100 protein-coding genes, 12 pseudogenes and 1 riboswitch (2 of these 113 running past the window's edge) are annotated in these 115,343 nt (G+C 42.6%); of the genes and pseudogenes, 71 read left to right on the top strand and 41 right to left on the bottom strand.

What is annotated here, in order from left to right; genetic code table 11:
• The 4 genes from ACUYLD_RS10060 to ACUYLD_RS10045 form a co-directional block, all read left to right on the top strand.
• Window positions 1-299 carry the 3' portion of a MarR family winged helix-turn-helix transcriptional regulator gene (locus ACUYLD_RS10060; protein ID WP_061828430.1) on the top strand. 154 nt of this gene lie to the left of the window's left edge, so only the last 299 of its 453 coding nucleotides appear in the window; its start codon lies beyond the left edge, outside the window; it ends in the stop codon at window positions 297-299.
• A 25-nt stretch (window positions 300-324) separates the two neighbouring features.
• A complete protein-coding gene (locus ACUYLD_RS10055; protein ID WP_322163447.1) occupies window positions 325-849 on the top strand; it encodes a GNAT family N-acetyltransferase in 525 nt (174 codons plus the stop codon).
• 77 nt (window positions 850-926) lie between these two features.
• Window positions 927-1,025, top strand: a riboswitch (guanidine-I (ykkC/yxkD leader).
• Window positions 1,026-1,118: 93 nt separating this feature from the next.
• Entirely contained in the window at window positions 1,119-1,460 is a 342-nt protein-coding gene (locus ACUYLD_RS10050; RefSeq protein WP_250261350.1) for a DMT family transporter, read from the top strand.
• 3 nt (window positions 1,461-1,463) lie between these two features.
• Entirely contained in the window at window positions 1,464-1,778 is a 315-nt protein-coding gene (locus tag ACUYLD_RS10045) for a DMT family transporter (RefSeq protein ID WP_254351482.1), read from the top strand.
• 101 nt (window positions 1,779-1,879) lie between these two features.
• On the opposite strand, the gene ACUYLD_RS10040 is transcribed toward ACUYLD_RS10045, so the two are convergent.
• The 3 genes and pseudogenes from ACUYLD_RS10040 to ACUYLD_RS10030 all read right to left on the bottom strand — a co-directional run.
• Complete coding sequence (locus ACUYLD_RS10040; protein WP_446674914.1) at window positions 1,880-2,485, bottom strand: PucR family transcriptional regulator; 606 nt, start codon at window positions 2,483-2,485, stop codon at window positions 1,880-1,882.
• A 214-nt stretch (window positions 2,486-2,699) separates the two neighbouring features.
• Window positions 2,700-3,062 carry a hypothetical protein gene (locus ACUYLD_RS10035; protein WP_446674913.1) on the bottom strand — a complete coding sequence of 121 codons (363 nt, stop codon included), beginning with the start codon at window positions 3,060-3,062 and terminating at the stop codon, window positions 2,700-2,702.
• Window positions 3,063-3,240: 178 nt separating this feature from the next.
• A pseudogene (locus ACUYLD_RS10030) lies at window positions 3,241-4,017 on the bottom strand (IS110 family transposase); the annotation flags it as partial.
• 174 nt (window positions 4,018-4,191) lie between these two features.
• Here ACUYLD_RS10030 and ACUYLD_RS10025 point away from each other — a divergent pair.
• The 3 genes from ACUYLD_RS10025 (at window position 4,192) to ACUYLD_RS10015 (ending at window position 7,171) form a co-directional block, all read left to right on the top strand.
• Window positions 4,192-5,286 (top strand): L-dopachrome tautomerase-related protein, encoded by a 1,095-nt coding sequence (locus tag ACUYLD_RS10025; protein ID WP_322163453.1) that lies wholly within the window; start codon window positions 4,192-4,194, stop codon window positions 5,284-5,286.
• A gap of 576 nt (window positions 5,287-5,862) precedes the next feature.
• Window positions 5,863-6,702: an alpha/beta fold hydrolase gene (locus ACUYLD_RS10020; RefSeq protein ID WP_250268353.1), complete on the top strand. Its 840-nt coding sequence runs from the start codon at window positions 5,863-5,865 to the stop codon at window positions 6,700-6,702.
• A gap of 1 nt (window position 6,703) precedes the next feature.
• Entirely contained in the window at window positions 6,704-7,171 is a 468-nt protein-coding gene (locus ACUYLD_RS10015) for a PAS domain-containing protein (protein ID WP_250261347.1), read from the top strand.
• Between the two features lie 811 nt (window positions 7,172-7,982).
• Here the strand turns inward: ACUYLD_RS10015 and ACUYLD_RS10010 are convergent.
• A complete protein-coding gene (locus tag ACUYLD_RS10010) occupies window positions 7,983-8,117 on the bottom strand; it encodes a hypothetical protein (RefSeq protein ID WP_274597360.1) in 135 nt (44 codons plus the stop codon).
• Window positions 8,118-8,369: 252 nt separating this feature from the next.
• Here ACUYLD_RS10010 and ACUYLD_RS10005 point away from each other — a divergent pair, with 252 nt between their 5' ends.
• From ACUYLD_RS10005 to ACUYLD_RS09975, 7 genes and pseudogenes are all read left to right on the top strand, one after another.
• Entirely contained in the window at window positions 8,370-8,540 is a 171-nt protein-coding gene (locus tag ACUYLD_RS10005) for a hypothetical protein (protein WP_446674934.1), read from the top strand.
• Window positions 8,488-8,826 carry a MarR family winged helix-turn-helix transcriptional regulator gene (locus ACUYLD_RS10000; protein WP_446674912.1) on the top strand — a complete coding sequence of 113 codons (339 nt, stop codon included), beginning with the start codon at window positions 8,488-8,490 and terminating at the stop codon, window positions 8,824-8,826. Before ACUYLD_RS10005 ends, ACUYLD_RS10000 begins: the two co-directional genes overlap by 53 nt.
• Before the next feature lie 175 nt (window positions 8,827-9,001).
• Window positions 9,002-9,193 carry a hypothetical protein gene (locus tag ACUYLD_RS09995; RefSeq protein WP_446674911.1) on the top strand — a complete coding sequence of 64 codons (192 nt, stop codon included), beginning with the start codon at window positions 9,002-9,004 and terminating at the stop codon, window positions 9,191-9,193.
• Window positions 9,194-9,210: 17 nt separating this feature from the next.
• A complete protein-coding gene (locus ACUYLD_RS09990) occupies window positions 9,211-9,537 on the top strand; it encodes an alpha/beta hydrolase fold domain-containing protein (protein ID WP_446674910.1) in 327 nt (108 codons plus the stop codon).
• A 104-nt stretch (window positions 9,538-9,641) separates the two neighbouring features.
• On the top strand, window positions 9,642-9,833 hold the full coding sequence (locus ACUYLD_RS09985) for a hypothetical protein (protein ID WP_238808389.1): 192 nt from the start codon (window positions 9,642-9,644) through the stop codon (window positions 9,831-9,833).
• A 1,204-nt stretch (window positions 9,834-11,037) separates the two neighbouring features.
• A pseudogene (locus ACUYLD_RS09980) lies at window positions 11,038-12,072 on the top strand (glycosyl hydrolase); the annotation flags it as partial.
• A 390-nt stretch (window positions 12,073-12,462) separates the two neighbouring features.
• Window positions 12,463-12,615 carry an IS3 family transposase gene (locus ACUYLD_RS09975; RefSeq protein WP_446674909.1) on the top strand — a complete coding sequence of 51 codons (153 nt, stop codon included), beginning with the start codon at window positions 12,463-12,465 and terminating at the stop codon, window positions 12,613-12,615.
• A gap of 56 nt (window positions 12,616-12,671) precedes the next feature.
• On the opposite strand, the gene ACUYLD_RS09970 is transcribed toward ACUYLD_RS09975, so the two are convergent.
• The 4 genes and pseudogenes from ACUYLD_RS09970 to ACUYLD_RS09955 form a co-directional block, all read right to left on the bottom strand.
• Window positions 12,672-12,980, bottom strand: coding sequence for a hypothetical protein (locus ACUYLD_RS09970; protein ID WP_446674908.1), 309 nt, complete (start codon window positions 12,978-12,980; stop codon window positions 12,672-12,674).
• 453 nt (window positions 12,981-13,433) lie between these two features.
• A complete protein-coding gene (locus tag ACUYLD_RS09965; RefSeq protein ID WP_446674907.1) occupies window positions 13,434-14,000 on the bottom strand; it encodes an AAA family ATPase in 567 nt (188 codons plus the stop codon).
• Window positions 14,001-14,066: 66 nt separating this feature from the next.
• Window positions 14,067-14,458, bottom strand: a pseudogene (locus ACUYLD_RS09960) (IS1595 family transposase); the annotation flags it as partial.
• A 292-nt stretch (window positions 14,459-14,750) separates the two neighbouring features.
• Window positions 14,751-15,182: pseudogene (locus tag ACUYLD_RS09955) on the bottom strand (LysR substrate-binding domain-containing protein); the annotation flags it as partial.
• A 132-nt stretch (window positions 15,183-15,314) separates the two neighbouring features.
• Here ACUYLD_RS09955 and ACUYLD_RS09950 point away from each other — a divergent pair.
• On the top strand, window positions 15,315-15,776 hold the full coding sequence (locus tag ACUYLD_RS09950) for a hypothetical protein (protein ID WP_446674906.1): 462 nt from the start codon (window positions 15,315-15,317) through the stop codon (window positions 15,774-15,776).
• A gap of 306 nt (window positions 15,777-16,082) precedes the next feature.
• Here the strand turns inward: ACUYLD_RS09950 and ACUYLD_RS09945 are convergent, their stop codons facing one another.
• On the bottom strand, window positions 16,083-18,932 hold the full coding sequence (locus tag ACUYLD_RS09945) for an alpha-amylase family glycosyl hydrolase (RefSeq protein WP_446674905.1): 2,850 nt from the start codon (window positions 18,930-18,932) through the stop codon (window positions 16,083-16,085).
• A gap of 738 nt (window positions 18,933-19,670) precedes the next feature.
• Between ACUYLD_RS09945 and ACUYLD_RS09940 the strand changes: the two genes are divergently transcribed.
• The 9 genes and pseudogenes from ACUYLD_RS09940 to ACUYLD_RS09900 all read left to right on the top strand — a co-directional run.
• Window positions 19,671-19,862: a hypothetical protein gene (locus ACUYLD_RS09940; RefSeq protein WP_254351491.1), complete on the top strand. Its 192-nt coding sequence runs from the start codon at window positions 19,671-19,673 to the stop codon at window positions 19,860-19,862.
• Between the two features lie 695 nt (window positions 19,863-20,557).
• Entirely contained in the window at window positions 20,558-20,890 is a 333-nt protein-coding gene (locus ACUYLD_RS09935; RefSeq protein ID WP_446674904.1) for a hypothetical protein, read from the top strand.
• Between the two features lie 622 nt (window positions 20,891-21,512).
• Window positions 21,513-23,219 (top strand): histidine kinase, encoded by a 1,707-nt coding sequence (locus tag ACUYLD_RS09930; RefSeq protein ID WP_446674903.1) that lies wholly within the window; start codon window positions 21,513-21,515, stop codon window positions 23,217-23,219.
• A 2-nt stretch (window positions 23,220-23,221) separates the two neighbouring features.
• A complete protein-coding gene (locus tag ACUYLD_RS09925) occupies window positions 23,222-24,628 on the top strand; it encodes a response regulator transcription factor (protein ID WP_254330353.1) in 1,407 nt (468 codons plus the stop codon).
• 48 nt (window positions 24,629-24,676) lie between these two features.
• Window positions 24,677-26,332 (top strand): extracellular solute-binding protein, encoded by a 1,656-nt coding sequence (locus ACUYLD_RS09920; protein WP_446674902.1) that lies wholly within the window; start codon window positions 24,677-24,679, stop codon window positions 26,330-26,332.
• Window positions 26,333-26,656: 324 nt separating this feature from the next.
• The gene (locus ACUYLD_RS09915; protein WP_446674932.1) at window positions 26,657-28,393 is read left to right on the top strand and encodes a sugar ABC transporter substrate-binding protein; all 1,737 of its coding nucleotides are present in this window, start codon (window positions 26,657-26,659) and stop codon (window positions 28,391-28,393) included.
• Between the two features lie 62 nt (window positions 28,394-28,455).
• Window positions 28,456-29,370 (top strand): ABC transporter permease, encoded by a 915-nt coding sequence (locus ACUYLD_RS09910; RefSeq protein WP_446674901.1) that lies wholly within the window; start codon window positions 28,456-28,458, stop codon window positions 29,368-29,370.
• A 13-nt stretch (window positions 29,371-29,383) separates the two neighbouring features.
• Window positions 29,384-30,276: pseudogene (locus ACUYLD_RS09905) on the top strand (carbohydrate ABC transporter permease).
• Between the two features lie 65 nt (window positions 30,277-30,341).
• Window positions 30,342-31,096, top strand: a pseudogene (locus ACUYLD_RS09900) (alpha-amylase family glycosyl hydrolase); the annotation flags it as partial.
• Between the two features lie 183 nt (window positions 31,097-31,279).
• Here ACUYLD_RS09900 and ACUYLD_RS09895 read toward each other — a convergent pair.
• Window positions 31,280-31,825 (bottom strand): TetR/AcrR family transcriptional regulator, encoded by a 546-nt coding sequence (locus ACUYLD_RS09895; RefSeq protein WP_165179876.1) that lies wholly within the window; start codon window positions 31,823-31,825, stop codon window positions 31,280-31,282.
• 303 nt (window positions 31,826-32,128) lie between these two features.
• Here ACUYLD_RS09895 and ACUYLD_RS09890 point away from each other — a divergent pair, with 303 nt between their 5' ends.
• The 6 genes from ACUYLD_RS09890 to ACUYLD_RS09865 all read left to right on the top strand — a co-directional run bounded on the left by ACUYLD_RS09890 (window position 32,129) and on the right by ACUYLD_RS09865 (window position 37,232).
• Window positions 32,129-33,178: an NAD(P)-dependent alcohol dehydrogenase gene (locus ACUYLD_RS09890; RefSeq protein ID WP_446674900.1), complete on the top strand. Its 1,050-nt coding sequence runs from the start codon at window positions 32,129-32,131 to the stop codon at window positions 33,176-33,178.
• 206 nt (window positions 33,179-33,384) lie between these two features.
• Window positions 33,385-34,587, top strand: coding sequence for a multidrug effflux MFS transporter (locus ACUYLD_RS09885; RefSeq protein ID WP_446674899.1), 1,203 nt, complete (start codon window positions 33,385-33,387; stop codon window positions 34,585-34,587).
• Window positions 34,588-34,765: 178 nt separating this feature from the next.
• Complete coding sequence (locus tag ACUYLD_RS09880; protein WP_446674898.1) at window positions 34,766-35,554, top strand: carboxymuconolactone decarboxylase family protein; 789 nt, start codon at window positions 34,766-34,768, stop codon at window positions 35,552-35,554.
• Window positions 35,555-35,568: 14 nt separating this feature from the next.
• On the top strand, window positions 35,569-36,030 hold the full coding sequence (locus ACUYLD_RS09875) for a cyclophilin-like fold protein (protein WP_250261330.1): 462 nt from the start codon (window positions 35,569-35,571) through the stop codon (window positions 36,028-36,030).
• Between the two features lie 80 nt (window positions 36,031-36,110).
• On the top strand, window positions 36,111-36,506 hold the full coding sequence (locus ACUYLD_RS09870) for a cupin domain-containing protein (protein ID WP_250261329.1): 396 nt from the start codon (window positions 36,111-36,113) through the stop codon (window positions 36,504-36,506).
• Window positions 36,507-36,668: 162 nt separating this feature from the next.
• The gene (locus ACUYLD_RS09865; protein ID WP_446674897.1) at window positions 36,669-37,232 is read left to right on the top strand and encodes a DUF3737 family protein; all 564 of its coding nucleotides are present in this window, start codon (window positions 36,669-36,671) and stop codon (window positions 37,230-37,232) included.
• Between the two features lie 242 nt (window positions 37,233-37,474).
• Here the strand turns inward: ACUYLD_RS09865 and ACUYLD_RS09860 are convergent, their stop codons facing one another.
• Window positions 37,475-37,807: a hypothetical protein gene (locus ACUYLD_RS09860; protein WP_446674896.1), complete on the bottom strand. Its 333-nt coding sequence runs from the start codon at window positions 37,805-37,807 to the stop codon at window positions 37,475-37,477.
• A 21-nt stretch (window positions 37,808-37,828) separates the two neighbouring features.
• Here ACUYLD_RS09860 and ACUYLD_RS09855 point away from each other — a divergent pair, with 21 nt between their 5' ends.
• The 10 genes from ACUYLD_RS09855 to ACUYLD_RS09810 all read left to right on the top strand — a co-directional run bounded on the left by ACUYLD_RS09855 (window position 37,829) and on the right by ACUYLD_RS09810 (window position 48,393).
• Window positions 37,829-38,092, top strand: coding sequence for an SDR family oxidoreductase (locus ACUYLD_RS09855; RefSeq protein ID WP_446674895.1), 264 nt, complete (start codon window positions 37,829-37,831; stop codon window positions 38,090-38,092).
• 295 nt (window positions 38,093-38,387) lie between these two features.
• Complete coding sequence (locus tag ACUYLD_RS09850) at window positions 38,388-38,663, top strand: alpha-amylase family glycosyl hydrolase (protein WP_322161107.1); 276 nt, start codon at window positions 38,388-38,390, stop codon at window positions 38,661-38,663.
• 100 nt (window positions 38,664-38,763) lie between these two features.
• Window positions 38,764-39,747, top strand: coding sequence for a LacI family DNA-binding transcriptional regulator (locus ACUYLD_RS09845; protein WP_061828412.1), 984 nt, complete (start codon window positions 38,764-38,766; stop codon window positions 39,745-39,747).
• A 199-nt stretch (window positions 39,748-39,946) separates the two neighbouring features.
• Window positions 39,947-41,182 carry an oligosaccharide MFS transporter gene (locus ACUYLD_RS09840; protein ID WP_446674894.1) on the top strand — a complete coding sequence of 412 codons (1,236 nt, stop codon included), beginning with the start codon at window positions 39,947-39,949 and terminating at the stop codon, window positions 41,180-41,182.
• A gap of 11 nt (window positions 41,183-41,193) precedes the next feature.
• Window positions 41,194-42,675: a glycoside hydrolase family 32 protein gene (locus tag ACUYLD_RS09835; RefSeq protein ID WP_446674893.1), complete on the top strand. Its 1,482-nt coding sequence runs from the start codon at window positions 41,194-41,196 to the stop codon at window positions 42,673-42,675.
• A gap of 897 nt (window positions 42,676-43,572) precedes the next feature.
• Window positions 43,573-43,659, top strand: a complete 87-nt coding sequence (locus ACUYLD_RS09830) for a hypothetical protein (protein ID WP_322161105.1) — start codon at window positions 43,573-43,575, stop codon at window positions 43,657-43,659.
• Window positions 43,640-43,792: a hypothetical protein gene (locus tag ACUYLD_RS09825; RefSeq protein WP_322197584.1), complete on the top strand. Its 153-nt coding sequence runs from the start codon at window positions 43,640-43,642 to the stop codon at window positions 43,790-43,792. The genes ACUYLD_RS09830 and ACUYLD_RS09825 overlap by 20 nt, the downstream gene beginning before the upstream one ends.
• A gap of 10 nt (window positions 43,793-43,802) precedes the next feature.
• Entirely contained in the window at window positions 43,803-44,144 is a 342-nt protein-coding gene (locus ACUYLD_RS09820; protein WP_446674892.1) for a hypothetical protein, read from the top strand.
• 202 nt (window positions 44,145-44,346) lie between these two features.
• Entirely contained in the window at window positions 44,347-47,775 is a 3,429-nt protein-coding gene (locus ACUYLD_RS09815) for a GH32 C-terminal domain-containing protein (RefSeq protein ID WP_446674891.1), read from the top strand.
• Between the two features lie 201 nt (window positions 47,776-47,976).
• Window positions 47,977-48,393, top strand: a complete 417-nt coding sequence (locus ACUYLD_RS09810; RefSeq protein ID WP_322172194.1) for a hypothetical protein — start codon at window positions 47,977-47,979, stop codon at window positions 48,391-48,393.
• A gap of 201 nt (window positions 48,394-48,594) precedes the next feature.
• Here the strand turns inward: ACUYLD_RS09810 and ACUYLD_RS09805 are convergent.
• A pseudogene (locus ACUYLD_RS09805) lies at window positions 48,595-48,896 on the bottom strand (NAD(P)H-dependent oxidoreductase).
• A gap of 241 nt (window positions 48,897-49,137) precedes the next feature.
• Between ACUYLD_RS09805 and ACUYLD_RS09800 the strand changes: the two are divergent.
• The 4 genes and pseudogenes from ACUYLD_RS09800 to ACUYLD_RS09785 all read left to right on the top strand — a co-directional run bounded on the left by ACUYLD_RS09800 (window position 49,138) and on the right by ACUYLD_RS09785 (window position 52,715).
• Window positions 49,138-49,508: pseudogene (locus ACUYLD_RS09800) on the top strand (winged helix-turn-helix transcriptional regulator).
• A 121-nt stretch (window positions 49,509-49,629) separates the two neighbouring features.
• Window positions 49,630-50,451, top strand: a complete 822-nt coding sequence (locus ACUYLD_RS09795; RefSeq protein ID WP_235309809.1) for a DUF2785 domain-containing protein — start codon at window positions 49,630-49,632, stop codon at window positions 50,449-50,451.
• 555 nt (window positions 50,452-51,006) lie between these two features.
• Complete coding sequence (locus ACUYLD_RS09790) at window positions 51,007-51,924, top strand: hypothetical protein (protein ID WP_446674890.1); 918 nt, start codon at window positions 51,007-51,009, stop codon at window positions 51,922-51,924.
• Window positions 51,925-52,298: 374 nt separating this feature from the next.
• Complete coding sequence (locus ACUYLD_RS09785; protein WP_446674889.1) at window positions 52,299-52,715, top strand: hypothetical protein; 417 nt, start codon at window positions 52,299-52,301, stop codon at window positions 52,713-52,715.
• On the opposite strand, the gene ACUYLD_RS09780 is transcribed toward ACUYLD_RS09785, so the two are convergent.
• Window positions 52,651-53,004 carry a winged helix-turn-helix transcriptional regulator gene (locus ACUYLD_RS09780; RefSeq protein ID WP_061828404.1) on the bottom strand — a complete coding sequence of 118 codons (354 nt, stop codon included), beginning with the start codon at window positions 53,002-53,004 and terminating at the stop codon, window positions 52,651-52,653. The two genes, ACUYLD_RS09785 and ACUYLD_RS09780, sit on opposite strands and share 65 nt — an antisense overlap.
• Before the next feature lie 484 nt (window positions 53,005-53,488).
• Here ACUYLD_RS09780 and ACUYLD_RS09775 point away from each other — a divergent pair, with 484 nt between their 5' ends.
• The 5 genes and pseudogenes from ACUYLD_RS09775 (at window position 53,489) to ACUYLD_RS09755 (ending at window position 57,274) form a co-directional block, all read left to right on the top strand.
• Window positions 53,489-54,616 (top strand): NtaA/DmoA family FMN-dependent monooxygenase, encoded by a 1,128-nt coding sequence (locus ACUYLD_RS09775; protein ID WP_446674888.1) that lies wholly within the window; start codon window positions 53,489-53,491, stop codon window positions 54,614-54,616.
• Window positions 54,617-54,654: 38 nt separating this feature from the next.
• On the top strand, window positions 54,655-55,620 hold the full coding sequence (locus tag ACUYLD_RS09770; RefSeq protein WP_254325621.1) for an NAD(P)H-dependent flavin oxidoreductase: 966 nt from the start codon (window positions 54,655-54,657) through the stop codon (window positions 55,618-55,620).
• Window positions 55,617-55,874, top strand: coding sequence for an SDR family oxidoreductase (locus tag ACUYLD_RS09765; protein WP_348619731.1), 258 nt, complete (start codon window positions 55,617-55,619; stop codon window positions 55,872-55,874). Before ACUYLD_RS09770 ends, ACUYLD_RS09765 begins: the two co-directional genes overlap by 4 nt.
• Window positions 55,875-55,987: 113 nt before the next feature.
• A pseudogene (gene nfsA / locus ACUYLD_RS09760) lies at window positions 55,988-56,729 on the top strand (oxygen-insensitive NADPH nitroreductase).
• A 119-nt stretch (window positions 56,730-56,848) separates the two neighbouring features.
• Complete coding sequence (locus ACUYLD_RS09755; protein ID WP_160790819.1) at window positions 56,849-57,274, top strand: MarR family winged helix-turn-helix transcriptional regulator; 426 nt, start codon at window positions 56,849-56,851, stop codon at window positions 57,272-57,274.
• Window positions 57,275-57,623: 349 nt separating this feature from the next.
• Here the strand turns inward: ACUYLD_RS09755 and ACUYLD_RS09750 are convergent, their stop codons facing one another.
• Window positions 57,624-58,052, bottom strand: coding sequence for a MerR family transcriptional regulator (locus tag ACUYLD_RS09750; RefSeq protein ID WP_061828399.1), 429 nt, complete (start codon window positions 58,050-58,052; stop codon window positions 57,624-57,626).
• 169 nt (window positions 58,053-58,221) lie between these two features.
• Between ACUYLD_RS09750 and ACUYLD_RS09745 the strand changes: the two genes are divergently transcribed.
• Window positions 58,222-59,343, top strand: a complete 1,122-nt coding sequence (locus tag ACUYLD_RS09745; protein WP_446674887.1) for an NADH-dependent flavin oxidoreductase — start codon at window positions 58,222-58,224, stop codon at window positions 59,341-59,343.
• A 289-nt stretch (window positions 59,344-59,632) separates the two neighbouring features.
• On the opposite strand, the pseudogene ACUYLD_RS09740 reads toward ACUYLD_RS09745, so the two are convergent.
• Window positions 59,633-59,959 (bottom strand): annotated as a pseudogene (locus ACUYLD_RS09740) (Tn3 family transposase); the annotation flags it as partial.
• Between the two features lie 549 nt (window positions 59,960-60,508).
• Between ACUYLD_RS09740 and ACUYLD_RS09735 the strand changes: the two are divergent.
• The 9 genes from ACUYLD_RS09735 to ACUYLD_RS09695 all read left to right on the top strand — a co-directional run bounded on the left by ACUYLD_RS09735 (window position 60,509) and on the right by ACUYLD_RS09695 (window position 75,616).
• Window positions 60,509-61,477 (top strand): LacI family DNA-binding transcriptional regulator, encoded by a 969-nt coding sequence (locus tag ACUYLD_RS09735; protein WP_250268390.1) that lies wholly within the window; start codon window positions 60,509-60,511, stop codon window positions 61,475-61,477.
• A gap of 303 nt (window positions 61,478-61,780) precedes the next feature.
• A complete protein-coding gene (locus tag ACUYLD_RS09730) occupies window positions 61,781-62,734 on the top strand; it encodes an ABC transporter permease (protein WP_235309800.1) in 954 nt (317 codons plus the stop codon).
• A 13-nt stretch (window positions 62,735-62,747) separates the two neighbouring features.
• Window positions 62,748-63,644: a carbohydrate ABC transporter permease gene (locus tag ACUYLD_RS09725; RefSeq protein ID WP_061828394.1), complete on the top strand. Its 897-nt coding sequence runs from the start codon at window positions 62,748-62,750 to the stop codon at window positions 63,642-63,644.
• Window positions 63,645-63,769: 125 nt separating this feature from the next.
• Window positions 63,770-65,395 (top strand): ABC transporter substrate-binding protein, encoded by a 1,626-nt coding sequence (locus tag ACUYLD_RS09720; RefSeq protein WP_446674886.1) that lies wholly within the window; start codon window positions 63,770-63,772, stop codon window positions 65,393-65,395.
• A gap of 25 nt (window positions 65,396-65,420) precedes the next feature.
• Window positions 65,421-67,889, top strand: coding sequence for a PfkB family carbohydrate kinase (locus tag ACUYLD_RS09715; RefSeq protein ID WP_446674885.1), 2,469 nt, complete (start codon window positions 65,421-65,423; stop codon window positions 67,887-67,889).
• Entirely contained in the window at window positions 67,886-70,159 is a 2,274-nt protein-coding gene (locus tag ACUYLD_RS09710) for a GH32 C-terminal domain-containing protein (protein WP_446674884.1), read from the top strand. Before ACUYLD_RS09715 ends, ACUYLD_RS09710 begins: the two co-directional genes overlap by 4 nt.
• Before the next feature lie 190 nt (window positions 70,160-70,349).
• Window positions 70,350-74,351, top strand: coding sequence for a GH32 C-terminal domain-containing protein (locus ACUYLD_RS09705; RefSeq protein ID WP_446674883.1), 4,002 nt, complete (start codon window positions 70,350-70,352; stop codon window positions 74,349-74,351).
• 495 nt (window positions 74,352-74,846) lie between these two features.
• Entirely contained in the window at window positions 74,847-75,023 is a 177-nt protein-coding gene (locus tag ACUYLD_RS09700; protein ID WP_446674882.1) for an SDR family NAD(P)-dependent oxidoreductase, read from the top strand.
• A 446-nt stretch (window positions 75,024-75,469) separates the two neighbouring features.
• Complete coding sequence (locus ACUYLD_RS09695) at window positions 75,470-75,616, top strand: hypothetical protein (protein ID WP_231109365.1); 147 nt, start codon at window positions 75,470-75,472, stop codon at window positions 75,614-75,616.
• A gap of 636 nt (window positions 75,617-76,252) precedes the next feature.
• Here ACUYLD_RS09695 and ACUYLD_RS09690 read toward each other — a convergent pair.
• Window positions 76,253-76,621: pseudogene (locus ACUYLD_RS09690) on the bottom strand (winged helix-turn-helix transcriptional regulator).
• Window positions 76,622-76,839: 218 nt separating this feature from the next.
• On the opposite strand from ACUYLD_RS09690, the gene ACUYLD_RS09685 reads away from it, so the two are divergent.
• The 6 genes and pseudogenes from ACUYLD_RS09685 (at window position 76,840) to xerS (ending at window position 83,115) form a co-directional block, all read left to right on the top strand.
• Window positions 76,840-77,808 carry an NAD(P)H-dependent flavin oxidoreductase gene (locus ACUYLD_RS09685; RefSeq protein ID WP_061828389.1) on the top strand — a complete coding sequence of 323 codons (969 nt, stop codon included), beginning with the start codon at window positions 76,840-76,842 and terminating at the stop codon, window positions 77,806-77,808.
• 403 nt (window positions 77,809-78,211) lie between these two features.
• On the top strand, window positions 78,212-78,652 hold the full coding sequence (locus tag ACUYLD_RS09680) for a MarR family winged helix-turn-helix transcriptional regulator (protein WP_446674881.1): 441 nt from the start codon (window positions 78,212-78,214) through the stop codon (window positions 78,650-78,652).
• Entirely contained in the window at window positions 78,634-79,941 is a 1,308-nt protein-coding gene (locus ACUYLD_RS09675; protein WP_446674880.1) for an NtaA/DmoA family FMN-dependent monooxygenase, read from the top strand. Before ACUYLD_RS09680 ends, ACUYLD_RS09675 begins: the two co-directional genes overlap by 19 nt.
• The gene (locus tag ACUYLD_RS09670) at window positions 79,880-80,611 is read left to right on the top strand and encodes an NADPH-dependent F420 reductase (protein WP_069291974.1); all 732 of its coding nucleotides are present in this window, start codon (window positions 79,880-79,882) and stop codon (window positions 80,609-80,611) included. The genes ACUYLD_RS09675 and ACUYLD_RS09670 overlap by 62 nt, the downstream gene beginning before the upstream one ends.
• Before the next feature lie 860 nt (window positions 80,612-81,471).
• A pseudogene (locus tag ACUYLD_RS09665) lies at window positions 81,472-81,758 on the top strand (immunity 53 family protein).
• 286 nt (window positions 81,759-82,044) lie between these two features.
• Window positions 82,045-83,115 carry a tyrosine recombinase XerS gene (xerS, locus tag ACUYLD_RS09660; protein ID WP_069291975.1) on the top strand — a complete coding sequence of 357 codons (1,071 nt, stop codon included), beginning with the start codon at window positions 82,045-82,047 and terminating at the stop codon, window positions 83,113-83,115.
• An 825-nt stretch (window positions 83,116-83,940) separates the two neighbouring features.
• On the opposite strand, the gene ACUYLD_RS09655 is transcribed toward xerS, so the two are convergent.
• From ACUYLD_RS09655 to ACUYLD_RS09610, 10 genes are read right to left on the bottom strand one after another with little or no spacing between them, the layout of a single operon-like run.
• Window positions 83,941-84,558: a hypothetical protein gene (locus ACUYLD_RS09655; protein WP_235309790.1), complete on the bottom strand. Its 618-nt coding sequence runs from the start codon at window positions 84,556-84,558 to the stop codon at window positions 83,941-83,943.
• On the bottom strand, window positions 84,510-85,481 hold the full coding sequence (locus ACUYLD_RS09650; protein ID WP_250268401.1) for a 3-oxoacyl-[acyl-carrier-protein] synthase III C-terminal domain-containing protein: 972 nt from the start codon (window positions 85,479-85,481) through the stop codon (window positions 84,510-84,512). Before ACUYLD_RS09650 ends, ACUYLD_RS09655 begins: the two co-directional genes overlap by 49 nt.
• Entirely contained in the window at window positions 85,474-86,424 is a 951-nt protein-coding gene (locus ACUYLD_RS09645; protein WP_250261296.1) for a methyltransferase domain-containing protein, read from the bottom strand. Before ACUYLD_RS09645 ends, ACUYLD_RS09650 begins: the two co-directional genes overlap by 8 nt.
• A gap of 35 nt (window positions 86,425-86,459) precedes the next feature.
• Window positions 86,460-87,272 (bottom strand): ABC transporter permease, encoded by an 813-nt coding sequence (locus tag ACUYLD_RS09640; protein ID WP_231109362.1) that lies wholly within the window; start codon window positions 87,270-87,272, stop codon window positions 86,460-86,462.
• A gap of 3 nt (window positions 87,273-87,275) precedes the next feature.
• A complete protein-coding gene (locus ACUYLD_RS09635) occupies window positions 87,276-88,085 on the bottom strand; it encodes an ABC transporter permease (protein ID WP_446674879.1) in 810 nt (269 codons plus the stop codon).
• Window positions 88,082-89,071, bottom strand: a complete 990-nt coding sequence (locus ACUYLD_RS09630) for an ABC transporter ATP-binding protein (RefSeq protein ID WP_061828353.1) — start codon at window positions 89,069-89,071, stop codon at window positions 88,082-88,084. Before ACUYLD_RS09630 ends, ACUYLD_RS09635 begins: the two co-directional genes overlap by 4 nt.
• A gap of 50 nt (window positions 89,072-89,121) precedes the next feature.
• Entirely contained in the window at window positions 89,122-90,291 is a 1,170-nt protein-coding gene (locus ACUYLD_RS09625; protein WP_061828351.1) for a radical SAM protein, read from the bottom strand.
• Window positions 90,263-91,372, bottom strand: coding sequence for a hypothetical protein (locus ACUYLD_RS09620; protein WP_061828350.1), 1,110 nt, complete (start codon window positions 91,370-91,372; stop codon window positions 90,263-90,265). The genes ACUYLD_RS09625 and ACUYLD_RS09620 overlap by 29 nt, the downstream gene beginning before the upstream one ends.
• Window positions 91,365-92,681: a hypothetical protein gene (locus tag ACUYLD_RS09615; RefSeq protein WP_322161017.1), complete on the bottom strand. Its 1,317-nt coding sequence runs from the start codon at window positions 92,679-92,681 to the stop codon at window positions 91,365-91,367. Before ACUYLD_RS09615 ends, ACUYLD_RS09620 begins: the two co-directional genes overlap by 8 nt.
• Window position 92,682: 1 nt before the next feature.
• The gene (locus ACUYLD_RS09610) at window positions 92,683-92,931 is read right to left on the bottom strand and encodes an acyl carrier protein (protein WP_061828348.1); all 249 of its coding nucleotides are present in this window, start codon (window positions 92,929-92,931) and stop codon (window positions 92,683-92,685) included.
• A gap of 114 nt (window positions 92,932-93,045) precedes the next feature.
• Here ACUYLD_RS09610 and ACUYLD_RS09605 point away from each other — a divergent pair, with 114 nt between their 5' ends.
• Complete coding sequence (locus tag ACUYLD_RS09605) at window positions 93,046-93,891, top strand: PIG-L deacetylase family protein (RefSeq protein ID WP_061828347.1); 846 nt, start codon at window positions 93,046-93,048, stop codon at window positions 93,889-93,891.
• Here ACUYLD_RS09605 and ACUYLD_RS09600 read toward each other — a convergent pair.
• From ACUYLD_RS09600 to ACUYLD_RS09575, 6 genes are all read right to left on the bottom strand, one after another.
• Window positions 93,866-94,132: an acyl carrier protein gene (locus ACUYLD_RS09600; protein WP_446674878.1), complete on the bottom strand. Its 267-nt coding sequence runs from the start codon at window positions 94,130-94,132 to the stop codon at window positions 93,866-93,868. The two genes, ACUYLD_RS09605 and ACUYLD_RS09600, sit on opposite strands and share 26 nt — an antisense overlap.
• 2 nt (window positions 94,133-94,134) lie before the next feature.
• Complete coding sequence (locus ACUYLD_RS09595; protein ID WP_446674877.1) at window positions 94,135-95,157, bottom strand: hypothetical protein; 1,023 nt, start codon at window positions 95,155-95,157, stop codon at window positions 94,135-94,137.
• A gap of 243 nt (window positions 95,158-95,400) precedes the next feature.
• A complete protein-coding gene (locus ACUYLD_RS09590) occupies window positions 95,401-95,745 on the bottom strand; it encodes a GH32 C-terminal domain-containing protein (protein WP_336077163.1) in 345 nt (114 codons plus the stop codon).
• Between the two features lie 134 nt (window positions 95,746-95,879).
• A complete protein-coding gene (locus ACUYLD_RS09585; protein WP_235309778.1) occupies window positions 95,880-96,881 on the bottom strand; it encodes a glycoside hydrolase family 32 protein in 1,002 nt (333 codons plus the stop codon).
• A 553-nt stretch (window positions 96,882-97,434) separates the two neighbouring features.
• On the bottom strand, window positions 97,435-97,560 hold the full coding sequence (locus tag ACUYLD_RS09580) for a hypothetical protein (protein ID WP_446674876.1): 126 nt from the start codon (window positions 97,558-97,560) through the stop codon (window positions 97,435-97,437).
• On the bottom strand, window positions 97,538-97,900 hold the full coding sequence (locus ACUYLD_RS09575; RefSeq protein ID WP_254349568.1) for an IS110 family transposase: 363 nt from the start codon (window positions 97,898-97,900) through the stop codon (window positions 97,538-97,540). Before ACUYLD_RS09575 ends, ACUYLD_RS09580 begins: the two co-directional genes overlap by 23 nt.
• Window positions 97,901-98,389: 489 nt before the next feature.
• Between ACUYLD_RS09575 and ACUYLD_RS09570 the strand changes: the two genes are divergently transcribed.
• Together ACUYLD_RS09570 and ACUYLD_RS09565 are read left to right on the top strand one after the other, a co-directional pair.
• Window positions 98,390-98,527 carry a hypothetical protein gene (locus ACUYLD_RS09570; protein ID WP_250261288.1) on the top strand — a complete coding sequence of 46 codons (138 nt, stop codon included), beginning with the start codon at window positions 98,390-98,392 and terminating at the stop codon, window positions 98,525-98,527.
• 42 nt (window positions 98,528-98,569) lie between these two features.
• Entirely contained in the window at window positions 98,570-99,568 is a 999-nt protein-coding gene (locus ACUYLD_RS09565) for a methyltransferase domain-containing protein (protein ID WP_446674875.1), read from the top strand.
• Window positions 99,569-100,223: 655 nt separating this feature from the next.
• Here the strand turns inward: ACUYLD_RS09565 and ACUYLD_RS09560 are convergent.
• Window positions 100,224-100,400: a monooxygenase family protein gene (locus ACUYLD_RS09560; RefSeq protein WP_414126402.1), complete on the bottom strand. Its 177-nt coding sequence runs from the start codon at window positions 100,398-100,400 to the stop codon at window positions 100,224-100,226.
• 493 nt (window positions 100,401-100,893) lie between these two features.
• On the opposite strand from ACUYLD_RS09560, the gene ACUYLD_RS09555 reads away from it, so the two are divergent.
• Complete coding sequence (locus ACUYLD_RS09555; RefSeq protein ID WP_446674874.1) at window positions 100,894-103,059, top strand: amidase; 2,166 nt, start codon at window positions 100,894-100,896, stop codon at window positions 103,057-103,059.
• Window positions 103,060-103,323: 264 nt separating this feature from the next.
• Here the strand turns inward: ACUYLD_RS09555 and ppsA are convergent, their stop codons facing one another.
• From ppsA to ACUYLD_RS09540, 3 genes are all read right to left on the bottom strand, one after another.
• Complete coding sequence (ppsA, locus tag ACUYLD_RS09550; protein ID WP_322172246.1) at window positions 103,324-105,936, bottom strand: phosphoenolpyruvate synthase; 2,613 nt, start codon at window positions 105,934-105,936, stop codon at window positions 103,324-103,326.
• A 464-nt stretch (window positions 105,937-106,400) separates the two neighbouring features.
• Window positions 106,401-106,772, bottom strand: a complete 372-nt coding sequence (locus ACUYLD_RS09545; protein ID WP_165176824.1) for a hypothetical protein — start codon at window positions 106,770-106,772, stop codon at window positions 106,401-106,403.
• A 612-nt stretch (window positions 106,773-107,384) separates the two neighbouring features.
• On the bottom strand, window positions 107,385-108,038 hold the full coding sequence (locus ACUYLD_RS09540) for a GntR family transcriptional regulator (RefSeq protein ID WP_446674873.1): 654 nt from the start codon (window positions 108,036-108,038) through the stop codon (window positions 107,385-107,387).
• 162 nt (window positions 108,039-108,200) lie between these two features.
• Here ACUYLD_RS09540 and uxuA point away from each other — a divergent pair, with 162 nt between their 5' ends.
• Both uxuA and ACUYLD_RS09530 read left to right on the top strand, forming a co-directional pair.
• Window positions 108,201-109,277: a mannonate dehydratase gene (gene uxuA / locus ACUYLD_RS09535; RefSeq protein ID WP_061828338.1), complete on the top strand. Its 1,077-nt coding sequence runs from the start codon at window positions 108,201-108,203 to the stop codon at window positions 109,275-109,277.
• Complete coding sequence (locus tag ACUYLD_RS09530) at window positions 109,278-110,885, top strand: mannitol dehydrogenase family protein (RefSeq protein WP_250268426.1); 1,608 nt, start codon at window positions 109,278-109,280, stop codon at window positions 110,883-110,885. It begins immediately after the preceding gene.
• Window positions 110,886-111,078: 193 nt separating this feature from the next.
• On the opposite strand, the gene ACUYLD_RS09525 is transcribed toward ACUYLD_RS09530, so the two are convergent.
• The 5 genes from ACUYLD_RS09525 to ACUYLD_RS09505 form a co-directional block, all read right to left on the bottom strand.
• The gene (locus tag ACUYLD_RS09525; protein ID WP_446674872.1) at window positions 111,079-112,077 is read right to left on the bottom strand and encodes an NADP-dependent oxidoreductase; all 999 of its coding nucleotides are present in this window, start codon (window positions 112,075-112,077) and stop codon (window positions 111,079-111,081) included.
• A gap of 179 nt (window positions 112,078-112,256) precedes the next feature.
• Window positions 112,257-113,342, bottom strand: coding sequence for an alkene reductase (locus ACUYLD_RS09520; protein ID WP_446674871.1), 1,086 nt, complete (start codon window positions 113,340-113,342; stop codon window positions 112,257-112,259).
• A 47-nt stretch (window positions 113,343-113,389) separates the two neighbouring features.
• Window positions 113,390-114,142: an SDR family NAD(P)-dependent oxidoreductase gene (locus ACUYLD_RS09515; RefSeq protein ID WP_250261280.1), complete on the bottom strand. Its 753-nt coding sequence runs from the start codon at window positions 114,140-114,142 to the stop codon at window positions 113,390-113,392.
• A gap of 307 nt (window positions 114,143-114,449) precedes the next feature.
• Entirely contained in the window at window positions 114,450-115,022 is a 573-nt protein-coding gene (locus ACUYLD_RS09510) for a TetR/AcrR family transcriptional regulator (protein WP_061828333.1), read from the bottom strand.
• Window positions 115,023-115,122: 100 nt separating this feature from the next.
• On the bottom strand, window positions 115,123-115,343 hold the end of the coding sequence (locus tag ACUYLD_RS09505; protein WP_446674870.1) for an aldo/keto reductase. 817 nt of this gene lie beyond the right edge of the window; only the last 221 of its 1,038 coding nucleotides appear in the window; its start codon lies off the right edge, out of view; the stop codon is at window positions 115,123-115,125.

The raw sequence follows: 115,343 nt of genomic DNA, 5'->3' as shown, positions 1-115,343 counted from the left end.
AGATGATAAAAGTAGATCGAACAACTGCATCTCGTGCTATAAAAAAACTTGTAATTAATGGCTTTATTGAAAAGAAAGAAGATAACCATAACCAAAAAATTAAAAAACTCTTTCCAACAGATAAAGGGAACAATGTTTATCCTTTTATAAAAAGAGAAAATGATTATTCCAATAACGTTGCATTAGAGGGATTTTCGGAAAGAGAAGTAGAAACCATTTTCAATCTTCTTCAAAGAGTGAGAGAAAATATAGGGGAAGACTGGGAATTTGTAAAAAAGGGGAACAAAAGAAATTATTGATTTACATGAAGGAGCGATACATTAAGTGACTGTAAAAATAATAAAGTGCAGACGTGAAGATTTACAAATACTCCAAGAAATAAGTATTGAAACATTCAACGATACTTTTAAAGATCAGAATTCACCTGAAAATATGAAAGCCTATCTAGAAAGAGCATTTAATTTTCAACAGTTGGAGGATGAATTGTCCAACGTCTCTTCAGAAATCTTTTTCATCTATTTCAATGAAGAACTTGCTGGATATTTAAAGGTAAATATGAATGACGCCCAATCTGAAAAAATGGGTGATGAGTCGCTCGAAATTGAGAGGATTTATATAAAAAACAAATCTCAAAAACATGGGCTTGGTAAATATCTGCTAAATAAAGCTATGGAAATTGCGGTGGAGCATAATAAAAAGAAAATCTGGCTCGGCGTATGGGAAAAAAATGAAAACGCCATTGCTTTTTATAAGAAAATGGGATTTGTTCAAACTGGCGCACACTCTTTTTATATGGGTGATGAAGAACAAATTGATTTCATAATGACCAAAACAATGATATCAGTTTAGGATGATATAAGAATTCTTATTATTTTTATATTGTAATTTATTCACTAATATGTATAATATTAACTATAATTGAATTCATAAATGTTTTCTAGGGTTCCGCGATGTAATATCGGCTGGTCCGAGAGAAAACTCACAGTCGTCGTACTGTGCCACGGAGGGATAAAAGCCTGGGAGAAAAACTGCTATATGCAGTATTCTCTCAGGTTTTTTTATTGCTGCTATAAATCCATACTACATTTGCAGCATTATCAAAAAGGAGGAAGTACAAAATGAACAAGACATGGTTATCTGTTGTAGTTGCGGCATTATTCGAAGTTGGATGGGTCATCGGCCTGAAACATGCCAGCGGCTGGATAGAGTGGGGGGGCACTTTAGTTGCCATTTTAGTAAGTTTCATACTCATGATTATGGCTTCTCGTACGCTTCCGGTAGGTACGGTGTATGCAGTATTTGTCGGGTTGGGAACGGCCGGCACTGTATTAGCAGAAATTTTGTTGTTTGGTGCTGAGGTACAGGGATCTAAATTGTTGCTAATTGGGGTGCTTCTGCTCGGAGTTGTAGGGCTCAAAATACAGAGCAAAGAGAAGAAACAAGGAAAAGAGGTGGACTGACGTATGAACTGGGTATTTCTAATTTTGGCAGGCGTATTTGAGATGACGGGAGTTCTCATGATTAATAAGCTCCATAAAGATCGGAATTTCCTGTCTGCTTTTTACCTGCTTGCAGGCTTTGGATTGAGCTTCTTATTTCTATCCCTGGCCATGGAAACACTACCAATGGGAACGGCCTACGCTGTCTGGACCGGTATTGGAGCTTCTGGCGGAGCCATATTGGGCATGATCTTTTACAGTGAACCGCGTAATACCGCGAGAATTCTGTTCATCGCGATGGTACTCGGTTCAGCAGTTGGCCTAAAGCTGGTAAGCTGAATAATGATGGAATTGGAAAAATTAAAGAAAACAGATAGAAAAGACCAGCATGCAGACAAAGTAGCGATAAGAAATTTTGTCTGTATGTTTTTTGCATTTGCTTACCTTTCTATACTCTGATCTTTAGGATCGTCGCGTTGTGTTTTCAGTTTTAGAAAATGAAGAGTCAATTGAAGTTTCAGGCGAATATCACCATCGCTTAGATCAATCTCAAAAAGCTCATGTATCCTGTTGATTCGATAGAACAAAGTATTTCTATGAATAAAAAGTGTTTTAGCAGCAATATTTGGAGTGTCCACATATTGAAGATAGGCTTCAAGGGTAGGCAGCAAACTTGTTTTGTGGGCATTGTCATAAACAATTAACTTTTGGAAAAACGGATGGCAGAAGTCAGCGAGATCGTTCTGTTCCGATATGATCTTTCCAATGTGCTCGCAGAGATAGTCCTCATACATATACACTGGCTTGTTAGAATTAAGTTGGAAACCAATCTCAATGGCAGTTAGGCATTGCTTATAATATTTTCGCAAAAAAGTTACATGACTAAAGCAGTCACTTAGCGAAGCAGTTAGTCCGTTTACTTGGAGAAATTCCAGAATTCGTTTGTCTTCAGCAATGATTTTACAGGATGAATCAACAAGGGAAATGAGAAATACAATACGTCCCTGATATACGATCCAACGGCTATCCGGCAGTAATTGGATCATATGCTATGCAACCAGCTGAACTTTCCCGTCAAAAAACCGTTCTTCAAGTCTGTCAAGGTCATCACTCTCAGGTAAGGTGTAAGCGTCCATTCCAGATGAGTCAGTCGCATTGCGATAATATTAGCATCATTGAACTCGCCTGTAAGCAGTTCGGAAAGCAAAAAACTATGCATCATTCCTGGATTGCAATTATAAAAGTTGTTCTTTTGCAATTCTACCGAAACCAGCTCACAAAGAAATTGTACGAGTTCAAAATCAATATCTGTAAATTGCGATCCAGCTCCATAACACTGACCTGCGCGAATTCTATAACATGTACGTACACAAAAGCTGTTATCCAACAGTCGTTGGTCTCGGGATCACGTGAATAATAAGGAATAAGAGCCATACGGGTCAGTTCGTACAGATTGGATTTCTTCATGCTCTCAATATTACTGTCAAGAATATAGCCCAAATTTCGCTGCTGTTCGATATCAGGTCGGCTGGGGATAGGGGCTTGACACATAGCGAGTAACTTATAGCCTGCGTCGACAATGATTACCGGATTACCAAAGATGCGGGAGGCCTCGTTTGTCAAGTTCGTCCACCCTTATGGCTGCAGGAATGGTTCCTTGTATCGCTGCGCGTGAGGAGATGGTAAACAATAGTCATGATGGAGTGGGCGACGCCACGGCCGCTCGGTTTCTGCCTTTTCAGCCTCGGTACTGAACACCCGGGTAATTGTCGGATCTGCATACGGAATGGGCAACTTCAATGAGTGCCGAACAAAGGTATTTGTTGCCTTTGCGAGAGTCTTGGAGGATATTCGTTTACCACTTTCGTTCTGCCTTGGAACTAGACCTATCCACAAACAGAGATGAGTGTCGGAGGGGAAACGCGCACCAATGTCGGTCCCGACTTCGTGCAGAATTTGTTCCACGGTGCGTGTTGCGATCCCCGGGATCGTATCTAGCCTTCTTCAGCGTTCTTCGGGCGAATGCAGCCAGCTTTTCCGTATCTTCTTCACCCTCGATCAGGGAATTCATCATGTCGCTGCTGCTCCCCCCATGATGTCGGAGACAACGGCAGCTAGTTTAATGTTGGCTCCTTCCAGCACTTTTTGGCCCGGTTGTGTTCGCGGGACCGTCTCTGAATCAGGCTGCAACGGTAACGAACTAATTCGCGCAGTTCTCTTAGGTTCCGGTCTGGGATGTAACTGGGTTTCAGCAGACCGTGGCGGAGCAGATTACAAATCCATTCTGCATCTTTTACGTCCGTTTTCCTGCCGGGAACCCTTTGATGTGCTGGGCGTTAACGACGAGGAACTGAATTTCTTCAGCTTCAAGCAAATTCACGATCGGTTTCCGGAACACGCCAGTACTTTCCATGCTACATGAGTGCTCAATGTTGCTTGATCCAGTCGATCAAATCAAGCAGGAAAACCGTGTAGGTATGAAACGTCTTAATCGCTTTCCTTCGGGAGTTACGACACATGCGGTAATGGACTTCTTGTGAACATCCAAACCGCAAGCTCGCCCGATCAGGACATCCATAACATTCACCTGGCTACGGCAATTAAAGAACTGGCGCAACAACCAGCAAAGGGTTACTCTACCCAGCGTGCTTCTATGTTTCGGTTAGAAAAGAATCATTAAGAGGCAGGCATTAGAAAAAGTTTTTAAACATATTATAGGTAATATCCGTTCAAATATGTTGGGGAGGATATCATAAAACCTATGTTACCTATGGAAGAATATTTCGGTAAGTTAGAACTCGTTTATTCATTTTATGGGGCTATGCCTACAGGCGTTAGTGTATCAGAAACCGGGCGTATCTTCATTTGCTTTCCGAAATGGGGAGATGACGTTAGATTTACGGTAGCGGAAATTGTTGAGGGTCGGTTGCAGCCTTATCCTAATTTAGAAACGAATTTGGTAAATCCTTTGAATATCACTATGTCCTTCATCAGTGTCCAAAGTGTAATTGCTGATGGAAGGGGAACCCTGTGGGTACTGGATACAGCTGCACCAAATTTTTCTGAGCCTATTAAAGGAGGGGCAAAATTAGTCGCTGTAGATTTAAAAACAAATACAATAAGAAAAGTATACACGTTTGCAGAAGATGCAATCTTGCCGACAACGTATCTGAATGATGTCCGATTTGATTTTCGTGTTGGTAAATCAGGTTACGCATATATAACGGATTCTTCTTCCAAAGGTCCAGGCGCTATTATAGTCGTAGATTTAGAAAATGGAAATGCGTTTAGACGGTTAAATGGAGCAAATTCAACTTCACCCGATCCGTATTTTTTACCGAAAGTGGAAGGTAAAATTTTGATGAATCGAAACACAGATGGTTCGACATCTCCCTTTCGATTGGCCTCTGATGGTATAGCGATTTCCCCTGATGGAAAAATTATATTTTTTTGTCCATTAACCAGTCGTCATCTATACTCGATCTCAACAGAAGCCCTAAGAGACAGAACGATACCGGATTTCAACTTACGTTATCATGTGCAGTATTGGGGAGAAAAAGGTGCGTCTGATGGATTGATAACCGATGCAAAAGGAAACGTTTACGCTGGTGACTATGAAAACGATAGTATTCGAAAGATATTTCCGAATGGAATAATGGAAACCATCGCACATGATCCGAGAATTTTATGGCCGGATACTTTTTCTATTGGTCCAGATCAATACTTATATGTTATTGTGAACCAATTACATCGGCAGGCAAGATTTCATTATGGAAAAGACCTGCGACAAAAACCTTATAGTTTACTTCGTATAAAAATTGATGAATTACCTGCTCCCACCTTTTAATAAATATTCACTTTACAAAGTTGACTTTATTTGAATAGAAAATGCATTTCATAACCAATGCATGCTGCCACACAATTAGTAGCGGCATGTATTATTAATTTGAGCAATTCCAGGGAAGCTCTACATATTCTTATGTATACTTAAATTAGAACGTTTACGTTTTTTGAGAAATTGGAAATCAAATAGTTTTAATCGGTATGCTAGCTGCTGTTATTTTTGATCTTAAGCACTACACTACATTGTAGACTATCGGTACTCTGTTAAGAGCTAACAGGCAGTTTAGTCCAACGAGTAATCCTAATTCCGAAAAAAACATAATGGATAATGGAGCTGCAAACTGGCGACGGTAACTCAACTGGTGTTAGTCTCTTTAATCCAGCTTAGGTTCTTCGATTATATAAATCAAACCGGTGAATCGGTGGATAGCCTTTAAGCCAATGATATGCGTAGCTTCTTGTGGAACCGCAGATAAGAGTCAAGCAGATGATTAGGCACGTCAGGAAAAATTTAAAAATCTTGATATAGTGGTATAATGATTTATTGAACAGAATTTATCGTTACCAGGAGGAAAAGTCGATGGATAGCCAACAAATTCTCATCCGAAACAACGTCAAAGTAAGGGGCTTTGGTTCCAAGACTCTTATATTCGTCCATGGCTTTGGCTGTGACCAGAACATGTGGCGCTTTGTCGCACCAGCTTTCGAAGAGAAGTACAAGCTGGTATTGTTTGACTTTGTAGGTTCGGGAAAGTCCGATATGCAGGCCTATAATCCTTATATTTATCATGATCTGAACGGGTATGCCCAGGATATCTTAGACATTTGTTCAGCGCTCGAATTGAAGAATGCCATTCTAGTGGGTCATTCCGTCGGTGCTACTATCGGTATGCTGGCCTCTATTCAAAGATCGGAATACTTTGATCGGCTTGTACTGATTGGTCCTTCTGCACGATATTTGAACGATTTACCTGATTACATCGGCGGGTTTGAACGGGAAGATCTGATGGATTTATTGGACTTGATGGATCAAAACTTTCAAGGTTGGGCGAGCTATCTGGCTCCTGTCATTATGGGGAATACAGACCGACCGGAATTATCTCAAGATCTTGAGTTAAGTTTTTGCGCGACCGATCCTAAGGTAGCCCGTCGTTTTGCGGAAGCAACGTTTCTCTCTGATTACCGTAAGGAACTCGGCAAGGTAGTGGTGCCTTCGTTGATTTTGCAATGCTCCGATGATGTAATCGTTCCGATGGAAGCTGGAGCCTATATCCACCAGCAGATGAAGGAGAGCGAGTTCCGACTGATGGATGCAACCGGTCATTGTCCACACGTAAGCCATCCGGATGAAACCATTAGACTCATCAGCGAATATCTTGCCTCAATCGATTCAATACAGGAAAGCGAGTTGCACACATAATATGGACGAACGGTTGGATCATGCCCCCTGCGGTTATTTGTCGATGGATCAAAATCTGACAATACGCATCGTCAATGCAACGCTGTGCCGCTTGTTAGAATATGAAAAACAAGGGGTAAACGGTATCAGTTTTGAATCCCTGCTAAATCGGTCCAGCCAAATTTTCTTTCAGGTTTATTTTTTACCGTTGATTCGGCTTAATCATCACGTAGATGAGATATATTTAATGATGAAAACGGGTAGCGGCGGAACACTTCCCGTTCTTTTAAATGCTGTGATTCGAGAGCAGGGAGACGAATTGGTGTACGATTGTGTCTTAATTCCCATGCTGCGTAGGAAGGAATACGAGCAACAGATTGAAAAAGCTGAGAAAGCCTATCGGAAGGCGGAAGAGGAGCTACTAAAGATTGAGCAGGAGCTTGATAAAAAAAAGGAAGAACTTTCATCTTTACCTAATCCCAAGATATAGTTCAATGCTTCTTTGAGTAGTTATACTCTAAAAGCCCGAATCACCCCGGCTTTTTATTTTTGGCTCTGTTAAACTATAGTATTGATAATGTCTATTGGAACCTCCCAGCTATCAGACTTACCTTTATTGACTACCGATAGGCAATTAAAAGAACAGGGAATTTGAACGAGGACCTATACGAACTCGCAAGTGATTTTTTTCAAGCGAATGAACACCCCTTTCGGTAAACAGATGTTGTCGTTATTGATATCAACATTATTAGGTATTCGAAGATTTCCGAATCATTTTGGGAGAATCACTCGCTGCCAAAACTAAGGAAATTTCAAGTATTATTGATCACTTGAACGATGGTGTGTAAATGTTGACCTAGCTGCGGATCTTATGGTTGGTTTTAAACCACCAGCAAGTGATTTGGATGGCTCCATTAAGCAAGGAATTGAAATAGTTGTGAATGGTATGTGAAAACCTGAATAAGTCTTGTAGAAATTCTACAAGACTTATTTCATTGACATCTCCGATATGATACTGTCACCTCGCTCCAGTCTACGTGTGTCTCCCAATTCAGGACTGAATGAGATCGTTAATAATAAGCGGTCTGACCTTGTTACATAGTTTATATGATCTTCTTTTTTGACATGATCTCCACTTTGGGATAAAAAGATTTCACGTAAACAAGGTTTTGAATTTCAAGTTGTAAGTTACGTTCCCTTCTTCCTGATTTAGTTTCCAAGTTTAAGTTATAAGTGGGTGCCGTTTTTGAGAAAAGTTATAAGCGATGGCATACCCTTGTCACCTTTTTGACACAATTGCTTTACGTATTATATTTACGCACATTCATCTTTCGAAGATCGTTGAGAGAGTTGATGTCCTGCTTTCGATGATTGTATTTATTGGAATCGGAGTCAAAACGGCTGGCTTTATGTTTGGTGCCGTCATTGGGCTCCAAACGATAACCCCCTTTAGATATAAGCCTGCTTTACTGTTGCTAAGCATCATCATATACGCTCTTACGTTTCTCTCCTCTAGGTTAACCGAATTTTTGTGGTTCGGTCTTCATGTAGCTGCTGTAGTCACGAGCATACAGGTTGTAAAAGATAATGAATGCAAGCATTTAAAATGGATGTTGAAAATAGTACGACACCCGTACTGAAATTTTAGTACGATATCGTACTATTTTCGAGGAAAAGGGAGGTGCAAAATGGGAATTATAAAAGAAGGAAGAGCTGTTTTTTTATCAGCATCAATAGATGCATTGCTGGCTAGAATAGTTTCGAGAAAACACAGGGAATCTGAGGTTAATACTTTAACAGCAACACATGCAAGAATTTTGTTTTACCTTTTGGAGGAAAGACGAAGTACCTATACATGAAATCTCAAGGATTACCAATCTTCAGAAGTCAACTTTAACAAGTATATTAACTAAGTTAGAAAAAGCAGGACATATCAGTTTTATACCTTGCCCAACAGACAGACGGAAAACAATAATTAAAGTAGTGAATAGAAACGAAAATTTAGTGGAATTGAATAAAAAGATTATTGATGAAGTCGGAGATTTTTTCTACAAGGGATTTAATGAGGATGAAATAGCATTGTATCAAAGTTTCTTAATAAGAAGTTTAGATAACTTGATAGAATGCGAGAAAGCAAAAAAGTGAGAATCATTTGAAAGGCCTTAAGGCATAGCTTTGAACCAGATTCTCGCTAATTCAGATTAAATGTTTCCAACCGCCGTCGGGATTAGATTCAAATTCAAGCCGGAAGGTGTAACCGAAGCAACTCCTGTCTTGGTGTATGTTCATGGTGGAGGATGGAGTATAGGGGACTATCAGGGTGATGATGCTCCTAAAGATGCAAAAAAACAAAACTGCCGCACCACAAATGACGGATAGAGCTACAGATCAAGTGGCTAGAGATTCAGCATACCAAGTTTTCAAAAAAGTATTAGAGGGTAAAATAACCTTTGTTTCAATAGATGATTATCGAGTGGTGAAGCAATTTTTCCGGCTCCAATCTATGATGTAAAGGGCAGTATCAGATATTTGCGTGCGCATGCCAAGGAATACGGTATCGATCCAGAAAAAATTGCAATAGCAGGAAATTCTGCAGGTGGACATCTAGCTACCGAACTCGCTGTTACTAGTGATATAAAAGAGTTCGAAGGTGATGTTGGGGGCAATCTTCAGTATTCGAGCAAAGTAATGGCAGCAGTAGATTTTTACGGTCCAACAGATATGTTTACCATGGGACCTGAAATGGATTCAACCTTGCTATCTCCTGAGGAGGCAGCCGAGACACAAGACTCTTCACGAGCAGCTGAAGCCAAACTTCTTGGATTTGATAAGAAGGGCAAGGTGTGGCAGTCCTGAGAGATATTCGAGATAAAAAGCAAACAGATTCTCCTAATTGCGAAAAATTCAAGTTAGCAGAAATGGCTAGTCCTATAAATTAAGTATCTTCAGATGATCCACCAATGTTTATTGCACATGGAGGAAGTGACAGTTTAGTATCTATTCAACAAAGTTTGAGACTTAGAGACGCTCTTAACCATGCAAGGGTAGAAAATATTTTTATGTCTAACTCTAAAGCTCCCCATGGTGGTCAGGGTGAAGATGTTAATAATGCAGCTATAACTTGGGTAACAAAAAAACTGCTTAATAAATGAGCTATTCTGAATATTCATGTTAAAAAAGAGAACCCTCTTTATGAACTGACCCCTATCAAGTAAACAGTAATAAAAAAAGCAATATTTAAGCAACCTGAGTCCGATATTCATACGGTCTTAGGTTGTTTAATTTTATGCAGAGAATATTAGTTTTTTATGGATAGACGTTAATTAGATAACATGTTCCACTTTTTCACCTGTTCGAAAAGTGTAGCGTTTAAAACACTCTGATTTGAAAATGGCTAAAGAAATTTCAAGTCATTTCTACAGCTGATCTAATAGGCGATAATCTCGTTGTTATACAGGTCTTTGATGGCAGATAGGTTTTATGTCCATTAAATATTAAATAGCGTAATAAGGATTTTTCTTACGTATGACAGCTTAACTCCTCATCTCGTTCATCAAGCGTATTCTCGATCCATACTTTGACCCGTCGATAATCGTAGATTCCTTTTACCTCTTTACAGCATCCGCTATCTTCATTTTGATCTGTTCATCCTCGAGCTGCGTGGAAGAAGTAAATTGATTCGTTTTCACCACTTATGTGTGTGAGTATGAATCCTCTATATAGTACAAGAATAACAATAATTTAAATCAAAATTCATAAGGGTGAATTAAAGATTCATAAAAATGAAACGGCAATATTTTCTTTATCACACACTTAGTCTCTACCATTCTTTGCAGAAATTGATAGTTTGTTGTTATATGAAATAATTTTCACTCCAATAGAACTATTTCAATTTTTTTCCTTAATGTCGATATAATTGAGGATTCGCCAAAAAGCCTTTTCATATAGGAAGATGGGATCAACTCGCTAAACAAAAAAATAATGTACGTTGCGATTGATGGTATCAGTCAACCAGCCGATCCTTAGGGAAGGAGGTAGTGTACTAGAAAAATGGATTATGTTATGCACAAAAAAAGGGGGCTAAAACAGAGTATAAATACTTGAGATCGTGGGATTAGGTTCTTTGATAACTTCTTGTTTCCCACATAACAGACCTTATCTTGCGATAACAGACAGCAAGATATAAACATTAGGAGGATAACCAATATGAATTCATTTAAAAAAACGAAGAGCTTGATCAGCACTCTGACCGGGGCAGCGTTATTATTCTCGCTACCAATGACGGCAGGCGCAGAGAGCAGTATCAACTATTTTGCCCATGCATCCGAAGAACCGGTTACCGTGTCTGAAGCTGTGTATGAAGCAGGATCAGGCGTTCTGAACGGGGGGGTGGCCGAGTTTCAAAAATCGACGGTCACTGAGGAGCATCAGGTTAGGAAGACACTCGTTAATCCCAACGCCTCGCCTGAAGCCAAATCGTTGATGAGCTATCTGGTCGATCAATACGGCAAGAGTATACTATCCGGTCAGCAGAACAGTTCTAACATTAGCTGGATGCAGGACGCGATTGGTAAAAAGCCAGCCATTGTCGGATTCGACCTGATGGATTATTCACCGTCTCGAGTCGAGTACGGCGCTTCCTCCTCCGAGATCGAGAATGCGATCGATTGGCACAGCCAAGGCGGTATTGTCACCGTCGTATGGCATTGGAACGCGCCGAAGGGTTTAATTGACCAGCCCGGTAAAGAGTGGTACAAGGGATTCTTCGGGGATTCCACCACTTTCGACGTTGATTACGCGTTGGATCACCCGGAATCCGAGGATTATAAACTTATTTTGCGGGATATCGATGCCATTGCGGCACAGCTTCAAAAGTTAAAAGATGCGAAAATCCCCGTGCTCTTCCGGCCGTTGCATGAAGCGGAAGGAGGATGGTTCTGGTGGGGCGCGAAAGGTCCGGAGCCGTCAAAGAAACTTTACCACCTGGTGTATGACCGCTTAACGAACGTGCATGGTCTGAACAATTTGATTTGGGTCTGGAACTCTAGCGCACCGGAGTGGTACCCGGGACACGATGTTGTAGACATCGTGAGTACGGATCATTATCCGTCTGCGGGCGACTATAGTCCGGTCACTGACAAGTATGATGCACTCGTCTCGCTTGTGAACAACCAGAAGCTGGTCGCATTAACCGAGAACGGCGCGATCCCGGATCCGGATTTACTCTCCAGTGACGGAACGAACTGGAGCTGGTTCACTACCTGGACGGGAGAGTTCCTGACCGATGGCGTAAACAACAGCCGGGAGCATTTGAACAAAGTGTTTAACCATCCAAACGTGATCACGCTCGATGAGCTACCGGATGTAGATCATTACGGCCAAAACAATTAACGGTGTGTCGTAAGTGCACAATGAACAACCAAGGCCTCTTTTGCGGATACGGGTTACCTGATCTCCGACAAGATCATACCGACGCAGGGCAGTTTTACCTTGACGGTAATAAATAAGAGAAGTCTTTGTGAAAGATAAAGAGGGGAATTGGACAGAAGACTCCGTTAGGATTGAGGAGTACAAGTATTTAGACTCTATGCCAATGAACCTGCAAAGATTAAATGAAATTTAAAAAAACGCTTATGCTGAAGTGATGCACTGGTATTATCCCCTTTTAGTAGACAAGAGAAAAAAGACATCTGGTAAGATGGATTTAATCTTGTTGAACGGAGGGGATTTTTTCATGGCCAAAAAGGGACAACCCTTTCGGCAGTCTCCTTGGAGTTAAAGATGGAGGCAGAACAACAGGTACGCGAGTATATTTCATTTTATAACCAAAGTAGATTTCAGAAAAAATTAAACAACTGTTCCCCGGCTGAATACCGAGAAGCGGTTCCTGCTGAAACATATCTTTTTAGTCCTTTCTACTTGACAGTGGGATGACCAATTTTCAGGCTTTTATCATTACAATATCGAAGTACTTCTTTAACAGGTATTCTTTAACTGTCGGTCTCTGGTTGATTAGTGTTCTTCTTCAGCTTACCGAAACGAATCCGGTCCACCAGATAATATAAGACTGGAGTCACTCCTGTAAATATCTTTAGAAATATACTAAACAGCCAAAAGATAATCAGCAGCGGATCTCCAAATTTTCCAAGAAAACCCCCGCATGAATATAACGAATCAATTAATAATGTCGGATAGGTTAGATTTGCTGTTAGTTCTGAACTAAATAACAATAAGCACCCTAGCAGGACAGCAAGTATAACCACAACAGCTGTAGCCGTAGCCCCCATTAGGGATTTCATTAACTTATCAGTCCCTACAAAATACGGAAATAGGTACACGATAAAAGTCCATTTCGCTGAACAGGGCCACGACGATCATTGTACCATTCCATATTCCAGCTGTAACCAATGCAATGGCCATGTCTATATTCATCTCTTTCGAGGCGAATAGGGGGAATGCCAGAACTGAGATTTCATGAAGCACTGGCATAGACCGTTAACGTCAAAAGTTTTAATTGATAAAATTCTAACGAAAAGTGATTCCGTTTGTAGAACATTACTGTAAATAAGATGATTGTTGCACAATACCAAACGGGATAAAGATTAACTATTTCTTTTATAGAGAGGCCGATTTTACGAATACCTGTATATTTTTCTTTTTCTAAGGCTATGTTAAATTCTAATGTTGATTTTTGAATATAAGAAAACCGCCTTGATGAAAAGGCGGTTTATTGAGCTATCGTATCCGTTTGTTTAACTTTTGTATCGCATCAAATAGTGAGTAAAGAAGATTTTTTTTTCAATCACAGCTTTTATTGTTGAAACACTTTGTTCGATTGATTGATTTGTTGTGTCAATAATATTGGATTCATAGTGCTCCAAATTGTTAAATTGCTCCCACATTTTCTCTACCAACTCAATGTTGGCATCTTCGTCCAATTTGGAACGATTGATTGCTCGTTTCATTGTTACTTCTTTAGTCGCTCTTAAGATAATGTAATGTACTTCATAATTATCTTGTACGGCTTTTAACCACGGTTCTAAGAACCAAGGACCAACAATTCCATCTATAATCACATCGAACCCACCACGTGCAAAACGTTTTGCAGCTTCCAAGAAGGCTTCAATAACAATTAAGTTTTGTTCTTGTGATTCCGGTAAAAATGGAGGGATTGCCCCCTTATGAATGTAGTGATAGAAATCATCAGTGTGCATATGTACCGACTTTGATAAATTAGACTCTTTAGCAACAATTGATGCCGTTGTGCTTTTACCAGTTCCTGGTGAACCAGTAATTATAATAATTCTGCCTTGTTTCATAAATATTCTCCTTAATTAAATGTAGGCTTAAAACAACACCCTTCAATCAACTAACCTGCCACTTTTCTTCAAGCGGCTATGATAGCTGTTTACGTTTAGGATATGGTACACGCCTTTGACACGTTGTTTTCCTTCGGACTTGAATCGGTAATGAGCCAAGCCCTTTGGATTCGCATAGGAGCTGAATGCCTGCCAGGAATCCGTGCAAAGCACGTTTTGCTCCGATAGATGACCGCCAATCGCCTCATCTTATTTCGTTGTCCGAATGCGACCACGCCCAAGAACGCCAGAGTAAGTCATTTTCTGACGGGCACGGGCAACGAGGACACACACTTGGTCCTTGCTTATGCCACGATATTTAGCTTTTCCGCCTCGATACGTGGCTTGCGTTCGGTGATGTTCCTCTTGCCCTTTTCCGATTACAGAAAGTATGTCTCGTCCATTTCAACGATAGCTTCTGGCTTTAGAAGCGATTTGCTGATGTGCATCTTCCAAATCATAAAACCAGGAGAGATTTGTAAGGTCAATCATAACAAACGGAGTTTGGCGAAAAGGGATCAGCGATGTTAACGCGAATAAAACGGCCTCTTTTGAATGGTCCAGCATGAAGGTCGTCTTTTTCTTGTCCTCCGATACCATTACTCAGATGTCATTTCATTACCTGATAAGACATCTCATGCAGCTAGAGGCAAAAAGATTATTATGATTCGAGTAGATAATACGATCATACCAATTATCCAACAATGGTGCTCACCTTGATCTTTCGATCTCGTTATCCGTTTCACGTATCGACTTTATAACAAGTTCAGAGAAAGCTTTCACTGTTGGAGATAGCCACTTTTTCTTTTTAATCAGCATATGGGAGTATATCGGATCGAACTTTTCGGAATGACTTACAATTTTAAGTTTTCCACTATCCACGTCTTCTTTAACTGTAATATAAGGCAAAAAAGAAAATCCAAGCCCACTCATAACGGTTTGTTTAATCGCCTCTATACTCCATAACTCCATGGTTTGAAATGGATGAATATCATGCTTTACAAGATATCTTTCAAACATGGTCCGATAACTACAGCCTTCTTCATTCGTTATAAAAAAATGGTTGGTGTTCTCTCGCTTATATTCATCGAAATGGTCTGGGCCGTCATTGCTGCACACCAGGACAATGTTCTCCTGGGCCACATTCATGTACCCCGAACGGGTAAGGGGACTTCATCTCAATTATATTCCTAGAAGCTACAAGCCACCCCTCACTCCGAATACACCATCTGTTAGCGAAGAAGAGCAAGCTTACTTTGACATCGTAGCTAGTGGTTGGACCGAGAAGGTGCTTATAGCGCCCTTCATAGAACGAAGCCGGAAACACTGGCTTTTGCACTAAGTGATTCCCCAACCGGTCTTGCCAGCTGGATGGTAGAAAAATTTCAAGGTTGGAGTGACTGTGACGGAGATATGGAAAGGTCTTTTTCACTTGATCATATCCTCACCAACATATCGATTTACTGGTTTACCAATTCGATTGCTTCTTCCATACGAATATATACTGAAGGTACCCAAATGCCACTGCACTTCACCGAAGGCCAGCGTGTTACTGTTCCAACAGGGGTTACCTTATTTCCCAAGGAGCTACCCACGCCTCCTCGAAGCTGGGTAGAACGCGTCTATAATATTACGTACTGGGAGAAAGCGAATAAAGGCGGTCATTTCGCCGCTATGGAAAATCCTAAATTGTTTGCCGAACATCTAAATCATTTTTTTCATTCATTAAGCATCTGATAGTCTCTATCCTTGAGAGGGCTATGAACCACCAGTACAACTGGTTACCGTCTTCAGAATGCAACTCTTCAGGTGCTTCCAAAGAGCAGGTAGAAGCGATAACCCGTTAATACTTGATGGTTGTTGGTCATTAAATATACGGAGGAATGTACGCACATAGAAGCTATCATTGGTGCAACTTGTTGTTTAAAAATTTAGTCCAGAGCAATATCCGACTCTCTCTTGGATATACTTTTTAATGAAGCAACCTTAGCACGGTGCAATACCGAACTGAGGTTGCTTTAGTTAACTAAGACATACTGCCGTTTACTTCAGATAGGTTCCCGTTTCTCCAATTCCACCTCTGCCATTCAATACATATACCCTTGCATTTCCTTTGCCGGAGCATGTCAGGGTAATCTTGCCATCAGTAACGGTTTTGGAATCACCGGTCACCGCATCCACATAGGTTCCGTTCGGAATTCCGGTAAACGTGGCGTTTCCTGAAATCGTGACCAATGCAAAGCTGTCAATGCCTTTGGCACTGTCGGTATATCTTCTCTTAAACGCCAGATTGCCCGATACATTCTCTGTGGAATACTGGCCTTTTTGCAAGGCGGGTACAGCTCTTCTGATTAAATTAAGCTGTCTGATATGTTTCGCCAGAGGATGATTGAGCGATTCCGCAAGCGTGCCAGTAGCATTCGTGTATTTGCCGTAATCTTGTACCGTAACATTGCCTTCCATGTGATCGCCGAAATATGCCCGTCCTGTTTTGCTTAGCGGTGCGTTTGGACCTGTATCAATGGTTGCCCCTTTTTGAAACTCGATTTCGGAGCCATAGAAGATAGCGGGTATTCCGCGGAAGGTGAACATCAGATCGAGATTCTCGGCCCAAGTGTCCTGTGTGCCCGCAAATCTTTGATTTTCCGGAGCCTGGTCGGGCGCATAGTCATGCGAGTCGACATAGGTTACATTCCAGGTAGCATCATTATAGTATTGATCGCCACCTTTCATACTGAATGCTTCCTGTGCAGTCTTGAATGCCCAATGCATTGGAAAATCAATCACATCCATGCCCGATTTCATCGAATAGTCAGGCGTATGATAGGTATTTCCGTTTAAGAAAGCATTGTTCGAGGTTGGCTGTCCTGCTGTAGTAGAGTTGTCCGCCCACTCTTGTTCAACTGACGCTTTATTGGAGGCGTAGTCATTCTTTCCATCGCCCGGATACGATTTTGAGCTTTTCCAAGTATAGAATGGCGTCGAGATCGCTGGAATTCCACTATTCCAGACATCTCTGTAACGAGTGGCTACTTCTCCAAAAATATAGAAATCCGAACCGCCTCTTGTCTTCCAGGCAGGAATATAGTATTTATTGAAAATATACCGGCTCACATGCTTCACCGTATCGACACGGAAAGCGTCAACACCCATGTCTATATAGTGATTGTAGGTATCAATTAAATATTTGTTAACTGCAGGGTTTTCCGTGTTCAAATCCACGCAATCGCCCGCTATCTGACCGGTTTGAACAGTATAGGATTCCCAGGAGAGACTTTTCTCTGTATGGTAAATGTTATTGTTCGTCCCCTCTGACTTCATTAAGGCGAGCCTTGCCTGATACTGCTGATCGGGTGTCATGGAATCATAGTTTGGCGGCAACTTATCCGTAGTCTTCACCAAGTTGTTAGCGGTATCGGGATTAGCTGGATCTTTCTTGAACATGGGATACAGATTCTCTTCACCGAAATTACCCGTATGATTGACGACGATGTCCTGAATAACCTTCAGCCCTTTGGCATGGGCCGCATTAATCAAATCCTGGTAAGAAGCTCCCGCCGATTCATACCGTGGGTCTACTTTGGCAAAATTTAAAGCATGGTAACCATGGTAATCATAACCGCTGGCATTTTGCACAACAGGTGTAATCCAGATGGCGCTGAATCCGAGGGCTTTGATATAATCGAGCTTTTGAATCAACCCCTTAAAGTCCCCTCTCCAAGCCGGGTCCGAATCTGGATTGCGCGCCTTTCCATCATCCCATGCGTGCACGTTATTGCTCGAATCACCGTCATAGAACCGGGAAGTAATCACGAAGTAAATAGTATCTTCCCGAAAATCCCCCTTAGTTCCAATATTATAAACAAAGCTCTGTTTGGTTTGATTACCAGCACCGTCTATAACGAGAAATTTTAATGTCGTGGTCTTGGAGATAAGAATAGACGGTCCAGTCAATCCGGCCAGCGCGTTGCCGAGGATATAGACTTTTGAGCTTGTGGTTGGTTCTGTACCATCCTCCGTATAGTATGCCTTGGTCGTTGCCGCCTTGTTATCTTTCAGGTTAAAGGATACAGTCACTGAGGAATCGGAATGCCCTGCAGGCAAATTCGCTGTGATTGTCGGAGCTTGCAGATCTGCATTTAGGTCAATCACATAAGCGAAAGAGGATGCATTTCCAGTTTGACCGATTGAGTTGACACCGAAGGCCTTAATGGTCAAAGAGGAAGCAACTTGGATTGGAGAGGTATACAAGGTCGAGGATGTCGTAGGTGTCGAACCGTCTATCGTATAGTAAATCTTATCGTCACTGTTGGTGCTGGAAAGCGTCACCGTTTGGGACGAATCATAAGTTTTGGGTACAGGAGAGGCGGAAATCGCCGGAATTTTAGGCATTTCCGGGCTGGCATCATACCATGTGTTATCTGTGTAATACCAGCCCTCTTTCACACTGCGGGACAAGTCGGCCGTCTGTTTGCCGCTACTGTCATTGAAGATGAGACTTGAGCCTGTCGCCTCGGCAATGGTGTAGCTGTACCAGTCGTTTCCATCCGGCTTCATCAGGATTCCCGGCCACGCCCCGCTTATCGGAACGGTTGTCGGATTCAGATTCCAGTAATGGATTCGAATCGCTGAATTCCAGCTTGAAGGTTTCTTAAAGTGAACCGTTAACCCAGTTTGAGTTGATTTAGGTGTTGTGGTAGGTGCATACGTTGCGGTTACGGTAGACGTGATAGAAGCGGTTGTCGATGGAAAGGCAGTTGCTGTGGAATTCGTGTAGGTGGATGTATAATCGGTGTTACTGGCCGAAGCTACGCCGGGTAAACCGAAGAAGTTGAAGCAAAGTGATAAAATAATCAACCAAGAAATAAAACTCCTAGTTTTTTTCCTTAGCAAGTTAACAACCTCCTGATAATATTTAGTGGGGGAGATAATGCAATCGGTTGCATTAAAAGTAAAAAAAAAGAAAGACATTTATTTTGATAAAATGGATTCATTTATCGCCTCCTCCACGGTATATATGGAAAATAATCATTGTACGCGCTTACAAAATAAACTATGAGAAAAGCCCATTAACACAGGGCTCTATATCAATGATTTTTTCCTTTTATGATTATATCATCCATACTTTTACTGGTCAATGCATTGCTAGGGACATATTTTTAAGGTTTTAAGAGTTTATATTTTAGTACTGAAAAGGGAATGATTTTTTCAACGTAATACTTATGTCTGACTTTCTTTTGCTGGATTTACGTTTTTCTTTCATTTCTTCATGATATTGTTTCGGCTCACTTTTACTTCTGTTTTTAAGGTCTTTGATGGCTTTGGCTAAAAACAGTGAAAAGATGGATTTCAGAAAAAAGCATATGTTTAAACGAAGAAAGTGGAGTGAACGGATCAAGGAGCAGGTGGGGAAGCCGTTAGGAATTTATCTTTAATATAAGCATTGACAAATTTTTGAATAAGTGAAATCATGTCTCTAATTACAATTATGTGCAAACGATTGCCCCTTTAAAAGCTTATACATTTTGCTTTTTTAGCCTCTTTTATTTACTCCTAATCTCCCAAGAGAGGTTGGTCGTAAAATAAAATCAAAAAGGAGAGTTTAGTATGAGGAGGAGGGCAAGCCCCATCTTGAGACGAACCTGGAGTATCGTTCTCTTTGTCGCATTGTTGTTGCAAACGATTGGCTTTAATCCCGAAGCACAGGCGAATGCCAATGTTCGGCAGTTAGACGGTTCGGATGCGAAGCTATCGGCTGTCGCAAACTACGGACTCCCGGAAAGGACGAAGGATGGTATTATTTTTCATGAGTGGAACCTTTAATACGCTGTAGCTAGATTGCAGCAACGTGCAATCTTGATTTTTTTACAAACAGGAAAAATTGACTGTATTTTCAAAAAAAAACGAAAATCATTTGAAATTCGTACTTAACCAGCCTGAGAAAGTTTTTTATATTATTTTGTGCTGCTATCCTTCCACTGAGAAAGCTATGACAGAATCAGGATTTTGAGGCTTCTTTAAGGATGTTATTACATAAAAGCGGATCTTAATACAATCTTAATGCTGTAGGCAAATTCGTAATACGGTACTGATTTTGCTCATGATATACTAAGGATTGAGAGAGATATAATAGAGGGTGGGCACAGGATGGCATTATGGCAACGCTGAGATAAAAATAGAAAAAACATCATCTCAAACAAAGTTTATTCAAACACATATCGGAGTTGGTTACCGTTTGGCTTCAGGTTGGAGATGATGGCTAGGTAACAATACCATTATGTAATTAGAGATCATGCTCTTATGGAGCATGGTCTCTTTATTTTTCATCTGCCATCTATATCTTAAGATGATCTTTATACCTATATGAAAACCCTAATCCTAAACTAATGGTGAAAATGTTACGCTGAACTCAGAAGTAAGGAGGATAAGGAGGTTTAGCATGTGAGATGGGCACTACCTTGTTTGTCTGTTTCATCGGCTAAGCTGTCAACTGAGTGATAGGGAAAGAGGCATGGGGAATGAATGAAATTTTAACAATTGCGGGTCTGATCTCAATTGTGCTGCCGGTGCTGTATTCCGTAAAAAAAAAATATGATTTTATCGATTTGCAGAAGATGACACGGAAGGATATCTATGAGAATTATGATGTCTATAAAGCAGCTCAGAAGTTTGCTCTCGGTACACCCGTCGATGAGATCAGAGAAATCCTGACAAACAGCTATGAGTTAGACGAAAACCCGGTTAAAGGGACAATGCTTTTGGCACTTTCTCATCGGAACGATACCGATGGTGGATATCTTGCCTTTATCAAGGCTGTAAATCGGGTGCTGGGACAAGAGGTTTACAGCTAAACCTCAGAAAGAAGGAAAAATATGAATCGTCAGGCCGCGTTACTGGTATTTGCTCCAATCTGGCCGGAGAACACTTTTATTGAAATCGATATTAAGGAAAAACAATTGCCGCCAAAGGAATTCAGCAAGTATATATATTTGAAGAATAACGGAGGGAGCCTTTTTTGTATGCAGAAAATCTAAGTAGAATGACAGACACTGGCAAAACAAGAACAGGTAGAGCGGAAAACAGAAGAAAACACGTAAAGACAAGAAAAAAACCTTGGTTGGGATCTTGAACGATGTCGCTTCTTTTTTTGGTTCGTGATGAACGGAAGGACTACAATAAGCAATTAAACACGACAAATCGATGTCTGCAAAGAGGAAGAGAGAATAAGCTCTATGAATTCCATGAAAGCGTTTGACATATTTGAATATCAATCTATAATTATGAACAGAATTGGACCTCACAGAGATGGAAGTATCCTGATTTTTTCAATATGAAACGGATTGAGATGTCACCAATTTTCAAATAGGTCGCTGCCTATGAGGAACACGATAATTGATAGAGCTGTTGTTCATAAACAGCAAGCTCCATAACCAGGGGCTTGCTGTTTCATTTACCTAAGGAGAATGGGTCGGAATGACACTTAAAAAAAGAATCTTTCTATTGTTTTTTCTCAGCGCGTTTATCCCCTTTATTAGTATATTTGTAATTTCTTACTATACCATTGATTCCATTTTTGCGAATAAAATCAATGATGGAATTCGGAGCAATCTACAGCAGGTAACTTCATCACTGGAGAATTCAATTAACAACCTGAATCATGTCACTCAGCAATTGTCATATAGCGGTACATTAGGCAAGAAACTGGATGAAGTCTTGAAGCCTTCCTCCAATATATTTGAATTGATTGAGGCTAGAGATGAATTAAAGAATGAGTTAAATGTTGTAACGTTTACTAATCCGAATATAGGTCTGACCTTATACTATTTCCAGAAAGAAGGCACTACACAGTTCGCTAACTTTCCCATCAAAGATCGTTTTTCCCCCGAGTCTTTGCCTGTGCTATTCAAATCATATGGCATTGCGTACTATGGTCCCCATATCAGTATGAACCGATTTGATGATCTGCTCGTTTTATCTGCTATGCGAAAGGTACAACTGCCTCAAAGGGACGATGTATATATTTACGTCGAATCCGGCTTTCGTCTTACACAGGATATACTGAATTACAATCAATACAAAGGAGCTTTATCGCATTTGATCCTGAATGGTGAGGGCAACATTGTTTACAGTGAAATTCCAGAAACGATGAAGGTCGGGGAGAATTTCTCCAGCTTATCGAAAGGTACTGCAAAAGATGGAATATCCCTTGATTACCATTGGTTTAAGGAGGACTCCTCTCAGAATTGGAGCGTCATATCAGTAATTTCGCAGGCTAAGTATCAACAGGAGAAAAATCAGTGGTTGCTTCAAATATTACTAGTCGCTTTATTTTTTCTCGGCTTTACCGTATTTCTTGCTTGGCTTCTGTGGAAGATGGTCTACAAACCACTCGGTCTGTTTCATTCGGAAATTAACGGAATGTCTCAGAATCCACAAAAGGCAGGCAGCCAGACCCGCACTCAAATTCCCGAGTTCGATTTTCTGTTGGGGGAATTCTCAAATATGCAGCATCAAATCGGTGACCTGTTCAAGGAAGTGCAGCAGAAAGAGAAGATCCGTGCAGATTTGGAAGTGGAAAAATTGTTATATCAGATCAATCCTCACTTTTTGATGAATACGCTGGATACTGTGCACTGGCTGGCCGTTATGAACGGACAAGGGGAGATTGACAAGTTGGTGCAATCCTTGAACAAGCTGTTGTATTACAATTTGGGTAAATTAGGGCAAGTATCCACGATGGAAGAGGAAATTGATGCGCTAAGACAGTACCTAATCCTGCAACAAATTCGATATGACTTTGAATTTGACGTGCGTATTTCAGCGGATGATCAAGTGCTACAAATACCTGTGCCTCGTTTTATTCTGCAACCGTTGGTTGAAAATTCACTTTATCATGGACTGAGTGACGAAGGTTTTATTCAAATTGAAGTTACACTCGCCAAGACGCTGAATATTTTAATACAGGATAATGGAGCAGGTATGACTGAGGAAGCGATTCAAAGACTTCTGAACAATCGTATAGCTGAACATAAAAAAGTAGGGATGGGCATCGGACTCAATTATGTCCACCGCATGTTGAGGGCACAGTACGGAGATCAAGCACAACTGGTGATCGAAAGTGAATTGGGTACAGGGACAAGTATACTGCTCATACTTCCTATCAAAGGAGAAGATGTCTGAGGATGATTAAGGTGTTGATTGTGGATGACGATAAACTGGTACGAAAAGGAATAAGCTCCGCAATGCCGTGGAACGAGTTCAATATGGAGGTTGTAGGAGAAGCAAGTAACGGGTTGAAAGCACTGGATTTTCTGAAATCCCAACCGGTCGATCTGATGTTGACGGATCTCGCGATGCCGGTGATGTCAGGTATTGAACTGATGCGAGCTGCAAGACAGCTCTATCCAGAACTACATATTGTCGTATTAACACTGCATCAAGATTTCGATTATATCCAGGAAGCGCTCAGGCTGGGAGCCATCGATTATATAGCCAAAGTTCAGCTAGAGAAAGAGCAATTCGAACACGTGCTGCATCGAATACATACCCGGATTGACGAGCTGGCGAATACAAGACGAAAGCTGCCGCTGCTAAGTGAGACCAATGTCCTTTATCGCCATGTGTATGCACTTGTTTCACTGGATCGCAAGTCAGGACAGAACTGGCCGATTGAACTGACATCCAATGTAGATGAGATCCGTTGGGAGGTTGAACGGAACAGCTGGATGTGGACGGCACCCATGGACGTAGAGGATCAGCTGTTCCATAAACTGAAGGAATACCTGGATCAAGTTCCCCAAGGCGCCTTGCTGGTTCTGTCCGATGTACAAGAGCGAACATGGTCGCAAATCCAAAACTGGATTATGAACTATACAGAAACGTCCTTATTTTATGCATACAATCCTTGTGATCCTGTCATTTCCGTTTCGATGAATGTGGAGGACTCATTTCCAATAGAACCGCAGGATGAAGACATGGATCGTATTAAGCAAAGTTGGTTCCTATCACCATGGACCCACAACGACAGTTACTACAACCAACTGATTGAACAGTTCAAATCACTAAGACTGCATAAAGGCCAGCTGATGGGTTTGCTATACTCTATAGTTATGGAATGGAATCACCTTTTTGCTCAGACCACGCTGGGTAGAATCTCAATGATCCATTCTTTTCAATCCTGGTACGAGGTAGAAGATTGGATCAAGCAGACCTCTGTGGGCATTCGTAAGGCAGATGAACAGACTTCGTATTCACAAGAAATTGTAGACGCCGTGAAAAAAGCGATTATGATCATGCAAAATGATTTGGACCAAGCTTTTACAGCTTCAGGTCTGTCCCAACAACTGAACATCAGCCGAAGCTATTTCAGTCAATGCTTCAAGGATTTGATGGGGAAAACCTTTAATGAGTACTCCCGATTTATACGAATAGAGAAGTCTAAAGAGTATTTATTGAATACAACCAACACGATTTTCTGGATTGCGGAGCGAGTGGGTTATACGGATGAAAAATATTTCAGCCGAATTTTTCGCGAATTGACAGGTCTGCTGCCAAGCGAATATCGACAGCTCGGCAGAGGGGATAAATAGCGTATTCTCCCAGATGAGTCAATAATCCGGGCGAAAGAAGGGAAAGCGATGATTAAGAAGATGGCTGCATGTGTTCTTGTCGTCAGCTTAATTGCAGTGACAGTAAATTTCAGCAGCCCATACTTCCGGGAATCACCAATGGGACCAACGAAAACAATCTCGGACACTGTTGCCAATCCATTGGGGAAATATGAACATCCCGTTTCCATCCGGCTGGGATATGTGGTAGACCCAACAGGCGCGGATCTATCCAGAGGAGAAACACTTGAGAAGAATATGTGGAAAACGATGATTAAACAAAACCTTAACATTGATGTCCAGGTATTATGGCAGGTGTCGAAGGAAAATCTGGGTCAGAAAATCGATCTGGCTATCGCCAACAATGATCTGCCGGATGCCATGATTGTAAATCAGGTGCAGCTGAACGAGATGATCAAGGCTGGAGAAATTGAAGATCTAACCGAGGCATACAATAGCAGCGTATCACCGGAAATAAAAAAAATTATCGATAGCACAAACGGATTAGCTATGGAACAAGTGACCTTCGATGGCAAGATGATGGCTGTTCCTTCTGTGACAGCGGAAGACTTCAGCATGCTCTGGATTCGACAGGATTGGCTGGATCGTCTTGGACTGAAGCCGCCGAAAACGGTAGATGATCTGGAAGCTATCGCCAAGGCCTTTGTGGAGAATGACCCGGATGGAAACAGTAAGCGGGATACGATTGGCCTTGCTTCAAGCACTGGACTGTATAACGATTTCAACAACAGTGCTTTTGCTTTTGATCTAACGCCGATCTTCGCAGCATATGGATCTTTCCCGGGATATTGGCTGAGCAAAGATGGAAAACCTGTATACGGTTCGGTTCTACCGGAAACGAAGGACGCCTTGGTAAAGCTGCGTGAAATGTACGCCAAAGGCCTTCTCGATCCAGAAATGGGCATCCGCAAAGAAGCGGAGGAAACGGTCATTAACGGTCAGGCGGGGATGTTCTTTCAAGGTTTCTATGCTGGGTACTGGCCCCTTCCGAGCGCTTGGCAGAACGAGCCGAAGGCGAACTGGCAAGCATACGCACTCCCGCTGGATGCAAACGGAGCATACCCTGTGAAGGTGGATAATCCGTCAAGTTCATTCTTGGTGGTACGAAAAGGATATGCTCATCCCGAAGCGATCATTAAAATTAACAATCTGTACCTTCGTGATGAGTTCAAGTACGGTACGCGTTTTATGCTGAGCCGCAATTTCTTTGCTCCGGCAGATGAGGCACGATATGAATCGAAGGCCGCGCAGGATATTCTGATGGGAACCAAAACACCCGCCGATTTCAAGGGCAAGTCTGAATACAAATTACTGGAAAACTTGGTTTCGACGATAAAACAAACCAAATTGAAGCCTTATGATCAACATGGTATTTCCTATTGGAATAAACACAGCGACAGCTTTATGCGGAGTTATTCGCTTCTTGTAGGCGGAAGAAATTTCTTCGATCCAAACATCCATAAAGTTCGAAGCCGTACCTATATACGAACTCCAACGATGGAGAAGGCTTGGGGTGAACTATCGAAACTGGAACATGATACATTTTTGAAAATTATTTTAGGCGCTGAACCAATCGATTCATTTGATCAATTTGTCGAGGAATGGAAGGAACAAGGGGGCGATCAAGTGACTGTGGAGGTGACCGCAGCCCATAATCATCGCTGAAGACCATCATGAATGTGATACGATAAATTCTACACGACACTTTTATAAATCCATTAATCAAGCCGACAGATTCCTGTTTCAGGAGCTGCCGTTTTTTTTGTTCTTCACTTTGATTAGTAAGTAAGGATAGACAAATGTATGTCGGTAGGTAGGATAAATGCTTACAAGCCAACTATGGCTTCATGATCCAGAATGAAACCGTATACATTTCTCTATCCAAACAGACGTTCAATCCCTATCTCGATTTGTCTTCTCCGAGTCTTATAATGAAAGCGCAAACAAAAACGATAGAGAAATATTCAGAACGAAGGGGAATCGAATGTGATGAGAACTAAATGGTTCATAAAAAGAAACATGTTGACGAGACGTCTGGCCGTGCTGTCGATGTCTGCCCTGATGATTTCAACCCTTGCAGCCTGTGGGGGTTCCTCCAACCCTCCCACTGCGGAGGAAGCGGGCAAGTATGAGGCAACACCGGGAGACCCATTCAGTGCCTATAAAGACGAAATAACCGTAACGATGGGTCGTGTGACTACAGCCAACCCGAAACTGCCGGCTGGAGATACGTATGAGAACAACGCGTATACTCGGCTGGTCAAAGAAACGTTTAACGCTCAGATTAAAGACCAATTTGAAGCCAACGGAGAAGATTACAGCCGTCAGGTTTCTCTCGCCATCGCCTCTGGGGAACTGCCTGACATGATGCGTGTCGATTCCAAGGATGAACTCAAAGAACTGGTTGATAATGATCTGATTGAAGATATGACGGAAATTTACAAACAGTATGCCACAGATAACATCAAGAACATTTACGAATCTTATGAGGGCCGTGCATTAGATAATGCGACGATAGATGGACGTTTAATGGGACTTCCGGCTACTTCCCTAGATTCCGCGCCAACCATGGTCTGGGTTCGTCAGGATTGGCTGGATTTACTGGGTATCCAACTTGACGCAGACGGAGACGGGGCCATCAAGCTGGATGATGTGGAGAAAACGGCCGAGGAATTCCTGAAAAGAGATCCTGGCCAATCCGGGAAACCGGTAGGTATTCCCTTTGTGAACACCCTGAATACAAGTGACTATAATGGTTCCGCCTATACCATGCTGGGAGTTGCCTCCACCAAGGGTGCATTCCCTCAATACTGGATGAAGGGAAAGGATGGCAGCATTGTTTATGGCTCGACAACAAAGGAAACCAAGCAGATGTTAGGCGTCATGGCAGATTGGTTCAAGAGAGGCATCATCGACCCGCAATTTGGAACACGCACATTTGATGATATTACGGCACTGTACACCAACGGCCAAAGCGGTATTGCTTTTGGACCATGGCATATTCCCGACTGGGGTTTGAGCAGTGTGAAGCAGATGGATAAGAATGCGAAATTCACGGCTTACACTTTGGAGGATGCAGACGGAAAGGTACACGTGGCACACGCCAATCCAGCCAATCAGTTTATCGTTGTGAGAAAAGGATATGAACACCCGGAACTCGCCGTTAAAATAGTAAACCTTTTCTACGATAAACTGGCAAATGATAAAAATGTGGAAACATCTATGCCAGAAGCCGCCAAGTATCAAGAGAACGGCGTAGACGGTTCTACCAGACCTTTTAATATTGAAGTCAACTCGGCTACCTCGCTGCTGGATGATTACTCTGACGTTGTTCGCGGGATTAAAGGGGAGATTAGTCTGGATCAGGTCCGGACAACCGAATCAAAGAACAATATTGAAAGTATCCAAACCTACTTGAGCGATATGGATACGGATAACGTAACAGCCTGGTCGAAATATCACTCGCGTATCAACGGAGTGGGACTCATCGACAAACTGACACAGGAAAACAAATTCGTTTGGATGACACCCGCTTTCTCTGGAACTACACCAAGCATGAAACAGACATGGGCTAATCTGACCAAGATGGAGCAGGAATCTTTCATCAAAATCGTGACTGGTGCAGAATCTCTGGATTACTTCGATACTTTCGTTAGCAATTGGAAGAAACAAGGCGGTGACCAGGTAATTCAGGAAATTGAAGACGAGGCCGCATCCGATAAATAAATAATCATGAACTGCTAGAAGGGCTGCGATACGCAGCCTTTCTTTAGGAAAGGGGTCCATCCATGAAACAGGGAAATGATAAAGCAAAAGGTCGGTTGGGCACAGGTGCCATGTATCATCTGATGATGCTTCCGGGAATTTTATTTTTGCTGGTATTCAGCTATGTTCCGATGGTCGGTGTCATTACGGCGTTTCAGGATTATATACCAGCCAAGGGGATGTTTGGCTCCGAATTTGTAGGGCTGAAGCATTTTATTTATATGTTTAAGCTGCCGGACATCGCACAGGTTTTTAGTAATACGTTGGTGATTGCCATTGTCAAGATTCTATTGGGAACCATGATGGCTATCATTTTTTCCATTTTGTTAAATGAGATCCGCATCAAATTCGTTAAAAAATCTGTTCAGACAATTGTTTATCTGCCACACTTTCTATCCTGGGTAGTTCTAGCGTCCGTGGTTGTTAACATGTTCAGTTTGGATGGAATTGTGAATCAAATTTTGGCTTTCTTCGGTCTGGAGAATATTAATTTTCTCGGCAGCAACACCTGGTTCCAGCCGCTGATTATTGGGACAGACGTGTGGAAGGAGTTCGGTTACAGTTCCATCGTCTATTTGGCTGCAATTACTTCGATTGATCCGGGTCTGTACGAAGCGGCAGGAATGGATGGAGCCAGCTGGTGGAGAAAAGTATGGCATATTACGTTGCCAGGTATGCTGCCTATTATCCTGCTCATGGGAGTGATGAGTCTGACCAATATTTTGAGTGCCGGCTTCGATCAAATTTATAATCTGTATAATCCGGTTGTCTATGAGTCGGGAGATATTCTAGATACTTATGTATATCGGATTGGACTCGTTGGGCGACAGTATAGCTTCGGTACGGCTGTTGGCCTGTTCAAGTCAGTGATCGGTATTGTTTTGCTATTGTCCGCCAACCATTTGGCCAAAAAATACACCGACCGAAAAATATTCTAAGGAGGCACTGCCTATGTCATATTCTGTAAGTCTAAAAGATCGAATTAGCCGGTTTGTCATCAATGCCATCGTCATATTGCTGGCATTGATCTGCCTTCTTCCGTTATGGAATATCGTTGCGATTTCATTTAGCAGCAGCGAGGCCGTGTCAGCTAATGCTGTAGGTCTCGTACCGGTCAATTTTACAACAGCAGCGTATACGAAAATTATTGATGATGCTCAGTTCTGGCGTTCCTTTGGCATTTCTGTTCTACGTGTTGTGCTCACACTTCTTCTCAACATGATTCTTATTATTTTAATGGCATACCCGCTCTCAAGTCGAAAAGGGAATTTAGGGGCAGAAACGTTTATATGAATGTCATGATTTTTGCCATGCTGTTCAGCGGCGGGATGATCCCGAGTTATCTACTGATTAAAAACCTCGATATGCTTAATACAATTTGGTCGCTTGTTCTACCGGGAGCTGTCCCTATATTTAGTGTCATCCTTGTCATGAACTTCTTCTCTGCTGTACCTAAGGCGCTAGAAGAAGCAGCATTCATCGATGGGGCGAATCCGCTCCAGGTCCTGTTCAAAGTGTATGTTCCCGTGTCCATCCCTGCGCTGGCGACGGTAGCACTATTCAGTATCGTGGGAACGTGGAATGATTTCTTCAGCGGTTTGATCTATATGACCCAAGTCAGCAATTATCCGCTAATGACTTATATTCAGTCTCTTAACGTGGATATTGCGGAACTTCTTCAATCCGGCACCAACTCAGCACAACTCAGCAACCTGACTGAAATTTCAAACAAAAATCTAAATGCGGCCAAAATCGTAGTCGCTGTCATCCCGCTGCTGCTGATTTATCCGCTACTTCAAAAATATTTTGTGACTGGAATTGTTGTAGGATCGGTAAAAGAGTAATTGTATGCTGTGACTTGATTGAGATAAAAACACCTATTCGTGTATTGGAAGGGTTGTAATGAACAATGAAAAATAAAAATTGGTGGAAAGAAATCGTTGTATACCAGATATATCCACGTAGTTTTCAAGATATCGGCGATTTGAAAGGAATTGTTTCCCGTCTAGACTATTTGCAGCAACTCGATGTCGGAGCAATTTGGCTATCACCAGTTTGATGATTTTGGTTATGATATTTCGGACTATCGGGATATCGATTCGATGTTCGGGTCTTTGGATGATATGATGAGCATCCCTGGTTTCAAGAAGCAAAAAAAGTAAAGAAAATCCGTACCATGACTATTATGTCTGGAGAGATGGCATTGGAGAAATGCCACCAAACGACTTGGGTTCCATATTTGGTGGTTCAGCTTGGGAATGGGTACCCGAGATAGGACAATATTATTTACATCTTTTTTCTGTAAAACAGCCGGATCTCAACTGGGAAAACCTAAAAGTCCGACAAGAGATTTACGAAATGATCAATTGGTGGATAAGCAAGGGTGCAGGCGGTTTTCGGCTTGACGTAATAGACTTAATCGGAAAAGAACCAGATTTGAAAATTACCAGCAACGGGCCGAATCTGCATAAGTATATCAGGGAACTCAGCAAGGAGACGTTTCAAAAAGCTGGAGATCTGCTGACGGTTGGAGAAACATGGGGCGCTACGCCAGAGAGCGCCAAATTGTATTGCAACCCGGACGGCAGTGAGTTTTCAATGGTATTTCAATTTGAACATATTAGATTAACAAGGCTTGAGCTACGAAAATCTTGTTCATTATGGTATAAATGGATAATTTAAGGGAGTTGGCGAAGTGATTACTGATATATCATTGAGCAAACGAGAAACGTTAGTTGAAAATAGCATGGAGCAGTTTGCCGGTTGGTAGCTGCTCCATTTTTGATAAACTAACGGGCAGTTATCTTCAATCAGTATAGACTCTATTTAAACCTATTATTTAACCCTCTATAGACTTCTCTCCAATAAGGCTCCAACTTGTTCAGCCATGATTTGTGGCGGATACGGCATTTCATTTCTAATCCACCATTCTATTACCCCTACATAAGCGGTACCAGCATATTGCAACATAACGTCTTCATTTAAATCCACATTTCTTCCACTTTCTCTATCAATCTCACCTCTGAATCCTCCCATAACATAATCAAGAAGACGAGTTCTAAAAGAGGGGGCTCCTTTACTGGCTAACATAGTCGAAAAAAATAAATAATTTTTCTCAAAATACTCAAAAAAGGGTACAAGTCCATTGCTCCAATCCAGCTTACATGCCCATTCATCCATTTCGCCTAACTCATTCATGTGTGATTCGATCAGTTTATCCAACAAATCATATTTGTCCTGATAATGGAGATAAATCGTACCACGGTTTACGTTTGCCTGGTCTGCAATGTCTTGAATGGTAATGTCATCGAAGTTTTTTACAGCCATCAGTTCAATAACGGCTTTTTTCAAGGATTCTTGCGTTTTTAGAATTCTCCGATCCACTTTTATCATTTAGTCTTTTCCCCCTGACCAACTCAAAATAATGAACACTTTTCGTGATGTTGTTGTTATTTCAACAAATTGCGCTTTTTTAACCATTGAACTTAGGCTTCTTTTTTATAATAATAGACGTGAGTTGATAAAACAACAAGTTTTGTTTATCCGCTCTCTGTAGTTCACTAATATTACCTAAAAGGAGAACTTAAATTTAGAAAGGAGGGATGTTCACTTGGTAATTAATAAAAAATGTGAATAATCATTACTAATTTCTAAAAAAGGACTAACAGATAAAATTGTATTCACTGGAGGTTATATATGATTAATGCTAATGCACGTGCTGTGTTCGGTCCGGAAGGTCCGTTCATACTAACTACAATTGAGCGCAGAAATCTTAAGCCGCATGATGTTCTCATTGAGATCAAGTATGCGGGGATTTGCCACTCTGACATCCATACCGCCCGTGGGGATTGGGGGCCAGTCCAATACCCTATCGTTCCAGGACATGAGATCGCCGGTGTTGTCGCCCAGGTTGGCTCGGAAGTCACAAAGTATACTGTTGGTGACCGAGTAGGAGTTGGCTGCATGGTTGATTCCTGTCGAGAGTGCGAGAGTTGCCGTAGAGGAGAGGAGCAATATTGTCTTAATGGACATACGGGTACCTACGCAGCTATCGACAGATATGGACAATATACACAAGGGGGTTATTCCACACACATCGTCGTAACGGAAGATTTCGTGGTTCGAATTCCTGACGGCATTGATCTTGATGTCGCCGCTCCGCTTTTATGTGCTGGGATCACAACGTACTCTCCGCTGCGCCATTGGGGTGCTGCCTCCGGCAAGAAGGTAGCAGTTGTTGGACTTGGCGGACTCGGACACATGGCTGTGAAGCTCGCTCATGCTATGGAAGCAGAAGTAACGGTTTTATCTCAAACCTTGAAGAAAAAAGAAGATGGTTTGAAACTAGGAGCGGACCATTATTATGCCACCAGCGATGCGGAGACATTTAAGAAGCTGGCCGGCACGTTTGATCTCATCGTGAATACGGTGAGCGCGAAAATTGATTTGAATGCCTACCTATCACTGCTGGCAGTGGACGGTACCTTGGTTAATGTCGGTGCGCCGCCGGAGGCATTGCCTGTTCAAGTATTCTCTCTTATCCCGCATCGTCGGTCGTTTGCTGGATCGGCAATCGGCGGTATTCGGGAAACACAGGAAATGCTTGATTTCTGCGCTGAACACCACATTACGCCTGAGATCGAGGTTATCTCCGCTAATCAGATTGATGAGGCATGGGAACGCGTACTTGCTTCGGATATCCGGTATCGATTTGTCATCGACATCAGCACGATGGGGAACGAATAGGGATTCATTGCAGCAAAAAAATATCAAGGGCACGCCGGGTGGTGTGCCCTTGAGTTGGATAAGGAAAAGACAGATCTTCCGAAATTCATCTAAGACCCTTTGTATATCGGAGGGGTATACTGTCACAGGGTAATAAAACGACAAAACCTAAAGCAAATGCGTTGGCTTAAAGAATGTGCATTTAATCAATCATAGGAGTTAAAGGAATGAAATATAAGACCCAAAAAAATTCTCTCGGTTTTGCTCTAATATTGGCCACATTCTCGGCGCTGGGGCCGTTTACCGTCGATATGTATCTTGCATCACTTCCGCAAATCGCTGTTTTTTTTGGAACAAGTGCAACTGCCGTTCAAGCGAGTTTAACCACTAGCCTGTTAGGATTAGGGTTAGGGCAGTTGATAATGGGGCCTTTAAGCGACATTTATGGAAGACGCCGGCCTTTGTTGATTTCCATGATATTATTTATCCTTTCCTCGATTGGATGCGCTTTTGCACCAAGCATAGAATGGTTTATATTTTTAAGATTTATTCAAGGGGTTGCTGCGTCCGCCGGACTCGTTATTTCGCGCGCTATTGTTCGAGATCGGTTTAGTGGGATTGAAATGACTAAGTTTATATCGTTGCTAACGATGATAAGCAATGTCGCTCCGTTAATTTCCCCTACGGCCGGAAGTACGGTCATGTCATACAGCTCTTGGTTAGGTGTATTTATATTTTTAGGGGTGCTAGGTATAGGATTAACTGGGATAACCATATGGGGGTTAAAGGAAAGCTTACCAGTACAGCAACGTGCTCCAAGCAGTCTCCGTTCGTTGATGAAAAATTATAACATCTTGTTCCAAAAGAGGTCTTTTATGGGATATGCTCTAGTAAATGGCATATTGTTCGCAGGTGTTTTTGCCTATGTTGCAGGTACCCCATTTATTTATCAAAACATATACGGCGTGTCGCCGCAACTGTTTTCGATCCTGTTTGCGTTGAATGGCCTTGCTATTATCTTGGGATCTCAATTCGTCAAGCTGCTTGCAGGCCGGGTAACGGAAAGTCGACTATTTTTGATCGGATTAATACTGTCTTTTATATCTTCCGCTGCGGTCTTATTTATAGTACTAGTACATGGAGCATTATCAGCTATGTTTATTTCGATCTTCTTATTCGCCTTATCCATTGGGATCATTGGACCCATCTCTTTTACATTAGCAATGGAGTCGCAAGGGCATATTGCAGGGAGCGCTTCTGCCGTGCTCGGCACCTTACAATTCGCGTTAGGTGCCGTTACGTCTCCGCTTGTGGGAATTGCAGGCGAAAATTCCGCTATACCTTTTGGAATTATTATTTTTTCTACCAGTTTATTATCTATAATTACCTATATCATTCTGGTTAAAGGGATAAAAAAATTATCCGTTTGATGCACTCCATATCAAAGGAGTATTGGCGCTCACTCTATGTGTGCACCTACTAAGAGCATAACTCCCATTGGTACTAGGCGACAGTCAAGGATCCACCGCGTGAAACCAACACCTAATGTACATCAATAAAGGCGCTCATTGGACTATTTTTAAGGAAAAGAAAGGGAGGAAGCATGAAATGGATTATACGAAACTTGGAAATAGAGGGAAATGTACGAATCGAATTGAAAAGAATCAAGTGACGTATAAAAAGCTATTTGGCGATGGAGTGCCAGTGGCATACGCTACCGATCCTGATTTTCAGGACATCCTGAGCCGCTTCATTTTTGGGGAAGTTTTTTATCAAGGTGAATTGGACGATAAACAACGTGAGCTTATCACCCTGGTGGTGCTTGCAACGAACCAAACGTTGCCACAGCTCAAGGCCCATACTCAGGCTGCACTGAACGTTGGGCTGACACCGGTAGAAATCAAAGAGGCCATTTACCAATGTGCGCCTTATTTAGGATTCCCCAAAACGCTAAATGCCATCGCGGAGATTAATGAAGTTTTCAAGGCCCAAAATATAGTGTTACCTCTCGAAAGCCAAAAGCAGGTTGAAGAAGAGAATCGGTTAGATAAAGGGCTTGCAGTGCAGGTAGAGATTTTTGGCGATATCATTGAAAAAAATAGGGATAATGCTCCATCCAATCAAAAGCATATACAGGACTATCTTTCTGCCTTCTGTTTTGGCGACTTCTATACTCGTGGAGGTCTTGATCTGAAGACACGGGAGCTGCTGACCCTCTGTATCTTAAGCAGCCTGGGCGGTTGTGAAAGTCAAGTCAAGGCACATGTGTGGGGCAATCTGAATGTGGGCAATGACAAGGATATGATGATCACTGCCATCACTCACTGCCTTCCATATATGGGTTTTCCGAGAACATTAAACGCTTTAAGTTGCTTAAATGAAATCATTCCGGAATAGCTAGAGAGAATTTAGTGAAGAAACCGATTTCTCTACCCCTAGTTTTTTTGATGACCCTTACCCTCATGGCTTGTGGCGGTAATACCAATGGAGGAAAAACTGTGGCCAATCAAACAACTAATATAAAAATAAAATTGATATTTAACAACGAGGAAGTAATGGTAAGCATGTACGAAAATCCGACCAGCCAAGATTTTTTACAGCGACTTCCAATGACTATAACCTTCGAGGATTATGCTGGAACCGAAAAAATCAGCAGGCTAGAGAAAAGATTGTCCATTGAAGCTGCGCCGTCAGGCATCGATCCTTCCGTTGGAGATTTTACTTATTATTCTCCTTGGGGCAATTTGGCTATATTTTATCAAGACTTTGGTTATTCAAGTGGACTTGTAAAGCTAGGTCATATTGAGGTCGGAGTTGAAAAGCTTGTAAAAATGAACGGCAGTTTCACGATGACGATTGAGCAAGCCCAATAGCATTAATGATTCCTGAAAAGTAAGAAGTCGATAGCATCGCGTTGGATAATAATAAAAATATAAGAAAGTAGGGATAAAAAATGAAGAATGAGCACTTAAGCAATAGCACACTCTTCCCATTGGGTCAAAAAGTCGAAAAAAATTTTATCGGTGACGCATACTTACAAATGGTGTTTACCGATCCAGCACCACTCAATACAGCAATCGGGAATGTAACCTTTGCTCCCGGTGCCCGCAATAATTGGCACTCTCATCATGCTGGGCAAGTGTTGTTGGTTACTGGCGGTGAAGGGTGGTATCAAGAAGATGGAAAGCCAGCCCAATTACTCAAAACAGGCGATGTGGTAAACATTCCACCAAACGTAAAACATTGGCATGGTGCTACGAAGGACAGCTGGTTTGTTCACTTAGCTCTTACACCAGGACAAACAGATTGGTTAGAACCCGTAATGGATGAAGATTATACTAAACTATAATAAATGAATTAACACACAGACACGGCAGCCATCAATGCTGCCGTTTTTATTGAAGCTTCTCATAAACCTGAAACCCTCTGTTTCTAGTCTGCGGAGATTCATCAAACGAATATGAGGTCAGGGAATATTTGAAGCTAGTACTGAGCGATTGGAGACAGTATTATGCAAACGATCGATCAACAAATACTTACTGGAGAACGAGCACTTTTCAAATGGAAGTATCCCTTATGGTATTGCAATAATATTCGTATTAGTAGCAGCACTTTCCTTGAAATGGCCCGATCAGGAATATGGTATACACATCAAATTGCCATCAGTGACAGCGTAATAGAGGCACCAAAGGTATTTCGGCGTTCGAGCGGGATCCGACTGACAAATGTCGATCTATCCAACGCCCAAGAAACCTTATGGAATTGCGCAGATATTCACTTGAATCATATGACCGCAAAAGGCGATTATTTTGGAATGAATAGCGCAAATATCATCATCGACGATTTCACATTGGCAGGGAACTACGCATTCGACGGAGCAAAGAATATGGAGATTCGCAATGCAAAGCTTATTTCAAAGGACGCTTTCTGGAATTGTGAGAATATCACCGTTTATGATTCATTGATCATCGGAGAATATTTAGGCTGGAATTCGAAGAACATCACGTTTATCAACTGCACCATCGAAAGCAATCAGGGAATGTGCTACATGGACCGTCAAAGATTGGACGATTGATTCAATAACGGTTACCGGACACTCCTCCACGAAACGAATGGAAAATCTGCTTTAGAGATGCGTAAAAAATTCGTTTAGTTAGCGATCGAGAAGTTATATATGATGATCAAACTGAAATCGATTTGACCTCTTTGGCGGCCACAATGCGTTCATCGTTATTAAGCGTTTTGAGCCATAAGTGAAATATAAATGATTAAACCCCAGGGATCTTATCCATCTGGAAGATGCCCTGAGGTTTTTTGTTAATGAGCAGGTAGGCCTTGTCTGTAGTAATACGAAGCGGTCTCAAAATCTTTTTGGTGATAATAAGCTTCAGCTATAAGGATATACAATTCGTTTATTTTTTTGTGCGCTTGCTTTTGTTGATATATGGTGCGAGCTAAAAAGAAGTGATCCAGAGCTTGTGCTAGATTTCCATAGCGGGAGTTGATTTGTCCTATTAAAATATTGAGCTGGGCTTTTAAATCCAGATTCATATTTACATGCAAAAAATTATCACAGATCCTTTGTGAAGAAGGCAGAATTATTAATATTTCCTCTGTAGCGGCTTTACGAGAGGAAGCTTCGGCCCTCATTATGGTGCTTCCAAGGCCGGATTGATTGGATTAACCAAATCCTCAGCCCGTGAGCTGGTAAAATACAATATTAGTGTGAATGTGATCGCGCCGGGCCGGATCGCCTCGGAAATGACAGGTTCATTAAATGACGCTGTGATGGAAGGGATTATCGGGAATACGCCGCTGGGTCGCCTGGGTAAAAAATCCGAGGTTGGGGAGCTTGTGCCCCAACTTGCCAATCCGAAAATTGGTTATCTCACGGGACAAACCATTGTCATGGATGGAGGACGCTATATGCAATAATCATATTCGCTTTTTGTTGTATACTACCAGTTTCTACATGTAAAGCATGCCGCCCAAAAGCGGTAACACAGCCCCATCTTCTTCTACGAAATCACACATGAGATTCATTCCATTATGGTACGTTCATATATTAGTCCATATAAAATGGCAAAAATCTCGGGATGTAAACACTTAAATGGATACATTTATCCATACTCCACAAGATAATAATTCAACCAAGTATATTCACAAGACGGACACAGTGATTTGAAAGGAATTACACAAAAACTTGATTACTTAAACGAGGGCAAACCCCATTCGGGGTGGATTTGGAGGTCAACTGCCTCTGGCTTATGCCCCTAATCCGTCTCCAAGTTACCATAAATATGATGTAACTGATTACTATCAGGTATACCCGCTGTGTGGGAGTCTAAATGATTTTCGCACCTTGATGGAAGAAGCGGACCGAAAGGGAGTAAGATGTCATGGACCTTGTTATCAATCATTCAAGCCGCGAATATCCATGGTTCAAGGAGGCAGTAGCAACCTACAAAACAAATACCACTGTATATGGATGATATTACAGATTTGAATGAAAAGGGCTCGTAGGGTCAGATGTTTTTTCACGTTTAACCATGTTAAAATAATAGAATAATTGGAGATTTGGCATGAAGAGAAGGCAGGTTGAATCAATGAAACCAAAACTTAACGATGTTGCACAATTAGCTGGAGTTTCACCGACTACGGTTTCTCGCGTACTTAATAATCGTGGCTATATCAGTCAAGAAACGAAGGATCAAGTTCATAAAGCGATGCAGGAACTGAATTATTTACCAAATGATGTGGCTCGGTCATTATTTAGTAAACGAACAAATCTAATTGGATTAATCATTCCAACTACAAGCAACCCATTTTTCGGAGAGCTGACTTTTCATATAGAGAATATTTCTGCGTCATTAGGCTATAAGCTGTTGCTTTGTAACAGTTTGAATCAGCTGGATAAAGAAGAATCTTATGTGGATATGCTTATGCGAAATCAAGTTGACGGTATTATCGTTGGTACACACAACCGAGGTATCGTAAATTACGAACAGAAGAATATTGCCGTCATTGCGATCGATCACTTTCTATCCGATTCAATCCCAGTTGTAGGATCGGATAATTATTTGGGTGGAAAACTGGCGTCAGAACTGCTTATTGAAAAGGGGTGCAAGCATATCTTACACATCAATGGCCCTGTTGAATTGGAAACACCGGCAAGCTTGAGAAGAAAAGCATATGAAGATGTGATGGAGCAGTATGGTCGAAAGGCAATTACCTATGAAGTACATGATCCCTTCCACCAACAGAATCACGATGAACCGATTAAACGCTTGCTCGATGAACATCCTGAAGTAGATGGATTGTTTGCGAGTAATGACTTGGTGGCTGCGTCTTTTATTGCTAAAGCAAGAAGTAGAGGAAAACGTGTTCCTGAAGATATTCGCGTAATTGGATATGACGGAACAGAAACAACCCGCAATCTTCTCCCAGAATTAACGACAATTCAGCAACCAATACAGGAGATCGCGAGATCTTCCATAGAGTTACTTATTAAAGAAATTGAAGGTGGATTCAGTGATGTCCCGCGAGAAACCTATCTACCAGTGAAACTTATTGAAGCTAGTACAGCTTAATACAATTTCCATAGTTTCAGCATTGTGATATAAGGTGGAGCTATCCTTATTAGAGTAATTGAAATCAAAGAGGAGAGCTCTTTTCCTTTTAGAAATATGTCAAGCGGTTGACATATGAAAGCGGTTGACATATAATCGATCTGTAAATACGGAAGTGCTTTCATTTACATTAAATGTTTAACTTAGAGGAGCGTTCGATATGAGAAAGTCAAAGAGCTTGTACTGGAAACTAAGTGCCTATTTCTTCTTTTTCTTCTTTACTTGGTCAGCAAGTTACTCATTGTTCTCCATCTGGCTAGGGCAAGAAATCAGTCTGAATGGTGCTGAAACAGGTGTTATCTTTACTGTAAACGCTATCTTTGCGCTATGTATGCAACCGCTTTATGGCTATATATCAGATAAAATTGGATTGAAGAAGCATATTTTATTTCTAATCAGTTCTTTACTCTTATTTGTTGGTCCTTTCTATATCTATATCTATGGGCCGTTACTTCAATACAATGTATTTCTCGGCGCCATTGTAGGTGGATTATACTTGGGTATTTCTTTTTTGGCAGGAATCGGAGCCATCGAATCTTATGTCGAGAAAGTCAGCCGAAAATATGGCTTTGAATACGGAAAATCTCGTATGTGGGGCTCGCTAGGTTGGGCAGCAGCAACATTTTTCGCTGGTCAGCTCTTCAATATCAACCCTAACATTAACTTCTGGATTGCATCCGTATCTGCTGTCATTCTGTTTATCATTATGATGACAATTAAAGTTGAAATGACAGATTCCGAGATGGAGCGAGCAGAATCTGTTAACTTTAAGCAAATCGTCCATTTGTTTGCAAATAAGCATTTATGGTTCTTCATTTTATATGTTCTTGGTGTTACCTGTGTTTACAATGTGTATGACCAGCAGTTCCCGAATTACTTTTCATCGACGTTCTCAACGGTTGCTTTAGGCAATCAAGTTTACGGTTACTTAAATTCCCTACAAGTATTCTTGGAAGCAGGCATGATGTTCTTAGCGCCTTTCATTGTCAACAAAATTGGAGCAAAAAAAGGTCTGATATTGGCAGGGTTCTTGATGGCGTTCCGGATCATGGGTTCAGGCTTAGTTATTGGACCTTATGGTATCTCAGCTATGAAATTGATTCACGCATTGGAACTGCCAATCATGCTGATCTCCGTATTTAAGTACTTGGCTGCTAATTTCGATACGCGTCTGTCTTCGATCCTATATCTGGTGGGATACCAGTTTATGAGTCAGGTAGGAGCTTCGATCTTCTCGCCAATCGCGGGTATGTCTTATGACATTAGAGGCTTTGCAAATACGTACGTGATTATGGGTGTTTTCGTATTTGCCTTTACAACAATCTCAATCTTTACCTTAAAGAAAGAACCGAAAAAGCTGAATCCCAAGCCTAACAAGCTTTTTGAAACAGCATAGGAGGAAGACAGATGAACACATATAATAACAATACGAAGCAAGCTGAGGAAGCATTGAAACAGGCAGAAGCGAAAATGAACAAGCGGTACCGATTAGGTTATCATATTATGGCACCAGCAAACTGGATTAACGACCCAAATGGATTAATTCAATTTAAAGGTGAATATCACGCCTTCTATCAGCATCATCCTTATGATGAGAACTGGGGTCCAATGCATTGGGGTCACGTGAAGAGTAAAGACCTTGTACATTGGGAGCATTGTCCGATTGCATTAGTACCTGGAGATGCGTGTGATCTTGATGGCTGCTTCTCAGGAAGCGCAGTAGATAATAACGGCGAACTGACATTGATCTATACTGGCCATCACTATATTGATCAACCAAACAATATCTTTTTCCAAAATCAAAATGTGGCAGTAAGCACAGATGGTATTCATTTTACAAAACTAAGGCAGAATCCCGTAATCGCTGAACCTCCGATAGATAGCTCCCAGCATTTCCGTGATCCGAAGGTATGGAAGCATGAGGATACATGGTACATGATCCTAGGTAACAGCACGAAAGAAGATCTGCCGCGTGTTATTCTATATACATCTCCTGACCTTAGAACTTGGACCTATCATGGTGTGCTTCTGCAGGGAGATAAGAATATGGGCTTCATGTGGGAGTGCCCTGATTTCTTTGAACTGAACGGTAAGCATATATTTATGTTCTCCCCACAAGGTATTGATGCGCAGGGAGATAAGTACAATAACTTGTTCCAGACGGGATATTATGTTGGCGATTATAATTATGATAGTAATGAATATAAGCATGGAGAGTTCATCGAGTTGGATAATGGTCATGACTTCTATGCGGTTCAAACTTTTCTAGATGATCAAGGTCGCCGCATTGCGATTGGTTGGATGGATATGTGGGAATCGGATATGCCGACGAAAGCAGACGGCTGGTGTGGAGCAATGACGATCCCACGTTTAGTTACGTTGGGTGACAATAATAAAGTACTGATGAACCCAGTAGAAGAAATGAAGTTACTTCGTCAAAGTGAACATATTTTGTGTCAATATGGCGCCATTTCTGGAAGTTACTTTAAGGAAGTTGAAGCCGACCTGCTTGAACTTAAGGTATTGTTCGACCTCACGAAGTCAAGTGCAGACATGGTAGGCTTGAAGTTTCGTGGAACAGGTCTAGAAGAAGCGCTTATCACATATTCTATTCCGGAGCAGAAACTTATGCTTAATTGTTCTAAATCAGGTAAGAAGACAGATGGAGTACGTCAAACAGCCTTCAATGCTGGGGGGCAGCTGACATTGCATGTATATCTGGATCGCTCATCCATTGAAATGTTTGCGAATGAAGGACAAGCTACGATGACAAGTCGCATCTATCCGAGTGAGAAATTGCTAGGCATAGAAATCATAACGGAGGGTGGAGAGGCTCTAGTAAATGAATTGACCTATTGGAAATTGAAAGATATATGGCAAGCTGAATAACTCAATGAAAAGATTGCAGTTCATATTATGTAAAAGAAAAGTAAGATTTTATCTCGCTAAATTACTTAAGATAATCGGATTAAAGACGACACTGCAGAAAATATGTAGTGTCGTTTTTTTAAGGCGATAGAATTAATATTTTTTAAAGGCAAATGAGTGGATATTTAGTCTTGAATGAAGGAGCATAAAATTGTAAAAATCAGAGGTGAATAATAAAATAAACATGAGCATCTTAGTCACCCTTTATCAAAATAGGGTGACTAAGGTGTCAAATAAAGTTGTGAGTTCTGAAGCAAGGGCGTTCATGGATTAATGAGCGTCCTTTTTTCGTTTCTGGTTGCAACCTAGGCTTGGTTTAAGGGAGGGTTCCAGATAGGGAAGAAATCGGACCGTCTGCAGGAGGATCGGACGTGTTGCAGCTGCCGCGGCCAGACCAAGAGCTTGGTTCCTTTGCCGGAAAGAACAAGGACTTGTGAACAATTGTAGATACATTTAGTTTACAAAATAAAGAAGGACGATTAGATAAAATTAAATAAAAGTTGCCATTTTCGAGTGATTTAATATATTTTTGTGCAAATGTAAAATCAACAAGCTCATTCATCCAAAAATATTTGGAATGAAGTAAAAAAAAATTGACAAATGCACGCTATTGGATTATTTTGGTTCATAAGAGATGCATTTTTCAGGTACACTAAGCAGTTATTTGCACGCATTCCAATTTAGTTGCCAAGCTAGTTGAATCACTTCTATTAAGATCCTAAATAACCTAAAAGGAGGGTGAGTAACATTAAAGAAATACATTTATCTAGTGAGATGAGTAGCAGAAAAGGAACCAGTGAATATTTTTTATAAAAATAAATACAGTCCCAATTACACTATTAGCCGAAGGAAAATTAGATGAATGATCCCAACGGCATGGGTTACCATGAAGGAGAGTACCACCTGTTCTACCAACATACCCCTTATGATACACAGGCAAGGTAATCCTGTTTTGTTCCCAACGAAAATGCTAGACTTTCGTGATCCGAAGGTGTTTTGGTATGACGAATCGTCAATGTGGGTAATGGTTCTTGCCGTAAGAGACCATGTAAAATTTTTATACGTATTCCAATCTTAAGGCATGGTTTTTGCAAGCGATTTCAGCTCTGATATTCCGGGTATCCATCGAGGATATTTTTGAATGTTCTGAGGCATTTAAAATCCAAGTGGATGAAGATCCCAATATCACTAAGTGGATTCTTATGCTAAGTGTCGGGGATAGAAATGGTGTGAATCCAAACGATTCAGAACCAACGGCAGGCGGCCGTGACCTGGGATGGCATTCCGAACGAGGACGTACGAAAGATTTGGGTCGGCTGGATGAACAATTGGCGTTATGCTTCCACTCTTCCTTCAGAAGAATGGCGTGGTCACATGTCAATCCCCCGAGAGATACTAGCTTAGGACGTATTCGGAGGGAATTTGCTTAATCCAAACACCCATAAGTGAATTAAGTCAGCTAAGAGCTGTTCCCGTTGATTCGAAAGGCTGTGCTACATAACCTGAACGGCTATGTCAGCTCTAGTGTCATACTGGATCACATTGTTGATTATATTGTGCTGCCAGGACTCGTCCAGTTAAGCTCGAGTTGCTGACCGCTACTTTCAATTCCATTAGAAAAGAGGGTAAGGAATGAAAGATAAATCTAAATTCGCAATATGTCTTCTGATGGCAACGGGGTTAGCTCTGACTTCAATGGGCGTTTTTACATCTAATCCGGCTACGGGTTGGGCTGTGTTCGCTGATCAGGAAGCAAGTAAACAGGCAAAGGAGGAGCTTTCTATTTTTGAAAACGCTATCAAATCAAACACCAATTTGACAGGCTGGCAAGTGAAAGGGAAAGGGTTATTAGAGTATACTTCAGAAGGAATCTTGCTGACTTCGCAGCCTAAAGAAAATGTAACGGCCATCTCCGAGACGGTGTCCGATGATTTTATCTATGAAGCTGATGTCAAGATCAGGGATACGAAGGCAGTCTCAACGTTGTTGTTCCGTTCTAATGAGGATGGCTTTAGCTCGTACATGCTCCAAATCATTCCAGGTACAGGTCTGATTCGGTTAAGAGATGCAAGGAATGGAGATGGGAAATTAAAGGAGGAGCGTAAAGTTTCTGTTGAAGCGGGTCAGATCTATCATCTCAAAGTGAAGGCAGTGGGTTCCTCGCTAAAAGTATATTGGGGCAATCAATATAAACCTTTGATTGATGTTCAGGACATTACGTATCGAAGCGGAAAGCTAGGACTTCATGTATGGGATGGATCCGCCTTGTTTTCGAACATCGTGGTGAGCGATCTGAAGGGTAATTTGGGTACAGTGGTTGCAAGTAAGGGAAAATGGCAGCCTGATATCAGCGGCAAAAGAGGGACGATAGCACATGAGAGCAAGGCACAGCAAATCTATAACAAACAGGCGGCTGATATTGTGTATGAAGGGAATATTACCCTTCTTCCTGATTCTGTTGCGGCTCTCGCATTTCGTTCCTCCGCCGATGGAGCTGATGGATATGAAGCTACTCTTACGAAGGAAGGAGATCAGGTCCGTGTAAGTTTGACGAATACGAAAGGAACAGTAATTGCAAGTTCACTGCGTACTTATCCGAGTCAGATGGGAGCCAAACATCATGTGGAGATCAAGGCAAAGGGAAATCGAATTCAGGTCTTCCTGGACGGATACACTACGGCCGCGATTGACGTGAAAGATTCAACCTACACGAATGGAAATACCGGAATCGTCGTCAAACAGGGGACGGCTTACTTCCAGGATACTTATGTGACGGAATCGAGCCAATATTATAACGAAATATATCGTCCTCAGTATCACTACACGCCAATACGTGGTTCAGCAAGTGATCCGAATGGACTTGTCTACTTCGAAGGGGAATATCATCTCTTCCATCAGGATGGAGGCACATGGGCGCATGCTGTCAGTAAAGATTTGCTGAACTGGAAGCGGCTTCCGATTGCACTTCCGTGGAATGATCACGGACATGTCTGGTCTGGATCGGCTGTTGCGGATATGACGAATGCATCCGGTTTATTCGGGGATTCAGGAGGCAAGGGCCTTATTGCATATTATACTTCCTATAATCCGGATGGCCCGAATGGGAACCAGCGTATAGGTATGGCATACAGCAAGGACCAAGGTCGCACTTGGGAATATTCGAAGGACCGTCCGATCGTGATCGAGAACCCAGGTAAGAGCGGAGAAGACCCTGGGGGTTGGGATTTCCGCGATCCGAAAGTGATCTATGATGACGAGAATAACCGATGGGTTATGGTTGTGTCCGGAGGAGATCATATTCGTTTCTATACGTCAACGAATTTACTTGACTGGACATTGACAGATAATTGGGGATACGGGGATTACGTCCGCGGAGGTGTATGGGAATGCCCTGATTTGTTCCAGCTTCCGGTAGACGGAACGTCACAGAAGAAGTGGGTTATGATGATCAGTACGGGAGCGAATCCAAAAACAGGTGGATCAGATGCCGAGTATTTTATCGGTCATTTAACAGCCAATGGTAAATTCGTGAATGATAATCCGGCGGGTAAGGTGCTAAGAACAGATTTTGGTAAAGAATTTTACGCTTCGATGTCTTTTGCTAACATGCCTGATCATCGCAGAGTGATGATGGCGTGGATGACGAATTGGGACTATCCGTTCGCTTTCCCAACGACGAATTGGAAAGGTGAACTAACCATTCCGAGAGAAGTATCATTGGTAACGACCGAAGATGGAATTCGGATGGCACAAAGCCCAATTAAAGAATTGGAATCATTGCGTAAACCGTTGTACTTTGCTTCTAACAAAGGGGTGAGTCCTTCTTCCGGGAACCTGCTAAAAGGCATTATTTCAGGTGCTTACGAAATTGAAGCTGAAATTGAAATCCCTGAAGCCAGCACAGTGACCGAGTTCGGCTTTAACCTTCGTGAGGGTGCAAATCAGAAGACGGTTGTGGGTTATACCGCAAGCGAGAGTAAAATGTTTGTGGACCGAACTGCATCTGGAGTAACGGACTTTTCCAGCCTTTTCAATAAAAAACATGAAGCGCCGATGCAAATGGAGAATAATCGGGTCAAGATGCGTATTCTTGTGGATGAGTCTTCCGTTGAAGCCTTTGGTAACGGCGGCAAAGTCGTCTTTTCAGATGTTATATTTCCGAATCCAGCCAGTAGAGCGATGAGTTTTTACGTGAAAGGCGGGAATGTGAACGTTGTTTCCTTGAAAGTGCATCAACTTCAATCCGTCTGGAATGAGGACATTAATTCAAAAGCTCAGATAAAGATGGATACGAGGGTTCGGGAACTGGGTATAGGGGGGTCGGGCACACTGCAGGCAATGGTCGAGTACAGACCAGGTTTTGGCGTTCAACCGCTTAAGTGGGAGTCCAGCAATAAAGAAGTAATAGCCATAGACGTGGTAGACAATTCACAGGCGGTTATTGAGGCGAAAAAAGAAGGGGAGTCCACGATCACCGTATCTACTCCGAATGGTAAAGCATCCGCTAGTGTGCTCGTTAAAGTCACAGGTGGTGAGTTCCGGACAAACCTGAGTGGATGGACCAAAGATCTGTCTGCTGCTTCATGGTTAGTTAGCGAGAATGGGATTCGTGGTAATTATTTCAGCGATGCGAATTATATCGCTAAAGAGAAGGCTGGGAATTTTACGTATGAAGCAGACATGATGCTTGGTGAAACAGGAGGAGCAGGTTCTATTTTGTTCAGGGCTAGCGAGGATGGGCGCAGTGGTTACTATCTGAATCTAGACCCTAACATGAAGGCGATCCGTCTGTTCTATAAAATTAATGGAGGATTTGAAGAACGGCAGGTTCTTGCGAAAGTACCGACTTTCATTCAGCCATGTCAAACTTATAAGGTGAAAATAGAAGCGAATGGACCGCATATTGTAGTTTATGTGGATAGACAAAAAGTCATAGATGTAATGGATGGTACTTTTGCAGAAGGCCACTTTGGACTTCATGTATTTGGCGGCTACGCATCTTATCAAAACGTCAATGTGAGCAACGATGAACCTGCAAACATCATCATGTCAGCCTTGTAAATGCCGCAGCACAGAAATCGATTTATACAGTAAACCTTGTCAATGGGGAGCCCGTTGTCCTGCAGGATGCAGTGTTTCTTATGTTGCCTGCATCATCATCAAGGCTGGAGTGAAGAGTCATTCTCTGACTTATACGGTTGCCATCCTGGCAGGAGAGACAATCTAATATTCCGCCGTGAAAAGCATGAGGTGGAAGTCATTGTGGATAACAACATGAATCTGACCGTGTATGGGTTCTATCAGAAGCAGGGATATGATGAAGAAAAGTCAGTTGCGGTTGCGACATTTATTGAAGTTTGTTTCTCAGGAGCAGGCATGATGGTGGGCGGACATATCCACAGAGGTATTACTTGCTTTACGGGAGAGATTGCCTTTTTACCATTTGGCATGTCTCATGATGAGCTGTACCGCCAGTTGCATGATCGGGCAACTTTTCATTCTTTGTCTGGTCGTGCCGTAACCAGCTTGATTGCAATAATGAACCCGGAGACTATTGCCCTGACGCGGAGCTTGGTAGACTCCGGTGATGTGGATATCATTCGTCAGGAATCCCTGAAGTATATTCCAGAGATGCATATGCCAAAGCTGAGGCTGCTCGAACATCCGGATGAGGATTAGCGCAATACCTACATTTCCGTTCGAACAAATGCCAATGAAAAGGAAGAAGGACGCCCAAAACGTTGCGGGCGCTCCGGGCGTTCTGACAAAATAAGCTCAAAATAAATTTGAAATTCTCTGCTCAAATAAGGTGCAATTTCGTATTATTATTTTATCGCATTTCCTTGGACAGACTCCATAGAGTTCAGACTTAACTTAAGGCTACTGTTCCTTGGCATAATTCAACCCTAAATGATGAGCTTGGTTAAGCAGCATCTCATAGTGCTTGGGATTGGAGTCTAAAGTCTCGTATAAAAATTCAACCTTTTCAGGGGTAAAGGACTGTTCCGCAGCTGACCAGTCAGGTTCATCTACTCCCTTTAAAACAGGGTCAAAGCCAATCCCATGTAAATCCAATATCTCGTAATCGTGGCCAGCCTCGGCAAGACCTTGTACGAAACGATCGGCAACCTTAGAGGTCAGGGAGTTTTTATCGGGTGCGAAACAACGCTTAATACTCTCATACTTGTATTCTTCACTACCTTTCTCAACAGCTAACTTGTAGCCATGATCAATGGCTGATGCTATTATAACAGTACTAAAATAATCTGGAAGTACGTACTTTCAAGTTCTATAGGATGATACAGGTCCCTTAGGAACATGGAAGTGCCCTAGATAGATGCCCTAGAAACTTACCTGAATAATGGACTGAAGTGAATGAATGTTATGTAGGAAAAACACAGCCTTTTAACGGAGGAATAAGAGATGACTGAAAAGAGGGAAAATAGCGTTCAAAAGAAGTATAAAGTTGGAGTGGAGGCGGCATTAGAAGTAATGGGGGGAAATGGAAGCCTTTAATCATCTATCATTTGATGACAGGACAGAAACGGACGTCTGAGCTTCGCCGGTTAATCCCCGGCATTACGCAAAAAGTGCTGACCACTCAACTAAGAGGCCTGGAAAAGAATGAGATTGTTGCACGAAAGGTTTATAAAGAGATCCCACCCAAAGTGCAGTATGAGCTAACTTCCTACGGCTGGGGATTAAAGCCCGCGCTAGACCATTTATGCTATTGGGGAGAGGATCACCTGGAAAAGGTTCATGGCGACAAATCCAAGGTTTTGGAAGAGTTTTAGGTCTGTACAAAGTAAACAAAGGTGCTCAAAAGTATGATGTTCAGTTATACATGAACTAGCTTGGAATGTTACTAAAATAGAGATGATTAAAATGAATAGCAATATAGTAGGAGTGTGTAAAATGAATCTAAAAGAAAAGTTGATATTGATAAAAGCAAATGACTACCAAGCACCTTCCGATACATTCCAATTGATACAAGAGATGATGAATAACATCGGTTCTTTAGATGCCCAATTACGTGATGAGCTAATTTATACAACCTTATCCAATTGGATTCCTGGTAATGCTCTAACTGTAAACGAATTGGAACAACTCCTACCCGTTGTTTTGGATAAAAACCATTTGCTTTTCAGGCTTGATGAAATAAATACAGACTCTGTCTTCACTAGATCTTTCTCTATGCTAGTTATACCGCTTCTCCTTATGAGGCACAGGGAGTCACCATTTCTCTCAAGTGAGCATATTCATCAGATCAAAGAGAAAGTATTTTGTAATATACATAAGGAGCGAGATTACCGTGGGTATGATGAAGAAAAAGGATGGGCTCATGCCATAGCTCATGCAGCAGATGCTTTGGACGATCTGGCCCAATGTTCCGAACTGGACAAAAAAGACCTCTTAACCATACTCGATTTGGTTTATGAAAAGATGACCATATCAGATCGAGTTTACTCCGATGGGGAAGATGAAAGAATGGTGAAATCCGTAATTAGTGTTTTAAATAGAAAAATACTTAGTCAGACCTATGTAGAGAAATGGATCCAAAGTTTTGGTGACGTGGAGAAAAATCCAGAATTTCTTCATGCCTTTAAGCAAAAAAATAATATAAAGAACTTCTTGAAAAGTTTGTACTTTCGAGTTAAATTTCACAAAGTAGATGCCGAACTTTGTCCAACTATCGAGCATACATTATATAAAGTAGAACAAGTATACTATTCCTAGTTAAGAATAAAGTGGGGAACGCCCCCTCACTTGTTCGTCTCACTTCAAGTTCAGTAAAAACAGTAGCCCCCAGAGGACACTTCATCTCCATATTTTTCACAGTTGATTCGATTGGTGGTTCAGATAAATCTCCATTGTTCAAGACGTGAAGTTATTCTGTCATCGAAGAACTCATTTTTTATATGCGGCAATTATTAGACGATTGGGACGCATTATTTTAAATTTAAACGGAGCAGTTTGCTGTCAGCAGCTGCTCCGTTTTACATTAAGCTAACGGGCAGTTTAGTTCAACAAGTAATCTTAATTCCGAAAAAACATATTAAACAGTATTTTACTAATCTCATGAATTTGATTTGTAACAAATCTAGAGATTAAGATAATTAACGCAACACGATGGTATCATAAGAATAGGTTGCCGTAATATCGGCTGCCTGTTGAGCTAACGGACAGGATGGGTTAATAACATATCGAATTTTTTAAGAGTGGAAGGGTATACGAGGTGAGCGTTGCTTAACTGAAGCATGAAGTAGAGGTAATCAAAAAGGAGATACCCAGATGGAAACAAATCGAATTATTCGTTTAGCAATCGAAGAATCTATACAGTTCCTTGAATCTACTCCCCATTTGGGGATGACTCACGGCGAGTGCAGCCGTCGAAAATGGGATGGAGCTTGGTGGCATATGGCTGCTCTTTATGAAATGGGAGAGGTGAAACTAATTCCCGAGTCTGCTATTGTCGGAGCAAAATATTTACTCGAAACTCAGGTCTGGCCGACCTTCATCATATCCGCCGATGACCATCCAACAAGTGAAAGTGATAAGATGAAGATGGATTGCTGCCATTGTGAACTTGCCGTATACTATATGATTCTAATGGCGTATGGCTGTGATTTGGACAAGGAACTGCCTTGGATTCGCGAATGGCTCTTAAAGCATCAGTTACCTGATGGCGGGCTGAACTGCGACCCTGAAGCTTATACTCATTCTAAAAAGAGCTCTATTGTTTCAACACTTCCTCCGCTTGAAGCTATCTTATGGCATACAGACCGTGAATTTACTGAACAGGAAGTCGTTTTCTTAGATGAAGGCGCACGTTATTTAATTGAGCATCGTCTTGTATGTTCTAAACAAAATAGAAGCGTCATCGATATGGAATGGCTGAAGCCTTGCTTTCCGAGGTTTTTTGAATATGATATATTACGCGGCATGTCCTTCTTGGCAGAATGGTCCCGACGTAGGAACAAAACGCTGCCGGTCGGGCTGCTTATTGAAGGATTGGAACGATTGAACATCTTCAAGGAAATAGGAGGATTGCGAATCGGTAGACAAGTCTTTGATCCACGAGGCCCGTGGAGTGGGCAACCCTTTCCCTTGTTAGAAGCAGTGGCTGGCATTGGTGACGTTTCGCCTTATCTAACCAGACAGTTGGATCGAGTTATCGAACGATTGGGACCGGAGTATACCTATGCATAAAGACTTCCTTTAGAAGGGAGCTCATGATGGAAGAGGAAGTGACCAGGATGAGGAAAGGCTTAGAGGGGAAAGTTGCAAATTTCACATATGTAAAAGATTGTCTAAACACTGATTGAAACCGTAAAACGGGAAGCAAAAGAAGAGGTCTTTGTTGAGGCAACTCAATAAACTAAACCATGAGGCTGCCGTGGATTGAATGGCAGCCTTGTTACGCTAACGGGCAGGATAACGAGAAGGAAGGAATTAACTAAAATATGTCGAATACGATTGATTAAGATTATGAAAGGGGGATTTACTATGTGGTTTTACAGTTACAGAAAACCAATAAGAATCCGTCACCTCCCTCAATATTAAAAAAATTGAGGAGGATTACAATGAAAATAAATGATGAATATTTGAAGGAACAATTAAAGCATGTATATTGGTTAAATGGTGGTTGTTGTGCAGAGAAGTCCACAATGATAAAGAAATTTGTTAAAGAGTTAGGATTTCAAACACTGAAAGATAACGTGATGAAGTACAGACCATTCACCAATCCAGTTGAATACCCTGCCCTACAGTATCCTCATTCGGGTTTAGATTGGGATAAATGGTTCAATAAACCCAATGATGAACATGTTCATTGGCTTTTTCAAATTGTCGAAGAGATGATGGAAAGACTTAAATATAAATGTTTTCTTTGGATTCAAAATTTCGGTAATAAGCTTGTTTGGAAACTTCATCAGATTAAGGTTTTTCGCCGTATTCCTTACCGAATTCCTCCATCTTCTCAAGGATCGGTAGTAATTTGATTCCCTTGCCTGTTAATGAATACTCTACTCGCGGAGGAACTTCCGGATAAACATTACGTTTAATAACTCCATCGTTCTCCAACTCTTTAAGCTGCTTTGTGAGAGAGCCTTGTGATAAACCTCCAAGAAATTTTTTTATATCCGTATAACGGCGTGTTTCTCCTTTTAAATACCATAATATAAAATATTTCCAACGTCCTGAAAGAACATTTTGGGTAAATGCTATCGCGTACATATCCCTTTTTTCATCCATAAATTCTTTATCAAATCCTTCATTACAGACCCTCATTGATATCACTCCTAATCTTAAGGTACAAAAAGTTGTACTATGTTCATTTATATTGCCCTCTTTGCAAATGAACATAATGACTTTATGATTGTGTCAACAAACCAAAACAATTAATTTTAATTAACCTAAAATGCGAAAGGATAATGTTCTTGTTTTCGTTTTATAGTTTAATAGGGTAACTAAGATTGCGTTTTTATATTTAGTAAGCTAAATAAATATAACACAGAAAGGAGTTACTGATAAGTGAATACAGGAAATAGACTACAGCTTTCGATTTTAGACTTCGTTCATGTCTATAACGGAAGTGATGCTAAGAAAAGTCTCCAAAACATTAGGACTTCTGCAGCTGATGGCTGGACCATGTGGGCCTTACTAAGGTCCAGAGAATTATTGGGGTAAATGATTTTCCAGAGCAATTAGATAACCTGCTTTCCTTTTTTGACTGTAACTTTAAAGAACCTCATGAAAGGGAGATCATTCAACAATGGAAGGAAGAAAGTTAAAAATAGGAGGGATTATTGATGGCGTTGGTTGGAATCACACGGGATGGAGACACCCCGCTATTCCAGCAGATGCCAGTGAAAATATTGATTACTACGTTCAAAAAGCCAGGCAACTTGAACAGGGAAGGTTCGACCTCATCTTTTTAGCAGACGTAAGTCATATTGGACCTGGCATGATACCACACTATCTAAGCATGTTTGAGGGCGTATCTATTTTGTCTGCATTGAGTATGGTGACTCATTCCATTGGCTTGACCGCAACAATAGCTACTTCATATGCTGATCCATTTACTGTTGCTAGACAAATAGCCTCACTCGACAAGATTAGCAAGGGCCGAGCAGGATGGAATGCGATCACCTCTAATCCGGGAGGGTTAGCCAATTACAGTCGGTCCCATTTAAGGAAAGCAGATCTTTATCCCATGAAAAAGGAGTTTTTAGAGATTGTTGAAGGCCTCTGGGATTCGTATGAAGACGATGCCTTTATACGTGACAAGAAAAGCGGAGTATTCTATGACCCTGGTAAGATGCATCCGCTGCATTATACCGGGAATTACTTTTCAGTGGAGGGACCATTAAATATCAGTCGATCCCGGCAAGGCAGACCGGTCGTCTTTCAAGCCGGAACTTCCATGGAATTCATGGATATAGCTGCACAGCATGCCGAAGTCATCATGGCTCCTGGAGATCAGTTTGAATATCTTAAGAGATTCACTACTGAACTTAAAAGAAAAGTGCAAAATCAAGGGCGTTCACCAAACGATCTACTGATTATGCCTTCACATAGCCCCATCGTTGGGGAAACGGAAAAAGAAGCCTTAGAAAAGCTAAGGGAAATCGAATCATGGATGCCTAAAGGTTATAGATTGCCAAAGCCTCAATTGATGGGAGCTGCGGAGAATGTTGCAGAAAAAATAGAACATTGGTATCAAGAAGGCGTCATGGATGTCTTGCTGATTAGACAAGATTATCCAGCAGGATTTGAGGACTTTATTAAATTGGTTGTACCCATATTGCAAGATAAAGGCATATTTCGAAAGGAATATGAGGAGGATACACTTCGGGGGAATTTAGGGCTACCTTACCCTGAAAATAGGTATAAGAAGTAATAATAAAAAAATCAATTAAACAAGAGGCGAAATCATTGATGAAAAACCGAATTACAGAACTACTGGGAATAGAGTATCCTATTATTTCAGCTGCGATGACATGGGTCACTTCTGCGGAATTTGTTGCAGCAGTTTCCAATGCAGGTGGAATGGGTGTGTTGGGGCCAAATGCTGGCCAAACGGAAAAAGCAACAAGTGCAGAGGATATGGCAGATCGACTAACGAAGGAAATTCGCAAGGTTAAAGCATTAACGAATAAACCATTTGCAGTAAACTACATTTTCCCAATGGGAGGGGCTACAGAAGACCCCTTTACTAATGCAGTTTTTGATGTATTGGTTAAAGAAAATGTCAAAAACGTTATTGCCATTGGACAACATGTGGTCGATCGTGAACTGAAACGACTTAAAAAACATGACATTAAGGTCGTTTACAGAGACTTAAGTCCGACTGTAGAAAAGCTTCTAGAAGCTGAGAAAACAGGAGTGGATGCCCTTATCGTTACAGGTTATGAGGCTGGTGGTCATATGAGTGATTATAAAATTAGTACGCTTTCCCTTGTTCCACAAATCACTTCACTTGTAAAAATCCCTGTTATTGCTGCTGGAGGAATTATAGATGGTCGGGGAGCGAAAGCAGCACTATCTATGGGTGCAGAAGGTGTATATATGGGAACAAGGTTTATAGTGACCAAAGAAAATCCAGCTAGTATGGAAACAAAGAAAGCCATCATTAAGGTAAAAAGTGAAGAGTTTATTGAATTTAAATCAGGTACAGGACATTTGAGAACCATTCCTACAGAAGCGGGCAAAAAAGCGTTAGAACTCATTAATCAAGGAAAGCCTGCAGAAGCATACAAATATTATGGAGAAGGGTTCAAAATAGGAATGTTAGATGGCGATCTGGTTAATGGGACCGTTAGTGTATCCGAATCAGCTGGTGGTATTCAGCAAATTCTAACGTGTCAAGAAGTGATTGATGAAATTGTTAAAACCATCGGATGAAGATCTCAAAAATTTTTTTCCTACAGTTTGCCACTGATCAAATTCGGATAAATCTAATTCAACCAGGACCTATACAAACAAACATTGTGACTAAAGCTCTAAGTGAAAAGGCAATTGAAGAACGGGCACAACAAGTTCCCATCAAAAGATTAGGTCAGTCTCAAGAGGTAGCGAACCTTGCTTTGTTTCTTGCGAGTGATGAAGCCTCTTATATTACGGGTGCTCATCATGAATTGATGGAGGATTGTCTGTAATGTAACGCAATTTTGTATTGAGTTAGTATATGAGGCCACCTATAACTAAGACCTCATTGCTATTTTTGCTAACACTTTTATTTATGATAATAACATTTAAGGGTATTATTCATATGAATAATACCCTTAAATTACTTCATAATCATACGTCCATTCGTTCTTATACAAATCAACCACTGACACAAGAACAACGAGAAGAAATCTTTAAGGCAGCTAATCAAACATCATCATTCAGTCTTTTGCAGGCCGTTTCTATTATTAGAATTACAGATCCAGATCTTCGAAGAATGGTGATGCAACTTTCGGTTAATCAACCTTATATTGAAGAAGCCGCAGAGTTCTGGATTTTTTGTTCAGATTTCCACCGGAATCATCAAATCGCACCTGAAGTTGACCTTGAATATATAGAATTTCTTTTAATCGGTTCATTTGATGCCGGGCTTATGGCGCAAAATGCTTTAACCGCAGCAGAATCTATTGGACTTGGTGGCGTTTTTATTGGTGGTGTGAGAAGTAACATTAATGAATTATCTGAAATTTTGAATTTACCGAAGTATGTGATTCCTTTGGTGGGACTATGTATTGGTAGTCCATCTGGAAATAAACCTGAACTCAAGCCAAGGTTGCCTAAATCCATGGTTTTACATGAAAACCAGTATCAAACACTCGATAAACTGAAATTAGCAACTTATGATAAGACCATGTTGAAGTATTATGAAAATCGACCTGTAAAAGCCCCCTTTCTCAGCGAAAAAAGTAAAAGGATGGAGTGACCACATCCATGATCATCTGCAAAGAAGTATTCAGCCACAAATGATGGACTATCTCCACAAACAGGGATATGCCAAAAAATGAAGCAGGGAAGAAACTTTTTTGACCAGAAGGAAGTTCATCATAAATTAATTTGACACATCAAATTCGTCGTGATATAGTTAGCCCGCTAAATAACATTCGAGTCGAGGGATGATGAATTAATGACAGATCAAGTGGATTGTGATATTCGTCAGTCGTTAGATCGAATCTCCTCCCAAATGCGTCGAAATTATAGTGAATCTCTCAGGGAACTTAACCTTTATGTAGGGCAAGATAATTTGCTGTATCGTCTGTGGTTGGGTGATGGGGTAACACAAATGCAACTATGTGAACACTTAAAATGCGAACCGCCTACGGTAACGAACATGGTTAAATCATTGGAGCAGAACGGATTTATATATCGTAAACGTGATGAACAAGATGCAAGGATAATGCGCATTTTCCTAACGGACAAAGGCAAAGAATTAGAGACACCGGTTGAGATCAAATGGAGACAACAGCAGGAAAAACTACTTCAATCCATTTCTACGGAAGATCGGCTGATATTAAGACAATTAATGCAACAAATGGAGAATAATCTATCATGAGTTCTCCATCTTTTTTAATATATTTGCAAGCTAAACATTGCTGATTTAATAACACAACGAGAAAGGGTGCATTATTATTGGCTGCATCCCTATGTGTAATCATCCGAAGAAGGGGTAGTACTTAGCGTCGCTGTCACAAGGGCAAAGTAGAAGGATAAATATGTTAAATATAAGTTCTGGGAATTTCGCTATGATTGGAGAAATACAAGCGTCTCAAACGTATGGAATAAACCTACATTTATCTTGTTGGGTAATGTGCAAAGACAGAGCTAGGTTGCCGACATTGATCGGCAGCCTAGTCTTAGTTGGAGATTGAACTATCGTTTCCCGTTAGCGCAAATACATTACATTAATTCACCGTCTTAATCTCCAGGCCGTGACCGTGACATTTAAAGTTATAGTTAGGGTTTTTCATAACCTCTTCTTTCTGAAGTTCATACATGGCAATTTTATAGTTTATTTCTTCCATGTGTTTAAAACTTTCGTCAATTTTCTTCTGAAGTTCCAATTTATGCTGTATCAACATCTCCTCTCTTTGCAAAAAGGTACTATTTCCCAATTCATAAAGTTCCTTGTAATCCTTGATTTTTGAAAGAGGCATTCCTGTCTCTTTGAGACAACGAATAAAAGAAATCCAATCTATTTGTTGTTGGTTATAAACTCTACGGCCTTTTTCGTCACGAGATATATTTGGTAATATCCCCTGCTCTTCATAAAACCTAAGTGTTTTTGCAGATACATTTAAATTCTCCACTACGTATGTCATTGAATACAACATCTACTTGTCCCACCTTTAGTTACAGTTACTGTAACTAAATATATATCATAAAGAGAATGAAAGCACAACAATTCTATATGTAATCATATAAAAATAAATCCTTGACCTACTGTAACGGTAACCAATTACACTGAAACAGAAAATAAAATATGATAGCGAGGTTAAAGAAATGAATCAAAAATATAGTAGGTTATTTGAATCCTTCACATTCAGAAGTGGAATAACAATGAAGAATAGAATTGTTATGGCACCTATGACAACCTGGTCAAGCAATGACGATCTTACCATTTCGGATGACGAAGTAAAGTATTACAAACAAAGAGTGAATGGAGTAGGACTCGTCATTACAGGGTGTACTCATGTTACACCGAATGGACAGGGTTTTACGAATGAATTCGCCGGGTACAATGATGAATTTACTCCAAGTTTACGAAAATTAGCTGAGGCAGCGAAAAGTGGAGGCTCTCCTGTGATCCTACAGATTTTTCATGCTGGCAATAAAGCTTTGCCCGAATTGGATGCAGTTAGTGCGCGTGCATTGCAACCCGAAATTACTAATTTAGGTTCAACTCCAGAAACAAGAGAACTATCACATGAGGAGATTTTGTCGATTGTACGTGCTTTTGGAGACACAACAAGACGAGCGATAGAAGCCGGATTTGATGGCGTCGAAATTCATGGGGCACATGGATTTTTAATTCAAAACTTCTGGTCGCCAGCAACGAATCAACGGACGGACCAATGGGGAGGATCACTTGAAAATCGCTTGCGTTTTCCATTGGCGATTATTAACGAAATCAAAAATGTCATTGAAAAGCATGCTACAAAACCATTCATTTTAGGATACCGATTTTCACCTGAAGAATCCTCCAAAGTGGACGGATTACGTATGAAAGACACGTATGAATTAATCGATATTCTTGTTGAACAGAATTTGGATTATATACATGCTTCATTAGATAATGTGTCTTCAAAGCCAGTAGATAGTCAAGATGAAAAAACACGGCTTGAATTAATTCTTGAAAGAGCAAACGGTAAGGTACCTGTGATGGCTGCTGGTTCCATAATAACACCGGATGATGCTCTTAAAGCTGTGGAATTAGGATTGCCGCTAGTTGCCATTGGGCATGCGTTAATTATGAATCCTACTTGGGTTGAAATGGTCGCAAATGGACGAGAAGCCGAGGTAGATTCTAAGTTGAACGTTTCAAAACTCGACCAGCTTAATATTCCAGAAAAACTCTGGAATGTAATTCAAGCAATGCCCGGTTGGTTTAATATTGGGAAATAAAAAGTAGTCCTAAAGGCTACTCAGATTGACGAGAAACCCACGTCTTTTATGAGACTTCGGGTTTCTTTTGCTAATTCTAAGGTGCTCCGTCCATCCGTAGTTCGGTAGGGCAATTCTTACTGTTGCGGACACACATACTGCGAATGTTTCGATCTTGAAGGGGTACCGCCAGCAAAACGCAGATTTACAACGCTAAGGAATTCTGAGTACAAAAATAGCCGGTTTTCACACGTTAAGGGTGTAACCGGCTTTTATGCTATCCTTGGTTCAGCGGACGTAATGATTCTAAGATACTAGGCGTTGCATCAGCCATTTTTGTTAAGCCTATATTGGTACCCATAGCCATGAGCGATGCCAGAACAATCGGTTTTTCTTCGGATTTAGGTTGACGATTGGTTGAAGCATGAATGAATTGCTCGTCAAACCCAGTCCAACTTGCTACTTCTAAAAGTAGGTCTGTTAGCTTTACCCGTGGCAACATGCCGTAGAGAGCAGCGCTATATTGTTTCGCCTCTTCTGGAACATCTTTTTCAAGCCGATTAATATGTAGTCTACCTTTTTCAACGTTTACTCCATCAAGCGCATCGATGTTGTCACCAATCCACTGTAATCGACGGAAGCTACCATACGTGCCAACAGAGGAAGAACTTAAGCGTTATTACGAAGTAGTCTGGAAGTCGAAAAATTTCCAGGACATGTTGATTGTCAAGACACTCATATCATTTTTCACAGAAAATATGTAAATGGATATTGCATTGATGTAAACCGGAAGAGCTCGAGAGAAGAACCGGTCTCTAAAAGGAGATTTTATTTTTTTGAAGAAGAAATAATAGATGTGATTATCTATTTTACACTGCGGTGGCGGTCATTTTGATCGCCGTTTCTAATACAATAAAAGCTACAGTTCGCATCAACCTTAATCTGAAATAATTAAGTTCTAATTTTATAGAGTTGCCTACATGTTTGTGTCGCTTCGAAAAGTACATTGTGTAAGTTTGTAAAAAAATAGAATAAAAAGCGAATAGGTGTGATTGAATCAGGTGGCACGAAATTCATATGTGGGGTAGGCAATGAAAAAAGTCAGAAAAAAAGCGCTTCAAAAAATAATTGAAACGTTTCCAACTTAGTGCTATTATAATTCCCATAAGAGAGATGGGGGGGTTAAATGCCAAGTATTAGAGATGTAGCTAAGATAGCTGGTGTTGCTGTGGGCACGGTGTCCCGAGTTATTAATAACTCGGGCTCTGTAAAACCAGATACACGAAGGAAAGTGGAGAAAGCTATACAAGAACTCAATTATTTTCCTAATGAAGTCGCTCGAAATTTTAAGATGAGGAAATCCAAGATGGTAGCCTTGCTACTTCCAAGTATCTGGAATCCTTTTTTTTCTGAACTGGCTTATTACATTGAGGATGAGTTGGATCGGGAAGGCTTTAAGCTCATGCTATGTAATAGCGGTGGTAAGCCCGAAAAGGAACTGTATTATCTAGATATGCTACGGCAAAATAAAGTGGCTGGTATTGTCGGCATTACTTACAATGATATAGAAAATAGCGTAAGCAATGACATTCCGATTCTAAGTATTGATAGGCATTTCAACAAAAAAATCACTTGTGTAACCTCCGATAATTATGAGGGAGGCCGTCTAGCTTTGAGGGAACTTGTTAAAGCAGGGGCCCAGAAACTGGCTTTTATGGGAAGTGTAACTTCCGTTTTTAGTGAAACCATGAATCGAAGAAAAGGTTTCATTGATGAGGCGAAAAAATTAGGTGTAGACTATGTTGTATACGAGAAACCAGATCCTATTGTGGATGACGAAGCCTATTTTGGCGAATTTCTATCTAAGCATCAGGATGTGGACGGCATTTTCACTATTACCGATATGTTTGCCGCCAAATATATAGAAAGAGCAGGTAGGCAGGGGATTCGTATTCCAGAGGATGTAAAGGTCATCGGTTACGACGGCATTCAGGATCATCGTTATTTTCATCCGATATTGTCTACAATCAGGCAACCAGTGGAGGAGATGGCACGTTTGACAATCAGACTACTGTATCAAAAGATCGATGGTATAACTTTAGATCAGCAAGTGTATCGTCTCCCCGTTATCTTCAGACAAGGCGAAACTACATGATTTTAATTGTAAAGATATTAGCTCGTAAAGTCGGATCACAGTCTGGATATGCAAACTTGACTTTTCTTTTAGAAAATTGGAAACGTTTCATTTTACAATCAGACTACTCTGTTAAAAGATCGAAGGAATAAGTTGAATCAGCAAATGTATCATCTCCCGTTATCTTAGGCAAGTTTTTTTACATTGGAAAAACTTCAACTCATTCGGTGGATTTATGGTATGGATCACCGACTGACGTTTTTCTTATAATAAATTGGAAACGTTTCAAAAATGAAAATATCCTTTTACAAGAAAGGGAGTGTAATGGTGAATTCAAGAACTAGTGAGTTGGATCATTCCACGATCAAGCCAAATCGCAAAATATGGAACCAGGTCAAACGTGACTATGAACTGTATCTGTTTTTGCTGCCAATCATTATTATTTATCTCGTATTTAAGTACTATCCGATGTATGGAATACAAATTGCTTTTAAGGATTTTTCACCAAGTCGGGGGATCTGGGGAAGCGAGTGGGTAGGCTTTAAGCACTTTATTGATTTTTTCGATTCCTATAACTTCTGGACGATTATGACGAATACACTTACACTCAGTGTTCTATCGCTTGTGTTTAGCTTCCCTGCTCCGATTATTATAGCGATTATGTTGAATCAGATGCTGGCCAAAAGATACAAGAAAATTGTACAAACTGTAATTTACGCACCACACTTTATTTCTACCGTAGTGCTCGTCGGTATGCTTAATGTTTTTCTATCTCCAAACAGCGGAATCGTGAATCACATCATCACCTTGTTCGGAGGAGACCCCATTATGTTTTTGGCCGACGAAGGTTGGTTCCGTCCTTTGTATATTTTATCAGGGGTTTGGCAAGAGACAGGTTTTGCTACCATCATTTACCTTGCTGCACTGGCAGGGGTCAATCCAGAATTGCATGAAGCCGCGATTATGGATGGAGCAAGCAAATGGAAGCGCGTAATGCATGTGGATATTCCAAGCATTTTGCCGACGATCGTCATCTTATTGATTCTCGCACTCGGTAACATTATGGGCATCGGTTTTGAAAAGGCTTTCCTTATGCAGAACGATTTGAATTATGCCACTTCCAATATCATTCCGACCTATGTTTATGAAATCGGGATTCAAAAGGCACAATACAGCTTTTCTACGGCAATTGGACTGTTTAATTCAGTGGTAAATATTATCCTGATAATCACCGTCAACCGGATCGCCAAGAAGTTGACTGAAACCAGCCTGTGGTAAGGGGGAGTTCATTTTGAATCAATTATTAAAGAGAAAAAGCAAGGGAGACATGTGGTTTGACATCGTCAACTACTTCATGTTGACCATAGTTATGCTGCTTGTATTATTCCCGTTGTATTTTGTGCTGATTGCTTCACTTAGTGACCCCAATCTCATCTACTCAGGAGAAGTATGGTTTTTTCCAAAGGGTTTTACGCTGGATGGATACGGGCGGATATTCAGTGATTCATCTATATGGATTGGTTATGCCAACTCGATTTTATATGCGGGTCTAGGAACATTAATCGGAGTAGCCGTGACCGTATGTGCAGCTTACCCGTTAGCTCGTAAAGGACTGGCGGGAAAATCGGCGATTATGTGGTTTTTACTGATCTCCATGTTTTTTAGTGGAGGGCTGATCCCAACCTATTTGCTGATCAAAGATCTTCACATGCTGAATACGATCTGGGCACTTGTTATTCCTGGAGCGGGAGGTGTGTTCAATGTCATTATCGTAAGGACTTTTTTTCAGTCGACCATCCCAGATGAAATGTGGGAGGCAGCTTCAATCGATGGTTGTTCCAATACCAGATTTTTTTGGAGCATTGTATTGCCTTTGTCTAAGTCCGTTATAGCCGTAATGGTACTATATCATGTTGTCGGCTTCTGGAATGGTTTCTTTGACGCTTTGATCTACTTGAACGACGAAAACAAGTATCCGTTGCAACTGGTTCTGCGCAACATTCTTGTCCAGAATCAGGCCAACTCGGGCATGATGATAGACGTGGAATCTTACGCAGCGAAGATGCGCGTTACAGAGCTTATCAAATATGGTGTCATCATGGTATCCAGTCTACCGTTGCTGATTTTGTATCCTTTCCTGCAAAAATACTTTGTTAAAGGCGTGATGATCGGCTCGATCAAAGGCTAACATTGTCATGGTGCCTGAAAGGGGTGATGTGCAACAGAAACGATAAGTCCATCATCCAGACAACTATATAAGAAGAGCAACGAAATTTTCAGCTTGTGGAATGATCTAACAGGAGGTTGTGTACGATGAAATCGTTATTCAAAAGTGCTGGGCTTCTAGTGCTGGCCGGAGTGTTTGCGCTTAGCGGATGTTCGGGAGGCGGCGAGTCAAAAAATCAGGCGGTAAACCCGGATCAGGATGCGAATTTTAATAAAACCGGCCTTCCGATTGTTAAAGAAGCGGTGACATTAAAGATGGTATCCCCGAAAGCTGCTTTAGCGCCGGATTACTCGAAAATGGAAATTTTTAAGCGGCTGGAAAAACAAACAAACGTAAAGATTGACTGGGAAAACATTCCAGACGCTGACTTTGCAGAGAAGAAAAATTTGTTGTTGGCCAGCGGAGATTTGCCAGACGCATTTTACGGAGCCGGATTCACAGATTACGATCTAATCAATTATGGTAAAGACGGAACCATTATTCCGCTGGAGGATTTAATTGATAAATATGCGCCTAATTTGAGAGCGCTTCTCGATCGTCGGTCTGACATTAAACTAGCCATCACAGCACCAGACGGTCACATCTATGGGCTGCCGTCGTGGGAAGAGAATAAGCTCGATACCAACCCCTTCTTTCACGTCATCAATAAAAATTGGCTCGATAAGCTGGGCCTGAAAGTACCTCAGACGCTGGATGAATACACTCAGACTTTGATTGCCTTTAAAACGAAGGATCCGAACGGCAATGGCAAGGCTGATGAAATCCCATTAAGCTTTATGCATATGCAGTGGTGTAGTGACATTGCCGGCATATTCGGAGCTTTCGGTCTTCCGGATAATTTGGAACATCGGATCGTCCGCGAAGGTAAAGTGATCTTTACCGCTTCGCAACCTCAATATAAGGAAGCATTAAAATATATTCATGATAACTGGTATAAACAGGGGCTGATTGACCCTGAATCGTTCACCCAGGACGCCGCTCAGTATTTAGCAAAAGGCAAAACACCAGATGAAACGCTCGGCTCCTACGTTTGGTGGGAAGTCGAAGAAGTTGTCGGACCGGAGCGTAGTAAGGATTATGCTCTGCTGCCCCCGCTTAAAGGCCCAAATGGAGATCAAATGATTGGTCGCAACAACGGCGGAGGACCGGGACGAGGTAGCTTCGTGATTACAAAGGAGAACCGTTATCCGGCAATGACGATGCGTTGGATCGATCAACAGTATGACCCTTACATGGCGGCTCAAATTCACTGGGGTCCGTTGGATGTCGTATTCAAGAAGGACGAAAAAGGAAAATTGGTGAACCTGCCGCTTCCCAAAGGAGTCTCCGCAGGTGAATTCCGTCAAAAAGTGGCTCCAGGCACAGGAAATCCGGGCGTCATTACTTTCGATGACTTCGGAAAAGTTGTTGATATGGAACCCCGAGCTCAGAAGCGTGCTGAGTATTTGGAAAAATATTACACTCCATATATGAAAAAGGAAAACTATCCGAGCATCTTCTTTGAACCGGATGAACTAGATAAAATTAATCGGATCGAGCCAGAACTTATTAAATATGTAAATACCCAAAGAGGCAAGTTCATCGTCGATGGCGAGGTAGATGAAAAGTGGGACAGCTATGTGAAGACACTCGAGAAGATGGGGCTGAACGAATTAATGGAGATCTATCAAAAAGGGTTGGACCGATATAATGCAAATTTAAAAAATAAATAATCAAACGATAGGTGGGGAGAAAACTGTGCTTGATGTAATAACCATTGGGGAAGTATTGATAGACTTTACGCCATCAGGTCGTACCGCGAGAGGCAACGAGCAGTTTGAATGTAATCCTGGAGGGGCTCCGGCTAACGTAGCAGCTGCTCTATCCCGTTTAGGAACTAGAGCGACATTGATTAGCAAAGTTGGGGATGATCAATTCGGTTCCTTGCTGCACGATACATTGATGAACGTCGGCATCGACGTGTCTTGGCTTTCGTTTACAGATGAAGCCAATACAACGCTGGCATTTGTCCATCTGGATGACAACGGAGACCGATCGTTCAGCTTCTACCGGAAACCAGGAGCGGATACATACTTGCGCACGCAGGATGTCCCGTTCGATAGGATTGAAAACTGCCATGCACTGCACTTTGGTTCTTTGTCGATGACCCATGAGCCGGCCCGTACGGCAACAAGAGCGGCAGTTGTGAAGGCTAAAGAGGCAGGAGTCCTGCTTTCATTCGATCCAAATATCCGGTTTGCTTTATGGGAGAGCAAAGAGGAAGCGAAACAGAATATCCTTTGGGGCATGAAGTATGCCGACATCCTGAAAATATCGGAAGATGAGCTCCACTTTATAACGGGTAAAACTGATGTGGAAAAAGGCTCGCTAGAGCTGCAACAGCAATTCGGCATCGCCGGGATCTTCGTAACTTTAGCGGAAAAAGGCTGCTATTACCGATTAGCGGGTCATGACGGATATGTGCCGGGTTTTCAAGTAGAGGCCATTGATACGACAGGAGCCGGCGACGCTTTTCTGGGCTGCTTGTTATATAAGATACTGAAAGCCGGTGTTTCTTTGAATCAGCTGACCAAACAGCAAATCATCGGTATGCTAACTTTTGCTAATGCCGGCGGTGCATTAGTAACCACACGGAAAGGGGCTCTTCAATCTATGCCGACGACAGATGAAATTACCCAGATAATCGAGACAAATAAACAGCACGATGATGATAGATTTAGGCCGGGTTTTCATTTTTCACCTCACTCCCATTGGTTGAATGATCCGAACGGATTAGTCTATTACGAGGGAGTCTATCATCTGTTTTATCAGCACCATCCTTATAGCAATGAATGGGGACCGATGCACTGGGGTCATGCCGTAAGCCAAGACCTGGTTCATTGGGAGCATATGCCTATCGCTCTGTTCCCGGATGAGCATGGCGCTATTTTCTCCGGTTGCTGTGTGGTTGACTGGAATAATAGCAGCGGACTGTTCGATGGTTCCCATGGATTGATCGCACTCTTCACTCATGCAGACATCTGTCCGGAGACCGGACAACCTCGCCAGCGGCAAAGCCTGGCTTACAGCAGTGATAAAGGCCGAACTTGGCACAAATATGAGGGGAACCCAATACTCGACGAGCATGATCTGGTCGACTTCCGGGACCCCAAGGTGTTCTGGCATTCGCCAAGTGAATCCTGGATTATGGCTCTTGTCGCGGGAGACCACGTTCGGTTTTATCGTTCGGACAATTTGCGTGAATGGTCGTTGTCAGGCGAATTCGGAAAGATTGATGGCTCGCATGACGGAGTTTGGGAATGCCCTGATCTCTTTGAATTGCTGGTTGATGGCAGCGGACATTCCAAATGGGTACTTATCATAAGCATCGGAGATAATCCCAACTGTCCGGAAGGCTCACGCACGCAATACTTTATCGGAGAGTTCGACGGAAATACGTTCATCAATGACAATCCGGCCGATCATATCCTATGGCTGGATTATGGCCGGGACAATTATGCGGGGGTCACCTGGTCGGATATAGCTGAGCAGGACGGACGGCGTGTGATCATCGGATGGATGAGCAACTGGAAATATGCTAACCAAACGCCTACCGGGGCCTGGAGAGGCACAATGACTCTGCCTCGCGTCTTGTCATTGACCAGCCGAGACGAGGGCGTAGTTCTGACCCAAATGCCTGTTCGGGAAATAGAGCAGCTGCGGAAAGGAACGCTCTGCTGGAATGAGGTTAAGGTTACGCCAGAGGCGCCGTTTACACAAAAAATGAATGATGTTCTGCTTGAGATTGAAGCGGATATCGACATTCGTTCCGGGGATGAGGTTCATATCAAAATGAAGTCCTCTGGGCAAAGTGAGACTATTATCGGATATGACCCTGTGCGCCAATGGCTATTCATCGACCGTTCGAAATCGGGCCTGACTGACTTCCACCCGTCGTTTGCGTGCAAGCACGGTGCTAGAATGGTTCCGGAGAATGGAAAGATCAAGCTGCATATCTGGCTGGATCGCAACGCGGTTGAAGTGTACGCGAATGAGGGTTTAGTTGCACTGACGGATCAAATATTCCCTGATGCTCCGATGGATCGTATTGAGATAAGTACGAAATCAGGGGAAGTTGTACTGAACTCGTTTCATATGCATGCTCTTAACTCCATTCATATTCCCAATGGTCCAACGGAGCAGACATCAAGGAGGGTTGAGGTATGAGCCATGCAACCGATAATCGGGGATTGATCATGTATTGGGCATTCAATGAAGAAACCGGTACAAGCGCTCTGGAGAGCGTATCCCAAGTCCAGGATAATATCCAGTACGTATTTAACCAAGCGGAGTTCACTAAACCTTGCCCTCCTAGGTGGAGACAGGGGGTAATTGGAAATGGGCTTCTGTTCGATGGTTATTCGACTTACATTGCGCATTCGTTCGATGAGGGAAATCAGAACACCGAGCCAGAGTATCGATCAGTGCTAAGCATTGGAGTATGGGTAGCCCCACGCTCCTATGAATGGGGGGATGATGGCAAATTGTCCGCCATCGTGAACCGCTACAACCTGGATCGCAAGCAAGGTTATCTGCTTGGCATGTTCCGTCACGGTTCCTGGTCCTTCCAAGTCGGGCTGGAAGGAGGGGACTGGAAGGAACTTTGGTCGCCAGACGGCCATGAACTGTCCAAGAATGAATGGTCATACGTGAATGCTGTGTTCGATGGGAACCAAGGGGAAATCAAGCTGTATTTGAACGGCAGTGAAATCGCTTCAGCTGCCGTGCCTCGTGGTTCCCGCCTGGCTGAGGCGACGGACACGGATCTTCTTATCGGCAAGAATAACCATAGCAGCCTGCTGGCGGAAGTGTTCAGCCTGCACATGTTTAGCGGTATCATTGATGAACTCAAGATTTATAATCGGGCGCTGAGCGCGGAAGAAGTGGCCGCTTCTTATCGGCATGTGCTGGATACCTTTCATGAAGGTAACCGGCCTCAATTAAACTATGACGAGATCAAGCTGGACCGAACGCCACTGCTACTTGATCGGCACAGACCGCAATATCATGTTAGCCCGCCGGCCCATTGGATGAACGAACCCCATGCACCGATCTATTTTGACGGGCAATATCATTTGTTCTATCAGCATAACCCGCAGGGGCCGTTCTTTCATCAGATCCATTGGGGACATTGGGTAAGTCAGGATTTGGTGCATTGGCGTGATCTACCCGTGGCCCTGGCGCCCGAAAAGGATCAGCTCGCACCGGACGGGATCTGGTCGGGAAGCGCAACCTATGATGCTGACGGACTTCCTGTCTTGTTCTTTACGGCAGGTAATGACAGCGCTTCTCCGAATCAGAGCGTAGCGCTTGCCCGAAGCACTTATACCCTTGACGGAAACCCGGATCTGGTTCAGTGGGTCAAACATCCAGAGCCGTTGATCGTGCAGAAGAAGGGAATGGGCGCATTTGGGGATTTCCGAGATCCATTCGTATGGAAGGACGATAACGGCTGGTATGCTCTGGTCGGGTCCGGTATCGAAGGTGGAGCAGCACTGGCATTTGCGTCACAGGATATGCTGAATTGGACGTATAAAGGGCCGTTATTTAAAGCAGATATTCAGAAGTTTCCTTACCTTGGACCCATCTGGGAGCTCCCTGTGCTTCTTCCCCTTGGCAGTGACAAGCAGGGGGTGAACAAACATCTCCTGCTTGTCAGCCCTGTGGGGAAGGGAGCGGATGTCGAGGTGTTCTATTGGATCGGGCAACTTGACAAGCAAAATCTTTCGTTCATCCCTGATCAAGAAGAGCCTCAATTGATTGACCTCGGGGATTTCCATTTTACCGGACCGAGCGGAATGGTTGATCCGAAGACCGGCAGAAATATCGTCTTTACGATAGCCCAAGGCGACCGGACGTCCGAGATGGAATATAAGTCGGGCTGGGCTCATAACGGCGGCTTGCCGTTAAGCGTGTATTTGAGGGATGACGGACGTCTGGGAATAGAGCCGATTCAGGAGCTTCAATCGCTACGTGGCGCCAAGCGGCTATCGCTTCGGGACCAGTCATTGGCTGAAACTAATGTACAGCTCAGGGATGTTCATGGTGACATGCTTGAGATTCAATTGGAATTGGAGCCCGGCAGCGCCAAACAATTTGGAATCAAGGTCCGTTGTACGCCGGACGGGGAGGAAGAAACTCTGCTGTATTATGATTGGAATCAAGCGATGCTCATGGTCGACCGGTCGAAAACGACACTGCATCCGGGAGAAAAGTGCAGAGGGATTCAGGGCGGTAAGCTGGAGCTACTTGGGGAGAATCTGAAGCTTCATATTTATTTGGACCGCTCCATGGTCGAAGCCTATGCAAACGGATTGAAAAGCCTGACAACCCGGGTATATCCGAGCCGTATGGATGCTTTGGGACTCGAGATTTGGGGAGATGGAGAACCGTTTGTTAAATCCTTGGATATATGGGATATGCAGTCCATTTGGTAAGACGATTGCTTAGGCGCTCCATACGAATGGGGTCATGCAGCAAATGATCAAGTAACTTCGCTTTTCTCTAATTGGAAACGTTTCATATATTTTCTCCTTTCTTCTTGACTTTCATCTTTGTACTAGGAGAGCATTTCGAAATGAAGTATCGATGTTTGAAAGTGCAAGAAATTTCGAAGGAGGATCTAGAATGAAAAAGGTAAAAATAAGAAAATATTGGATATCGGGAATGCTTATATGGGCTATGGTGCTCCAGCTTGTTGTTCCAGGAATCTCCGCAGTAGCTGAATCTAGAACTGTTGCTGGGAACACGCTCATTCCTAAAAATGACGTAGGCTCGTCGGTTACGAATGCGGTTTATCAAATCAAGAATATTCCTAAGAATGACGTGGGATTGTCAGTTACGGATTCGGTCTATCAAATCCGGAATCCTGGATTTGAAACAGGAGATTTGACGGGATGGACCGTTGTCAAAGGCAATGCGTTCGGTCCGAATAGCGTGACAGACGAAACGACTTGGTGGGCGGAAAAAATACCGTATAACCAGGAAGGCGCTTATCATTTAAACGGCTGGAAGTATGACGAATCTGCGACAGGTGTACTTCGTTCCAGCACTTTCGAGCTGGGCGGAAGCGGCTGGATCAGCTTCAAGCTTGGCGGTGCGAAGAACCCAGACAAGGTATTTATAAATATTGTGGAAGTCGATACGGGACAAGTTATTGCCCGATACGGAAATAGCGCATTCGCCGACGTTGGCTTCCCGGATCCTGCGCAGGGCATGCGGCTTGCCAATATGGTGCAATACAAGGCGGATCTTTCCACACAATTGGGCAAGAAACTGTATGTGGAGGTCGTCGATAATGCAACCTCGGATTGGGGAATCATTTTTGCGGACGCATTCTCCGTGTACCATGAATCGGAGCCAGCTGAAGGAATGGTTGCGACGGATATCAAGCCAGATTTCAAACGCTATGAAATCGACAATCCAAGCTTTGAAACTGGAAATCTCGATGGCTGGACGGTTGAGGGAGATGCTTTTGAAGTGACCGATGAAGCTCATGCGAGCAAAGAAGGGAACTTCTATGCCAAATCCTCCGTGCAAGGTAAGGGCTCCATCACCTCTAATACTTTCACGCTTCAGGGAACCGGAACAATTAACTTCACTATTTTGGATATCCTCAAACCGGAAAACGCATATGTCGCACTTTACGATGCGAACAGCAACACGTTGCTTATGAAAACCGGGGATGTCAGCACGAACGAGAAAATCTCATGGAAAGTACAGGAACACTACAACAAGAAGCTTTATGTAAAGGTCATCGATCATTCCAATGAAGCCAGCATTGCCGTTGATGGGTTCCAAGCAAGTGGTGTGGGTACCATTTTCTACTTAAACCTTGATGAAGGTGCAGGAAAGAAAGTGTTGGAGAATGTACGCAATCTTAAGCATGATGTGAACTATGTATTTAACAACGCCAGGTATATGGCATCGAAGGATCCAAGATGGACTCCGCGTGGAATAAAAGGCGGTGCCTTGTTGTTTGATGGATACTCGAATTATATTGAGGTCAATGCAAAGGATACTGTGCCTGTAAGCGACGCGTTAACCATCGAAGCTTGGGTTGCACCGCGGAGCTATGAATGGGGAGACGGAAACAAGCTGTCTGCGATCGTAAACCAATCCGATCAGGATAAAGCGGAGGGCTTTTCTCTTGGAATGTATCGGCACGGTACATGGTCGATGCAGGTAGGAATTGGCGGCCAGTGGATTCAGGTATGGGTAAAGGATCACCCGTTGGAAAAATACAAGTGGAATTATGTGGCCGCTACTTTCAGTAAAGAAGATGGAAAAATTAAGTTATATCTAAACGGTGAGGAAGTGGCTTCCCAAGCAACCCCCGTCAACGTTCCGATCACACCATCTACCGAAAGTCTGATCATCGGGAAAAATAATAAACCTGTAGAGTTAGCAGGGGTGTTCTCCTTCAATATGTTCAGCGGGCTTTTAGATGAAGTGAAGCAGCATAATAAAGCCCTTACGAACCAGGAGATACTTGCTGGATATGAGAGCGTGAAGGCGCTTCATGGAGGTTCAATTCCGAAAATTCCGAATGCGGACATTGATGAGGATCCAAGTGTGTTTGACGGAGATCAGCACCGTCCCCAGTACCACGCGATGCCTCCGCAAAACTGGATGAATGAAGCACATGCACCGATTTACTATAACGGCAAATACCATTTATTTTATCAACATAACCCGCAAGGTCCATTCTGGCATCAAATCCACTGGGGGCATTGGGTGAGTGACGATATGGTGAACTGGGAAAATGTAAGACCTGCTCTTGCGCCCGAAGCGGGCACCCTAGATCCGGACGGCACGTGGTCAGGCAGTGCAGCGTATGATCGAAACGGCAATCCTGTTCTGTTCTATACCGCTGGCAACGACTCCTTGTCGCCGAACCAAAGAACAGGGTTGGCATCTCCGGCGGATTTGTCCGATCCCTATTTGGAAAAATGGGTGAAATATCCTAAACCGGTAACGGAGCAGAACGGAAAAGGCATCCACAACGAGTTCCGCGATCCGTTTGTATGGTACGACAAAGAGGTGGACAAGTGGTATCAGTTAGTGACATCTGGTCTTCCAGACTTCAGCAGCGGCACAGCTTTGGTGTATGTATCCGATGATATGTACAATTGGGAATATAAGGGGCCGTTATACGTTAGTGACAGAAGCCGTTATCCGGAGTTGGGTACGGTATGGGAGCTACCAGTGTTATTGCCGTTAGGCACAGATAGTACGGGCAAGAAAAAATATATTTTCATGATTAATCCCCATGAAAAGCCGGAGCATGTTCCTCCAGCGAACGATGTGCAAAGAGATGTTGAGGTCTTTTACTGGATCGGGACCTGGGACCGGGATAACTTTAAATTTATTCCTGATTCGGAGGCACCCTCCAAAATGGATGTAGGTGACGGCTATTTAACCGCAGAGAGCGGTCTGGTCACACCCGACGGAAGAACGGTCGTATTTTCCATGGTGCAAAATGTAAGAACACCGCAAGCCGAATATCAATCTGGATGGGCTCATAATTTATCTTTGCCGGTTTCCCTAAGCCTCGATAAGCATGATAAATTGCATATCGAACCGATTAAAGAACTGCAGAGCCTTCGAGGGAAAAAATGGGTTGATTTTTCGGACAAAAATTTGGAGAGCGCCAATCAATTGATCCAAAATGTCAAAGGCGACATGCTAGAGATTGTGATGGAGATTGATCCGCGTGAGGCCCAGAAATTCGGTCTCAAGGTACGCCGCTCGGAAAAAGGCCAAGAAGAGACGCTCATTTACTACGACAAGAAGAACGGGACGTTTAATGTGGATCGAACCAAGAGCAGCATTGATCCGGATGTGCGTGTGGACGGCATTCAAGGAGGATATGTAGATCTTGAAGGAGAGAACTTGAAACTCCATATCTTTCTCGATCGCTCGGTCATTGAATCCTTTGCAAATTACAAGAAGAAGCTGACAACTCGTGTCTATGTAGGCAGATACGACTCCTTAGGCTTACAGATCTGGGCCGATGGCGATATCAATATCAAATCCATGCAAGTATGGGATATGAATGCCTTAACGGGTAAACCGGCTGCTCCGGTCTATGTACCCGATAAGTGGGATAATTCTGTGTATAAGGATATTACAGAGTTGCCTAACCATGATTTTGCTACGGGCGACTTAACAGGATGGATGACGGAAGGAGACGCCTTCCAGAATGTCCATGTGACCAATACCCAGTTCTTCTGGGACAACATTTACTTCAACCCGTCGCATAAAATTCCGGGCGGCTACCATTTGTGGGGCTTCAACGAGCAAGCCGGCGGCGACAGCTTAACCGGAGCGCTAAGATCTCAAAATTTCGTCCTTGGTGGGAACGGTAAGATCAACTTCCTTATCAGCGGCGGCCGGGATATAGATCGTCTGTATGTTGCGCTGGTTCGGGCGTCGGACGGCAAAGAGTTATTTAAAGAGACAGCGACCAATTATGAAGAATATCAACGAAAGATTTGGGATGCGTCGGATTATATCGGCGAGGAGCTTTACATTAAAGTGGTTGACCACTCCAAAGGCGGGTTTGGACATATTAACGTCGATGATTTCAACGTACCTGTTCAGGTAAAGAAGAAGACCAACAACTGACCTTGTCAATACAGAACACCCGTGAGTCCTGCAGTCACTCCAGGCAAACCGAATAGTCAGAGCAGCTTGTCATTCGAAATGGCAAAGGAGAACGGCAGGTACTTGTAAAACGAAGCTGAACCAATTTTATTTGGATGGGAGATAAAAATGTATTTAATTTAATGATTCGGTGTATCAAAATGGATATTTCAAAACAAGTTGCTATTGTCAGCGGTTCAAAGCGAGGTTTAGGCAAACATCTAGCTCTTGAACTTTAGCAAGAGGAGCTAAAGTATACGCTGGTGCGAGGAACCCAGAATCAGTCGATCTGCCTGGTGCTATTCCACTACAACTCATATTACTGCTCCGAAATCTGTGGTAGCTGCAGCAGAGATCTCAGGGGATGTTACCCTTCTAATTAACAACGCTGGTTCAGCAACGGGTGCTTCTCTGCTCACAGGTGAGCTGGATGATATTCATTTGTAATTCGACACTCATGTTTCTGGTACACTTTCAATGATTCGCACGTTCGCACCAGTGATTGAGAAGAATGGAGAGGGTTCGATTCTGAATATCCTATCCGTATTATCTTGGATCAATATAGACGAAGGAGGGGGATATTCAGCTGTAAAATCTGCTCAATGGGGAGTAACAAAAGCATTACGCTTAGAATTAGTTGCTAAGAAACGTTAGGGGTGCCGGATTGCATGTAGCGTTTATGGACACGGACATGACAGCTGGCATCCATGCGCCTAAATCATCTCCAAAGGACATCTCTAGAACCGCAATCGATGGGATTGAAGCCGACCTCTACGAGATTGTTGACTGATGCTACAAGTCGGGAGGTACAGCAGGGTCTTGCCGGAGGAGTTCCTTCCCTGTACCCACATTTATTTCAATAAAAATACCCTACTCGATGCTTGTAGTGAAAGTATTGGTATTGATCGTGTGAAACTATAATAAATCAGATTTGGATTATACAGTATATTAACATATTAGGAGGAGTGAAACATGCGTTTTCTCGTTCATGTCAAAATTCAACCAGATGCACCGCAGGAAGAAATTGCGGAACAGTTGTCCGCAGAACAAGCACGGCTCGCAATTGGTGGAACAAGGGGTGATCAGTAAGAGCAAAAGCAATGGGCGGAGCAAGTGGTCTGCGTATCGGAATGCTAGAGGGTAACAAAGTGGATGGCTATATTACTGTCGGCACAGGTATTACTCCAATTAAAGAGATTAGAACTGTAAAAGCAGTGATTGATGACTTAATGCAAGATTTTAATTAATTGCCTTGTTAGACTTATCAATATGCAAAGAATAATTTTGAAATAGGATTTTTTCAGATGTTCTTGATAAGCTTTGCTTTTACCTTGGTAATAAATTGAGTTATACACTTTTTAAAAGTAAAATGAACGTATTCTTTGGCCACAACGGGCGCGATATACTGGTTTCACTTGAAGTTAGCCCCTAACATTAATTGTTAGGGGTTTTAAATAACTTCATTAGAAGAGTTGGGGACAAAGAAAGAATGCAGGACACACTAGACCATGTCTGTCGCTTTCAAAGGTTTTTTTTATTATGCTAAAATAAAGTAAGAGGGCGAACAAAAAACGCCAATAGGTACAAGTTCTTGTCTTTTAACGGTACAAGTTCTTGTCCTAAGCAAAGGACAAGAACTTGGTCCCTTTGCCCACAATGGACAAGAACATGGTACTATTGCCGATTTGACCAGGTTCGATATTTTGGGCCTAGCCCCAAAGGTTGACTTAACTTACTGTTACCCGATATGTTATGCAATTAGAAGTAGTGGCAAGGCCATTCCTTTTGAGGTGGACTAGAATGGCTGGCTGAAGGAGCAATCCTGAACATACATTTGGTCCAGATGGCGAGATTTTATGTGCTGGCTGATTAGGGGGTAGCCTTTATCCTTCATCTAATTCAGGCTTCTCCCCATATTCTTTACCGAATTCCTCCATCTTCTTTAGGACAGGCAGCAGTTTGTTTCCTTTCTCTGTCAGCGAATATTCGACCCGTGGCGGAACGTCTGGATACACATCGCGCTGAATAATTCCGTCGTCCTCCAGCTCCTTGAGTTGCTTGGTGAGCGAGCCTTGCGACAAGCCTCTCAGGAAATTTTTTATCTCGGTAAACCGGCGTCTTTCCCCTTCCAGATATCAGATAATGAAATATTTCCATCGCCCCGAAAGTACATTTTGCGTAAAGGCTATTGCGTACATATTTCTTTTTTCATCAATAAACTCTTTTTCAAATCCTTCATTACATACCCTCATGATATCGCTCCCAGTCTAAAAGTACAAAAATATGTACTACGTTCATTTAAATTGCCTTCTTTGCAAATGAAACGTATGGACTTATGATAGTGCCAAGGCTGCTAACTAGTACAAAAATTATTAGCAAGCTAATGATTATTGTAACATAACCCGGAGAGCAGACCAATTAAGCTTTACAGTATTATGCCAATAATGGTGCTAAAGAGAGGATAATAATTATGAAAAATCGTGTAACAGAAATTCTTGGTATTGAAAAGCCCATTTTACAAGGACCTATGAGTTGGATTACGAATGCTGAATTTGTTGCTGCCGTGAGTAATGCGGGTGGTTTAGGGATTCTTGGTCCGAATGCCGGTCAAGCGACAATTACAACCTCTCCAGAGGAAACCGCAGAACGTATGCGCCGCGAGATTCGTAAAACAAAGGAACTGACGGATAAACCATTTGGTACAACTTTGATTACTGATGCAGATATGAAGTTCACTTGGCCAATTTTAGAAGTTGTCATTGAAGAAGGTGTTCAAGTTATTCTTCTTAATGGTGTTGAAGGAACATTGACTGAAAAGATCATTACCCCATTAAAGGAAGCGGGCATTAAGATTGTTTATCGTCCTTTGACTCCAACGATCGAAGATGCAAAGGCTGCTCAAGCTATGGGTGTTGACGTTTATGTTGTTACTGGATTTGATGAGGGTGGAACATTGCCAACAAGTATCATTGGTACGTTTACAATAACTCCTATGATCGTTGATGTGCTTGATATTCCAGTTATCGCTGCTGGTGGAATCGGTGATGCTCGCGGTGTTGCCAGCGCCTTTGAATTGGGGGCAGAAGGTGTCTTTTTAGGAAGCCGTTTTATTCCTACTGTTGAAAACCCCGCAGCACAATCAGTAAAGCAAATGATAGTGGATTCATCTGCAGCAGATTTGTTGTTGTACCGTACTTTACCAGCTTACTATCGTTCGTTGCCTACACCGTTTGCTGAAAAATTGGTGGCTATGGATAACCAGGGCGCATCTCGTGAAGAAATTGCTAAGGTTGGGGGTAGTTCAAGTGTAATCCGTATCGGTATGCTTGAAGGTAACGGCGAAGGTGGTATTATCACTGTTGGTACTGGAATTACACCAATCAAAAAGATCCAAACTGTACAAGAAGTGGTTGATGAGTTAGCAGCTGGTATTAAGTAAAAACGGAGACCCATCCTTTGAATAATATGCTTGAATTACTTCAAAATCATACCTCTGTTCGTTCTTATGCGAATAAACCCTGACGGCGGAACAACGGGAGGCCATCTTTAAGGCAGCTAATCAAACGAATTTACCTAAATATGTGATTCCGTGGGTGGGGCTATGTATCGGTATTCCGTCGGGAGATAAGCCTGCTCTTAAGCCGCGGTTACCTCTAATCCATGGTATTATTTGAAAACCAGTATCAGCTACTCGATAAAGAGCAATTAGAGCCGTCTATGATAATATCAGACTGAAGTATTATGAAGGCCGTCCTATTAAAGCTCCGTTCACCGGTGGATACCTCAATTTCACCATGTTATAGTTAGTTCGCTAAATATACTTTACAAGTTGAGGGTAAACTATGAATGATACAGTTGATTGTGATATTCGTCAGTCGTTAGACCGGACTTCTTCCCAAATGCGTCGGGATTACAGTGAATCTTTAAGGGAACTTAACCTTTATGTTGGCCAAGAGAATTTGCTGTACCGACTATGGTTTGGGGATGGGATTACACAAATGCAAATAAGCGAACATCTGAAATGTGAGCCGCCTACGGTTACCAATATGGTTAAGTCACTGGAGCAAAACGGATTTATATACCGCAAGCGTGGTGAACATGATGCAAGGGTTATGCGAATTTTTTTAACAGACAAGGGAAAAGAGTTAGAGAAACCGATTGAAGTCAAGTGGAAGCAGCAGCAAGAAAAATTACTGAAATCAATTTTACCCGAAGAGCGCTTACTATTAAGGCGGCTTTTGAAGCAAATGGAGCGGATAGTTATGTGGAGCGGGCAAAATTAGCTGAAAAAGGTAAGTTTCAAATGATTTTCATCGCCGATACTCCAGCTTTGACGGTTAACTTAGGTCCTCAAACCCCCATGTTCCCTATGTTAGCGCTAATGGCTGTAGCCAGAGAAACAAAACATATTGGGCTTGTAGCTACCCTATCCACGTCATTCAATTACCCATATATCATTGCACGTCAGTTCAAAGCTCTGGATGTTATTAGTCATGGACGTGTAGGATGGAATACAGTCACCACATCAGAGCCATTAGCTGCAGCTAATTTTGGTGCACAGATCGCCAGTCGCAAAGAACGATATGACATGGCTCACGAATCCATCCAAATTGTTCAGGCATTGTGGGGGAGTTGGGAAACAGACGCTTGGACGTTAGATGTAAAAGGTGGGGAATTTGCCGACATGGACAAAATTCAGCCTATAAATCCTGAAGGGCAGTATTATGCATCTCGGGGTCCTTTGCCAATCCCCCCTTCTGAGCAAGGTCAGCCTGTTATTTTCCAAGCAGGCGGAGGGGAAGAAGGTTTGGAATTGGCGGGGAGGTACGCGTCTGGTGTCTATGCAAACCCTTATGATATAGAGTCTGCCCGTGAACAGAGACAAGCTCTTCGGCAAAGTGCTGCTCGTTTCGGCCGAAATCCCGATGACATCAGGATGTATGCAGGCTTTATGTTTCCCCTAGGTTCAACTGAAGAAGAAGGTTTGGAACGGCGAAGACGGCTTATGAGTTTTAATCCTGATGAGATTCCTAGCAGGGTACGTTACCTTGGATCAATGGTTGGTTTACCACTATCGGTGAACAGCGTAGATATTGATCAACCTTTAGCACCCTACCTGTTGAAAAATGCATATGCCAACCCCCGAGATCCACGTTCACACAAAGCTTTAGAGCTGCTTAAACAAGGGCTATCGATACGAGACGTACTTGCCTATGGAGTCATTAACTATCATCCGGTAGTTGCAGGGACCCCCTTACAAGTTGCTGACTTCTTGGAAGAATGGTTTTTGGCAGAGGCATGTGACGGCTTCTCGGTTGTTCCGGATATAGCCTATGATGGAGTTGCTGATTTTGTGGAACTGGTTGTCCCAATTTTGCAGGACCGCAGTTTGTTCCACAGAGAATATGGGAGTTCCCTACCAATACGGAAGTCTAAAATAAAAAATAATAATAATTTCTTACTACCCGATCAGCGACGTAAAATAACTTTTAGAATAGGGAGAAATGAAAATGAGATTTGGAATTATAGGTGCAGGACCCATCGCGTCGAATATCGCAAAAAAATTAATTGAGAATGGACATGATGTCAAAATTGCAGATGCTCGCGGGATTGAACGGCTAGAAGGAAAAGAACTTGCAGGTACACCAGTGAGTGTAGATGAAGTAATAACAAACATTGCTGTTCTAGTCATATCGATCCCTTTCAACGCACTGCCAAGCATTCGCAGCATTGTAGATAAAGTTGGGGAGGAAGTAGTCGTTGTTGACACTTCAAATTATTATCCGTATAGAGACAATAAAATTGAAGAAATTGAGAATGGGTTGGTTGAAAGTGTTTGGGTATCAAATCAGTTAGGGAGACCTATCACTAAAGCTTTCAACAATTTATTAGCCTATACGTTAGAATATAAAGGAGCTCCCGAAGGTACCAGTGGACGACTTGCCATAGCGATTGCTGGTGATAACCAGTCGCATAAACAAATAACCATGAACGTAGTAAATGAGCTCGGCTTCGACCCAGTAGATAGCGGATCTTTAAGTGATTCGTGGCGACAACAGCCAGGAACCCCTGCGTACTGCACAGAACTTACCAAAGAGGAACTAACCGAAGCATTAAAAAAAGCAAATAAAGAAAAAGCTCCATTCCAACGCGATAAAGTGATAGAGAAGCTATCGGCAGCTACTGGAGGATATTCGCACCAAGACATTGTGAACCTGAATAGAGATATATATAACTCCTGAGTTGAATTTTTTTGCCTTCAATCTTTATCCGTGTGCTTTAAAAATCTTGGCGGAGGCCTGTGCAACGAAACGGATAATGTGCAAACCAAGCAAGAGCTAATGTCCTCCGCATCTATAACAGGCAAAATAAGAATTTCAAACCGGACACGTCGGCCGGAAAGCGAAGTCATGAAGAAGGCGCATCAAGAAGGATTTTCTCCTCAATCATTGGTTTTGCGACCTTAGTTGAGTATCTAATGAATATTAAAGATCATTAGAAATACATTTATCCATGGATTATCCAAAGATTTTAAACAGATTAGGTACGTGGGTTCTTACAAAGAAGTATGAATATTAAAAACAACTCCTGGTGAGTTGTTTTTTTATGGCAGAACAGGGGCTTGGTCGATAATTAAATTTGTTTGAACGACAGGATAACATGGTGAAAAGCTTTCTCAGGAAGAGCGCGAGGAAAAGTACTGGAAGCAACTTAGGCAAACACAGTATAGAAATGTTAAGTTATAGATGCAATGGACGATATAGAAAATTATTAGGGAAAGGAACTTAAACTGAAATAAATCCATTCATTGCAGAATTATCATTTAGAAGAGTGGGATACTCAAGGGAATTTTATTAGAACAGATCAATCTGTGAAAATCAACAAATCAAAGTTTAGAAAGAACAAGGTGAGTAAATGCTTAATGAAACTGAGGGGCTAAACTGATATGTTATTCAGAAATAGGTGAATATGGTGAGGTTTCACTAGAGGATGGAAGTACTGATAAAATAAAAGTTTTAGCAATTTGTAATTATGATGATCCAAAAATTCAATCTTTTTGCCTGTGACGAAAAATTTACGTAAGCCATAAGGAGTGTAATGATTGGATATATTAACTTGGTTACAAGAATGGTATTATTTACACTGCGATGAAGATTGGGAGCATCAAGAACGAATAAAAATAACAACGCTTGATAACCCAGGATGGCATATTAAAATTAATTTAAAAGAAACAGAACTAGAAACAAAAAATTTAATGCGCTTATAATAGAGAGAAGCGATGATGACTGGATTCACTGCAATATCGAGAGCAGTTTATTTTCTGCAGAGGGCCCAGGAAATCTAGGTGAAATGCTATCTATATTCTATAGATGGGTAAAGTTAGATTAATACTCAGTATCGCAGAGAATGATAAAACAGATGTTAAGCCTTAGAACTTTTTAACCCATGCTTAGGCGGGTTTTCTTAACTGTGGAACCAAGCTAGCTCAAGATAAAGCAGAAGCCAAAAGACTTTGGGTTGAACGTGTGCTGAAAAAAACAAAATTCTCCTATTCATAGGGATATTCCGAATTACCATGCCATAATGTAAGATGAATATTAAAATTACGTAAAATAATAATTTGACGAATAAATGAGAATGAGATATATTGAAAATACGGAGGTACGTACATATAATGGATAAACAAATGAAAATGCACTATATGCAACGAATTGATGATAAACTATCTGATTTACCTTGGTACGTTACAGAATTTATCGATAGCAAAAAACGCAAGTTATCTCCAACAACACTTCTTAATTACTGTCATGATTACATTATTTTTTTCGATTGGCTTATTGCAGAGAATCTAACTTCATCAAATCGGAAAGAAATAACCTTAGAAACATTGGAGTTATTAACAATACGTGAAGTGGAAAACTTCTTGTCATTCCTGGATTATCAACTTGGAAACAAGAAACTTACGATAAATCGCAAATTGTCCTCTCTAAAATCGTTGTTTGATTACCTTCAGAATAAGGCTGAAACAAGCGACTTGAAGCCTTATATTCAACGAAATGTAATGGCCAAGATGGATTTGAATGCTATCAAAGAAAGCCAAGAAACCATTGCAAACCGTATTGAAGGAAAAATTCTAAGAAATGATGATTTCGAATTATTCAGGCAATTTGTAGCTTATGATTTTGGTGAAAAACATAAAGAAAACAAGCGTATTTTTACGTTTCATCAGTTTAATCGTGAGCGTGATACAGCAATCGTTTCGCTGATATTAGGTTCAGGGCTTAGATTGTCTGAGGTTGCAGGAATTAATATGGATGACTTAGATATGAATAAAGCTTTAGTTCGAGTGGTACGTAAAGGTGATAAAGAACAATACGTTTACTTTAGCAAACAGGCTTTAATGGATTTAGAAAGTTATCTGCAGATCAGAGAAACAAGATATTTACCAGATAAACAAGAAAACTATTTATTCATTGCAGCTCCTGTAGGTCGTAAAGGAAAAAGCCGTCGTCTGACACAACGATCAATTGAAAAGCTGATTGAAAAATATGCAACTGCCTTTGGGAAACCTTCTCTAACAGTACATTCGCTCAGGCATTCATTTGCAACGCGATATCATCTTGAAAATAACGATGTCCCAAGACTAAAGAATCAATTAGGGCATTCTTCCATTCAAACAACAATGATATATACTCACTTAACAGATGAAGAGATGCGTAATGCTGTGAATAATATGGACCGATGAAACCGTGTCGCTACGCGGTTTCTCTTGAACATCTTCACAAAATTCGTATTTTGACTAAATGTCTAGCGACGCATTCACTCATAACGAGCATTGCGATTTTCAAGATTATTTGATAAATTATACATCTCTAATTTATTTCATGATAAATAAAACTTTATAAAAGCCCCACTTCATTGATTCAACATTTTCATCATTAATTATATAAGGTAAATCTAGATCAAATGCTTTTAGATACAATACGCTCATCTCCCTCTATTCTTCCCATGGACGTGGTTGTTGATGTCTACTCATTGAATTGCCTTTTTTCCATAGACTCATAGCATTCGCTTTCTCCCAATCCTGCCTGTTACGCATTTTTGTAAAGGTTTTACAAAAAAAGGTCACCCGCTGGGAGTCCTCTTAGATGATGCTTGCCGTCAACGTCGTTTTCAATCCAAATCCGCAGTAAAGGACCTCGAAATTTTTCAGTTTCTGAGGTCCTTTTTTACTAACTCTCAATATTCAAAATCTGACTTTAAAATTCACCGAACCCCTTGATCGGTGAAAAGCACTTTCAACTCCCTGTAACTTCATCCCACAATAAAAGTCGTCCTATCCTCCTAAAATAGCGATACACATCTAATCGGCAATCGGTAAAAGTTCTTGTCCTTGGCTCGGGACACGAACTTTTACCGATAAAATAAAAAAGCCGCTAAAATAGCGACTTCAATGACACAATGTTCTTGCCCCTCGACAAGAAGCAATATCCCGAGGTCACGATGGAGCGCATGGAAAAAACCAATCCTTCTCCTAAATGGCCTTGGTAAGATGGTGGGTACGAGGAAATTATGTTCGTCGTAACTTCAGTTGGCTTGCACCGAAGACTCCAGCATCGAACGTGACGACTTCCATCTCCAGATCGCTTGTAAACTCTGATTGGTGCAGTCCAAGCTTTAGGATCGGTTCAACTGCGCTTTTTGCTCCTGCTTTAACGTTGGTGCCTGGAAGCTTACGGCAGCTTTCAACTCGATAATCACCGGCCATAGTCGACACACCGATCAGTGCGGTCATACTCAAGCAACTCCCTTGTTTGTCGATATGATCTGGAATGAATGAGTCGGCAATGACGCAAAGAGCATGATTTTTTGTACCGCTATTGAACATCCAGTCTAATATTGTTAATGCATTAGATAGAGAAAGGCTACCAGACTGCCCGACGGAAATGGGCATAACCTCATTTAGCCCTAATTCTTGTCTCAGTTTAGCACAGCCATTAACACCAGCTTCAAAGTCCGTCTGATGACAGTAACAGAGCAAGTCAATTCCTTCGGTCCAATTCCTATTCTTTTCAATTAGATCGGTTATCCGTCCCCATGGCATTTCTAATCCCACAGCGGCCTCAGCATGATGAAATGTCAAATACATAGCTCGTTCACCTTCTTGGAATACCGATGAATCGCACAACCGTAATAGCCTCCAAAGCCAACGGAAATCGTCATATACAAGTCCCCTTCTTTCAAGAAACCTGAACGGATAGCGTGATCGATATTATTTAGGATATCGGTGTTATGAATATGTCCGTCCTTGGAGAGGGTTAGATTGTAGAAGCGTTCCAGGGACACCCTCAGCACTTGAGCCAGCATACTCCATACGTGTAGCCCCAAATTGGTGCAAAAGATCACGGCGATCTGAGCAATGTGAATACCGGACTCGCTTAATGCTGCTCTTACTGCCTGTCTGACCCCTAAATAAAACGTTGAGTAATATAATTGAATACGATCTGGAGCCAGATCGTATACGAGGCCGTCGACTCTCATAACCGAAGCAAGTGTCTGCTGTCCTTGACGCTGCCCCTTCATATATAAAGCAGCACTCGCGCCGTCACCGAACACCATGAACGGATCGCTCCGTTCATAAGAATTCATGGCTCTGTCGGCAGTGATGAACAAGATTCCTTCACCTTGCTGACGCGGGGCCATGAAGTAGTTCGACGCCAGGCACAACGATAAGTGCATCGTGGAACAAGAATATTCCTCCAAAGGGATAAATGGGACTGCCTCAAGGGCGAATTCATCTGCTAGGCGATCAAAAAGATTCCGTTCACCGTTTTCATTATTCGTTACACTAGCAAACATGACCGCCGCGATCTGTACATTCATCTGCAGAGCCCGGCGCAGAATTGGCCTACACACGGTAGCAATCATCTGTTCCAATTCAAGTTCCTCTTCTATGGGCACCAGCTCAAAGCCTTTGTTCAAGTATTCCGAATCGCTCATTCGAAATTCTACGCCGTCGGCCTTCACCTGCTGAATCGCTTTCGTGACATGGATACGGGACTTCGGGAGATAGACGGAATAATCGACGATCGTCACGTGGTTCTCATACATTGTGATGAGCCCGCTTTCGGAAATGCATGATCTTGTACTGGCGTTCCCCGCTTTTCATTTCATCGTACAAGGAAGTGCCTGGCACACCCATTGTTTTCCAAATCGCAGTATCCATCTGATCTTCAGTACCAAAAGCGGCTATGCGATTCTTTAGAACTTGATCACTTGAAAGCAAAACTTCCCCCGTGATATCGCGTGATATAAGCAGCTCGAAGCCCAGTTCAAGCAAATATCGTTCACCATCGTCAAACTTCCAGGTTGGCAAATCGTCCGCATAAACGAAAGTCCCGCCCGGTTTCAGCACCCGGAAGACCTCGTCATAAAAAGACTTAATCGATGGATATAGATCAGACGCTTCCATGTTGAGGACAAAATCACAGCATGACGAACCGATAGGAAGCCTCTCGGCATCCCCAACACAAAAATAGGCATTTGGGAAACGGTTGGTCAATTGGCAAAATGCAATATTGGCTTCGGTCAGATCTAAACCAACAACGCTTCTCACACCGTAACTTCGACAGAGCTCTCGCACGCCTCCCCCCCTGCCACAGGCTACCTCCAAAATGTTCTTATCCTCGAGATATAAACCATCCAAGCACTCCTGCAGAAGCCGGATGGAGTTTCGATTGACACTTGCTGGGGCCTGATTGAACTCGGAGGCGAACCCCCAATTGATAAATGTCGAGAAACGGGAAAAGCCACTCTCGTCCAAGGACCGATTATAGTTAGTGAACATCTTCATGATATCCTTTTTGAGGACTGCAGTTTCCCCGCTTTCCTGCCCTTGCAGATCAGCCAGCATAAACGGAACACCACCATCACCGAAGAAGTAACTGACCGCGCACTCCCCGCACACCAACATCTGATCCGATGTGTTTAGCTTTGACTTGCAAATAGGACATACTAAGGCAATGCCGGTTGCCGGCCAACGAAGCATATGCATGTCATTCCTCCCTCCCTCAATTAAGTTGTCAGCCTTTAGCCGCTTGCACTGTTATAATTACGTATTGCCCGACTCCAAACGAAGCGAACGATTACAAGGAGCACAATTGGTACGATAGCGCCCCATACCGCCAAAGCAGGTGTCAGCTGATTCATCACCATCATAGGCGCAAAATTCGTAATGACGAGAAAAGGCAATAAATACACGCCGATTCGTTGGATGAAACGTGAATAGATCGGCATTGGCATATTATTGGCGTCCCAAATGGAATAGAAAATTCCCGCCAGCCCTCCCGTATTAACAAGCCAGAAGGATAACAAGGCTGGGATGAACATGAGACAGTAAGTAATGATCAACGCTGTCCCCAAGTAAAACAAAAATGAGAATAAACTCCATGCCGTTACCGGGATATTTAATGCATTCCAACTGATCACAACCATCGTTCCACCCGCGATGAAATTCGGAATTGGCATCCCAAGATCGATGTATCGAAGCGAAACCAAAAACTGTAGTGAAATTGGCTTAACCATGAGTAGATCCAACGTCCCGCTGCGTATATACTCGGATACCCTGACGAAATTAGGGAAAAAGAGCCCGGAATAAAGACCGGTCATAATCGTGTATGTGCCGACAAACATCAAGATACCATCAGGCGTGATCGATCCGATATGCAAGTCCGTCTCATAGACTACTACGACGTAAAGCAGCTTGGCAAACAAGTATGCGATTTCCACAGCAATCCCGAGTATGAAGTTCGTCCTGTATTCCATTTGAGCAATAAAGCAGTTCTTAATGAACAAAAAGTAAATCATTAGGTAGTTGCGAAGCGTTCCCAGCCATCCTCTCACCGGTCAGCCCCCCAATCCGAGATACTTCTTCATTCCGGCGCGCCATACGATCCGTGAAAAGGCAAGCAGCACGATCATCCAGAAGAACTGCATCCCGATTCCTTGTACTGCCTCGTCCATTGACAATCTGCCATTAATAACATTCGCAGGAAAATGGATCGTATACTTGAATGGCAAGTAGTCTAAAATCTTATTTATGGTCTTACCAAACACCTCAATCGGAAAAACACCACCACTTAAAATGATGACAAATAAGCCGGTCATTTCAAAAAAATAGGAGATTTCAGACAATATAAATGCAACAGCCGCGAGCGTATAAGAGATAAGAAAGTTTAACAACAAAGACATGACCATTGACACCATAAAGAGTAGAATATGTGCCAAGGGAATCCGTATACCATAAGTTCCGGTCAAGTAAACGAGTGTAAACAGCAAGATACATAGCATGGCTGAAAAAAAGAAAATCTTTTGCCCCAGCATAGTAAATAGCTTCAGAGCGAAAAAACTGACCGGTTGAACCAAATATTTATTCAACCCACCATCCTTGATCTCGGTGGCCACGTTTTGACCTATATCCGTTGTCACAATTTTCGTCACGATGGCTGCCGTTATCGTGTATAAAATCATTTGGCCATAGGTATATCCGAAAAATTCCGACGATTCCGATCTTCCATAGACCGCTGACCAAATATAATATTGGATCAGAATCGGAAAGAATGCACTGATCAAGGAAAAGAGAAAGTCAAATCGATATTCGAGTGAAGACTGAACGCCTAACTGGAACACGCGTCCGTATTTGGGAAAGGCACTCATCCGGATACCCGATCATCCCGCTGATACAAGGATACAACGACTTCCTCGATAGGAATATCTTCGATCGTAATATCTTCAATCGGGTAGTGTTCAAGCAAATCCCTGGAAGCCATGCTAATGCGCTCCTTACTTATCTCCAGCGTGGCATGAAATCCGTCCGATTGACGCACCTTCCCGTACAACTGCAGCTGTCCAGTCGCTACGTGTTGCTTAAATTTTAACTGTATGATTTTCGTGTCGTTCAAAACATCGTCGATTCGCTTCAGATCCCCGTCGAAGACGAGCCTGCCATCATTAATAATGATCGTCCGCTTGCACAGATCCTCGATGTCCTTCATGTAATGACTTGTCAAAATAATCGTTGTCCTATGCTGTTCATTGTAATACTTCAAAAACTCCCGCACCTTTTTCTGTGTAACAATATCGAGCCCGATCGTCGGCTCATCCAAGAAAAGCAGTTTCGGTTTATGAATAAGCGCTGCAAGGAGCTCCATCTTCATACGCTCACCTAGCGATAAACGCCTTACCTGAACATTCATAATGTGCTTGACGTCCAACAGTTCGATGAGTTCGTTCAGTGTTTGTTTGTAATGCCGATCGTCAACCTGATAGATATATTTGTTTAGCAAAATGGATTCCGCCGCAGGCAAGTCAACCCATAGTTGGCTCTTCTGCCCCATTACAATAGCGAACTGCTTCTTGAATTCCTTATTTCGCTCATAAGGCTTGAAGCCCAGTACAGTAAGTTCGCCGTTAGTTGGATGTAAGATGCCAGAGAGCATCTTTAGCGTCGTCGTTTTGCCTGCCCCATTAGGCCCAAGGAAAGCAACCATTTCCCCCTCTTCGATCGAAAAGGAGATATTTTTCACCGCTTCCTTCGTCAAACTTTTCCGATAAAAGAGGTTTTTAATGGAATGAAGCATTCCGACCTCTTTGGTGTAATAGGTGAAGTTTTTAGCTAACTGCACCACATGGATCGCTGTCAATTGCGCTCCTCCTTAACAATTAAATCGAACTAGAAGGTGGACGATAACGTTTACCGGCCATAATGATAAAGTAACCCGCATCGGGAACAGACCGGCATCAGTCCGCAAGCTAATACCTCTCGGTGTTTGGCAAAATTTTCCCCCTTCCAAACCTCCTTCACATCCACATCACTAATGTTGCCGACCGCCATCTCAGGAAAGAACTTGCACGGAGTGACGTTTCCGCTCGGCAATACGTCCATTCGGGTGGAGATCGCCAAGCATTCCTTCCGCTTCATCCCGGTCCTCTGCACGCCAGTGACAAAATCCTCTATCTCGTCTTGCTCCAATGCGGGCATAAATCGAACCCGGCTTCCCCATGTTTGCTCGGAGATGCGGAGAACCTCCTCCTTGAGTGCCCCCACCTTCTCGCCGGAGATATGATAAGTGAATGAATTCCAACTGCAGCTACCCTGACGGATTGGATCCAGCCAGTCAAACTCTTTGATGAAGAAATTGTCCATCTCCTGAGCAGACTCAGGTGCGATATACCACGGATATACAAAGTAGACCGAATCCACGCCCAGCTCCTCGAAAAACTTCATAAAATCAAACATTTTGGGAATCATGAGATCATTCATCGTCAAGCTGACGGATACTCTGCCCTTGAAAATGCCCTGACGCTGCAACTCCAGCAGACGTTCTATGGCACTAACCACCTTTTTGTAGGTTCCTCTGCCCCTAATCGCGTCGTTCTCAGCCTCGAATCCCTCCAGACTGGCTAGTACGACAAGTCCCTCACCGATCTTAAGCAGTGAATCTAACTTTTCCTCCAGAAGAATCGCGTTTGTACAAATCGTCGTCGTTCGCTGATCGCGTTCCAGCAGATTCGCAATCTGATCGAACTTGCTATGGTACAACGGCTCTCCGCCCCAAAGATAAACTTTCGACTTCTTCTCATGGGTGAAGGCAAGGAGCTTATCGACCAACGCGACATCAATTTCTTTACCTTGCTCCTCCTTGGACATGTCCCAGTGAAAGCCGTCCGCGTTCCACTCGTAGCAATGCTTGCAACGCAAGTTGCACCCGTTGTTCAGCTTGATCCCGATATCTTCCGGGATCTCCATCGCATAGCGACTATCGGTCGCTCGAAGCCGACTGACCCGGGACATATTCATTATTGTACGCTTCAGATCGTTAAACACACGCTCATCAAACTTCCGACTCGTTTTGGGTTGCATAATTTACACCTCCATAAGTTTTGCAATGTTCGCGGGCATGTAGTAGGTTACAATGAGCACGTTCCAATATCTCGATGTTGAACCCCTGCATCTTCCAATCCGTAAAGGACACGCCAAATCCTTGCTTAATCCAATATTCAGCATTGGCGGTTTCGTGTCTTCCAAAGGGCTCAAGAAAAACCATAGGCGTCGCAGCGGCGAACGATTCCATCAAGGAATAGCCACCCGGCTTACTGACAATGGCTGTGCAACGGCGAATTCGTTCAAACAGCAGGGGAACAGTTCCGCTGTCTAAGTAAATGGGAGTCTCTCCATGTTGGATCTGAGCAAATGGAGGAAAACCGAACTCCCCTCGTCTATTCCTCAGCCACGGACTCCACGAGGGGTCGTTCCGATAATAGCAAATGCGTGGATCAGGCTGGATATCCTCGTCAAAATAAGCCAGAACATCCAGCTCCATACCGCCTTCAAGCAGGTCTCTAACAGCCTGCGGGTAGGTCCCAATCCCCCAGCCGCCACCATGGACCACCATTCTCTCTTCTCGCTGGCGAAACGGGATCGGTGCTTCGTCCGTCATCGGAAGTTGTAATTCAAAACGCTTCTTGGTCGGTTCGTAAAACCAAATGTGGTTGTACCGCTCGCTTCGAGATCCATAGACCAAATAAGATGGCGAAAGCGTAGCATCGAGATGAAGCATGTCGACCTCGAGCCGAGTTCCAACAAACCGTTCATATTGTTCCAAAATCGGGATCCAGAACCCAGTCAACGCAATGAACGACGTCCGGCGCTCACGGGACCAATCTTCCAGCAGCAGCTGTACCTTGGTGGGATCCAGGCAATCTGAAATATCGCGAGCCAACTCCACACTCTTCCGAGCGATAGCGAAATTATCATGAAAGGCTTTACGATAAGCCGGCACTTTGTTCTTTAAGCCGTCGACATACACATTTTCGAGCACACAGACTTCGTTTGAAATGCCGGAACACTCCAGGTAAATGCCTAGCTGTACGGCGGGCATGTACACACCTAGTGAGTTACCGGATCCAAGTATAGTGACACAAGGCTTCAAATGACTATCCATACCACTTGCCTCCCTGGACTTCAAAACGTTCCTTTAGCTTGTCGATTAAACTTTTCTGCTCCTGCACATCTCGCGCGATTACAAACAGATAAAGCCTGCCCTTGATGAAACTGCCTTCGCTTAATGTCTGTGGGTAATCTGATTCCCCATAGCCAGCAAACATGCACGCCGGGGAAAGCGGAATGATGCCCTCACCGGTATGATTAGGGTATAAAACGCCGTCATCATCCAGCTGTCGCAGCCACTCCCCGTAATCAAACCGATGGCGACTGCCTACCGTTCGGAACGTAAATGTCCCGTGCTTCCCATTTTCCAGCCGTTCGCCCAGTCGATGACTGACCAGTCCCATCGATTGACGGGCGTTGATTTCTACAATCGGCACGATTGTCCCGTCCTTTAGTATCATGGAGTCAACACAAACATGGCCGAAGTACCTGTCCTTGTATAGTGAGGAAGCAAGCTTCTCAATGACATCGAAATAACCGTTCCGTATTAGCGAATGACTGTTCTCCTCCTGCATCGCTTGTGACCCCACATAAGCAAACTGTCGATTGATGATTTGCTGCAAGCCGACGATCTGGTACGACCCGCTCTCATCAATTGAAAATTGGCAGGAAAAATCATATTCCACGTCAAGGAACGGCTCGACAAGAAACGCCGTTGAGGAACCAGCTTGCTCTTGTTTGCGCAAATAGCTTACTACACGTTCCAAAGAGGATAGGTTTTTAAACAGCATATTGCCTTTTCCAGCTACGCCAAAGGGGTCTTTTAACAGGACCCCATTCGACAACCCCATAAGCTCTAGCCCTACTGCAGCCAATTCATCCGCGCTGAACACTGGCTGGCTATAGGAGCTGCCCAAAAGTCTCTTAGCAAGATCGGCGGAATACAACTTAGAATTTACTCGTTTAACGTCTTGAAGGGTGGGCAGCTTGTTCGAATAGTTGTACCTGTCGAGAAGCTCGTGAACGTAAGGTACGACTGAAAAGGGAGTCATTTCACTAAACTGCTTCAGCCGCTCGTCGGTCTCTGGAACTTCGTACAGAGCGCGAAATAGATTTGGTTCATGGCTTGGGACATTCGCACTAAGCTGTGTAAAATGAAAGCCGATGTGCGCCAAATAATCCATGTGCGCCTCATCCATCTCAAAGCGGGTCAACAGTGTGTCCTCCGGGCCGCATAAGGAAGCCAGCAATTCATCCATAGCCATTACCACCCGCGACCGTGAAGGATCAGGAATAAAAGGCAACCTGCTACTCCCTTCTTCACGCCAATAGGTTTCCGAATCAAAGGTGCTGGCAACCAACATACTACCCGACCTCTTGATTCATGCCTTTTAGGAATGCCATGAAGGCACCGATTGAGCGCAGACAAGCCAAGTCCAGGTCCTCGTAAACGATCTCCACCCCAAAAGCATCTTCAACTCCGAGAATAAACGTTATCATCTGTAGGGAATCTAACTCGACGTCGTTAATCAGGTCGCTCTCCATTGTGAGAGTTTCACGAAGCGAGTCATCCTCGAGCACAGTTGCAATGATATTTTTTAATGTTTCAAACATAAACGTCATCCTTTCAAGTTGTATTTTAGATTTTTTATTTAATTCCAAAAAAAATAAATAAAAGGTATAATAGTAATATATTTCTTATCACTGTTAAAGGGAGGGCTTGAACCCTTGAATAACCACTGTCTGTTTGTCTCCGCCCATCTGGACGATGCTATTATTTCTTGCGGCGATTATATCGATTTGCTTGTTCGTGCTGGCTATCATGTGACCATAGCAACTGTTTTCACTGGTACTGGCACAGATCTATCCCTACTTGCTCGCATCCTGCACAAAAAGTTCGGACTAAGCTCCGACGTGATGAAGGTACGGCGAGAAGAGGACATTAGTGCATGTGATCTTCTCGATGTGGACACGATTCATCTGAACATGCAGGAATGTATCTATCGTAAAGATCGCAGCGGTGCCCCCTCATATGAAAAGCTGGACGATCTGTTCCGTAGTGACTACGAGACCGAGCTGGACGTGATTTCTGAGGCAACAAAAGTTCTTTTGACACGACTCTGTCTTACAGACTACGATCATATTTATATTCCGCTTGCAATCGGAAGACATGTGGATCACGGTATCGTGCGGGTTGCGGCCGAACAGGCTGTACGAAGTATTAGTGATCTGGAAGTCTCTGCCCGTTTGATTTACTACGAAGATCTACCGTATTTAAACTATGGTCAAGATATAAAATGGGAAATTGACCTAGCTCGGAATCTACATCCAGTCTACATTTCACTTCCCAAGTGCAGTTTGAAACAGAAGACTGCGGCCATCCTGGAATACCGCTCCCAGATCCGTCTATTATGGCACTCCCGATGGGAGATGCTTAGACAAGTGATTCAACATGCGCATTCGTGCCGTCCGCCAGAGCATCAGCCTGATCCAAACTCATATTGCTTCAGACTGCATGTTGTGAGTGTGCATGATCAAGTACCGCTTGCTATAAGCGTTCCTGGTAACTTTTAATAAGATCAGCCAAGTCGCCAAGGGTTAGATGACTGCCTGCCATGTTACCTACCAGTTCGTCCGGGAGCTCTAGACCGAATTCGGTTTCGAGCTCCACGACGAATGTAATCATCTGCATAGAATTCATTTGGATCCATATCTCTTTAAGTAACGTGTTAGCGTTTATACGTTGTTTATCGTAGTCCGGTATCTTTTGATGAATAAGGTTTTGGATGCGTTCCAAACAGGGTTGTTTTCTCAACGTTAGACCTCCTCCTCTACGCCCATTGGAGTTATGTTTGACACAAGGCTCAAGTTGTAGATCATAAGTTCAATAGCCTCGCGCTCACAGGCTTGAATACGCCTAATTAACACTTCCACTTTTTTGAGGTTATCTTCGTTTTTCGTCAGTGAATATTTGATAATCAAATTTCGCGCTAATAGAGCATCGTCAGCAATCGTCTGATAGCGAACCTTGAGCTGATTACTTTCCCCTAGAACACCAGTTTGATTCATGAAGTCAATTCGTTCCAACATCAAGATCTTGTGATCATAGATCATTTGAAACGGGCGATTATCTTCCTCAATTTGTCCACTGCGTATGCGGGTTATATCCAAAATCAGCTCGTCATAAACACGAATTCCCCATACACATGGATTTGTTATATAACCCAACTCTCTGTATTTGTCGGCGGGATTTTCTCCATTTAAATAGTCCTTAAGGTGCTCAATAACATAGTTTAGATTAAAGTCATAAGCTGCTCGCTCGTTGAATTGTAACAGAGAGAGACCACCCTTCCCCGCATACAACCAATCTCCATCATCATCGATTCCCTCGTAGGCACGTCTCATTTGCTCAAATGTGATTTCGTTAAATGAGTATTTCCCCCCCATGAATGTAAAATCGGCGATATGAAATATATCCCTCTCCTCGTCATAACCAAAAATAAATGAGTCATGTGAGAAGAAAGATTCAATATCCAAAAACTGCGCTTGATCAAGAAGCAAATAAATATAATTATTCATGTCTATACAATCCATCAGAAAAGTACATATATCCTTGTTGAAATTTCGAACCAACTGACGACTTAAATGTTGGCGAAGCAGCCAAGGACAAAATTCAAAGGTAGGAGTACGGTAGAAGTCCACATAGGAACTTCCCTCATTTAAGGTGAGCTGGAGAGGAATGAAATGTGTCATTATCCACGGCTTTGCTTGCGGGTAATTGGCTAGGACGGCAAACGTATTTGCCTGCCACTGCCACGAGGTGATTGCCGGATACTGCATCGGTAATATCTTGGATCGCAATTAGACACCCCCTTGGGAGAGAATTTGATTTAGTGTCAATTAGCTAAGAACTACAGACTGACAGCACAGATAGAGTCAAACTTCCTGGACCACCGCAACGCTGTAGTCCTTATTCGTTTTAAGGAGTGATTGCTTCGTTAATTAGTTTGGGGTACCAAGTTCAGATCCGGGTGCCCAAAACCGGACTGTAACCATTTCGTCGAATCAAGCCATTGCTAAAGTCTAAACCGTCTCATTTTCCCAGATGCTTACCAGATCATTGATTTGAAGCGACACGACCTTTAGTTCTCCGCCAAGGGTATAGAGTTCTAGTCCTCTACTTTCCAAGTCCGGGAAAATCATGTCTGAAACGATTGTTTTTCCTTTATTGCCGAAGACCTCGACACTAGACCAATCAACGTAAATGCTCAAGGTTATCCGTTCATGCTCTGGCTTCATGGGGGCTTGGTGCTTTGCAGCAAAATCAGAATGGAAATCAATTGCGTTTGACTTCGTCCCATCGACAAACAACTCCTCATTCAAGACATCATATCCGATGGTTGTCTCCTGAGTAGAAGAGGAACGCACCTTGAACCCGAATTCCACGGCAGTACCGATTTCAAATTCCGCAATAATTCGGCCTTTGCAGTAGAAATATCAGATAAGACGTTGCTACCTGGCTTAATCGTTAAGTCTTGCAGAGACATAATCGGTCTTCTGAGTTAACTTAACTCTCTTATAGGTACTTGGATTAAGCGAATTCCTTCCGGATATGTCTTAAGCTGAATCTCTCGGGAGATTGACATGTGGCCACGCCATTCCTTTGAAGGAAGGGTAGAGGCATAACGCCAGTTGTTCATCCAGCCGACCCAGATTTTTCGTCCGTCTTCTTTCGGAATACCATCCCATGTCACGGCCGCGTAAAAGTCAGACCCGTAATCTATCCATTTGATCGTATCGAATGATTCCAACGTTTCATCCCTTGTAAATATCTTACCGTCAAAGTTGCCTATAGAATACATCATGCCAGAACCGCCTGCTGGTGGTTCTGAATCGTTTGGATTCACACCATTTCTATCCCCGACACTTAGCAACAGAACCCACTTAGTGATATTGGGATCCTCATCCACTTGGATTTTAAATACCTCAGGACATTCAAATATCCCTCGATGGATACCCGGAATATCGGAAACGAAATCGCTTGCAAAAGACCATTCCTTCAGATTCGAAGACGTGTAAAAGTCGACGCGGTCTCTTACGGCAAGAACCATAACCCACATTGACGATTCTTCATACCAAAACACCTTCGGATCACGAAAGTCTAGCGTTTTCGTTGGGAACAAAACAGGGTTACCTTCATATTTTATCCAAGTTCGACCTTTATCCCTGCTGTAAGCGATGCCCTGCACCTGTGGTTTGCCGGGCTGAGCCACGTTGCCCTCATTCGTATAAATTGCAACTAATCCTGATCCTTCTTCGCTGAAGAAACCGCTTGTGTTGTTCTTATCAACCACTGCACTTCCCGAAAAGATCGCTCCGTCTTCCCCCCGCGGGATGGCTGGTGGAAGTTCCTCCCAATGCACCAAATCCTCACTTACCGCATGCCCCCAATGCATGCTGCCGAAGTCAGGCTGTGTATCATGTGGGGTATGTTGAATGAAATTGGGGCCTATATGTCTACCTGTAATACAGATTTCCTGATCCTTTTCTGCTGCTAATATCATCTGATAAGTGCATTTTGTTAATGTTGCTCACGCTCCTTTGGGTTTAAATAAGATCCATATTAGAATTGATTCAACTCGTTCGGGACATATTACGTCCACCTTTCTATAGAAGCAACCAAGAAAAACTACAAGAGCACTCAAAACAAAATGCCCATATTTAACAAAATAAACCACATGTGTACAAATGTCAAACTTTTTTTCACATTCGCATTATTTTTTAAATTAAAATAAACTTTTTAGTTTACATATGCACATTTTAATAGTGTTTCAACTGAAAACGGCCGTTTTTATTTGAGTTCTCCTTATCGCATTTAATTATTCAGTAAATAAAATGTAAACCATTGAATACCCAAATGGATGGATTCGACTCCAGTACCTTGATCTCTTTCTCCGTAAAAACCCGTCCGATTTTCTTCATAATCTACATCCCCACAAACTTTTATAATCTGATTAAAACGCAAAAGACCCGTAAGAGGGTACTTTTTTCAAAGTGTCCATCTTACGGGTCACAGTTCATGACTTAGAAGTGGACTTTTTTTATTTTTCAATAATTCTAGCTGTTTAGCTTCGCCTGCACGTACATAGCGGTCACAAACTCATGCTGCCTGGTCAAGTGCTGAAGCTCACTGTAGGACTCTTCCCACTCGCGATGCGCTTTAACATCCCCACGGTAATACATCTCGGCAATATGCCAAGCATCTGCTGCATCGGTTTTCATTTTTTCGAAGTTGTGTGCCTTTGGATCGTTTCGCTTGCAAAGGATTGATGATGTAGTGAATCCATCCGCTACGTTTCAGATATCCTGCCAAACCTCGATGGTAATGTTCGGTTGCCTCGAAGACAACGACAGGCTCCACACCACTTGCCTCTTTCAGTTTGCTAGGCACTTCCCCTAGCCGCTCGAAACCTTCTTCACCATGCTGGAGGGTCTCCATCCTTCCATATGGTTCGTTACGCTTTTTGAAGGCCTGAATAACACTACATCCTTTCGCCACATCAATTCCAACAACGGGTTGCATAAAAACCTCCCTAATTCGATTTACCGGCATTCCCACCTGGTTTCCAAACCCATAGCTTAGCTTGTGATACGAGGTCATAGCCCTCAACCAGCTCAAACATGGTCGTTGGATGGATTTTGTACAGGTTCTTTGTCCCTAAGCCGCCCTCGTTCTCCGGGCTACCACCATCGTAAAACACCCATTAAAATAGGCAAACCAGAAAATTTCTTTCTGGCTGTCCTAATAATACGAAAAGCCGATATAATAGTGACTTTAAACGGTGCAATGTTCTTGTCCCTCGACACGTTGGCAGAGATTATTCATCACTATTGTAAAATAACTGGAAACATATGCATAAAGGTTGTATATTTAATTCATATTCTTGAAATTAATTCTAAATTTTAAAGGGGGGGGGATTGATCGTGGTAAAGTGTTCATCCTAGCGCCAGGTAAGTAAGGATAAAATATCGCGCATCAGAAAAAGCAACAAATGGGGAGTAAAGATTATGAATGCAGAAAATTATTACGAATTTTGGTCCACTTTTCTTTATGAATAGGCTGGATGAAGGGCTTATGCTATGGGGCGGTGCTCGTCCCGATCCTTCTTCTGGTAAATGTCCGTTTGATTTGGAGAAAGGCGATAAATAATTATAGCAGCGCAAGCGGCTAAAACGATGAGGAGATGTAGATATGAAAACGACTTGGCCTTTGTCCGGTATTACCCTGGTATGCACTGAATGCAAGAGTGATCTTTATGAGGCGGACAACTGTTTGATCTGCAAGACCTGCGGCCTCGAATACGCCTGGGAAGAGGGCCTCGCAAGTATGTTAATTGACCGTCCTGTAGCGGAGAAGCTTGCCGAAGGCGCGGCGCAAAAGGAAGCGATCATCGGCATGTTTGACTCTATTAACCGGTCGCTTGAGGAGAAAAGACTGTCCAGATTTTCCACCTTTATTAACTGGGGTTATGCATCCGATAACGAACTACCGGGCGGCCCTCAAGGTATTAACCACAGCAGTATCCAGCTGCTTCGCGAAATTATTGGCGGCCTGGATGTTTCAGGCAAGGATATCCTGGAAATCGGTTGTGGACGGGGAGGCAACGTGAGCGAGCTATGCAAAAACTATGGGACCGGCAGCGTGGTCGGCATTGATCTGACACCGTCCAATATTCATTTTTGCCAAAGGAATAACCGATATGAGCAGGCTTACTATTGTATTGGCGACGCGGAGCAGCTGCCTGTTAAAACGGAAAGCTGCGACATTGTGCTGAACATCGAGTCCTCGCATTTGTACCCTCATATTGAGCTGTTCTTTACGGAGACCTACCGTGTATTAAAGCCAGGTGGGACATTTTTGTATGCGGATATTATGAGCGCTTCCGACGTGCCGCGCTATGAAGAGCAGTGGCAAAGACTAGGCTTTCACACCTCGTTGATCCGGGATATTACAGGCAATGTATTACAATCGGGAGACGATGCTCTGGATACCCGCCTGCATGCGCTTGAAGGCTCCTTAGAAGGGGAAGATCGAGTATGGGAATGGCTGGAGGCACCCGGCACGCAAAATCATACCGATATGGTCGCAGGTAGAAGAGTATTCAAAATTGTCCATTTGGTGAAGATGCCTCCGGCACCGAAGGAGAGCCTAGCCATGGTTGAAGGAGGAGCAGCGGTGAGCAATGCTTGACCATTAACAGACGTTAACTGGGCGTGTCCGCAGTGCAAGCAAACGCTTGTGAAGAGGGAGTTCTCATTCGACTGTACGTCATGCGGCGAAAGCTACCTCATGACCGTTGGCTCGATTCCATGTCTGCTTGTGGAAAGTGACGCGTTAGAAACGATGGAGCATAAGGTGCAGAAGGAGGCGGTTAAAGAGCTGGCAAGCGACAACACAAGGAAGACTCGATTTATTTTCAAGATTACAGTTCTAGACTCGTTCGCCCTGTTTTATTTATAGACCGGATAAGAAACTGACTTAAGAAGAGCTATCTTGCAAAATGAAATTACAATTGTCGCTAATCCCAACGGCAGCTGACATGGCAAATTCGGTAGCGTTATCCGACAGTGGAATTCCTTTATTTATGTTGATACTTAGCATTGTATTAATATCATAGCCCTCATTTTTGTATAATCCGACGGTCGATCCGCAGCCGGCTACAATTTTTAAACAGCGGTTCTCCAATATCGGAGAACCGCTGTTTTGTCTAGACAATATTTACGGGGCCTACTTCTCCGCAGATAGGGCGCATGTCTTTTATTGCACGGTGTGCTTTTGGCCAAAACCTCTTCAGCGCTTGATAGACTTCCTTTTTGGTCCTTGATAACATATGCATGAACTGCTCCTACTTCAGATGATGGTGGGCGGACATCAAGTGCTGCTGTTGTACTGGTTCACCTCGCCAGCCAATCCCGAGAAACCCCAGATCTTTGTCCATGTATAGTTCTCTAATCGGCCCCATTGCTTTGGAAACAGGTAACCACTTATTTATCGCCCACAGACGATTTACTCTCATGCCAATAATAAATACGATAGACTCCCCATCGATCTCGGCCTTATATCTTCCCTTCTGAATTCCTCACTTCACTTCTCCTTTTCACCCAACATGGTTCTCTGTTCAATAAACTTGATGTTGCTGGCAATGTGATAGACTTTGTTCTTCGTCAGGCCTTCTTTGTTGAGGTGACCCGCAGGATCGAAAGCCTGTACGTTGGTCCACATGAAATCCAATGTCTGTAATTTTCAACATCTCTTCCTCTGGGATTAAACGAAATATAAAATTCTTTTTCGGAGGAGATTGATTTTTGTCTTCAGCGATGATGCAACAATCTGAATCATGAATTACTAGATTTCACATTAAAAGTAGCGAATTTCCTTGTGTCTCGCATTACAAAAATTGACATTTTGTATGAAAATAAGTAATATAATTAGAAACATTTATACTGTAAAAGGGCCTTTCTCATCCCCCTCTTTTTAAATTCCTGATCCTACCTAATTTAAGGAGTGAAAATGCTATGTGCGCACGAACGCTAAAAGCGAATACAAGGAATGTAATCGGTAACTATTGCAAATGGATCACAGTTGGTATGATTTTAACTTTCACGGGATGCCCGCTTGCATCCGCCGCTCCCTCACCCTCATCCCCTAGTAAAACTAGTGAACCCTCCTCTTCCCTAGTTACATTTCAATTGCAAGAGGCTACGATTGCTCAAATGCAGGAAGCGATGAAGTCAGGGGCGCTGTCAAGTGTCGAGCTCACTGCTCTGTACCTTAACCGGGTATATGCCTATGATTCTAGTGGCATTCGACTGAATTCCATCCCTATTCTGAACCCCGACGTACTAAAAGAAGCTGCTCAAGCTGATCAACTAAGGGCACAAGGTATTAAGACTGGTCCTCTGCAAGGCATCCCCTACACGGTTAAAGACAGCTACAAGGTTAAGGGACTCACTGTCGCTTCTGGATCTCCGGCTTTCAAAAACCTGATGGCAAAGGACGATGCCTTTACAGTAGAAAAGATACGCAAATCCGGTGGGGTGCTCATTGGTAAAACCAATATGCCGCCAATGGCAGCAGGGGGAATGCAAAGAGGCGTTTATGGCCGTGCTGAAAGTCCGTACAACCCAGATTATTTGGCTGCAGCCTGGTACTCTGGCTCCTCTAACGGATCTGGCGTATCAACAGCCGCCAACCTCGCTGCCTTCGGTATGGGGGAAGAAACGGTATCCTCTGGAAGATCACCGGCATCTAACAATGGTTTAATTGCCTACACCCCATCGCGGGGCCTAATCTCCATTCGGGGGAATTGGCCGCTCTTCCCTATACGTGATGTCGTTGTCCCACATACGAGGACTGTCGAGGACATGCTCCGCTTGCTTGACGTGATCGTTGTAGAAGATAAGATCACCAAGGGCGATTTCTGGCGAGAGCAGAAAGCCGTTCGGCTCCCTTCTGTCAACAGTGTCCGTCCCAAATCCTATTTAGAGCTGCGAGACATTCAAGCTTTGAAAGGCAAACGCATTGGCGTTCCGAAAATTTATATCGGTAAGGACCATGAAACCACAACTCCGATCAAATTCAGACCTTCGATACAGGCATTATGGGAAAAAGCTGTTAAGGATTTAACTGCTCTTGGAGCTGAGGTTGTGGAAGTTGACTTCCCCTTGCAGGCGAATAGCGAGAAGGACCGGCCAACAGCGAAAACACCTGAAGAGCGTGGTTTGATGCCGGCAAAGTGGGCTGAAAAGGAATTCGGGTTGCTTAATCCTTATGCAGCTGAGGAATTCCTTAAAAGTGTGGGCGATCCAAATTTCCCGTCATGGGCAAATATCGACCCTGCAACCGTCTTCCCGAATCCGCCCGGTTCGGTAGATGCCAAACGTGGCAGAGACCTTGGCCACTATGACGTATTCATTGAAACCATAAAGAAAGGCGTCACCCCTTACGAACAAATTCCTCAGTTTCAGGAAGGTCTGAGGGGGCTTGAAAATGTACGAAAGATTGATTTTGAAGATTGGATGAAGCAAAACAACCTTGATTTTATTGCATTCCCGGCAAATTCGAATATCGGCAAAGCTGACTCCGATGTGAATGAAACGTCCTACGAGGAGGCTTGGGAGAATGGCAACTATTTCTCCAATACGAATTTCATTCTACGCGAGTACGGGATCCCAAGTGTGTCTGTGAGTATGGGCGCTATGAAGGATACCGGTATGCCCGTTAATCTGACGATGGCAGGTGCCGCATACAGCGATAATGACCTGCTTCGTTACGCTTATTCCTATGAGCAGGCGACCAAAAACCGTCCTATTGCAGCACGTACGCCAGCGCTTGAGGATGAAACCTTTTCCTATAACCCGCAAACCACTCTCCCACCCTCTAAACGCAAGGAAACAGGAACCCCTGTACTTAAGTTGAATGCTTCGATCACGGATGATGTTCTCGCTTTGGAAGGCTCAGTCACAGATCAAAGTGATATCGCGCAGCTTAAAGTTTATGTCAATGGCATTCGTGTCGTTATTACAGAAGATAAAGCCAATTGGTCAGCAACGCTTCCAACTACTAAATACAAACAGGATGGTGCCTCCCAAGCTGATACGCTGCATATTCTCGTGCTGGCCAAGGATATTTACGGAAATACCTCTGCTCAAGTCAAGTCTGTCAATTTACCCCAACGATAAAGGACATCATAGAACTGACTATAATTGTGGGTTCCCTGACCGTAAGATTATCATTAGTTGGTTGAAAAAGGCTTGTTCTGAAGCGAATATGCAGGTTCGACTCTGAGGGCACACGACAAGAGATTTAGATTATCGGGTCAGCTATGTATAAATCTTTTGTGTCATGGATAAAAGGACGAACAGGGTAACCGCCCTTTTATCCATGACAGGTTGCATTTAATACTGTCCATTATGACAGAGGCTATTACTTAGCGCATTCAGCCATTACAATATTTCGATATACCCTTCTGTTCCATGCACACGAATTCGTTGCCCATCTTTTATCAGTTTGGTAGCATTCTCCACTCCGACAACTGCGGGTAAGCCATATTCACGTGCGATAACGGCTCCATGAGTCATCAGTCCACCAACTTCGGTGACTAGGCCTTTTATGGATACAAACAATGGTGTCCAGCTGGGGTCAGTAAAGGCGGTGACTAATATATCTCCATCTTCCAGATCAGCATCTTCCATGTTTAAGATGACACGTGCTCGACCCTCTATAACTCCGGTAGAAACAGGCAGACCTACAATCGCTTCTGCTGGGAGATTTTCTCGTTTGTACTCACCCGCAATGATTTCACCATCAGACGTGATTACACGCGGGGGAGTTAGTTTTTCATATAATTTATAATCGTCTTTTCGTTTACGGATGATCTGATAATCCAGTTTATTTGTGCGTACGACTTCGTGAAGTTCTTCAAAAGTGAGATCGTATATATCTTCTTTCTCGTGAATAACACCAGCTTGTACGAGTTGTTCGGCTTCTTTTAGTAAAGCCTGCTTATAAACGAAGTAGCGATTAACCATGCCGTATTTGGGATATTCACGATAACCGATGAAATTCCGGATCAGGTCGATCATTCGTTTTGTTTCTTTGGCTTTTTGTTCACCATCCGGTAATTGCTTCAATCGATCTAATAACTCTTGTTCTTTTTTCAAAGCCTCCTGTCGCCCCTGCTCAAATTTCCAATTGCCAGCATTAGGCTCAAAGTTTTTGATATTACTGAGAATCATGGGGACAAGTATAATTGGTTTTTCACTCCAACGAGTTCTCGAAATATCGATTTCACCGGCACATCGCATTCCGTATTTGTTGAGATAAGCATAGATAGCGTCTTGAGTTTCCTGTCCACCATCCAACTTAACCAGTTCATCCAAAAAATTATCATCTTTTACATGTTGTAAATAATCAATTACCTCCGGATAAGGACGAATCGCATCTGCGACATCCAATAGCGCCAGACCCATTTCCGAAGTAATGTTGTTTGGTACAGATTGAGAAAGCGTATCTGCTGCGTTTTTTTCACCTAACCACTCGTACATTTTTTCATTGATCCATGACGAAGCATTCATAGCAGTCATAAAAACCTTTGAACTTTGTGGGTCAAATAAGATCTTCTTTAATTCTTGGAGATCTTCCAGAATAAAATCAAATAAATCTGCTCCTGATTTCGTTTGGATGTTTTGTTTTAATTTTTCTATCGATGTTTGACTGTTCTTAATCAAATCAGAAACGATTGCCGGATCGTTTTCGATTTGTGCTTGAAAACCTGCAGACGACCTACCTTTACTGCTATTACCGGGACTCCGTTCTGTTCTATCATCTGGTAACGATTTTATAAAATCTCGCTCTATTAGGGTCATAAATGCGTCTTTTATGAGCGGATCAGATTGTCCCAGGGTATTTAAGAAAGTTTCTCTGCTGACAGGTGAAGCCAGCATTTGTGTAACATCAACAAACAGCCTTCCACCGGCTATACGCATGGGTGCAGGAGTTATTAACAGGTAAAAAGACAATCCCAATGGTTTTATCGGGTCAGTCATCATTTGTTGATGACCGACAGATACATAAACGTGATTTTCCTGATCATTTGCTTCAGGGATCGGGTATAAAGTCGTGATTGGACGACTCTGGACTATATAAAAAGTATCATTGGCCAAACACCATTCGATATCTTGTGGGCAACCAAAATGAGCCTCGATATGTCTTCCGATACGTGCCAGTTGCAAAATTTGTTGTTCAGTAAGGGTTTGAGTCTTTTGCTGATCAGGCTCGATCTGCTTTGTCTCTGTTCCGCCTTCTTTTCGTCCATAGATAGCCAATTTTTTGGTTTCTATCCTCTTATCGACGATTGCCTCTTCCTGTACTTTATAACAATCGGCAGAGACCAAGCCAGAGACCAATGCTTCTCCAAGTCCAAAACTAGCATCGATTGATAGCAACTTCCGGTTGGAGGTAATCGGATCAGCGGTAAATAAAATTCCTGAAGCCTGCGGGAAAACCATCCTTTGAACAATAACGGATAAATAAACTTGACTGTGGTCAAATCCATTTTGCATACGATAGATAACCGCGCGATCCGTAAATAGGGAAGCCCAACATTTGCTGATATGCTGCAAGATTGCTTCTTTGCCGATGATATTTAAATAGGTGTCTTGTTGACCAGCAAAAGAGGCATGTGGCAAATCTTCAGCAGTCGCACTGGAACGCACTGCATAAGCATGTTCTTCTCCAAACTGGGAGAGATAGTGAGTAACTGCTTCCACAACATCGGCAGGAACTTCTACTTCCATAATGATTTGTCGAATCTGCCTGCTGATTTCACCAATTTGAGCACGATCTTCTGCTTTTAGCCTTGTTAGTCGATCCAACAATGCATAATACGTTTCTTTTTGTTCGATGGCTTTTTGATACCCCACTGTTGTAACACAAAATCCTTGTGGTACATGTATTCCTTCAATTTTTGATAATTCCCCTAAACTCAACCCTTTTCCGCCAACGAGCAAAAACTGCGTTTTTTCCATTTCCTGAAAACCGAGAACCAAAGAACTCATTCAATATCTCTCCTAACTATTAAATTGAGAAAAAAACATTTGACAAGAGTTTAGCGGCATGGTAAAGTTAAAGTGTAAGATGTTATATTTATGCCTATTTAAATTAAGAAGTCGCAATCTGATTATATCATCGTGTCTGTTTTATATGCAATATAAAAGAACCTGATAAAACTATCCAGGTTCTTTTTTGATTTTCCACTATCATTAGTCAAATCAAAAACCGTGGCTCGGGCTGAACTCAGTTACTGCATAGTTCCATATCGGTACTATGCAGCCTAAAGAAATCCTGAAGTGGCGTCCGGTTCTTATTGAGCTAACCTGCCCGTTAGTTCAGCGAACGAAGCACGTATAGTGAACCTCTTATATTTTTTCCGGGCTGCTCTTCTTTGCACTTGGAAAATGGAAAAACATATAAGTTTCTATAATACACTTCATCTCACATGTTAATAATTAGCCCGAGTCAACTAGCTTTGCAAAAGCCGGTACAGCAGCGCCTCTCCCTTATTCTCGAACGTTCGCTGGTTCTCCAGAAATTCAGGTACCTTCGACAGCCGAGAGGGTCTGTACCCGGGGCCGCCGCAGCCGCAGGAGTGGTAAGCGTATCCTTGTTGATATAGTAGCTCTACCTTTTTCCACTGCTTGATATCCGTTTGCTTGGGGGCCTGAAAATCATGACCCATGTCATGCATGGATGCCTGGCATTGCGGACAGACATGGACAATCCGTTCATATTCATCCTTCGGCATTTCAAACCTTGATGTCTGCTTATATACCTTCCTGCAGGTAAAGCATGCAAATATATCTTTATATGGGCCGTACATTGCATATCTGCACATATCGTTCCCCCCTTATAATCTAGAATCGGTCGGCATTTTTCACTTACATCATGGAAATATTTCAGTATTTTTTAAATTGTAAATAATTTTTCTTTTGATGCAGCAGTTGAGGAAGTTCCCCGGTGAGCGGTTGCGTAAAACAATATACCCGACTACTCTTTCATTCTATACGAATCAAGCCTTAAGAACTTTTACTCCCCAAACTATTTATAATGCTCCCTCGCTCAAATAAATTAAATTGAATTTGGGTAAACAGCCGGAACATTATACATCTCCATGTACAATTGATTTTTTATGAATTTAAATTGCGAGTCTGTCAAAAGATCGGGATAGCTCATGATACATAGAGTGTATTCAAGGAGGATTTCACCTATCATGTATACAAGGACGAAAACTCCTATGATGATTCCTCCAGTTTGACCCCGCCTGAGGGTATATAACAATACTCACGAGCAAAAACGGAATGACACAGCCAGCACGTTTCCGCCCATAAATTTTGCTGCAGTCTCGCATTTCTTACCCTCTCTTTCACCGACATATCCAACTTGTGGAACAGCCCCATGAATTCCTCACTTCTTTAATATTCATAGATGTTAATTTGAGCTAGCTGCCTTATTTCTTGATATAATCAGCGAACTTCCGAAGAAAATCGAGCGAATGGATATCCTCTCTGAGATGATGATGAACCAGATCATCCATTTTAGTTGTTTCCTTATTCAGCATGGATTCAAGCATAGCTTGGTGCTCATGCCAGATGCCTATCAGCTTCCCTGTTTCCAGCATATGCAGCTTGCGATATCTGATATAGTGAACATTCGACTGCTGAATGAGCTGCCAAAGAAACCCTCGCCCCACCAATTGGAAAATGGTTTGGTGGAACTGATCATCCAAACTGAGAAATTGATCCGTAGCATGATCTTCTTCAATCACAGCTCTCTGTCTGTCCAGAATATCGCTCAGCTTCTGTACATCACTTAATGCAATTTGCGAAGAAAGCTCCTTCATAATCTCCTTTTCCAATGCGCTTCTTAAGTAAATAATTTGTTCAACGGACTCCAGATCAATATAGGACACAATGTTCCCCTTCTTGGGATAAATATCAATGTAGGACTCAAGCGCAAGCCACTTCAATACATCGCGTAGCGGAGTTCTGGACAGCTGGAAGCGTTCTGACAAAGTCGTCTCGCTGAGAAGAGTACCCGGCTTTAAGGTCAGTGACAAAATATCTTTTTTCAACAGTTGCATGATTTCTTCTTTTGTAAACATATCATTCCTACCTTCACTTTATAAATCTAGTAGACTTATTATAAAGCATTTTGAGGTGACGGACTCCTCTGAGATTATCATTGACAAGAACAAACCCTATAATTTATGATCAACTCAATCTTGTATACAAGACAGATGGAATATAATCAGGGAGGTATCGTTATGAATATGACCTGGAGATGGTATGGGGAAGGCAACGACAATATTACACTGGATCATATCCGGCAAATTCCGGGAGTTATGGGCATTGTCTGGTCTTTACATGATAAGGTAGCCGGTGAAGTATGGGAAATGGAGCGAATTCAGGAGGTAGCTGATCAGATTACGAGCAAGGGCTTTAGTACGGCGGTCGTAGAAAGTGTAAATGTCCACGATGATATCAAAATCGGCCTACCATCCCGCGATCAATATATTGACATTTATATCGACACCATTCGAAAATTAGCCAAAGTGGGAGTTAAGGTGATTTGCTATAACTTTATGCCTGTCTTTGACTGGACCAGAACAGAGCTGTACAAGGAACTGCCTGACGGGTCCAACGCCCTCTTTTATGAAAAGGCTGCCATTACCGATGATCCCCGCCAAATGGTGAATCGGGTTCTCAAGGGAGCTGGGAAGTTCACCATGCCTGGCTGGGAACCGGAACGGTTGGCGAGACTGGATGAACTTTTTGCTGCTTATGCGGATGTCACAGAAGACAAGTTGTTTGACAACCTGAAGTATTTTCTTGAGCGCATCATCCCGGTCTGCAAGGAGGTTGACATCAAGATGGCCATTCATCCTGATGATCCGGCATGGCCCATCTTCGGATTGCCGAGAATTGTCCGTAGTCGTGAGACCATCCAGCGCATCCTAGATGCAGTGAACAGCCCATATAATGGTCTGACCTTCTGCACAGGCTCACTGGGGAGCAATCCTGAGAATGATTTGCCAACCATGATTCGAGAGTTTCATGATCGTATTCATTTTGCGCATATTCGTAATGTCAAGGTGTTTGAGAATGGCGACTTTATTGAAGTGTCACACCGCGGGAAGGACGGAAGCGTCGATGTACCGGAAGTAGTTAGAGCTTATCACGAGAACGGCTATCAGGGATATGTACGCCCGGATCACGGCAGACATCTATGGGGGGAAGAAAAGAATTGTCGACCTGGCTACGGTTTGTATGACCGTGCACTGGGGGTTATGTATTTGCTTGGTGTCTGGGATAGTCTCTCTCAAGGCAAAGGAGTGAAATAAATGCTCCAACTTGACCGGAAAGGCCTTTCAGACAAAGCGGCCTGGCGAGCAGCAGGCATTGAACTGCCGAAATATGATCTGGAGCTTGTAGCCAATAACACCCGAGTTAGACCGCAATGGGTGCATTTCGGCGCAGGCAATATTTTTCGTGGGTTGATAGCCAATGCGCAGCAACAACTGCTGAATAACTTGAAAGCGGATACAGGTATTATTGCGGCCGAAGCCTTTGATTTTGAAATGATCGACAAAGCTTATAAGCCTTACGACAATCTAACCTTACTGGTGTTGATGAGTGCAGACGGAAGATTTCACAAGAGCGTGGTCGCAAGCATTGTTGAGGGACTCGCAGCAGAGCAAAATCGTCCAGACGACTACCTCCGTCTGATTGAAATATTTGAGAATCCGTCCCTGCAGATGGCCAGCTTTACTGTCACGGAAAAAGGATACGCCCTGACCGGGCCCGACGGCAAGTATCTGGCTGTTGTGCAGAGGGATTTGACGAATGGTCCTGAACAGCCGATGCATGTGATGAGCCTGGCTACTTCGCTTGCCTATCGGCGTTATCTGAGAGGGTTGCATCCAATGACCTTTGTGAGCATGGATAATTGCTCCCATAACGGCGATCTGTTAAAGGATAGTATGATTGCCATCGCCAAGGAGTGGGCTCGCAGAGGCCTGGTAGAGGAAGGATTTTCAGACTATCTGCAAAACGAGGAGAAAATAACCTTCCCCCTAACCATGATTGACAAAATCACCCCCCGCCCTTCCTTGCAAGTACAGTCTGCTCTTCGGAAGCTGGGGTTAGCTGACATGGAGATGATCGTTACCTCCAGGCATACGTATACGGCTCCCTTTGTCAATGCTGAGGTTAGCGAGTATTTGGTCATTGAAGACAAGTTTACGAACGGGAGACCTGCACTGGAGGAAGCTGGCATCATCTTCACGAATCGGGATACGGTGGACAAAGTGGAGAAGATGAAAGTCACTACTTGTCTCAATCCGCTGCATACAGCGCTGGCCCTCGCTGGGTGTCTGCTTGGGTACGAGCTCATCGCAGATGAAATGAAGGATCAGACATTACGTCGTCTGGTGGAAACCATCGGCTACAAGGAAGGCTTACCTGTTGTAATTGATCCCGGAATTATCCAACCGAAACCATTTATTGACGAGGTATTGCAGGAACGCTTCGCAAATCCCTATATTCCGGATACGCCACAGCGGATTGCAACAGATACGTCTCAAAAGATGAGCATCCGTTTTGGGGAAACCATAAAGTCTTATGCTAGCACAACAGGGCTTGATCCTACGAACTTGACTGCTATCCCCTTGACCATTGCGATCTGGTGTCGCTATTTGCTGGGAGTGGATGATCAAGGAGAACCCTTCACACTCAGTCCGGACCCGTTACTGGATACGTTGCAGGGATATTTGCAGAATACGAAGCTGGGCGATCAGACCTCCGAGGTTCGCTGCCTCCTCGAGGATGACAAACTGTTCGGTGTCCGATTATATGAAATTGGTCTGGGCGACAAGATTGAAGCCATGTTTCATGAAATGCTGGCAGGTCCCGGAGCAGTCCGAAGCACGATAGAGAAGTATGTGAACTAGAACTTACATTAATGCAATCCCCCCTGCCAGAAACTTTAGTCAGGGGGATTGCATTAATGAGAACCAATTCTCTAAATAATCAAATCCCGGGTTGCTTCACCCGCGAATACCGTTTTTTAACTCGCTAGAATGCACGTTTTATAAACAAATAGTAGAATGAACATTCTACTATCATGAAAAAATGTAATATTACTTAGAAGGTCACAATCACTTTGCCTTGGGAGTGGCCCGTTGACACTTTAATCAACGCTTTGTTAATGTCATCAAACGTATAAGTTGAATCTATAGAGGGCTTGATATTTTCTTTTTCAACAAGTTTAGTGATTTCTTGTAATTGACTTCCATTGGCTTGCACAAATAAAAAGCGATATTCATTTTGATTCTTACGTGCTAAAGAATCTAAGCGAGCACCCACTAGACCAAACAATGCTTTTTTCCACATTGGAAAATGATTGTCAACCGCAAAGCGATAATTAGGTCCGGCTTTCAATGATACCAATTTCCCTTGTGGTTTTAAAATACCCAGTTCAGCTTTGATCTCTTTGGTACCCAAGGTGTCGATCACATAATCGATATCGGACAGTATGTTAGCATAATTCTCTGCCTTATAATTTATGAATTGATCAGCCCCGATCGACAGTATACGTGATCTGCCTCTTTCACTTCCACTTGTAATAACAAATAATCCCAGTGATTTGGCAATAGGGATTGCCATAGCGCCAAATCCTCCGGTTCCTCCAGGAATGAATAGCTTTTTATTCGGCTGGACATGGAGTACATCGTGCAATGCTTGATAAGCAGTCAAGGCAGTAAGGGGTACAGCAGCAGCTTCAATAAAAGATAGATTTTCAGGCATGATGGATAAAGCATCTTCATTTACGGCCGCATACTCAGCAAAAGCACCGATTTTATTAAGCGGCAACCTCGTATAAACAGGGTCACCAACCTTAAAATTCAAAACATCATCACCAACAGCCTCAATAACCCCAGATAGTTCATTCCCTAAAGTTAATGGCAACTTATAGTCGGCAATCATCCGAACACTGCCATTCAGATTAAGAATGTCCAGTGGATTTACACCTGCAGCTTTTACTTTGACAAGTACCTCATGGCTATTGATCTGTGGTATGTTTACATCATTTAATTCCACATGGATTATTTTTGAATATTTCTGTACTTGTGCTGCTCTCATATTCATCCTCTTCCTTTGCTAATTTGGAGATAGCATAACCATGAACGCAATCGAGTTTTTAGGTTGACCCGCTCGCTATACCATTATTTACTAAATGCGTTTTTTTGAAAACATCGAACATCTTGACTAAAAACGTGGCGTACAATTTTCAGTTGTACGCCCATGTTTCGGCCTTTATGTTATTGTAGACCCTCTTGCGATTCTAATTCTTCCATCGTAGGATAATCCGTGTAACCTTTACTCCCCAAACCAAAGAATGTTGACGGATCTGCTTCATTTAGTTGCGCACCTTTTTGAAGTCGTTCCACTAAATCTGGATTGGCTAATGACCATACACCAACAGGCACCAAATCAGCAAGACCACTTTCTATATCCAAGCTAAGATCTTCCAGAGCCCGTCCAGCACGATTGACTAACAATGGATTCGTCCATATTGAGCGAATGTCTTGGAGCAGCTTTTCATTTCCAAGATGCATAACATGAAGGTAAGCTAAATCCAATTGAGCTAATTCCGTTACAAGGTAGCGATAAAGTTCAGGGCCTTGTTCACCATCCTGAATCCCACCAAGAGGTGTCCCTGGCGAAATACGGAAGCCTGTTCTATCAGCTCCAATTTCTTCGACGATGGCTTTCGTTACTTCAATCGCGAAGCGAGCACGATTTTCTATAGATCCCCCATATTCGTCTGTCCGTATATTCGAGTTTTCTCGGATAAATTGATTAATCAGATAACCATTGGCTCCATGAATTTCAACGCCATCCGCGCCTGCTTTGATAGCCGCTGCTGCTGCTTTGCGGAAATCCGCAATGGTAGTTTGTATGTCCTTTTTACTTAACTCACGAGGAACGGGGATGTCCTGCATACCTTTAGCAGTAAACATTTCTACACCGGGCGCGATTGCAGATGGCGCAACAGGTTGGCGATGATGTGGTGTATTATCAGGGTGCGACATGCGACCAGCATGCATTAACTGGATATACATATATCCACCTGCTTCGTGCACTGCATCGGTCACCTTTTTCCATCCCTCAATATGTTTATCCGTATAAATCCCAGGTGTCCATAAGTACCCTTGGCCATCATCAGAAGGTTGTGTACCCTCTGTAATAATGAGTCCCATTGATGCACGCTGAGCATAATAAAGGGAAGTTAGCTCTCCCGGTGTACCATCTTCTTGCGATCTACTACGTGTCATTGGTGCCATGGCTAAACGATGAGGTAATTCCATTGTTCCAATGTTTGTTTTACTCCACAACTTTTTCACTCGGATACTCTCCTCTTTTAATGTATTCAAGGATATATGAATTGAATTTAAAATTCTGAAATGATTGGATAGATTTGGCCTCTCAGGTTGAAATCATAGTTCTGGTCTACAATACCTACCACTTCGTTGTTATCATAAAGATCCACCATGAAGCCCGCCATTTGTTTGGCAGTGTGGTACTTAGGCATGTTTGCTTTGTAATCAAATTCTTCAGTATCTAATGATTTCTTCACGAATTCCGTTTCCGTTATAGATGGTGCTAAAACCTTTGCTTTTAGTTTTGCACCTTTCATTTCTAGTTCTTTTGCAAGGCCTTCTGTGAAGGCACTAACGTAATATTTAGATGCAGAATAAGCAACACTCCCAACAGCAATGGCATATCCGAGTGCGGATGAGACGTTAATTAACTGAGTTCCTTCTACATCAGCATAATCTCGTACATATAGTGTAGAAAGGATCGTCAAGGTTTCAATGTTAACACGTAGCATAGTTTCAACTTTATCTAAATTCTGTTCTGCTACAAAAGAAGCTTCACCGAGCCCCGCATTGTTAATCCAGGTCTCAATTTGGTATTCCTTTAAATTGTTATATAGTGTGTAGGCCTGGTCTGTAACAGACAGGTCACTTGTACGAACAATAACATTTATAGTAGGATCCATATCCAGAATTGCTGATTTTAGTTCTTCTAATTTATCCAATCTTCTAGCTACCAAGATTAAGTTTTTGCCACGTGCAGCAAACGCCAATGCCGTTTCATATCCAATCCCTGAACTTGCTCCTGTAATAACTGTATACTTCATAATATTCTCTCCTTCATAACATGCAGATTAGTGTAATGAGTTTTAAAGATGATTTTAGAACGATCATTCTTATTAGGGTGAAAAAAGTTAGATTTAACTTGCTATTAGCATATCAATTTTAGAACGAACAGTAAATAATTTTTTTATGACCAAAATTTTAATTTTGGAGCGGTATTCCTTGACTTGTATGAGGCATAAGATACAAGTTCTTTCTTTCATTAAAGGGACAAGAAAAAACTTGTATCACGGAAACAAACAGTCCTCCATTTAGGTGACTCCTTTTGCCTGTCATGCTGTAATTCCACTTTTAATCTAAAGCGGTCAGTGTCACATCAATAATATTCTTTAATTTTTGCTGATCCGTTGTTGTCTTAACCAACGTACGTAGCCCTAACCACGCATTCATTAAATAATGAGAAATAACTACAGGATCCAAGTCAGCCTTGAACTCACCCGATTGTTGACCCTTCAGAACAAGGTTAGTCAAGAGTTCCTCAGTTCGCGAATAACTCTCATCAACTAAGGATGCAACTTCAGGATCCAACACGCCGAGTTCCACGCCTGAATTCACGAGAAAACACCCTAGAGGTTCTCCTTCATTTCTTACTGTCGCCTCAAACAACTCCCGAATTAATTCTTTGATCGGTTTTTGTTTTTCAATCAGAAACCTCATTTTGCTGGTCTGCTTCGTTTCATATCGTTCGAGAGCCTTCATAAATAAGGCATGCTTATCCCCAAAGGTATCATAGATACTTCTTCGGTGAATGCCCATAAACTCAACCAAATCTTGCATTGAAGTTTTCTCATATCCTTGTGCCCAAAACAGGTGTATTGCTTTATCTAATACTTCATTAACTTCAAATTCTTTTGATCTTGCCATCGTCATCACCTCGAATAATCATTATACAATGTAGTGAAGGATCGGCAAACTAGATTTAAAAAAAGTGAATACATTACAGGTATGAGGTCTATCTATATATTTAACCCAGGATTCTTCGTTTGTCTGCTTGTAACCAATCAGGCGTCCATCCTTTTTCCAGGGCATCCAGGGTTACTCCTGGCGGAACGATAGCATCTATCGCATCCAGGATATCAGTGCATAATCGGATGTCGCTGCCTTTTAACGTTTCACGAAGTTGCTCAATTGTTCTTGCCCCCACTATAGCAGAAGTAACTGACGAATGAGCTTGTGTAAATGCCA

Source organism: Paenibacillus sp. SER-28, assembly GCF_052906305.1.
Note: the sequence above shows the minus strand (reverse complement) of the source record. Positions and strands in the feature narration are given on the sequence as shown.

Coding starts and splice junctions, on each gene's coding strand:
- ACUYLD_RS10050 (WP_250261350.1), top strand. CDS start 1,119: ATGAACAAGACATGGTTATCTGTTGTAGTTGCGGCATTATTCGAAGTT.
- ACUYLD_RS10045 (WP_254351482.1), top strand. CDS start 1,464: ATGAACTGGGTATTTCTAATTTTGGCAGGCGTATTTGAGATGACGGGA.
- ACUYLD_RS10040 (WP_446674914.1), bottom strand. CDS start 2,485: ATGATCCAATTACTGCCGGATAGCCGTTGGATCGTATATCAGGGACGT.
- ACUYLD_RS10020 (WP_250268353.1), top strand. CDS start 5,863: ATGGATAGCCAACAAATTCTCATCCGAAACAACGTCAAAGTAAGGGGC.
- ACUYLD_RS10015 (WP_250261347.1), top strand. CDS start 6,704: ATGGACGAACGGTTGGATCATGCCCCCTGCGGTTATTTGTCGATGGAT.
- ACUYLD_RS10005 (WP_446674934.1), top strand. CDS start 8,370: ATGGGAATTATAAAAGAAGGAAGAGCTGTTTTTTTATCAGCATCAATA.
- ACUYLD_RS10000 (WP_446674912.1), top strand. CDS start 8,488: ATGCAAGAATTTTGTTTTACCTTTTGGAGGAAAGACGAAGTACCTATA.
- ACUYLD_RS09985 (WP_238808389.1), top strand. CDS start 9,642: ATGTTTATTGCACATGGAGGAAGTGACAGTTTAGTATCTATTCAACAA.
- ACUYLD_RS09975 (WP_446674909.1), top strand. CDS start 12,463: ATGGAGGCAGAACAACAGGTACGCGAGTATATTTCATTTTATAACCAA.
- ACUYLD_RS09970 (WP_446674908.1), bottom strand. CDS start 12,980: ATGAAATCCCTAATGGGGGCTACGGCTACAGCTGTTGTGGTTATACTT.
- ACUYLD_RS09965 (WP_446674907.1), bottom strand. CDS start 14,000: ATGAAACAAGGCAGAATTATTATAATTACTGGTTCACCAGGAACTGGT.
- ACUYLD_RS09935 (WP_446674904.1), top strand. CDS start 20,558: ATGAATGAAATTTTAACAATTGCGGGTCTGATCTCAATTGTGCTGCCG.
- ACUYLD_RS09930 (WP_446674903.1), top strand. CDS start 21,513: ATGACACTTAAAAAAAGAATCTTTCTATTGTTTTTTCTCAGCGCGTTT.
- ACUYLD_RS09925 (WP_254330353.1), top strand. CDS start 23,222: ATGATTAAGGTGTTGATTGTGGATGACGATAAACTGGTACGAAAAGGA.
- ACUYLD_RS09920 (WP_446674902.1), top strand. CDS start 24,677: ATGATTAAGAAGATGGCTGCATGTGTTCTTGTCGTCAGCTTAATTGCA.
- ACUYLD_RS09915 (WP_446674932.1), top strand. CDS start 26,657: ATGAGAACTAAATGGTTCATAAAAAGAAACATGTTGACGAGACGTCTG.
- ACUYLD_RS09910 (WP_446674901.1), top strand. CDS start 28,456: ATGAAACAGGGAAATGATAAAGCAAAAGGTCGGTTGGGCACAGGTGCC.
- ACUYLD_RS09895 (WP_165179876.1), bottom strand. CDS start 31,825: ATGATAAAAGTGGATCGGAGAATTCTAAAAACGCAAGAATCCTTGAAA.
- ACUYLD_RS09890 (WP_446674900.1), top strand. CDS start 32,129: ATGATTAATGCTAATGCACGTGCTGTGTTCGGTCCGGAAGGTCCGTTC.
- ACUYLD_RS09885 (WP_446674899.1), top strand. CDS start 33,385: ATGAAATATAAGACCCAAAAAAATTCTCTCGGTTTTGCTCTAATATTG.
- ACUYLD_RS09880 (WP_446674898.1), top strand. CDS start 34,766: ATGGATTATACGAAACTTGGAAATAGAGGGAAATGTACGAATCGAATT.
- ACUYLD_RS09870 (WP_250261329.1), top strand. CDS start 36,111: ATGAAGAATGAGCACTTAAGCAATAGCACACTCTTCCCATTGGGTCAA.
- ACUYLD_RS09865 (WP_446674897.1), top strand. CDS start 36,669: ATGCAAACGATCGATCAACAAATACTTACTGGAGAACGAGCACTTTTC.
- ACUYLD_RS09860 (WP_446674896.1), bottom strand. CDS start 37,807: ATGAGGGCCGAAGCTTCCTCTCGTAAAGCCGCTACAGAGGAAATATTA.
- ACUYLD_RS09845 (WP_061828412.1), top strand. CDS start 38,764: ATGAAACCAAAACTTAACGATGTTGCACAATTAGCTGGAGTTTCACCG.
- ACUYLD_RS09840 (WP_446674894.1), top strand. CDS start 39,947: ATGAGAAAGTCAAAGAGCTTGTACTGGAAACTAAGTGCCTATTTCTTC.
- ACUYLD_RS09835 (WP_446674893.1), top strand. CDS start 41,194: ATGAACACATATAATAACAATACGAAGCAAGCTGAGGAAGCATTGAAA.
- ACUYLD_RS09830 (WP_322161105.1), top strand. CDS start 43,573: ATGAATGATCCCAACGGCATGGGTTACCATGAAGGAGAGTACCACCTG.
- ACUYLD_RS09825 (WP_322197584.1), top strand. CDS start 43,640: ATGATACACAGGCAAGGTAATCCTGTTTTGTTCCCAACGAAAATGCTA.
- ACUYLD_RS09815 (WP_446674891.1), top strand. CDS start 44,347: ATGAAAGATAAATCTAAATTCGCAATATGTCTTCTGATGGCAACGGGG.
- ACUYLD_RS09795 (WP_235309809.1), top strand. CDS start 49,630: ATGAATCTAAAAGAAAAGTTGATATTGATAAAAGCAAATGACTACCAA.
- ACUYLD_RS09790 (WP_446674890.1), top strand. CDS start 51,007: ATGGAAACAAATCGAATTATTCGTTTAGCAATCGAAGAATCTATACAG.
- ACUYLD_RS09785 (WP_446674889.1), top strand. CDS start 52,299: ATGAAAATAAATGATGAATATTTGAAGGAACAATTAAAGCATGTATAT.
- ACUYLD_RS09780 (WP_061828404.1), bottom strand. CDS start 53,004: ATGAGGGTCTGTAATGAAGGATTTGATAAAGAATTTATGGATGAAAAA.
- ACUYLD_RS09775 (WP_446674888.1), top strand. CDS start 53,489: ATGGAAGGAAGAAAGTTAAAAATAGGAGGGATTATTGATGGCGTTGGT.
- ACUYLD_RS09770 (WP_254325621.1), top strand. CDS start 54,655: ATGAAAAACCGAATTACAGAACTACTGGGAATAGAGTATCCTATTATT.
- ACUYLD_RS09765 (WP_348619731.1), top strand. CDS start 55,617: ATGAAGATCTCAAAAATTTTTTTCCTACAGTTTGCCACTGATCAAATT.
- ACUYLD_RS09755 (WP_160790819.1), top strand. CDS start 56,849: ATGACAGATCAAGTGGATTGTGATATTCGTCAGTCGTTAGATCGAATC.
- ACUYLD_RS09750 (WP_061828399.1), bottom strand. CDS start 58,052: ATGTTGTATTCAATGACATACGTAGTGGAGAATTTAAATGTATCTGCA.
- ACUYLD_RS09745 (WP_446674887.1), top strand. CDS start 58,222: ATGAATCAAAAATATAGTAGGTTATTTGAATCCTTCACATTCAGAAGT.
- ACUYLD_RS09735 (WP_250268390.1), top strand. CDS start 60,509: ATGCCAAGTATTAGAGATGTAGCTAAGATAGCTGGTGTTGCTGTGGGC.
- ACUYLD_RS09730 (WP_235309800.1), top strand. CDS start 61,781: ATGGTGAATTCAAGAACTAGTGAGTTGGATCATTCCACGATCAAGCCA.
- ACUYLD_RS09720 (WP_446674886.1), top strand. CDS start 63,770: ATGAAATCGTTATTCAAAAGTGCTGGGCTTCTAGTGCTGGCCGGAGTG.
- ACUYLD_RS09710 (WP_446674884.1), top strand. CDS start 67,886: ATGAGCCATGCAACCGATAATCGGGGATTGATCATGTATTGGGCATTC.
- ACUYLD_RS09705 (WP_446674883.1), top strand. CDS start 70,350: ATGAAAAAGGTAAAAATAAGAAAATATTGGATATCGGGAATGCTTATA.
- ACUYLD_RS09700 (WP_446674882.1), top strand. CDS start 74,847: ATGATTCGCACGTTCGCACCAGTGATTGAGAAGAATGGAGAGGGTTCG.
- ACUYLD_RS09695 (WP_231109365.1), top strand. CDS start 75,470: ATGGGCGGAGCAAGTGGTCTGCGTATCGGAATGCTAGAGGGTAACAAA.
- ACUYLD_RS09685 (WP_061828389.1), top strand. CDS start 76,840: ATGAAAAATCGTGTAACAGAAATTCTTGGTATTGAAAAGCCCATTTTA.
- ACUYLD_RS09680 (WP_446674881.1), top strand. CDS start 78,212: ATGAATGATACAGTTGATTGTGATATTCGTCAGTCGTTAGACCGGACT.
- ACUYLD_RS09670 (WP_069291974.1), top strand. CDS start 79,880: ATGAGATTTGGAATTATAGGTGCAGGACCCATCGCGTCGAATATCGCA.
- xerS (WP_069291975.1), top strand. CDS start 82,045: ATGGATAAACAAATGAAAATGCACTATATGCAACGAATTGATGATAAA.
- ACUYLD_RS09650 (WP_250268401.1), bottom strand. CDS start 85,481: ATGTATGAGAACCACGTGACGATCGTCGATTATTCCGTCTATCTCCCG.
- ACUYLD_RS09645 (WP_250261296.1), bottom strand. CDS start 86,424: ATGCATATGCTTCGTTGGCCGGCAACCGGCATTGCCTTAGTATGTCCT.
- ACUYLD_RS09635 (WP_446674879.1), bottom strand. CDS start 88,085: ATGAGTGCCTTTCCCAAATACGGACGCGTGTTCCAGTTAGGCGTTCAG.
- ACUYLD_RS09625 (WP_061828351.1), bottom strand. CDS start 90,291: ATGCAACCCAAAACGAGTCGGAAGTTTGATGAGCGTGTGTTTAACGAT.
- ACUYLD_RS09620 (WP_061828350.1), bottom strand. CDS start 91,372: ATGGATAGTCATTTGAAGCCTTGTGTCACTATACTTGGATCCGGTAAC.
- ACUYLD_RS09615 (WP_322161017.1), bottom strand. CDS start 92,681: ATGTTGGTTGCCAGCACCTTTGATTCGGAAACCTATTGGCGTGAAGAA.
- ACUYLD_RS09610 (WP_061828348.1), bottom strand. CDS start 92,931: ATGTTTGAAACATTAAAAAATATCATTGCAACTGTGCTCGAGGATGAC.
- ACUYLD_RS09595 (WP_446674877.1), bottom strand. CDS start 95,157: ATGCAGTATCCGGCAATCACCTCGTGGCAGTGGCAGGCAAATACGTTT.
- ACUYLD_RS09585 (WP_235309778.1), bottom strand. CDS start 96,881: ATGATATTAGCAGCAGAAAAGGATCAGGAAATCTGTATTACAGGTAGA.
- ACUYLD_RS09580 (WP_446674876.1), bottom strand. CDS start 97,560: ATGTATTACCGTGGGGATGTTAAAGCGCATCGCGAGTGGGAAGAGTCC.
- ACUYLD_RS09575 (WP_254349568.1), bottom strand. CDS start 97,900: ATGCAACCCGTTGTTGGAATTGATGTGGCGAAAGGATGTAGTGTTATT.
- ACUYLD_RS09570 (WP_250261288.1), top strand. CDS start 98,390: ATGCAGAAAATTATTACGAATTTTGGTCCACTTTTCTTTATGAATAGG.
- ACUYLD_RS09565 (WP_446674875.1), top strand. CDS start 98,570: ATGAAAACGACTTGGCCTTTGTCCGGTATTACCCTGGTATGCACTGAA.
- ACUYLD_RS09555 (WP_446674874.1), top strand. CDS start 100,894: ATGTGCGCACGAACGCTAAAAGCGAATACAAGGAATGTAATCGGTAAC.
- ppsA (WP_322172246.1), bottom strand. CDS start 105,936: ATGAGTTCTTTGGTTCTCGGTTTTCAGGAAATGGAAAAAACGCAGTTT.
- ACUYLD_RS09545 (WP_165176824.1), bottom strand. CDS start 106,772: ATGTGCAGATATGCAATGTACGGCCCATATAAAGATATATTTGCATGC.
- ACUYLD_RS09540 (WP_446674873.1), bottom strand. CDS start 108,038: ATGTTTACAAAAGAAGAAATCATGCAACTGTTGAAAAAAGATATTTTG.
- uxuA (WP_061828338.1), top strand. CDS start 108,201: ATGAATATGACCTGGAGATGGTATGGGGAAGGCAACGACAATATTACA.
- ACUYLD_RS09530 (WP_250268426.1), top strand. CDS start 109,278: ATGCTCCAACTTGACCGGAAAGGCCTTTCAGACAAAGCGGCCTGGCGA.
- ACUYLD_RS09525 (WP_446674872.1), bottom strand. CDS start 112,077: ATGAGAGCAGCACAAGTACAGAAATATTCAAAAATAATCCATGTGGAA.
- ACUYLD_RS09515 (WP_250261280.1), bottom strand. CDS start 114,142: ATGAAGTATACAGTTATTACAGGAGCAAGTTCAGGGATTGGATATGAA.
- ACUYLD_RS09510 (WP_061828333.1), bottom strand. CDS start 115,022: ATGGCAAGATCAAAAGAATTTGAAGTTAATGAAGTATTAGATAAAGCA.